109 protein-coding genes and 2 pseudogenes (2 of these 111 running past the window's edge) are annotated in these 115343 nt (G+C 40.4%); 91 read left to right on the top strand and 20 right to left on the bottom strand.

Annotation, left to right across the window (positions count from 1 at the left end):
• The 3 genes from I588_RS03335 to I588_RS03325 all read left to right on the top strand — a co-directional run.
• On the top strand, nt 1-1029 hold the 3' portion of the coding sequence (locus I588_RS03335) for a PTS galactitol transporter subunit IIC (RefSeq protein WP_010757531.1). The gene continues 234 nt to the left of window position 1, outside the view; the window shows 1029 of its 1263 coding nt (coding positions 235-1263); the start codon falls outside the window, past its left edge; its stop codon occupies nt 1027-1029.
• 162 nt (nt 1030-1191) lie between these two features.
• The gene (locus tag I588_RS03330; RefSeq protein ID WP_010757530.1) at nt 1192-1821 is read left to right on the top strand and encodes a TetR/AcrR family transcriptional regulator; all 630 of its coding nucleotides are present in this window, start codon (nt 1192-1194) and stop codon (nt 1819-1821) included.
• Nucleotides 1822-1891: 70 nt separating this feature from the next.
• Nucleotides 1892-2590, top strand: coding sequence for a M23 family metallopeptidase (locus tag I588_RS03325; RefSeq protein ID WP_010757529.1), 699 nt, complete (start codon nt 1892-1894; stop codon nt 2588-2590).
• A gap of 130 nt (nt 2591-2720) precedes the next feature.
• On the opposite strand, the gene I588_RS03320 is transcribed toward I588_RS03325, so the two are convergent.
• Entirely contained in the window at nt 2721-3497 is a 777-nt protein-coding gene (locus I588_RS03320; RefSeq protein WP_010757528.1) for a glycyl-radical enzyme activating protein, read from the bottom strand.
• Nucleotides 3498-3637: 140 nt separating this feature from the next.
• Here I588_RS03320 and I588_RS03315 point away from each other — a divergent pair, with 140 nt between their 5' ends.
• Both I588_RS03315 and I588_RS03310 read left to right on the top strand, forming a co-directional pair.
• Nucleotides 3638-4381: a DeoR/GlpR family DNA-binding transcription regulator gene (locus I588_RS03315; RefSeq protein ID WP_010757527.1), complete on the top strand. Its 744-nt coding sequence runs from the start codon at nt 3638-3640 to the stop codon at nt 4379-4381.
• Between the two features lie 132 nt (nt 4382-4513).
• A complete protein-coding gene (locus I588_RS03310) occupies nt 4514-6955 on the top strand; it encodes a glycyl radical protein (RefSeq protein WP_010757526.1) in 2442 nt (813 codons plus the stop codon).
• A gap of 101 nt (nt 6956-7056) precedes the next feature.
• On the opposite strand, the gene I588_RS03305 is transcribed toward I588_RS03310, so the two are convergent.
• From I588_RS03305 to I588_RS26345, 3 genes are all read right to left on the bottom strand, one after another.
• Nucleotides 7057-8223 carry an RtcB family protein gene (locus I588_RS03305; protein WP_010757525.1) on the bottom strand — a complete coding sequence of 389 codons (1167 nt, stop codon included), beginning with the start codon at nt 8221-8223 and terminating at the stop codon, nt 7057-7059.
• A 489-nt stretch (nt 8224-8712) separates the two neighbouring features.
• A complete protein-coding gene (locus I588_RS03300) occupies nt 8713-9819 on the bottom strand; it encodes a DNA alkylation repair protein (protein ID WP_010757524.1) in 1107 nt (368 codons plus the stop codon).
• Between the two features lie 99 nt (nt 9820-9918).
• Nucleotides 9919-10140 (bottom strand): DJ-1/PfpI family protein, encoded by a 222-nt coding sequence (locus I588_RS26345; protein WP_051130083.1) that lies wholly within the window; start codon nt 10138-10140, stop codon nt 9919-9921.
• Nucleotides 10141-10585: 445 nt separating this feature from the next.
• Between I588_RS26345 and I588_RS03290 the strand changes: the two genes are divergently transcribed.
• From I588_RS03290 to I588_RS03240, 11 genes and pseudogenes are all read left to right on the top strand, one after another.
• Nucleotides 10586-11638, top strand: coding sequence for an ornithine cyclodeaminase family protein (locus I588_RS03290; RefSeq protein ID WP_010757523.1), 1053 nt, complete (start codon nt 10586-10588; stop codon nt 11636-11638).
• 136 nt (nt 11639-11774) lie between these two features.
• A pseudogene (locus I588_RS26710) lies at nt 11775-12388 on the top strand (response regulator transcription factor).
• Nucleotides 12389-12879: 491 nt separating this feature from the next.
• Nucleotides 12880-14304: a glycoside hydrolase family 1 protein gene (locus tag I588_RS03280; RefSeq protein WP_010757522.1), complete on the top strand. Its 1425-nt coding sequence runs from the start codon at nt 12880-12882 to the stop codon at nt 14302-14304.
• 117 nt (nt 14305-14421) lie between these two features.
• Nucleotides 14422-15126, top strand: a complete 705-nt coding sequence (locus tag I588_RS03275) for a GntR family transcriptional regulator (RefSeq protein WP_010757521.1) — start codon at nt 14422-14424, stop codon at nt 15124-15126.
• A 164-nt stretch (nt 15127-15290) separates the two neighbouring features.
• On the top strand, nt 15291-16628 hold the full coding sequence (locus tag I588_RS03270; RefSeq protein WP_010757520.1) for a PTS sugar transporter subunit IIC: 1338 nt from the start codon (nt 15291-15293) through the stop codon (nt 16626-16628).
• Nucleotides 16629-16681: 53 nt separating this feature from the next.
• Nucleotides 16682-18040 carry a glycoside hydrolase family 1 protein gene (locus tag I588_RS03265; RefSeq protein ID WP_010757519.1) on the top strand — a complete coding sequence of 453 codons (1359 nt, stop codon included), beginning with the start codon at nt 16682-16684 and terminating at the stop codon, nt 18038-18040.
• 1 nt (nt 18041) lies between these two features.
• Nucleotides 18042-18932 (top strand): ROK family protein, encoded by an 891-nt coding sequence (locus I588_RS03260; RefSeq protein WP_010757518.1) that lies wholly within the window; start codon nt 18042-18044, stop codon nt 18930-18932.
• A 1-nt stretch (nt 18933) separates the two neighbouring features.
• Nucleotides 18934-19260, top strand: coding sequence for a PTS sugar transporter subunit IIB (locus tag I588_RS03255; RefSeq protein WP_010757517.1), 327 nt, complete (start codon nt 18934-18936; stop codon nt 19258-19260).
• A gap of 7 nt (nt 19261-19267) precedes the next feature.
• A complete protein-coding gene (locus I588_RS03250; RefSeq protein WP_010757516.1) occupies nt 19268-19588 on the top strand; it encodes a PTS lactose/cellobiose transporter subunit IIA in 321 nt (106 codons plus the stop codon).
• Nucleotides 19589-19765: 177 nt separating this feature from the next.
• Nucleotides 19766-20527 carry a methyltransferase domain-containing protein gene (locus I588_RS03245; RefSeq protein ID WP_010757515.1) on the top strand — a complete coding sequence of 254 codons (762 nt, stop codon included), beginning with the start codon at nt 19766-19768 and terminating at the stop codon, nt 20525-20527.
• A 419-nt stretch (nt 20528-20946) separates the two neighbouring features.
• Nucleotides 20947-21225: a hypothetical protein gene (locus I588_RS03240; protein ID WP_010757514.1), complete on the top strand. Its 279-nt coding sequence runs from the start codon at nt 20947-20949 to the stop codon at nt 21223-21225.
• A gap of 120 nt (nt 21226-21345) precedes the next feature.
• Here the strand turns inward: I588_RS03240 and I588_RS03235 are convergent, their stop codons facing one another.
• A complete protein-coding gene (locus tag I588_RS03235; protein ID WP_010757513.1) occupies nt 21346-21726 on the bottom strand; it encodes a nuclear transport factor 2 family protein in 381 nt (126 codons plus the stop codon).
• A gap of 592 nt (nt 21727-22318) precedes the next feature.
• Between I588_RS03235 and I588_RS03230 the strand changes: the two genes are divergently transcribed.
• The 8 genes from I588_RS03230 to I588_RS03190 all read left to right on the top strand — a co-directional run bounded on the left by I588_RS03230 (nt 22319) and on the right by I588_RS03190 (nt 28474).
• Nucleotides 22319-22639 carry a DUF4430 domain-containing protein gene (locus I588_RS03230; protein WP_010757512.1) on the top strand — a complete coding sequence of 107 codons (321 nt, stop codon included), beginning with the start codon at nt 22319-22321 and terminating at the stop codon, nt 22637-22639.
• A gap of 991 nt (nt 22640-23630) precedes the next feature.
• Entirely contained in the window at nt 23631-23999 is a 369-nt protein-coding gene (locus I588_RS03220; protein WP_010757511.1) for a winged helix-turn-helix transcriptional regulator, read from the top strand.
• Between the two features lie 253 nt (nt 24000-24252).
• Nucleotides 24253-24849 (top strand): signal peptidase I, encoded by a 597-nt coding sequence (locus I588_RS03215; RefSeq protein ID WP_010757510.1) that lies wholly within the window; start codon nt 24253-24255, stop codon nt 24847-24849.
• Nucleotides 24850-24872: 23 nt separating this feature from the next.
• Nucleotides 24873-25724 (top strand): hypothetical protein, encoded by an 852-nt coding sequence (locus I588_RS03210; RefSeq protein ID WP_010757509.1) that lies wholly within the window; start codon nt 24873-24875, stop codon nt 25722-25724.
• An 87-nt stretch (nt 25725-25811) separates the two neighbouring features.
• Nucleotides 25812-26573, top strand: coding sequence for an LPXTG cell wall anchor domain-containing protein (locus I588_RS03205; protein ID WP_010757508.1), 762 nt, complete (start codon nt 25812-25814; stop codon nt 26571-26573).
• On the top strand, nt 26564-27052 hold the full coding sequence (locus I588_RS03200; RefSeq protein WP_010757507.1) for a signal peptidase I: 489 nt from the start codon (nt 26564-26566) through the stop codon (nt 27050-27052). Before I588_RS03205 ends, I588_RS03200 begins: the two co-directional genes overlap by 10 nt.
• Before the next feature lie 36 nt (nt 27053-27088).
• A complete protein-coding gene (locus tag I588_RS03195) occupies nt 27089-27751 on the top strand; it encodes a hypothetical protein (RefSeq protein WP_010757506.1) in 663 nt (220 codons plus the stop codon).
• On the top strand, nt 27752-28474 hold the full coding sequence (locus I588_RS03190) for a hypothetical protein (RefSeq protein WP_010757505.1): 723 nt from the start codon (nt 27752-27754) through the stop codon (nt 28472-28474).
• Nucleotides 28475-28634: 160 nt separating this feature from the next.
• Here I588_RS03190 and I588_RS03185 read toward each other — a convergent pair whose 3' ends face one another.
• The gene (locus I588_RS03185) at nt 28635-29909 is read right to left on the bottom strand and encodes a sensor histidine kinase (protein WP_010757504.1); all 1275 of its coding nucleotides are present in this window, start codon (nt 29907-29909) and stop codon (nt 28635-28637) included.
• A complete protein-coding gene (locus I588_RS03180; RefSeq protein WP_010757503.1) occupies nt 29896-30651 on the bottom strand; it encodes a LytR/AlgR family response regulator transcription factor in 756 nt (251 codons plus the stop codon). Before I588_RS03180 ends, I588_RS03185 begins: the two co-directional genes overlap by 14 nt.
• Nucleotides 30652-30766: 115 nt before the next feature.
• Here I588_RS03180 and I588_RS03175 point away from each other — a divergent pair, with 115 nt between their 5' ends.
• Nucleotides 30767-31462 carry a DUF7006 family protein gene (locus tag I588_RS03175; RefSeq protein ID WP_010757502.1) on the top strand — a complete coding sequence of 232 codons (696 nt, stop codon included), beginning with the start codon at nt 30767-30769 and terminating at the stop codon, nt 31460-31462.
• A 214-nt stretch (nt 31463-31676) separates the two neighbouring features.
• Here the strand turns inward: I588_RS03175 and I588_RS03170 are convergent, their stop codons facing one another.
• Nucleotides 31677-32546 (bottom strand): LysR family transcriptional regulator, encoded by an 870-nt coding sequence (locus I588_RS03170; RefSeq protein WP_010757501.1) that lies wholly within the window; start codon nt 32544-32546, stop codon nt 31677-31679.
• A gap of 122 nt (nt 32547-32668) precedes the next feature.
• Here I588_RS03170 and I588_RS03165 point away from each other — a divergent pair, with 122 nt between their 5' ends.
• From I588_RS03165 to I588_RS02985, 37 genes are all read left to right on the top strand, one after another.
• Nucleotides 32669-33208: a prolyl-tRNA synthetase associated domain-containing protein gene (locus I588_RS03165; RefSeq protein ID WP_010757500.1), complete on the top strand. Its 540-nt coding sequence runs from the start codon at nt 32669-32671 to the stop codon at nt 33206-33208.
• A gap of 3 nt (nt 33209-33211) precedes the next feature.
• Nucleotides 33212-34009, top strand: coding sequence for a glutamate 5-kinase (proB, locus tag I588_RS03160; protein WP_010757499.1), 798 nt, complete (start codon nt 33212-33214; stop codon nt 34007-34009).
• A gap of 494 nt (nt 34010-34503) precedes the next feature.
• Nucleotides 34504-35868 carry an MATE family efflux transporter gene (locus I588_RS03155; RefSeq protein ID WP_010757498.1) on the top strand — a complete coding sequence of 455 codons (1365 nt, stop codon included), beginning with the start codon at nt 34504-34506 and terminating at the stop codon, nt 35866-35868.
• A gap of 844 nt (nt 35869-36712) precedes the next feature.
• Nucleotides 36713-37816, top strand: a complete 1104-nt coding sequence (locus I588_RS03150; protein WP_010757497.1) for a tyrosine-type recombinase/integrase — start codon at nt 36713-36715, stop codon at nt 37814-37816.
• A gap of 407 nt (nt 37817-38223) precedes the next feature.
• Nucleotides 38224-38844, top strand: coding sequence for a helix-turn-helix domain-containing protein (locus I588_RS03145; RefSeq protein ID WP_162141121.1), 621 nt, complete (start codon nt 38224-38226; stop codon nt 38842-38844).
• 64 nt (nt 38845-38908) lie between these two features.
• On the top strand, nt 38909-39613 hold the full coding sequence (locus I588_RS03140) for a sugar transferase (protein ID WP_010757495.1): 705 nt from the start codon (nt 38909-38911) through the stop codon (nt 39611-39613).
• A gap of 23 nt (nt 39614-39636) precedes the next feature.
• A complete protein-coding gene (gene pssD, locus I588_RS03135) occupies nt 39637-40092 on the top strand; it encodes a PssD/Cps14F family polysaccharide biosynthesis glycosyltransferase (protein WP_010757494.1) in 456 nt (151 codons plus the stop codon).
• A 12-nt stretch (nt 40093-40104) separates the two neighbouring features.
• Entirely contained in the window at nt 40105-41382 is a 1278-nt protein-coding gene (gene pssE / locus I588_RS26705; RefSeq protein WP_010757493.1) for a PssE/Cps14G family polysaccharide biosynthesis glycosyltransferase, read from the top strand.
• Between the two features lie 11 nt (nt 41383-41393).
• Entirely contained in the window at nt 41394-42710 is a 1317-nt protein-coding gene (locus I588_RS03120) for a hypothetical protein (protein WP_010757492.1), read from the top strand.
• Nucleotides 42700-43707, top strand: coding sequence for a glycosyltransferase (locus tag I588_RS03115; RefSeq protein WP_071879628.1), 1008 nt, complete (start codon nt 42700-42702; stop codon nt 43705-43707). Before I588_RS03120 ends, I588_RS03115 begins: the two co-directional genes overlap by 11 nt.
• Nucleotides 43708-43822: 115 nt before the next feature.
• Complete coding sequence (locus I588_RS03110) at nt 43823-45166, top strand: O-antigen ligase family protein (protein WP_010757489.1); 1344 nt, start codon at nt 43823-43825, stop codon at nt 45164-45166.
• On the top strand, nt 45135-46103 hold the full coding sequence (locus I588_RS26340) for a glycosyltransferase (protein ID WP_016250030.1): 969 nt from the start codon (nt 45135-45137) through the stop codon (nt 46101-46103). The genes I588_RS03110 and I588_RS26340 overlap by 32 nt, the downstream gene beginning before the upstream one ends.
• Nucleotides 46100-47008, top strand: a complete 909-nt coding sequence (locus I588_RS03100) for a hypothetical protein (RefSeq protein WP_010757487.1) — start codon at nt 46100-46102, stop codon at nt 47006-47008. Before I588_RS26340 ends, I588_RS03100 begins: the two co-directional genes overlap by 4 nt.
• 1 nt (nt 47009) lies before the next feature.
• Complete coding sequence (locus I588_RS03095) at nt 47010-48326, top strand: CpsD/CapB family tyrosine-protein kinase (protein WP_010757486.1); 1317 nt, start codon at nt 47010-47012, stop codon at nt 48324-48326.
• A 25-nt stretch (nt 48327-48351) separates the two neighbouring features.
• Nucleotides 48352-49743 (top strand): hypothetical protein, encoded by a 1392-nt coding sequence (locus tag I588_RS03090; protein WP_010757485.1) that lies wholly within the window; start codon nt 48352-48354, stop codon nt 49741-49743.
• A 17-nt stretch (nt 49744-49760) separates the two neighbouring features.
• The gene (locus I588_RS27185) at nt 49761-49898 is read left to right on the top strand and encodes a hypothetical protein (protein ID WP_010757484.1); all 138 of its coding nucleotides are present in this window, start codon (nt 49761-49763) and stop codon (nt 49896-49898) included.
• 42 nt (nt 49899-49940) lie between these two features.
• Nucleotides 49941-50957, top strand: a complete 1017-nt coding sequence (locus I588_RS03085; RefSeq protein ID WP_010757483.1) for a glycosyltransferase family 2 protein — start codon at nt 49941-49943, stop codon at nt 50955-50957.
• The gene (locus I588_RS03080) at nt 50941-51723 is read left to right on the top strand and encodes a tyrosine-protein phosphatase (protein WP_139244008.1); all 783 of its coding nucleotides are present in this window, start codon (nt 50941-50943) and stop codon (nt 51721-51723) included. The genes I588_RS03085 and I588_RS03080 overlap by 17 nt, the downstream gene beginning before the upstream one ends.
• On the top strand, nt 51713-52744 hold the full coding sequence (locus tag I588_RS26335; protein WP_010757481.1) for a glycosyltransferase family 2 protein: 1032 nt from the start codon (nt 51713-51715) through the stop codon (nt 52742-52744). The genes I588_RS03080 and I588_RS26335 overlap by 11 nt, the downstream gene beginning before the upstream one ends.
• A gap of 16 nt (nt 52745-52760) precedes the next feature.
• Nucleotides 52761-53873: a DegT/DnrJ/EryC1/StrS family aminotransferase gene (locus I588_RS03070; protein ID WP_010757480.1), complete on the top strand. Its 1113-nt coding sequence runs from the start codon at nt 52761-52763 to the stop codon at nt 53871-53873.
• Between the two features lie 47 nt (nt 53874-53920).
• On the top strand, nt 53921-55411 hold the full coding sequence (locus I588_RS03065; RefSeq protein WP_010757479.1) for a lipopolysaccharide biosynthesis protein: 1491 nt from the start codon (nt 53921-53923) through the stop codon (nt 55409-55411).
• Nucleotides 55412-55413: 2 nt separating this feature from the next.
• On the top strand, nt 55414-56406 hold the full coding sequence (locus tag I588_RS03060; protein WP_010757478.1) for a hypothetical protein: 993 nt from the start codon (nt 55414-55416) through the stop codon (nt 56404-56406).
• Entirely contained in the window at nt 56390-57394 is a 1005-nt protein-coding gene (locus tag I588_RS03055) for a GNAT family N-acetyltransferase (protein ID WP_010757477.1), read from the top strand. Before I588_RS03060 ends, I588_RS03055 begins: the two co-directional genes overlap by 17 nt.
• The gene (locus I588_RS03050) at nt 57372-57836 is read left to right on the top strand and encodes a GNAT family N-acetyltransferase (protein WP_010757476.1); all 465 of its coding nucleotides are present in this window, start codon (nt 57372-57374) and stop codon (nt 57834-57836) included. Before I588_RS03055 ends, I588_RS03050 begins: the two co-directional genes overlap by 23 nt.
• A 10-nt stretch (nt 57837-57846) precedes the next feature.
• Complete coding sequence (locus tag I588_RS03045; protein WP_034693301.1) at nt 57847-58803, top strand: peptidoglycan bridge formation glycyltransferase FemA/FemB family protein; 957 nt, start codon at nt 57847-57849, stop codon at nt 58801-58803.
• Nucleotides 58804-58822: 19 nt separating this feature from the next.
• A complete protein-coding gene (locus I588_RS03040; protein ID WP_010757474.1) occupies nt 58823-59995 on the top strand; it encodes a nucleotide sugar dehydrogenase in 1173 nt (390 codons plus the stop codon).
• Between the two features lie 32 nt (nt 59996-60027).
• Nucleotides 60028-60972 carry an LCP family glycopolymer transferase gene (locus tag I588_RS03035; RefSeq protein ID WP_010757473.1) on the top strand — a complete coding sequence of 315 codons (945 nt, stop codon included), beginning with the start codon at nt 60028-60030 and terminating at the stop codon, nt 60970-60972.
• Between the two features lie 240 nt (nt 60973-61212).
• Nucleotides 61213-62763 (top strand): PTS transporter subunit EIIC, encoded by a 1551-nt coding sequence (locus I588_RS03030; RefSeq protein ID WP_010757472.1) that lies wholly within the window; start codon nt 61213-61215, stop codon nt 62761-62763.
• An 11-nt stretch (nt 62764-62774) separates the two neighbouring features.
• Nucleotides 62775-64112, top strand: a complete 1338-nt coding sequence (locus I588_RS03025) for a 6-phospho-alpha-glucosidase (protein ID WP_010757471.1) — start codon at nt 62775-62777, stop codon at nt 64110-64112.
• Between the two features lie 121 nt (nt 64113-64233).
• Complete coding sequence (locus I588_RS03020) at nt 64234-65001, top strand: MurR/RpiR family transcriptional regulator (RefSeq protein WP_010757470.1); 768 nt, start codon at nt 64234-64236, stop codon at nt 64999-65001.
• 360 nt (nt 65002-65361) lie between these two features.
• Complete coding sequence (gene kdpA / locus I588_RS03015) at nt 65362-67035, top strand: potassium-transporting ATPase subunit KdpA (RefSeq protein ID WP_010757469.1); 1674 nt, start codon at nt 65362-65364, stop codon at nt 67033-67035.
• 13 nt (nt 67036-67048) lie between these two features.
• Nucleotides 67049-69079, top strand: a complete 2031-nt coding sequence (gene kdpB / locus I588_RS03010; RefSeq protein ID WP_010757468.1) for a potassium-transporting ATPase subunit KdpB — start codon at nt 67049-67051, stop codon at nt 69077-69079.
• A 12-nt stretch (nt 69080-69091) separates the two neighbouring features.
• Entirely contained in the window at nt 69092-69610 is a 519-nt protein-coding gene (locus I588_RS03005) for a potassium-transporting ATPase subunit C (protein WP_010757467.1), read from the top strand.
• Between the two features lie 20 nt (nt 69611-69630).
• Nucleotides 69631-72222 carry a sensor histidine kinase gene (locus I588_RS03000; protein WP_010757466.1) on the top strand — a complete coding sequence of 864 codons (2592 nt, stop codon included), beginning with the start codon at nt 69631-69633 and terminating at the stop codon, nt 72220-72222.
• Nucleotides 72215-72904: a response regulator transcription factor gene (locus I588_RS02995; RefSeq protein WP_010757465.1), complete on the top strand. Its 690-nt coding sequence runs from the start codon at nt 72215-72217 to the stop codon at nt 72902-72904. Before I588_RS03000 ends, I588_RS02995 begins: the two co-directional genes overlap by 8 nt.
• A 92-nt stretch (nt 72905-72996) precedes the next feature.
• Nucleotides 72997-73443: a DUF3788 family protein gene (locus I588_RS02990; RefSeq protein WP_010757464.1), complete on the top strand. Its 447-nt coding sequence runs from the start codon at nt 72997-72999 to the stop codon at nt 73441-73443.
• A gap of 257 nt (nt 73444-73700) precedes the next feature.
• Nucleotides 73701-74714, top strand: coding sequence for a tyrosine-type recombinase/integrase (locus I588_RS02985; protein ID WP_010757463.1), 1014 nt, complete (start codon nt 73701-73703; stop codon nt 74712-74714).
• A 76-nt stretch (nt 74715-74790) separates the two neighbouring features.
• On the opposite strand, the gene I588_RS02980 is transcribed toward I588_RS02985, so the two are convergent.
• Nucleotides 74791-75540, bottom strand: a complete 750-nt coding sequence (locus I588_RS02980) for an N-acetyltransferase (RefSeq protein ID WP_010757462.1) — start codon at nt 75538-75540, stop codon at nt 74791-74793.
• 124 nt (nt 75541-75664) lie between these two features.
• Nucleotides 75665-75922, bottom strand: coding sequence for a hypothetical protein (locus I588_RS02975; RefSeq protein WP_010757461.1), 258 nt, complete (start codon nt 75920-75922; stop codon nt 75665-75667).
• Between the two features lie 215 nt (nt 75923-76137).
• On the opposite strand from I588_RS02975, the gene I588_RS02970 reads away from it, so the two are divergent.
• From I588_RS02970 to I588_RS26695, 6 genes and pseudogenes are all read left to right on the top strand, one after another.
• Nucleotides 76138-76590 (top strand): LytTR family DNA-binding domain-containing protein, encoded by a 453-nt coding sequence (locus I588_RS02970; RefSeq protein WP_010757460.1) that lies wholly within the window; start codon nt 76138-76140, stop codon nt 76588-76590.
• Between the two features lie 11 nt (nt 76591-76601).
• Nucleotides 76602-76973, top strand: a complete 372-nt coding sequence (locus I588_RS02965) for a DUF3021 domain-containing protein (RefSeq protein ID WP_010757459.1) — start codon at nt 76602-76604, stop codon at nt 76971-76973.
• Between the two features lie 166 nt (nt 76974-77139).
• Nucleotides 77140-77934 carry an FxLYD domain-containing protein gene (locus I588_RS02960; RefSeq protein WP_010757458.1) on the top strand — a complete coding sequence of 265 codons (795 nt, stop codon included), beginning with the start codon at nt 77140-77142 and terminating at the stop codon, nt 77932-77934.
• Between the two features lie 133 nt (nt 77935-78067).
• Nucleotides 78068-78238 (top strand): hypothetical protein, encoded by a 171-nt coding sequence (locus tag I588_RS26700; RefSeq protein ID WP_010757457.1) that lies wholly within the window; start codon nt 78068-78070, stop codon nt 78236-78238.
• A 14-nt stretch (nt 78239-78252) separates the two neighbouring features.
• A complete protein-coding gene (locus I588_RS02950) occupies nt 78253-78996 on the top strand; it encodes an HAD-IIB family hydrolase (RefSeq protein WP_010757456.1) in 744 nt (247 codons plus the stop codon).
• 301 nt (nt 78997-79297) lie between these two features.
• Nucleotides 79298-79453: pseudogene (locus tag I588_RS26695) on the top strand (helix-turn-helix transcriptional regulator).
• 79 nt (nt 79454-79532) lie between these two features.
• Here the strand turns inward: I588_RS26695 and I588_RS02945 are convergent.
• Nucleotides 79533-80558, bottom strand: a complete 1026-nt coding sequence (locus I588_RS02945) for a LacI family DNA-binding transcriptional regulator (protein ID WP_010757455.1) — start codon at nt 80556-80558, stop codon at nt 79533-79535.
• Nucleotides 80559-80811: 253 nt separating this feature from the next.
• Here I588_RS02945 and I588_RS02940 point away from each other — a divergent pair, with 253 nt between their 5' ends.
• Genes I588_RS02940 through I588_RS02905 form a run of 8 tightly spaced genes read left to right on the top strand, consistent with a single transcriptional unit; the run spans nt 80812 to nt 90516 of the window.
• A complete protein-coding gene (locus I588_RS02940; protein ID WP_010757454.1) occupies nt 80812-82218 on the top strand; it encodes an L-fucose/L-arabinose isomerase family protein in 1407 nt (468 codons plus the stop codon).
• A gap of 3 nt (nt 82219-82221) precedes the next feature.
• Nucleotides 82222-83052: a transketolase gene (locus I588_RS02935; protein ID WP_010757453.1), complete on the top strand. Its 831-nt coding sequence runs from the start codon at nt 82222-82224 to the stop codon at nt 83050-83052.
• Nucleotides 83045-83980: a transketolase family protein gene (locus tag I588_RS02930; RefSeq protein WP_010757452.1), complete on the top strand. Its 936-nt coding sequence runs from the start codon at nt 83045-83047 to the stop codon at nt 83978-83980. Before I588_RS02935 ends, I588_RS02930 begins: the two co-directional genes overlap by 8 nt.
• Before the next feature lies 1 nt (nt 83981).
• Nucleotides 83982-85418, top strand: a complete 1437-nt coding sequence (locus tag I588_RS02925) for an FGGY-family carbohydrate kinase (protein WP_010757451.1) — start codon at nt 83982-83984, stop codon at nt 85416-85418.
• 39 nt (nt 85419-85457) lie between these two features.
• Entirely contained in the window at nt 85458-86936 is a 1479-nt protein-coding gene (locus I588_RS02920) for a DUF1593 domain-containing protein (RefSeq protein ID WP_010757450.1), read from the top strand.
• Between the two features lie 4 nt (nt 86937-86940).
• A complete protein-coding gene (locus I588_RS02915) occupies nt 86941-88125 on the top strand; it encodes an MFS transporter (protein WP_010757449.1) in 1185 nt (394 codons plus the stop codon).
• Nucleotides 88126-88153: 28 nt separating this feature from the next.
• Nucleotides 88154-89056: an ROK family protein gene (locus tag I588_RS02910; protein WP_010757448.1), complete on the top strand. Its 903-nt coding sequence runs from the start codon at nt 88154-88156 to the stop codon at nt 89054-89056.
• Nucleotides 89057-89076: 20 nt separating this feature from the next.
• Nucleotides 89077-90516, top strand: a complete 1440-nt coding sequence (locus I588_RS02905; protein WP_010757447.1) for a glycoside hydrolase family 1 protein — start codon at nt 89077-89079, stop codon at nt 90514-90516.
• An 85-nt stretch (nt 90517-90601) separates the two neighbouring features.
• Here the strand turns inward: I588_RS02905 and I588_RS02900 are convergent, their stop codons facing one another.
• A complete protein-coding gene (locus tag I588_RS02900; RefSeq protein WP_010757446.1) occupies nt 90602-91045 on the bottom strand; it encodes a hypothetical protein in 444 nt (147 codons plus the stop codon).
• A 257-nt stretch (nt 91046-91302) separates the two neighbouring features.
• Between I588_RS02900 and I588_RS02895 the strand changes: the two genes are divergently transcribed.
• Together I588_RS02895 and I588_RS02890 are read left to right on the top strand one after the other, a co-directional pair.
• The gene (locus I588_RS02895; protein ID WP_010757445.1) at nt 91303-91563 is read left to right on the top strand and encodes an AbrB/MazE/SpoVT family DNA-binding domain-containing protein; all 261 of its coding nucleotides are present in this window, start codon (nt 91303-91305) and stop codon (nt 91561-91563) included.
• Nucleotides 91563-91907, top strand: a complete 345-nt coding sequence (locus I588_RS02890; RefSeq protein ID WP_139244012.1) for a type II toxin-antitoxin system PemK/MazF family toxin — start codon at nt 91563-91565, stop codon at nt 91905-91907. Before I588_RS02895 ends, I588_RS02890 begins: the two co-directional genes overlap by 1 nt.
• 47 nt (nt 91908-91954) lie before the next feature.
• Here the strand turns inward: I588_RS02890 and I588_RS02885 are convergent, their stop codons facing one another.
• From I588_RS02885 to I588_RS02855, 7 genes are all read right to left on the bottom strand, one after another.
• Nucleotides 91955-93163 carry an aminotransferase-like domain-containing protein gene (locus I588_RS02885; RefSeq protein ID WP_010757443.1) on the bottom strand — a complete coding sequence of 403 codons (1209 nt, stop codon included), beginning with the start codon at nt 93161-93163 and terminating at the stop codon, nt 91955-91957.
• A 269-nt stretch (nt 93164-93432) separates the two neighbouring features.
• A complete protein-coding gene (locus I588_RS02880) occupies nt 93433-93774 on the bottom strand; it encodes a DUF2568 domain-containing protein (RefSeq protein WP_010757442.1) in 342 nt (113 codons plus the stop codon).
• Nucleotides 93775-93820: 46 nt separating this feature from the next.
• On the bottom strand, nt 93821-94555 hold the full coding sequence (locus I588_RS02875; protein ID WP_010757441.1) for a nucleoside/nucleotide kinase family protein: 735 nt from the start codon (nt 94553-94555) through the stop codon (nt 93821-93823).
• A gap of 12 nt (nt 94556-94567) precedes the next feature.
• Nucleotides 94568-95122, bottom strand: a complete 555-nt coding sequence (locus I588_RS02870) for a TetR/AcrR family transcriptional regulator (protein WP_010757440.1) — start codon at nt 95120-95122, stop codon at nt 94568-94570.
• 81 nt (nt 95123-95203) lie between these two features.
• Nucleotides 95204-95806: an MBL fold metallo-hydrolase gene (locus tag I588_RS02865; RefSeq protein WP_010757439.1), complete on the bottom strand. Its 603-nt coding sequence runs from the start codon at nt 95804-95806 to the stop codon at nt 95204-95206.
• A gap of 115 nt (nt 95807-95921) precedes the next feature.
• A complete protein-coding gene (locus I588_RS02860) occupies nt 95922-96836 on the bottom strand; it encodes a hypothetical protein (RefSeq protein WP_010757438.1) in 915 nt (304 codons plus the stop codon).
• A 405-nt stretch (nt 96837-97241) separates the two neighbouring features.
• Complete coding sequence (locus I588_RS02855) at nt 97242-97946, bottom strand: RraA family protein (RefSeq protein ID WP_010757437.1); 705 nt, start codon at nt 97944-97946, stop codon at nt 97242-97244.
• A 306-nt stretch (nt 97947-98252) separates the two neighbouring features.
• On the opposite strand from I588_RS02855, the gene I588_RS02850 reads away from it, so the two are divergent.
• Genes I588_RS02850 through I588_RS02835 form a run of 4 tightly spaced genes read left to right on the top strand, consistent with a single transcriptional unit; the run spans nt 98253 to nt 102572 of the window.
• Nucleotides 98253-99422 (top strand): metallo-dependent hydrolase, encoded by a 1170-nt coding sequence (locus I588_RS02850; protein ID WP_010757436.1) that lies wholly within the window; start codon nt 98253-98255, stop codon nt 99420-99422.
• Between the two features lie 21 nt (nt 99423-99443).
• Complete coding sequence (locus I588_RS02845; RefSeq protein ID WP_010757435.1) at nt 99444-100859, top strand: DASS family sodium-coupled anion symporter; 1416 nt, start codon at nt 99444-99446, stop codon at nt 100857-100859.
• Nucleotides 100860-100872: 13 nt separating this feature from the next.
• Nucleotides 100873-101901 (top strand): hydroxyacid dehydrogenase, encoded by a 1029-nt coding sequence (locus tag I588_RS02840; RefSeq protein WP_010757434.1) that lies wholly within the window; start codon nt 100873-100875, stop codon nt 101899-101901.
• Nucleotides 101874-102572, top strand: a complete 699-nt coding sequence (locus I588_RS02835; RefSeq protein WP_010757433.1) for an RraA family protein — start codon at nt 101874-101876, stop codon at nt 102570-102572. The genes I588_RS02840 and I588_RS02835 overlap by 28 nt, the downstream gene beginning before the upstream one ends.
• Nucleotides 102573-102703: 131 nt before the next feature.
• Here the strand turns inward: I588_RS02835 and I588_RS02830 are convergent, their stop codons facing one another.
• A complete protein-coding gene (locus I588_RS02830; protein WP_010757432.1) occupies nt 102704-104575 on the bottom strand; it encodes a sigma 54-interacting transcriptional regulator in 1872 nt (623 codons plus the stop codon).
• Between the two features lie 85 nt (nt 104576-104660).
• On the opposite strand from I588_RS02830, the gene I588_RS02825 reads away from it, so the two are divergent.
• The 9 genes from I588_RS02825 to I588_RS02785 all read left to right on the top strand — a co-directional run.
• Nucleotides 104661-106007 carry a TRAP transporter large permease subunit gene (locus I588_RS02825; protein WP_010757431.1) on the top strand — a complete coding sequence of 449 codons (1347 nt, stop codon included), beginning with the start codon at nt 104661-104663 and terminating at the stop codon, nt 106005-106007.
• 10 nt (nt 106008-106017) lie between these two features.
• Nucleotides 106018-106230 (top strand): hypothetical protein, encoded by a 213-nt coding sequence (locus I588_RS02820; RefSeq protein ID WP_010757430.1) that lies wholly within the window; start codon nt 106018-106020, stop codon nt 106228-106230.
• A 407-nt stretch (nt 106231-106637) separates the two neighbouring features.
• The gene (locus I588_RS02815) at nt 106638-107381 is read left to right on the top strand and encodes a LytR/AlgR family response regulator transcription factor (protein WP_010757429.1); all 744 of its coding nucleotides are present in this window, start codon (nt 106638-106640) and stop codon (nt 107379-107381) included.
• Entirely contained in the window at nt 107374-108690 is a 1317-nt protein-coding gene (locus I588_RS02810) for a sensor histidine kinase (RefSeq protein WP_010757428.1), read from the top strand. Before I588_RS02815 ends, I588_RS02810 begins: the two co-directional genes overlap by 8 nt.
• 623 nt (nt 108691-109313) lie before the next feature.
• The gene (locus tag I588_RS02805) at nt 109314-110411 is read left to right on the top strand and encodes a tyrosine-type recombinase/integrase (RefSeq protein WP_010757427.1); all 1098 of its coding nucleotides are present in this window, start codon (nt 109314-109316) and stop codon (nt 110409-110411) included.
• A gap of 285 nt (nt 110412-110696) precedes the next feature.
• Nucleotides 110697-111305 (top strand): WxL domain-containing protein, encoded by a 609-nt coding sequence (locus tag I588_RS02800; protein WP_245569596.1) that lies wholly within the window; start codon nt 110697-110699, stop codon nt 111303-111305.
• A gap of 72 nt (nt 111306-111377) precedes the next feature.
• A complete protein-coding gene (locus tag I588_RS02795) occupies nt 111378-112499 on the top strand; it encodes a WxLIP family cell surface protein (RefSeq protein ID WP_010757425.1) in 1122 nt (373 codons plus the stop codon).
• Between the two features lie 90 nt (nt 112500-112589).
• A complete protein-coding gene (locus I588_RS02790; RefSeq protein ID WP_010757424.1) occupies nt 112590-112931 on the top strand; it encodes an EF2685/EF0750 family sortase-dependent surface protein in 342 nt (113 codons plus the stop codon).
• A protein-coding gene (locus tag I588_RS02785; RefSeq protein WP_016250029.1) for a WxL domain-containing protein crosses the window boundary here: on the top strand, nt 112918-115343 show its 5' portion. 2089 nt of this gene lie beyond the right edge of the window; only the first 2426 of its 4515 coding nucleotides appear in the window; its start codon is at nt 112918-112920; its stop codon lies beyond the right edge, outside the window. The genes I588_RS02790 and I588_RS02785 overlap by 14 nt, the downstream gene beginning before the upstream one ends.

The following is a 115343-nucleotide window of genomic DNA, read 5'->3' as shown; positions in this document are numbered from 1 at the left end:
ACAGCGACAGATATCGGCTGGGGAATCGGGTCTTCGATTGCTTGGGGAACGCCAGTGGTTCCGTTTGTTTTTATCGCCATCATTGTAACCAATGTATTGATGTTAATGTTTAATTTAACCAAAACAATGGATGTCGATATCTGGAATTATTGGCAGCCGCTGTTTATTGCTAGTGCATTGTATCTAACGACTGGAAGTATGATTTTAGCCGTAGCAAGTGCGGTGATCAATATGGCCATTATCTTCAAATTAGCAGATATGACCCAAAAGGATGTGTCGGATGTTTTAGGTTTGGAAGGAATTTCACTGCCGGCACTGCAGACAACGGGCTGGGCAGTGTTAGGGTATCCAATGAATTGGCTGTTAGACCGTATTCCTGGGATTAACAAGATTAATTGGACGACTGAAAATGTTCAGAAGAGACTAGGAATTTTTGGCGAACCAATGATGATGGGCTTGGTGATCGGCGGCTTATTAGCAGCAGTTGCTGGGATGCCTTTGTCGGATATCCTGACTACGGCTGTTTCCATTGCAGCATCATTAGTCCTGATTCCGCGGATGGTCTCATTGTTGATGGATGGCTTGATTGTCATTTCCGAAGCAGCTCAGGAATTCATGGAAAAACGCTTCGAGGGCCGAGAAATTTACATTGGTTTGGACGCTGCATTAGGTATTGGGCACCCCTTTGTTTTATCTCTAGGCTTATTGATGATTCCTATCACCTTGGTATTGGCGTTCATCCTTCCAGGAAACAAAACCCTGCCGTTGGCTGATTTGACAGCATTGCCATTTTACATGATTTTCGCTATCTTACCTTCAAAGGGCAATCTGTTTCGCGGCGTAATTACCGGCATCTTTATTGCGACGATTACTTTGTATATTTCAGGTATCGCTGCACCGATTATGACTGGTTTAGCTGCTGATATTGGTTACCAAATTCCGGGTGAAGCAACCGAAATTACTTCATTAGCTGTGGGAACCCAGTGGTATTCATGGATTGTTTATTATTTGTTGAGTTTATTGTCTTAATAGAATGGAACAGAAGCCCAGGACTTTCCCGTTCTGGGCTTTCGATCTGTCTAAATGAAAAAGTTTCTTCTATTATATATCGTTCATACAATCAACTATTGACCTGATAGGTAAATAAGTGTATGTTTGTGTTGACCTGATAGGTAAATGGAGGGGCTGCTTATGGATACAAAATTATTAGAGTTGGAAGCAAAACGGCGCGATATGCTGCTGAATGCTGCCTTGGAGGAGTTCGTGACGAAGGGCTATGATCAGGCTTCGACTAACCGAATAGCTAAAAGTGCTAAGATGTCCAAGCCATTAATGTTTCATTATGTCACGAGCAAGCAGGAACTTTTTCTGGCGATGTATGATTATTTTATGGAGTTGCTGGACCGGGAATATTTTAGTCAACTTGATTTTTCACAGGGGGATATTTTTGTTCGCTTGCAGCAGTCATATCTATTGCAGCTGAAATTGATTAAGCAGTATCCGTGGATTCTGGACTTTAACAAATTGTCGGCGGAAACTAAATCGGAGGCAATCAACCAACGAGTAGCGGCTGGGAAAAAACAGGCAGCTTGTCGGCAGCAGCTGTTTGCTAATTTAGACACTACGAATTTTCGCAAGGAGTTGGATCTTGAAAAGGCGCTGCAATTTATTTTGTGGACGAATGAGGGATTTACGAATCAGATTGTGGAGAAAATAAAAACCTCCAATCGTACAGATATAGACGAGGCAGGGCTTCTTGCTGTGTTAGAGGATTATTTAGAGGAATTGCGAAAACTATTTTACGTTGCAGCCGATGAATAAGAAGATTGCATTGGCTGGAATTGTGTTGGCAGTTGTATTACTTAGTCAAATCAGGATAGGAGGACCTCCTGTGCAGAATGCTGAAATGCCCGAACCGATTATTGTCGAATTTCCTTTGCGAGGCGAATGGCAGTCGCCAAATACACCCGGCACCAAGATACCTAGTCATGGAACGGATCGCTTGGGAACACGCTATGCCTATGATTTTATTCAAGTAGATTGGAAGCGTTGCGGCTGGCCGGCCTATCGCAGCAGCTTGCCTAAGTATTTAATTTCCGGATTGCCCATCAGCGATTATTATTGCTGGGGACAGGAAATTTATGCCCCCTTTAGTGGCGAAGTTGTTTTAGCAGAAGATCATTATCCTGAACGCACCCACACTAATTTGCGTACGGATCTGTTAAATGCGTATAAAAATGCCCATCATTTTGATCCAGCGGTTGATGATGCCCGAGCGGTTGCTGGAAATTATGTAATTATCAAACAAACCGAAAATATTTATGCCGCCTTGTGCCACTTACAAACCGATTCGGTGAAGGTCGTGGCTGGTCAACAGGTCAAAAAAGGCCAACTGATCGGACATGTCGGACACTCAGGAAATTCCTTTGGCCCGCATTTGCATTTTCAGCTGATGGACAGCAGCGATATTGTCCAAGCCAAGGGACTGCCTTGTGCCTTTAAGCAATACGAACGATATCAGGATGGAAAATGGCAAAGGGTAATAAACGGGATTCCAACCGTCAAAGATCGAATCAGATTTCTTGAATAAAGCGGAAGTAAATATAAGAAAGAGAGATGGGCTGAGCATCATCATTTTCCAAGAACAATGAACGAACTAATTCCTTTTAAGAAGCAACAAAAAGTGAAGCAAGTCGTGAAACCTGCTTCACCCCCGCTTATTAGTGAACGTCACAAATGATAGCATGTTGCTCAAGAATATCCTTAAAATAAGTCAAATCTTCAGTATGGAGCTGCGGAATGTCCTGCATTTGATAGTCGCGATCCAAAAAGGCATATTTTTTCTCGCCGAATTGATGGAAGGGCAAAAGCTCAACCTGCTGAATCCCCATTTGATTAAACAAGTCAGCAAAGGCTGCCGCATTTTCTGAGCCATCGTTAAAATTGGGAATAACGGGAATGCGAACGATCAAATTGCTGTGGTGCTTTAAAGCAAAGGCCAAATTATTCAAAATCGGAGCCAAAGAGGCTTTGGTGCCTTTTTTGTGCTGCAGCTCATCATGATGCTTCACATCAAAATACAAGAGATCCACCTGTTCGATGTATTTCTCGAACACCTCTTGTTTAGCAAAGCCAGTAGTTTCGCTAGCTGTATGGATCCCTTTTTCCTTTAATCGCCGTAATAATTCGGTGGCAAATTCCGCCTGATAAAGAACTTCTCCGCCGGAAAGAGTCACACCGCCATCTGATTCATCGTAAAAAGGTTCGTCCTTCATGACCTCATCAATAATCTCATCCATGGTTTTGTATTCTCCCACAGTGGTATAGTCTTTCTTTTGAGTATCCCACATCTTTTCCGGCTCGCTAGCCTGGGACTCAGGATTGGAGCACCAGTAGCAGCGCAACGGACAGCCCTTGAAGAAAACTACGGTCCGAATTCCTGGGCCATCGTGGATACTAAATTTTTGGATATTGAAAATACATGCTTGGTCAATCATGATGAAGACTCCTTTCTTAATCACGTTCATCTTATCAAATTTTTATGTTTACGTAAATAGTTTTAGTTACGTACGAAAATAATTTATGATTGTTGTAAAATAGAAAATGTGTTAATCTGGTAAGGAATAGGAGGGGTTGGATGTCTAGAGAAGAAGAAATACTTTCGATTGTCAGCCAAAAGAAAAAAATCGAAGTGAATGAGCTTTCAGAGCTGCTGAAGGTTTCCAAAGTAACCATTCGAAAAGATTTAGACAAGCTTGAATCCAGAGGGCTGCTGCATCGCCAGCATGGCTATGCTCTATTAAATAATACAGATGACATCAACTTTCGTTTAGCACAAAACTACGATCTTAAGCGAAAAATTGCCTTAGAAGCCAGCACCATCGTTAACGATGGCGATGTGGTAATGATTGAATCCGGATCTACCTGTGCGCTGCTAGCCGAAGAGTTGGCTTTCAATCGAAACGATATTACTATTATTACTAATTCTTGCTTCATTGCTTCTTATGTTCGCAAGGCGGAGTCAGTCAAGGTCATTTTAATTGGCGGTGAATATCAGAAGGATTCTCAAGTCAATGTTGGCCCCTTGGTTAAGCAGGTGATCAGTGAATTTTTTGTTGATAAGCTGTTTATCGGAATTGATGGCTTTGACAAAAAACGGGGATTTACAGGTAGTGATATCACTCGTTGCGACACCACAAGAACCCTGGCGACCGCTGCGAATCAAACGATTGTATTAACCGATTCCAGCAAATTTACTCAAAATGGGGTTGTTTCTGAATTTGGCTTCAGTGAAATCAGCAAGGTATTCACCGATTCCAAGATTCCAGAGGAGACATTGACGTTTTTAACCGATCATAAAATAGAAGTAACCACCGTTTAATATTGCACATGTGTGCAATATTTTTTTTGTTTGTTAAAAAGGAAAATCCGGTTGACTGCTCTTCTTTACGCGTGCTATTATAGTTACTAAAGAAACTATGATGTTTACGAACGAAAATTAGGAGGAAGCGTAATGAGTACTCAAATCAAAGAAAAAACCGCTGCTGAAAACCAACCACATTTTGGAACCTTAACCAATCGTATGAATAATTACCGAGAGTCTGTTTTAACTAAAAAACCGTATATCTGCGCAGAAAGAGCGCTGCTGGCTACGGAAGCCTACAAGGGAAATATGAACCAGACCAATGTAATGAAGCGAGCGCTGATGCTGAAAAACATTCTGGAAAAAATGTCCATCTACATTGAAGATGAAACCTTAATTGTCGGCAATCAAGCGTCTTCCAACAAGGATGCACCGATTTTTCCTGAGTACACGATGGAATTTGTTTTAAATGAATTAGATTTGTTTGAAAAACGTGACGGCGATGTTTTTTACATTACTGAACAAACCAAGGAGGATTTACGCTCGATTGCCCCGTTTTGGGAAAATAATAATCTACGGGCAAAAGCAGGCTGCTTATTGCCGGAAGAAGTTTCCGTCTTTATGGAAACCGGCTTCTTCGGCATGGAAGGCAAGATGAATTCCGGCGATGCCCATCTAGCGGTTGATTACCGCCAAGTGTTGGAAGTCGGTTTACAAGGCTATAAGAAACGTACCCTGAAAGAAAAAGCGAATTTAGACTTAACGCAACCAGAAAGCATTAAGAAATACCAATTTTACAATGCGATTTTGATTGTACTGGATGCAGTGAAAACCTTTGCGGAGCGTTTCTCACAATTGGCAAAGGAGCAAGCAGAAACGGCAGCGCCAGAAAGAAAAGCGGAGCTGTTGGAAATCAGCCGCATTTGCGCCAAGGTACCTAACGAGCCAGCCGAAACCTTCCATGAAGCGATTCAGTCAGTCTGGTTTATCCAACTGATTTTACAAATTGAATCCAATGGACACTCATTGTCTTACGGTCGTTTCGATCAATACATGTATCCATATTTGAAGGCTGATTTGGAGAAAGGTACTATTACTGAAGATCAAGCAGTGGAATTATTGACTAACCTATGGATTAAAACCTTAACTGTCAATAAAGTCCGCAGCCAGGCTCATACCTTCAGCAGTGCTGGCAGCCCACTTTACCAAAATGTAACAATCGGTGGCCAAACTCGCGACAAAAAAGACGCCGTGAATGAATTGTCTTACCTAGTATTGAAGAGTGTGGCGCAAACCAAGCTGCCGCAGCCGAATTTAACCGTTCGTTATCATTCAGGCTTAGACAAACGCTTTATGGATGAAGCAATTGAAGTGATGAAGATTGGTTTTGGGATGCCCGCCTTTAACAATGACGAAATTATCATTCCATCCTTTATAAAGATTGGGGTCACAGAAGAAGATGCCTATGATTATAGCGCAATCGGCTGTGTCGAGACAGCGGTCCCCGGCAAATGGGGCTACCGCTGTACCGGAATGAGCTACATGAATTTCCCTAAAATTTTGATGACTGCCATGAACGACGGGATTGACCCAGTTTCCGGCAAACGCTTTGTGAAAGGTAACGGCCACTTCAAGGACATGAAGAGCTTTGAAGAATTGCAAGCAGCATGGGACAAAACGGTACGGGAGTTGACTCGCATGAGTGTAATCGTAGAAAATGCGATTGATATCGGCTTGGAAAATGAAGTACCGGATGTGTTGTGCTCCGCTTTAACCGAAGATTGTATCGGTCGCGGCAAAACCTTAAAAGAAGGTGGCGCAGTGTACGACTTCATTTCCGGTTTGCAGGTAGGGATTGCCAACTTGGCTGACTCATTGGCAGCAATTAAGAAGCTGGTCTTTGAAGACAAGAAAGTGACCACTGAAGAATTGTGGGAAGCCTTGATGACGGATTACGCAAGCGACCGCAGCAAAGAAATCCAACAAATGATCTTAAACGATGTGCCGAAATACGGTAATGATGACGATTATCCAGATATGCTGGTACGTGAAGCTTACGATAGCTACATCGAAGAAGTTAAGAAATATCCAAGTACGCGTTTTGGCCGCGGACCAATCGGCGGTACCCGCTATTCAGGAACCTCATCGATTTCAGCCAATGTCGGTCAAGGTCGAGGAACCATGGCAACACCAGATGGCCGTAATGCTTGGGTACCATTAGCAGAAGGCTGTTCACCTTCCCATAATATGGATAAAAATGGACCAACTGCAGTATTAAAATCTGTTTCGAAACTACGTACCGAAGAAATTATCGGAGGCGTTCTGCTGAACCAAAAGGTAAATCCGCAGACTTTGGCAAAAGAAGAAGACAAACAGAAGCTGATTATGCTGTTACGTACTTTCTTTAATAAGCTACATGGCTACCACATTCAATATAATGTCGTTTCGCGGGAAACCTTAATTGATGCCCAGAAGCATCCAGAAAAACACCGAGACTTGATTGTTCGGGTCGCTGGCTACTCGGCTTTCTTCAATGTTCTATCAAAGGCAACGCAGGATGACATTATCGAACGGACAGAGCATGCGATTTAAAAATGAAAACTGGCTTAACAGGTAAGACTGTTGAGCCAGTTTTTTTACGCTTTATTTATAAAAACTTGGTTTAAAAAACCGCTTCTCCAATATAGGCAGTACTACCCCTTAAAATTATACAACGGCCGAATGACTTCTTTTACTTCCATGGTCTCAGGCAAATGCTCCAGCAGCTGCTTCTTGGATTTATAAGCTTTTGGTGCTTCATCCAAGGTCTTCTTGGAAACTGAAGTCGTCCACACGTGACGCATCATATGCTGATAATTTTCCAAACTGATGGAGGCCCGCGCCTGCGAGCGGCTCATCATGCGGCCAGCACCATGAGGCCCCGATTGATTCCATTCCTCATTGCCTTTGCCCACGCCTATAATCGAACCGTCCTTCATATTCAGCGGCACAATCATTTTCTCGTTTTTTCGGGCGGAAGCGGCCCCTTTACGTAAAATCATATGCTGCAGATCAATGTAATTGTGAGGGCTGTCAAAGCTTTCAATCACCTGCTTGTCCCATTTCATAGCTTTCAAAATGGTCAATGCCATACTTTGACGATTGAAGGCGGCATATTGTTGGGCAATTTGCATATCGGATAGGTAATTTACCAAATCTTTTTCTGATACGTAGGACAGCTCATAAGGAATTTTGATTTCTTCGCGTTCTTGCAGGAGTACGTCTTTTTCCGCCGGATCACTGACTGCCTTGGCCAGCTGTTTTAACTCCTGCCTTCTTTGAGATAGTTTTTGATAGGCAATCTCTTGGTGGTATTCAGCAATTTCTTTACCTAAAACCCGGCTGCCGCTATGAATTACCAAGTACACGCCGTCGCTGCCTTCGTTGACTTCAATAAAGTGATTGCCTCCGCCTAACGTTCCCAAACTACGCAAAGCCCAGCCACGATGAATCGGTGCCTGCACCTCCTCCAAAGGGAACATGTATTGCGGTTTATTATGAGAATGATGTCCACTGGGAATTCGATTACGGATGATGCGATCCAGCTTGTCAAAGTTTAGCTTTACACCTTTTTTGATTTTAGTGACATAAAGACCGCAGCCGATGTCGACACCCACAAGATTGGGTACTACTTGATCCTTCACGGTCATGGTGGTACCGATCACGCAGCTGGAGCCGCTGTGGGTATCTGGCATGATTCGAATCTTCGCATCCTGAGCAAATTTTTGATTACATAGTGTCATGATTTGACCAACGGTACTGTCAGTCACGATGTCGGTGTAGACGGTTGCGGTATTGTATTTTCCTTTAATTGTTAACATATTGAATCCTCTCTTATGAGGAATCAAGGGATTCCTCTAGTTGTTTTGTCTGACTCTCTGATTTTTTCTTTTTCCACTCATTGGAAACACCTCCGTTAGTTTTTGAAATTTAAAAATGACGATCTAATTATCACGATTTTTGCGCAGCCTCTTTTGAAAAAAGGGCACAAAAAAACTGTCAATCCAGTGATTGACAGTTTGAAAAATTCGGATTATTTACAAAGAGAGTCTGCCGAAAAAGACCCACTGCTGCCATAAAACGAATCGAACTGATCAATCAATTGGATTTGGTTGGTTTTATTAGTCTTAATCATTGTGCTCTCTCCCTTCGTTTGAATTCCTTTTCATCCTAGCATCATCTAGGACCGTGTGTCAAGGTGAATTCGATAAATCCATAACAATCGTTCTTTTAATAATTAAAGTAAAACGACAAAAAATGCTTTAGTATCTACTAAGAGTTCCTGCATCACACTTAAACGAATTTATTGATTAGCTAGTACCTAGTACCTCAAAATCCAATGTTCCTTGTTCGACACCATTCATAATCAACGTAAGAGAATGAGTGCCAGGATAATGTTTTCGAGTATTTATCTTTGCAAAGGACCGTTTCTTAGTGAACGCTCTTTTTTCTCCGGCCTTCAACGTCGTTTCGGCAATTTGAAATATCTTTCGATTACGGGTGCCATTGGCCTTTACAAAATCGACTCCATATTCCAGTCGCAGCTTGGTGGTTTCCTTCGCCTTGACCTGAAAAGAAAAGATCAAATCCTCTCCATCAATAATCGAGTCAGCAGCTAATGCGAAGTCTTCCACTGTTAAACAATCCGCATCCCCAAAACCAAAGATACTGAGAACCTTCCGATGGCTTTTTTTAAGCAATGTTCGACAGCCATGCTTGACGATCCAATCCGTATGTTGATTATTTCCATACCAATCCGCAGCAATTTTGGCAACCAGCTCAGGATGATCCTTGGAAATGTCGTTCAAATTATTGGCCACACTCTTGCGAACATACAATGAAGGGTCAGCCTTCAGCTGCTCCAAAATCGCCAGAACCGGTGTCGGATCTTTTTTGAAGCTGACCAGCGCTTGTCCCCAAGGCAAACGCGGACGACAGCCTTCGCTGGCAAGCCGACGAACATGTTCATTGTCGTGCTTTGCCCAAATGCTCATCTGTTCCATCATGCGCAGTTCATGCTGAATGATAAAAGGCCGCACCGCAAATTCCGAAGTCGAAAACGGCGTATACCTTTCTAAAGCAGCCATCGACAAATCCCAATGTTCCTCAGCCTGACCATAAACTTCAACAAAATCGGGCAGGCACATAAGAAATAAATTGCTGTAGCCAGCAGGATAGCTAGTCAAAACTTGGTCAAGTATCCCAAGAGCCTTACCATAATCGGCAGGCAGATAGTTTCCGAGCTTCAAGCTGATTTGATGCATCCGAGCTTTCAGTGCCAGATCTTCCCACGTCTCGTCTACAACTGCACGCACGAAATCGTCGACAGCAAAGGTGGGATCGACAGCCTGAATTCGCAAAGCCAGCTGATGGACCGAATCGTAATTGTAGTACTTATCTTTTAGTGAAATAGTCATCATTTTCTCCTTTTTAGTAATGCTTGGAATCTTTTCTCGGTAAATTATAGCATTCTGCCCATGCAAACACTTTCGCCAGTCTACTCCTTAAACAAACGGTCAAAGTAATTTGGAAGTTGCCTGCCATCCATCAAGCAGTCCCGTTTTAGCAAGCAGGGCAGAGCCAGTACAAACCGTGAGAACATAAGAAGCGGAATTAGCAGCGAGAGTCAGCTGGCGAATAAACTCTTCGTCATTTACCAGTGTTCGAATGCTCATTCCTCCACGGACCAATAGCACATCTTTTGAAGAGGTCGTGTATTGACCTGTGCGTTTTGCCAACTGGTGACAATTCCTCTGTCATTGGAATAATAATTAAGAGTATAGGTGCTAGTCAGCTTACCAATAATCTCTGCTGGACTAAATGCGTCACGGGTTTCAAAATCGTCAAGCTGTTTTAAAAACGAGTGAAGGAATAACAGAATTATTAACTATTGCGCTAATTATCACATATGATTTGCTTGATAACAAGATTTCCCCCGTGATCTGCACTAGATAGAGCAGACGCAATAAGAAAAAAGCAAATTCAAAAGAATTTTTCAGTTCAGCAACAAACTACAGTTATCAATTAATCGAAAGAATAAATCACCTATTAAATATTTCATTGACAGCAGGCTTGAGACCACCGTACACTAGAATTATAATTGTTTGAAGGAAGGTTTTTTGAAAAATATAAAATATAAATGCAGGAAATTCTGCTATTTATAAAATAATGGAGGAGATTTTTATGTCATACGAAGCAACAGAAGCCCAACTGAAATCGTTTCAAGCACAGCACGAGTATTTAAAAACGAAACTGGATTTAGGTAAAGAACTTCTTTGGTTGACTCAAGAGGAATGTAAAACTGCGGGACCAACCATCGATGAAACGTTGGAATTAGTTAAGCAAGCTCTGATCGCCCACGGAAAAAAGGCTTATGAAATGCCAGCGAAGATTGGTATTCATCCTTATCCTGATGTATTTTATCATGCCATGCCAGCCTACGTCCCAGATAATTTAGCCTGCGGTGTGAAATGGATCGAATGTTATCCGCGTAATCCAAAAGAATTCAATTTGCCGCAAACAACTGGTCTATTGATTCTTAATGACATTACCACTGGTGTGCCGATCACAGTGATGGATTCAGCTTGGCTGACTGCTATGCGTACGCCAGCTGTAACGGCTTTAGCTGCCAACGCACTGCACCCCGATGCGACTACTTTCGGCATGTTCGGCTGTGGTATTCAGGGTGTTGCCCATGTAAGATACATCGTCAAAACGCTAAAAAATCTAGAAAAGATTTATATTTATGATGTTCGCGATGAAACAATGGATCAGCTGATTGAGGAGGTCAAAGCTGAAGTAACTATTCCGATTATTAAAGTGAGCAGTCCTGAAGAATTAGTAAAGCAATCAGAAGTGATGAGTTCAGCAACAGTCATTTTAAAAGATACCTTGAAGGTCGTAAAAAAAGAGTGGATTGGAAAAGGACAGACGATCCTGCCATGTGATTTGAATACCTTCTGGGATCCGGAAATCTGCTATATGGCGGATAAATATATTCTTGACAGCAAAGAAGAGCATGAATTATTTGCAGATATGGGTTACTTCCCCGACGGACTGGCACCGGTGGCCTGTGAGACCGGTGAAATTTTGGCAGGGCTTCATCCAGGACGAACCAGCAAAGACGAAATAATTGTCTGCAGCAACGTGGGTATCTCGGTTAGTGATGTGGTGATGGGGCAAGCGATTTTTTCTAAAGCCTTACAAGAAGGTATTGGTCGTAAGCTTCCATTATAAATAGAATAGGCTGCTGCATGGAAGTATCGTGCAGCAGCTTTTTGTGATTTTGATGATTGAATTTTTTTGTAGCTGGAAAGTTGAAACCATCTGCTAGAGACATTTGCAATACTTTAGGGGAAAAGTGTGATTCCGGGTGGAAATTTTGGTGGTAGAAAACGAACAGATAATTTCTGAGTTGGTTGCTTTTTTTAATGATGAAAATTATGAAGTCGATATCTGTGAAACTGGTGCCGAAGCCTCGGACAAAATTGTAAAGATAGAATACGCTCTGGCGATTTTAGATAGACATCAACAGCTTTGATTTGTGCAAGTAAATCTGCGAGACCTATACATATCAAATACTCATGCTGACAGACAAGGGAGAAGAGGTTGATAAAATTACTGGATTGACCCTAGGAGCAGATGATTACATTACTAAGCTGTTTTCGACCGTTAGAACTGATAGCGCGGGTTAAATCCCAGATACATAAAGCTACGTAATACAGTGGAATCAAACGAAACGTGTTAGTTGTAAAAGGATTGGAATTGGATAGTGACAAACTAAAAGTTTTTTTGAACGAAGAAGAACTTTTTTAACACCGCTGGAATTTTCGATTTTGCAGCTGCTGGGGGAGCGTCAGGATCAGGTAATCAGCTTCCAACAACACCATTATGATTCACATCCGTCATCTGCGGGAAAAGATACTGGATACTTGTGGAAAATACCAATATATCCAAACGGTTTGGGGTATCGGCGACAGAATCTGATCTTAAAGTGAAACTAAGTGAATATTAAAAGAGTGTCTGCTTGTAGCGGATTAAATGAAGCTATAAATAGGTATTTATTATGAACAAAAGGAGAAATAAACTATTGTTTGGATTGGTGCTGAGGGTAATGATCTTAACAAGGGGATTGTTCTGCTGTTTTTTACTACAAATTACTTTTCCCATTATGAAAAATAAGTCAATATTCGGGTGAGTTCTGTTAACAACTACCTATTGAAAAACGCAATGGTCCGGTAATTAATCAAAAAAATCCGCAGAAAAAATCGTAATTGCTTCATTAACTCAAATGATGACAGCACTTTGCATCATTGAGAAATATGAGTTTGCTATAAGCAGATCAACATCCGTTGAGAGAAATCAAGAGTAGCATCTCAAATATTAGTATACTTAAAATAAAAATTAGTATATACTTATTTGGGTTGGGTGGTTAACATCTGAACGACACATATAAACAGATTGAAAAGGTGGACAAAATGAATTTAACATTTCCAGAAAATTTTTGGTGGGGAGCAGCTACCTCCGGCCCGCAAACGGAAGGACGCTTTAATAAGACCCATGCGAGTGTTTTTGATCATTGGTATGAGATCGAACCAGAGCAGTTTTACGATCAAATTGGGCCGGATACGGCTTCTAATTTTTACAACAGCTATCGCGAGGATATTCAACTGATGAAAAAAATCGGGTTAAACTCGGTGCGTACCTCAATTCAGTGGACTCGATTAATGGATGATTTTGAGACAGGAACGGTAAACGAAGAGGCGGTTGGATTTTATAATAATGTGATTGATACATTCATTGAAAACGGAATTCGTCCGGTAATCAACCTGCATCATTTTGATTTGCCCGTTGAATTGTATCAAAAATATGGCGGCTGGGAATCCAAACATGTGGGTGACCTGTTTGTAAAATTTGCTGAGAAATGTTTTGAGCTGTTCTCTGATCGTGTAACTGATTGGTTTACCTTCAACGAACCAATGGTAATTGTCGAAGGGGAGTATCTGCATCAGTTTCACTATCCGAATCTGGTGGATGGTCCTAAAGCTATTCAGGTTGCCTATAATTTGCAGCTGGCCTCGGCCAAGGTGGTCAAAAGCTTTAAGAAAATCAAGCAAAATGAGGCAGGAAAAATTGGCATCATTCTAAACCTGACACCGCCTTATCCAGCATCTGATTCGGCAGCAGACTTGGCTGCTTCGGAGTACGCAGATATGTGGCTGAACCAGTTTTTCATGAAGGCCTCGACTAAGGGCAGCTTCCCTGAAAAGCTGCTGGCAATCTTTGAAAAGGATGGTGTCATGTTTGCAGCTGAGCCAGAAGAGCTTAAGATCATTCAAGAAAACACGGTTGATTATTTAGGCTTGAATTATTACCATCCTCATCGGGTAAAGGCGCCGGCAATCTCCCCTAACAGCTTGGCGGTGGATTGGCTGCCGGATAAGTATTATGACGAGTATGAGCTGCCTGGCAGACGGATGAATGTTGATAAGGGCTGGGAAATTTATCCCAAAGCAATTTACGACATTGCCATGGATGTCAAAAACAATTATGATAACATCGAGTGGTTTGTCTCTGAAAATGGTATGGGGGTTTCAAGAGAAGAGCGATATTTGAGCGAAGCAGGGATGATTGAGGATGACTACCGAATTCAGTTTATTCAGGAGCATTTATACTGGCTGAACCAGGCGATGAAGGAAGGAGCCAACTGTTTTGGCTATCATTTGTGGACACCGATTGATTGCTGGTCCTGGGCCAATGCCTATCGCAATCGTTATGGGCTTATTTCAACGAATATTCATACCCAAATAAAAACGATCAAAAAATCCGGATATTGGTTTGCAGGAGTCGCGAAAACCAATACTGTAGAAATTGAGGATCACCTGCAGAAATTACTTGAATAAGCTTTGGCAGCGGTTAGTTGAAAAACTAAGCCGCTGTTTATATTTGTATAGGCTGTTTACAACTAAAAGGAAATCGAGTAAGATAAAAGTATATACAAATTTCGGAGAGTGATAACCATGCCTAAATATAAAGAGATCGCGATGGCGTTAAAGGAAAAAATTATCGAAGGCGACTATAAAGAAGGTGAACTGCTGCCAGACCAAGAGACCTTGGCAAAATCCTATCAGACTAGTCGAGTGACCGTTCGAAAAGCGATCCAATTATTGATAGATGAAGGACTATTGTACACTAGACGCGGTTCAGGCACCTATGTGCGAAACAACATCAAAAAGAACAATAAAAATGTGACACAAATTAATAGTGTCTTTGGAACCTCACTGCAGGAAGGTGCTGAAGTTACCAGTAAAATCCTGCGCTTTGAAGTACGTTTTCCTACTACTTATGAATACGAAGCCCTGAAGATTAAGCATACCGACCCAGTTTACGACATTAAGCGTGTTCGGTACGTGGATCAGGAAGCCCGCAGTATTGAATCCTCGATTATGCCCTTGAAATATATCAAGGATTTGGATGAGGAAATCCTGATGGGATCGATCTACAACTACATCCGTGACGAACTAGGCTATGTCATCAGTGCAGCGCAGCGAGTAATTATCGCTTCAAAAGCCAATGAGCTGGACAGCCAAGAATTTGGAATTGACGTGGGCGAACCGATTCTGGAAACCAATCAGGTGGTTTTCTTTGATGATGGGACACCTTTTGATTTATCAAAAACTAGATACCCCTATACTTCAGGAAAAATAGTTGCTGACATTAACTAATTGCAGCAAAAAGTACTTTACTTGGTAATTCAAGCAGAGTACTTTTTTGTTTGCAAATAAAATTAGTATATACATATATAAATAAGTGTTTACAAATATCGATAAGGATGCTATGATACATGTAAAGCTAACGCGTAGCTGGAAATTATCTTGGGGGTATCACAATGAATGAGGATAAAAAGCAAAAAAGAGAAGCGTTAATGGGAAAATTTGTTTTAACTGCTCAAAAGGTTGGCAATCAGATTTATTTACGAACACTGCGAGATTCCTTTGCCACCATTATGCCATTATTTATTTTAGCAGGGATCGCAATTTTAATTAATTCAGTCGTATTAGATCCCAGCGGCTGGTTTGGCAATATCATCAGCGAAGGAACCATGACAACTTGGCAAAATTGGGGCAATATCATTACCAATTCTACCTTGAACATCACAGGCATTATTCTAGTCATCGCGATTGGTTACTTCTTAGCCAAGAATCGTGAGTATGATAATCCAATCGGCGTAGTCATTGCAGTAGTTCCAGCCTTTTTAACCCTGCTTCCGATGATGATTGAAACCACGCCGGTTGATGCCGAAACAGCGGTGCAAATCAATGGGGTGATCAGCTATGGAAATATCGGGTCAAAAGGAGTTTTCGCAGCGATTATCACTGGTTTGCTGGCAACAGAATTGTATATCCGTTTGACTCGTTCCAAGAAGCTTAAGATCAATTTAGGGGACAGTGTTCCGCCAGCAGTCGGCAAGTCATTTAATACGATGATTCCTTTAGTAATTGTGGTGGCTCTATTTGCCTTTGCCTCCTTCTTGATTCAATTAACTGGAAATGACTTCATGGCTATCATCGAGCGCTTTATTCAAGAACCATTACGAGGTGTCGGCACGTCATTAGTTGGATACTTGTTCTTAGTTTGTTTAGGTAATCTACTGTTTTCTTTTGGAATTCATCAGTCGGTTATTACTGGACCAATTTTGGACCCATTGTTAATGGTAAACATGAATGAGAACATGGATGCCGCAGCGGCGGGACAGCATGCGCCACACATCATTAATTCCGCTTTCCACCAAGTTTATGGGGCATTGATGGGTGGAACCGGATCAACGATTGCGCTGATACTAGCCATTTTAATTTTCAGTCGCTATCGGGCGTACCGTGATTTATCTAAGCTGTCTTTAGGACCAAATATTTTCAATATCAATGAACCAGTAATTTTTGGCTTGCCGATTGTCTTCAATCTGCCAATGATTATTCCGTTTGTTTTGTCGCCGATTATTGGGACAGTTATTGGTTATTTGGCAACAGCAGCAGGGTTTGTTAACCCGTGTGTTGTAACGATCCCTTGGACGACACCGCCATTTTTAAGCGGATTTTTAGCAACTGCTGGTGATTGGCGGGCAATTATTGTTCAGGCAATTATCATTGTGGCTTTAGTATTCTTCTACCTGCCGTTCTTGAAAATTAGTGAACGAGTTGCTCGGGCAAGTGCAGAGCAGGCACTATAGACCAGCGGAAATAAGAAAAGACTACAATTAAAGAAGATGAATGGAATGAGACGATGACAACAAAAAAATTTTATTGGGGAGATTCTTCCTCCAGTATGCAAACAGAGGGGGCATGGAATGAAGGCGGCAAGGGTCTGTCGGTTTACGATGTTCGCGAGGCAACTGAAACGACCTCTGACTGGAAACATGGAATTGACCGCTACCATCGTTACGAAGAAGATTTGGATCTGCTGCAGGAAATGGGTATGAATTTTTATCGCTTTCAAACCTCCTGGTCACGAATCAATCCCATGGGTGACGGCGAATTTAATGAAGAGGGTCTACGTTTTTATGATCAGTACATTGATGCCATGCTAGACCGGGGTATTGAACCAATGCTTTGTCTGTATCATTTTGATATGCCGCTTCATTTAGCGCAAAATTACGAAGGCTTTATGAGTAAACATGTCATCGATGCGTTTGTGGATTATGGAAAAAAAGTGGTAGACCGCTACAAGCATAAAGTCAAATACTGGGTGACCTTTAATGAACAAAACCTGTATTCTACTCCATTGGCTTTGTTGTATGGTGGTACCTTGAACACAGCGGATACGGCTGAAAATATTCATCAGATAGCCCACAATATCATGGTAGCCCATGCGAAAATCGCCAATTACATTCATGAGACAACGGACGGGAAAATCGGGGGGATGCTGGCCTATTCCAACATGTATCCGGCTACGAATCATCCCAAAGATGTTCTGGTGGCTAGAGAATGGGATGAGTTTGTCAATCAACATTTATTAGATGCTTTCTGCGGCCACGGCTATTCAAAACAAGTTCGAACCTACCAGCAGCAGCACTTAAAGCTGGAGATTTCAGAGGAAGAGCTGGCAGAAATCGCCAAACAAAGTAGTGACTATTTGGCCTTCAGCTATTATTGTACCGGTTCAATCAGTCACAAAAATATTCCAACAGGTATCGCGCCTAATTACTATTTGACCTACGGCGAAGTGGAAAATCCGTTTGTTTCAGATAATCCATGGAACCTGGGCATTGATCCACTGGGCTTTCGCGATATTATCAACAAAATGTATCAGAAATACCATGTTCCGATTTTTCCAGTGGAAAACGGAATCGGTACACAAGAAACCTGGGATGGTCAAAATCCGATCCAGGATGATTACCGCATTTTTTATCATGAACAGCACATTAAAGCAATGATGGATGCCATAACAATCGACGGCTGTGAAGTTTTAGGCTATTTAGGCTGGGGATTGATTGACTTGCCAAGCTCAAAAGGCGATATGGAAAAACGCTACGGCATGGTATACGTCAATCGCGGAAATCACGAGCTGCGAGACATGAAGCGAGTTCCTAAAAAGAGCTTTAACTGGTTCAAGGAATTTCTACAAACAACTGAGGTGAAATAATATGCACAGCTTATTGGCACTAGATATCGGCGGATCAGCTATTAAATACGGGTTATGGCAGGAAAATACCCTCAGCAATACGGGTTCCATCAAAACACCAGAAACCTGGCTGGAAATGAAAGCAACCATTCAAGCACTTGTCCAGCAGTTCCACCAGCAAATCACTGGTGTTGCCATTGCTTCTCCGGGAGCGGTTGATACTGCTCGCGGCATTATCTATGGAGCCAGTGCCATCGACTATATTCATCGTTTCACAATTCGCCAGGAGCTAGCGGACTTAATTGGTCTGCCGGTCTCAATTCAAAATGATGCCAACTGTGCTGCCTTAGCGGAGGTGTGGCAAGGGAATGCACGACAGGTGGCGAATTCGGCTTACTTAATTATCGGGTCAGGAATTGGTGGAGCCGTAGTTATTAATCAGCAGCTGCAGCCAGGCGCTCACTTATTTGGCGGAGAGTTTGGTTTCATGATTATCGACGGTCAGACTAAGCAAACCTTAAGCGAAGCCGGCTCACCAGTCACCATGAGTAAACACTTTTCACAAGAGAAAAACGATGGGCGATTGTACAGTGGGATTGAAGTCTTTGAACTAGCTAAAAAGGGAGATACTTTAGCCGAAGTCTACGTAGATCGTTTACTGCAAGGAATTACCATAGGTGCCTTTAATCTGGCGGTGACCGTTGATCCGGAAATCATTCTAATTGGCGGTGCCATTTCAAAAAATGCCGAGGTAATCGCCGAAGTCAATCATCGCTTAAAACAGCTGATTTTGGAAAAGGGTGCTGAAGGATTAGCGCCAGTCGTAAAGCCTTGCAAATTTTATAACCAAGCCAATCTGCTGGGGGCTGTTTATCAATTTATGCTGGAAAACCCAATCAAGGAGGAAAAGTGACATGCCGAAACAAACAACGATTATGTTAGTCTGTGCTGCCGGAATGAGTACTAGTTTATTAGTAACTAAAATGGAGGCAGCCGCTAAGCAGCAAGAGCTAGATGCCGACATCTTTGCTGTATCGGCTTCAGAATCAGACAATTTATTAGCCCAAAAGGAAATTGATTGTGTCCTGCTGGGACCGCAAGTCAGATTTATGCAAAAGCAATTTGAAAGCAAGCTGGAGCCCTTAGGAATTCCAGTCGCTATCATCAATATGAGCGATTATGGAATGATGAACGGGGAAAAAGTATTAGCGCAAGCCAAATCATTGATTTCAGGAAAGTAGTGGGAGTATGGAAGAACAGCAATTAGAAGTAATCATGGGATTAATTGTCAATGCCGGAAATGCCAAAAGCGATGCCATGGAGGCAATTCAAGCAGCTAAAGCTGGTGCCTTTGACGAAGCTGACCAAAAAATCGCAGCAGCTCATCACTCATTGGTTGAAGCCCATCACGCACAAACCGATTTGCTAACCGAAGAAGCCCAAGGAAACAATCAAACCATTACCTTGCTGACGGTTCACAGTCAAGATCACTTAATGACAGCCATTGCCTTTACAGATTTGGCCAAGGAAATTATTGACTTGTATCAACGAGTTGAGGTGGCTGGTTAGCTAGATAACTAAAGAGACAGATAACGCGCAGAAAAAAACTGCGCGTTTTTGTTGTGTACTACAGAAAAATCGAATTCCAGAACTAAAACAATCAATACCGCTGCCGATTTCTCTTGTTTTTCATGCTACAATTTACTAGAAGGTGTATTTTAGTAAAAAAGATGGAGGAGCAGGCTTATGTGGAATGCAACTATGTACAATTGTTATGGTCAGGAACGGATGCAGCCATCGATTGATTTGGTAAACCAAATTCGGGAGAAAAACTTTGAAACGATTTTGGATGTCGGCTGCGGCACGGGGATAAGTACCGCAACAATTGCAGCTGTCTGGAAGAATGCCGATATTACGGGGGTGGATTTCTCTAGTGAAATGTTAGTGGAAGCCCAAAAACTTCTGCCAGAGGTATCCTTTATCCAAAGGGACTGCCGTGAATCAATTGCAGACTTGGGCAGCTTTGACTTAATTTTTTCCAATGCTTTTTTGCAATGGCTGCCGCAGCAAGATGAATTTATGCAGCAGTCTTTTGCGATGCTTACTAAAGGTGGCGTATTTGCTGTGCAAATCCCTTTGTTCAACGAAATGCCGGCTAATCAATGTATAAAAGAAGCGGAAGCACTCTTTCCAAAGCAGCTGGTAAATTTAGCAGCTGAGAACTACCTTGTACATTCGAGCAGCGAGTATTACAACATGCTTGCAAAGCTGACTGGGAATATTTCCATGTGGGTAACAGAGTACTACCATGAGATGGCGAGTCATGAGCAGGTGCTGGATTTTTTGAAGGGTGCCCCGTTGCGTGTCCAATTGGATAGGCTGGATAAGCAGGAACAAACTCAGTTTCTACAAGAAATTTCGAAAAATTTGCGGCAAGCCTATCCTTGTCAGGAAAATGGTCAGGTGTTGTTTCCTTTTAGAAGGTTGTTTTTAGTTGGTGTAAAATAGCAAAAACGCTTAGATAAAAATATAGGCGTTTTTGTTATGTAGTGGCAGACTGAAACAAAGTGTTGTTAGATCGTATCCATAAATAGAAAACAATCAAACAACTTTAGCTGCACCTGTTAATGTAAAAACGAGCTTATTTAGTCTTTAGCTGATTGATTTTTCCCCCGCAAAGTTCTTATTTTATTCAGTGTATCAAACCTGTCAAAAATGAAAAAAGCAAAAAAATTAGGTATTTTTCACAAATAGTGGCTTTGAGAGGATTAAGAAAAGAGGGAATGATTAGATCCTTTTTTTAAAAGTTTGAAAAAAACTGAACAAATTCTTAAAAGACTTAAAAAGAACAATTTTAGTAATGGAAAGCGCTGTCAAAAAATGGTATGATTATAATTAATCTAAAGTAACTGAAAGGGGGGCCTGTAATGACAATCGTGAATCAGTATATAGACGAATGCTTGGAGGATGATTTGGAATACTTCACCAATTATTCGATTTTCTGCTGTGGCAAAAAAATAGTGACTGATGAAAACGTTCGCATTTATTATACAGACTGGCTCTCCAGTAACATTGTTTATGAACTTGTGCTGGACCATGATGAACGTACCGAACAGAAGAACATTTATTTTTATCTCACAGAACGCAAGCAATGGATTGCTTATGGTAATAATGAAGTTCGCGTAGTCCATCCTTTACGTCAATAGAGACAGCCGACAAAGTTCAGCTAGCTTTGTCGGCTGTTTTGCGTTTTGATCAGACTTTCGAGAGGTTTTCTACGTTTAGTTCGGTTAATTGGCAATTGTTTGATAAATTTTGGCAGCTTCTTAATCCTTAAAAGGACGAACATGCTCGGCCACTGAAGAAAACTCTTTGATCGAATCAATTTTACCATCTGCCCCAAAGGTAATAATGGATGTTCCATCAAAACCACCGATTTTACCATCCAATTCCTCTTTGAAGAACCATTCTACGACAGTCAGATTATCTTGGTGAATGAACTGCTTAATCCGCCATTCTAATACCGTTTGTTTTTTCAGCATTTCCTCAATCCAAGAATCAATTTCGGTTAACCCGTAGTATTCAGGACCATAGCACTCGCTGTAATAAATGTTATCGTCAAAAATTTTTGCTAAACTAGTAAAATCACGAGATACCCACATAGCAAAATAGCACTGGATGACCGCTTCTTTTTCTTTATTTTCCATAGGAACCTCCTGTAGGATAATTGCTTTTCAGTAAGTATAACATGCGAGGAATAAAGTTTTTTTATTCTACCGAAAGGAACAACCAAAAGTAGGTATATGCTTTTACTGAAAGGATAAACAAATGTAGTAAAGAAAATTTAGCAAATATCAAGATACTAAACTAGCTTAAACTTATAGAAAAAAGGGACTATTGAAATGAAAAAAACAATTTTTGAACATTTTTTGGTTGAACTTTGGAATTATCATGTATATACTAATTTCGTATTAGTAATGAAAACGTCTTCTGTATCCTAAAATACAATTTTAAATAGACTGCGAGACCGTGATCAGCCGACCACCATCACTATTACCCTATGTTGACCGCATATAAACAGGACATTGCCTCGGCAATTGATTTAGGCTGATCAATTCTCATAAATAGAACAGGTACTTTCATTTTTCGGTGAACGGAAGGTGGAGGTACTTGTTTTTTTGCTATTAAGATAAAACGTGGTGTAGAGTAAACTTTTCACTAGGATTTATTTTTCTACATTTAAAATAGAAAGGAGATTATCATGAAAAAATAGGACTTGTTTTATTATTAGGTCTGTCATTGACAGTAGTTACCGGCTGTTCGCCAGCTGGAAATACTTCAGCCAGTTCCAGTGAATCAACGACTTCTTCTACCCAGGAAAAGATTAACGTTCAGGTCAAAGTCACTGATAAGAATAAGGATACGACATCCAATGAAGAAATTGAGACAACTGAAACCACCAACTTGCTGGATTTGATGAAACAGAAACATAAGCTGGAAGAGAAGGATGGTTTAATCACAGCTATCGATGGTCTCAAGCAGGATGAACAAGCGGGGGATTATTGGTCCTATACCATTTATGGTGAATGGCAACAAAAGGAGCGCAGGAAACCTTTTTAAAAGACGGCGATCAGGTTGAGTTTGCTTATGGCAAGGTTGAGTAACAAATTAACTGTTCACGACAATTGCATTGATTACAGCGGCCTGTGTAGTCAGCCGCACAGCTTTTCAATTTATTCACAATGTTCAGCCAATTACAGCTGTTTTTATTTTAGTCAGTTTTTATAAAGGGCTTTTGCGCAGCTTTTTGATTGTGCGACTAACGATTGTTGTGACAAATATCTAAATGGGAATGGGGCTCTGGACGTTAATACAAATTTTTGCTTACAGCGTGATTATCATCTTAAGATATGGACTCAGCCGAATTCCTTGGTTTATCCTTCACTTGCTGCTTCAGCTAATATTTGCTCTTTTTACAGGCTATCTGTTTGGCTTTATAACAGCTTGCGAGGATACGCTAATTTATGGAATCAGCGCTTTCTGGCCATATTATTTGCAGGGAGTTTATTTTGATACGTTGCACGGTGTGGGAAATTTACTTTTCTTCGTTTTATTAATCCCCTTTTTTGCCGCGACTCTTTTTAAGGTTTTGGCTGAATTGAAAAAAATTCACGAATGAGCTAAGTCAAATGATGACTTAGCTTTTTTTGGCGTAAATTCCCAAATCTTATGAAAGCGTTATTAAATAGAAGAATGAGGTATTGAAAGGTGCTACATTTAATTGCGTACCTATTTTAAACATAGCAGATTGATTAGAAACTATCAGGAATAAAAATAGAGGATCTACTCTTTTGTACGGAAAACGAGCGTTGGTTAATGCTCGTCTTTAAAAATAGAGAGCAAATAACCTTTTGTTTATTTAATATAAAAAAAGACCGTTATTTTTTGTTTCTTTCTGGAGTGTTAAACTAGCTTAAGGAGGGATAAAATAGGGAAAAAAGATAAAAATGACTTTTTGCGTGAATTTTTAGGACTAGATTATAAACGTATCTCATAAGATCTAGTCTAAAACAAGACTAAATTAAGTATGGTTCATTGGGGAGGAACATGTATGTCTTTTTCCGAAGAAAAGGTAAAAGTACTGAATTCTGCAAGCTACGCGATCTCATTAATTGATGGCAAATGGAAAATCAGAATTATCTGTTTGTTATCAGACGGCAAAGCTTTGCGGTACTCAGAATTGAAAAAAAAACTTCCAGACATTTCTGATCGAAGCCTTTCCAAGGTGCTGAAGGAAATGTGTGTGGATCAATTATTAGAAAGAAAACAATTTGAATATGTTCCGCCGATTGTTCAATACAGAATCTCTAGAGCAGGTAAGAAAATACTTCCCATTTTGTACCAACTAGGACAGTGGACCGATGAGCTTGAGGATTATGATTGGAAACAAAGAGCTGCCGATTCCTCCATTGATTATTAAGAATGAGGCAGATGCTTCTGAAACTAAGTTAAGGAAAAATAGTTTGATATATCAGTAACGAAATAGAGGATCAGTGAGCTTGTAGAGCTTTAGGAAAATAGTAGCTTAATCAGGACACTCTTACAAGGACTGTTGGCAATTGTTTAGCAGTAGCCGAATTTTACTGTTTGTTCAAACAGACATTTTCGTCAATGTTTTGTTGAAAGGGTACCATTCGACGTGATTGGTAATTTATTAAAATCGAGGTGTTATTGTGTCAAAAAAATCAAAGCAACAGGCTGCTGAAGAACAGTCAAAAAAAAGAACAGCCATCCAAAGGATCACGTCTGTCCTGGCCATTATCAGTTGTTTGATCCTGATCCCAATCCTGCTAATCAACCTTGTCATTATTGTCAAAGGAAGCTTGTCACCAAAGGAAGTTCCGACTGTTTTTGGGTATGCTCCGATGGCAGTCATTACTGATTCTATGAATACGGGTAAAAAAGAAACGATTAATGCAGGAGATCTGGTGGTTACTAAGAAGGTGGATCCTGAGACACTTCAAGTTGGCGATATCATTATGTTCAAGAACAACGATAGTGCGATTATTCATAGAATTGTCAGCTACGACAGCAAATCTGGAACCTTTACTACAAAAGGGGATGCCAATAATACGGAGGATCTTGATCCAGTTCAAAAGAAAAATATTATTGGGAAATATGTCGGGCGTGTGCCTGGGCTAGGCAAATTTGTCCTATTTTCTAAAACACCATTGGGCATATTAATCTGCATTGGATTTCCCTTATTACTTTTATTAGGGTACGACTTCGCAACGAAACATTTTAGCCGTTCCGAAGAAAAAATAGCATAAATAAAAAAGGAGCACATAGTTGGATGAAAAAAAAGAAAAATGCTACTCAGAAAAGAAATAAATCTGTAAAAACTGCGGTAATTTTGTTTGGTGCAGTTCTGATTACTACCAGTTTGTTGGGTGGAACATTAGCTAAGTACGTTAGTGAGCTAGGCAGTGCAAAGGATGAAGCTCGTGTCGCTAAGTGGGGTATTACTGAGGAAACACAGACACTGGATATGTTCAAAACCGCTTATGACAGTGATGCGGGTACAGCAACGAATACTGTTGAAAGTAAAGACAAGGCAAAAGTAATTGCACCTGGTACAAAGGGAAGTGTGGTACTCAACCCAGCGATTTCTGATCAGAAATTAAATAATGTAGAAGTTGCTTTCAAGGTGAACTATGCCTACGGAGACTTTCTCAGTGATTCTGTCTACGGAAAATATTTAGGCAAGTGGGCCAGCAATGCAGACGGAACGGGATTTGAATGGTGGCCGCTGCGTTTTAAAGTTTATGAATATGACGAAGCTGCAAAAGACTACACCAAAGTGTTATACGATGGCATAAGCACAACGGACTCAGGTGGTGCAACGATAGTTCCTGAAGATGGTGGTGTTCAGGCTGGAAAATTGAACAGTGCGATAAAAGCTGCCGGAGCATCTGATACAATCTATCCCAACGATTCTTTAGATGTTAAAAAAAATAAGCTTGCAAAAATGGGCTTAAAAGTCGAATGGCAGTGGCCATTTGAACGTCCAGAAACTAATTCCGTTGATGCGGTTGATGGCTGGGATACTGTCATTGGTAATCGGGCAGCCGGCTTGAATACAGGTGATGCTGATATGCCGAGATTTGCACTTAGCATGAAGTATACAGCTGTTCAGGTTGACTAGTTTATAGAGAAGCATTTTTTACTGCTTCTCAAAAGATTGTCAGTACTTGGCAATCTTTTGAGAATTTGTAAATAGAAAGAGGGAATTATGAAAGCGAAGCAGAGCTGGGCTAAGTACTTCATAAGTATTGGATTGCTAATATACGGCGTCATAAATCTTAATAGTATGCCAGTCTCAGCAGCTATGGAGGATCAAGTATTTATTCAGGATCAATATGGAGAACGATGGAAACCAGGTGAAATGACTAGTACCAATATTTTCAATACAATCAATGCCCCGGCCGTGAATAGCCCTACTGAGGCAGAGGAGAAATTGATTGCACCAGGTACAAGCGGGGCCTACTCCTTCACAGTTTACAATTCCTCCAGCAAGTCAATCAATTATACATTAATTGGACGCAACGAAAATAAAGATGAAATTCCACTAGATTTTAAGTTGCGGATAGTGGCTGGTCCTTGGATAAAGGGACAAGCGGGAGACTGGAGTTTGTGGAGCGATACTTTTCCTTTAAATTACCAGCGTACACTTGCGCCAGGCAATCATGAAACTATTCAATTAGTATGGCAATGGCCTTTTGAACGGGGAAAGGATCGGGAAGATACCTCTTTTGGTGAACGGGCCTTACACGAAAATCTAAGCTATCAGCTGACACTGAATGTCGTAGCTGAAGAGGATACTTCAGAAAAGAGCTCTAAGGAAGAGAAAACTGCTCAGCCGTCCCCGAAGAAGTGGTTGCAGCTTCCAAAAACCGGTGAATCAATAAAAAGCGCTTATGTAATTGCGGGAATTGTCATACTTACTTTTACGTTATGGAGAATACATAAAGGACGTCGAAGAAAATGCGATTAATTCTTACGATAGGCAATTATCTTTTTACGATTCTTCTATGTATCCTGCTAGGATTTAATTTGTTTAGCCTCTACCAGCGAAGCGTCCATCAGCAGCAATTTCCGATGGCTTTTGGTTTTGGCTATGCCATAGTCGCTTCGGGAAGCATGGAACCAACCTTAGCTTGGGGCGATTTAGTTGTTGTTCATCGCCAAAAAAACTACGAAGTATCCGATATTGTAACGTTCAAGCAAAGTGGCGACGTGCGACCTACGACGCATCGAATTGTTTCAATTGATAAACAGACCATTCTCACTCAAGGAGACGCTAATGATAGCTGGGACGCGCCGATTGCAAAAAATCAAATTTTTGGAAAAGCCGTGCTAACCATTCCTTATGTTGGTTACTTCATACAATTTGTCAGCTCTCCTTTAGGAATACTTAGTTTATTTTGTTTACTGTTCTTAAGCGTCTTTTTATCCAAAAAAACCAATGAGTAAAAATATAGGGAAGTTTGTTTGAATAGGAGGTGTATCTTGAAGAAATTGTTCAATCAGCTTCAAAATTTTCGTACCCATTCAATGATTCCGGTTCGTAAACTGCTTTTTTTTATCTTGTGCATAACTAGCATCACGATTGGTTGGACTAGCGCAAGATACACGACTGATTTGTACGCCTTGTCTGATGAAGCAAGAAGTGCGACATTTTCTTATAAGATTACAAACGAAGTATTTAAAGTAGATAGTCAGGGAAATGAGCTAAGTAAATATAGCAACAGCGTGAATGATTGGGAAACAAAGCCGGCAGTAAATTTCTATGATCTCGATACAGGCAATGGAAACGATCAAGCTGTTCAACAAAAGCTAAAAGTGGTTTTCAATATAAAAATTGACACAGAAACACTGGTAAGATTCAAGCTGAGCCGAACGATTCCAGAAAGATCGTTAGACATTGAGAAAGTAGAATTTGCTGGGGAAGGCATTTCCCCCATTGTGGTTTCTGAGCCTGCTGCGTTGGAGCTTTTGTCATATGAAATCCCGATTTCAAAACAGTCGCAAAACTATGTTTGTACCGTTTTTTTGAGACACGATGGTCAGGCAGAGTATGATTGGACCACTAATCCTGAGACAGGAAGGCCTACTGGTTATCTTGCGGATAAATATATTAACTTAATCACGTCATTTGAGCAGGTTGATTAAGTGAAAGGCAGTGAGACAATGAAGAAAATGCTGTATTTATTTTCGCTACTTTTTTTGGTATTGCTAACGGCTTCTAGTTACACGCTGGCAAAGTATACTGACAAAAGAACGTTTGTCATTGGAGTAAATGATCTTAAGTACAAGGATAAAGAAGCTCCGAAAAGTACCAAAGGCGAAACCTATCAATTAACGAAGGAAGCGCAGGATGATATAAAGGAAGGCGAAGACCCACTATCTCTTACTCCAGAAAAAATAGTTGAAGCTTCCTATGATGGGCAGATTCATCAGCTTTCCTTTGATAGAAAAGGTGTCTATGCGATTCAATTATATAGCGGTACTTCTTTAGACTCAGAGACAAGGGAGATTGAAAATGATCCCTCTTATCTAGCTGCTTATGTAGAAAATCCTGGAAAGCTGCACTATTACTTAGGAAATCAAGGTGTTTCAAAAACACCAAACAATGATTTGGAAGCAGTGAATCAACAAGCTGCTGAGCCTTCGAAGCTTTTTACGACAGACGAAATAAATTCCTTCATGCAAGTAGATGAAAACAGTAGCTCGTTGGATGAAGCAGTACTGACTAAGATTTCGCCAGCGTCTGCTCTGCATGAGCTGCTCTCAGCTTATCAAACAAAAGCAGAAAGGAATTATCAAGGAAGGCTCATTGTCACCTATTTAGGACCTAGCGAGAGTCTTAAGCAGATTGAAGAGCTGAATCAATAGAAATACTTTTGGCAGAAAATGAGATGATGGGTTGTGATTGGAGTGAACCGAACTCAGTTAGATTGTTTTTAAGAGGGAAATTCTTTGGATTTTGAAGCAACAAACGATGATCGCTGTTTCTGATCATCGTTTGTTTTATCCATGAGTATTGAGGCAAAAACTATTTACTAATAACCAACTTAACGCCAAATTGATTAGGCTTTATTTGAGCCTCCCAAAAGAAATTGGAGTATTTGTTTGAAAGTTTGTTTAAAGTATAAAGACCCAATCCGCTGTGACCAGATTTGGTAGAGAAATTTTTTTCAGTAATTTTAGCAGCTTCTGTCTTTTTTGTGAGGGGATTTAGAATCTCTAATTGCCACTGCGCTGCAGTATTTTCCAAGGTGATATATACGTATTTTTCTTTTTCCAGCAGGGTGGCCTCAAAAGCATTGTTCAAAACGATGGAAATGGCACGAACGAAATCAATTTGTGACAAGGGAATAGATTCATCTTGGTCATTAATTTTAAGCTCTAGATAAATACCATGCTGATCACTTTTCTTGATAAAGTCAGAAAAGAGCCCTCGAACTGCTGCATTTTTAATTGCTGCTAACTGAACGAGACGGTATTCCTGTAAGTAATGTTCGGAATCAAGGATCGTCTGCTCTAAAAAATCCTGGGCGCCAGGAAGGTCATTACTATTCATGTATTCTTTTAAAGCCAATAAAATGGAGCGAAAATCATGTCGATATTCACGAGCCAATTCATAGTTGCTTTTTTCTTCTTTCATGGAAAGCTTTAATGCTTCCAAATAAGCAGCTTGCTGATGGTTCTTGTTGCGGATAGTAAAAAACGAGATAACTAATATAGTTATCGAAAATAGCAGCAGGGAGATCAACAAAACGGCAAAATATAGCTTTCTTATATAGGAATAGGTATGAACAGTAACCAAAATAAGAAATAAAAGGAAAATGAAGCTCCCTTGAATCCGATAGGGCCGGGTCATTCCCTTAAGAGAATAGACAATGGTATACTTTTTATCCAGCCGTTTAACCAGATAAGCCAAGCATACTAAAATAAAGGATTGAATAGCAGCCAAAAAGAGAACACCAAAAGGCATACTTAGTTCAATAGAGTGAATGAAATAACTTGGCAAATAAAATGTGACGAGTCGGACAAAGGTTGTCAGAGCATATTGGAATAATAAAACCATCGGCGGAAGCAGCCAATTAGATAAAAAACGTTTCATTAAGAAAAATTCCAATAAATAAATAAAATAGAACAACAAAACAGCTGAGCGATAGTTGATGAAAAAAAGTGCTCCTAGGGACAAACATAATAGCAGAGTAAGACCATAGGAAAATTTTTTTGAGAGAAAACGTGGATGCATAATTGCCCAAATAATAGTTAAGTAGTTCAGCAAATAAATGAACATAGACTCAATCTGTGTCATAAGGTTTTTGCTCCTTTAGAAAGGATTGAACTTTTCTAGCACCCGCGGTTCCAATGTCCAAGGTTAATTGATTTGAGAATTCAATTAGGCCTTCTAAAGGGAAAATTTTTGCTATTTCATTTGTATTCAAAACAAAGGACTTCAAGTTTTTAATAAAGTAGGAACTATTAAGAGCCGCTTTGACTGTTCTTAATTTACCAGGAACTAAGAATTCTCGATCCAAGCAATGGATTGAAAGTAAATTTTTTTGACTGGGCACGGTTGCTATAAAAAGAATCTCCTTTTCAGTGAGAATTAGTTTTTCATTTCCGCGATCTAAAATGAGCTTTTGGATGCTTGAATCCTGCTCTTTTATGCGAATAAGAACTTTTTGAATTAAATTTGTCAATCCTGCAGTAAATAGTTCTGCATTCTTGTTCTTCACAAGATAGCCTAAAGGCAGGATTTGCCGATTGACAATTTCGGTGATTTTATCATCAAAGGAAGTACTAAAGACAATCGAACAGCTTTTGTTTTTCGCCCGTATTTTTTCAGCTAAATCTATTCCAGTAAGGTAATAATTTAAATCGATATCGATGATAAATAAATCAGTATCCTGAATGGTTAATGCTTCAAGTTCAAGAAAAAATTCTCTTTCATTAGTCACTTCAATGAAAGAGAACGGATAAGGACTGATGGCTTTCAGTTGTTCGATTATCCGTTTTCGAAACATAAAGTGATCTTCAATAACAAAGATACGCATAATGGCCCTCCCAGAGCTTTTCGTATCTTCAACATATCATATTTAGTTGTCTGATTAAAAAGAATCGCTCATTTTAGAAAGTTTTTATCCGCTGAACGTTTAAGGAGATGTCTCTATGACCCAAAAAAATTTTGAAAGAATCGCAAAAAAAGAAAACAAGGCAGTCACCAGCTATTATAAGAGGTTGCTGCAAAAGCGCCAATTATTGTTGCGGGAAATATCTGCTACGACTTTTTTATCGAGCTATGCCCAACTGAAAATGATTGAGGAAAAGCTGCAGCTTATTAACTTCGGCATGGTGTATCCTGAATTATTTGATTATCCGGCCTCTGATTCTTTGGTGGATTATTGTGAGAGAGAATACCTTCGCTCTTTTTATGATCAGCGAGATCTTAGCCTATTAAACCATCAGCGAAGTTTATTTTATACCATTTGGCCAGATGTTCCAGCGAAGCTTATTTGGGAAACGAGTTGGGACTTGTTAGTAGCAGACAACAAGGAGCAGCTTCCTTTGTTGAGAAACTATTATCAGTCCTTGCAAAAAGAGGGGGATCGATTGCTAAATTCTATCTCGCCTGAAACCTTCTATTCACGCTTATCGGACATACTAGTTGTTGATGCAAAGTGCAATTTATTGTTTTGGTTTATCAATTACAGCTCTATTGAATTACCTGTTAGAGAAAAGGAAATTGTACATATGGTGGAGCATGACTATCAAAAAACACAGGAAGAACTCTTTCAATCTAGTTCAATGCTGTTCAATTTAGATGCTCTTTCCAGTGAATGGGTGACTATTCATAAGTTTAAGTGAGTAATCTAAAAACAATAAAGTGAATGGACACTATACAATGAAAGTCAGTGTATTAACTCAGCTTTTTATCAAATTCGAAGCTCCATATTATTATTTGGCAGATTCTATTTTTGAAAGCAACTCGATAAGCTGCTATTTCAGAATAGTGTTATTATTTAGTAGCCCTCTGTAAAGAACCCTTTTATAGGAGGTGTTTAAACATTACCGCCGACCGCTAAAGAGCCAGCTTTAACCCCTCAATAAATTTCTTACTGGCCAAGGAGAGCATTCTTTTCTCTTTATAAGCCAATCCAATTTTACGAAAAGCTGGAACGTCTAAATCCTTGATCACCAAATGATACGGAATCCGTTCCAAAATCAGACTGGGCAAAATGCTGATGCCTAATCCTTTTTCTACCATCGCCATAATGGCATAATCGTCCCAAGTAGTGAACTGGACATTGGGTGAAAAATTCATTTTGTGCAGTAAGCGGGTAATGTCTGAATTGCCATCTTTTTCCAACAAGATAAACGGGAGGTCATAGAGATCCTGTAATGAAATTTGTGAAAAATTAGCTAGCGGATGATTTTCCGGTAAAATCACCTTTAGTTCATCCTGTTCAATGTACTGAACCTGTAGATCTGGCAAAGTTGGTAATCGTAGAAAGCCGAAATCCACCCGTCCGTTAACAATCCATTTTTCAATTTCATCGTAATCGCCTAAAAGTAATTCAAATTGAATGTTAGGATAATCCTTTTGGAAATCCCTCATCAATTGTGGCAGCCAGTGAGTGGCTACGCTAGAAAAGGTTCCGATGCGAATGATACCCGTTTGAATACCGCTTAACTCCTCCAAGCGATGCTGGACAGCTTCATATTCTTCATACAATTTTTTGGCTAAAGGGAAAATGTTCAGGCCATCAGAAGTTAGTCGCAGACCTGCGCGATTGCGTTCTAACAAGGTAATGTTCCATTCTTTCTCTAAATCATTAATCATCCGGCTAATGCCAGATTGTGAATAGTTAAGCACGTCAGCAGCTTTAGTAAAGCTTCCTAACTCCACTGTTTTGACAAAGGCGATATATTTTTGAATATTCATATCCATCAGTATCTTACTCCTTCTATCTGAAATCATCATGTTAAAGATGATAAACATTTGTTTTTGTAATGTATGAATTCATGGTAAGCTAACTCTACAGTAAATTCAACCGGAAAGTAGGAGAATGAATGATTCAAGTGAGTGAAATTTATACCGATAGACCAGCGGAGTTAACTAACACTGTACAGGAGCAAGCTTATCAGGCGATGGATGAGTTAATGATTTCCTTCGAACGTGTAGCAACCGATGAAGTAATTACAATGGAGGATTGCCAGCAAATTAATGAGCGGCTGGATATGAATATGGTGAAAACCTTGTTTTTATGCAATCGGCAGCAAACCAATTTTTATCTCTTTGTAACTAGAGGGGATAAACCCTTCCGTTCAAAGGATTTCAGTAAAGCGTTAGAAATCGCTCGTGTGTCCTTTGCATCAGAAGAATTAATGGCCGAAATGCTAGGAACTAAAATTGGGGCAGCTACTGTTTTTAGTACTTTAGTAGATCCAGAGAAAAAAGTGCAGATTGTTTTTGATCAAGACGTGGTCGAAGATCAGTGGTATGGCTGCAGTGATGGAACCACCACCGGATATTTAAAAATAGCGACAAAGGACATCGTTGAAAAACTATTACCTTACAGCAAGCACGATCTGACCATTATTGAGGTCTAGCCGATGGGATTGCATAAAAATCGAATCGTTGTTAAGGTAGGAACGACTTCCTTAACCAATAAAGTTGGTAAAAATAATTTACGATCCTTTGATCAATTTGCCCAGGTTTTAGCGGATATTCAGAATTTAGGCTATGAATTGATTCTGGTTTCCTCAGGAGCCATTGCGATCGGTGCGAACAAACTGCAGCTGGAGGCATTTCCTCAATCGTTACGCATGAAGCAGGCGGCAGCAGCTGTGGGGCAATGTACAATCATGATGCTTTACGACAAATTTTTTCGTGATTATGGCAAACCAGTCGCTCAAATTCTGTTAAATGACGAGGATTTGAAGGTAGACGAAAAGAAAGTAAATTTGACCAACACCTTTGAAAGCCTGCTGGAGATTGGCGTTATTCCGATTGTTAACGAAAATGATTCGATTAACTACACAGAAATTGAATCGGCCGATCAGCTATTTGGTGATAATGATATGCTTTCGGCATTGGTGGCCAGCTTATGTCAGGCTAAAAAGCTGGTGATTTTTTCTGATATTGATGGCTTGTACGAGCAGGATCCACGGATAAATGCTGAGGCACAATTGATTGATCAGGTAAGCAGTATCGACTCAGAGCTTGAGGCTTTGGCAACAGGAGCAGGTTCAAAGCGAGGCAGAGGCGGGATGATAACTAAGCTGCGGGCTGCCAAATATGCCATGGAACGAGGTATTGATACTGTGATAACTAATGGGAATAATCCTCAATCCTTGTATAAGGTGATTAATGATGAAGGAGTCGGCACATTTTTTTCAGGTGAATGCTAGTGAACAAACAGCAAGAAGAAGTATCCATGTATTGGGATGCCTCTTCTTTTTTTAGTTTTGAATCTTTACTAGTTCTGTTGATTAGGAGCAAGGCAATGCGTTAAATGGCAAGTAACCGTTCCTGAATCTCAAATGCTTTGATAGGTTGCTTTGTCTTCTTAAAGACTTAGTAAAAAGTTACTGTACAACTCGGTTATAACAATATCTTTAATTTATATGAAGTGGGGACCGATCAAGATTGATTGTCAGCTCGCATCTCTTATTCAGTAAGTAGCAGAAAATCTGCCTTCTGTTTTAAGCTTAATGATGGATGTTGATTGGATTGAAGCGATCAGAGCGGCTGGTGAAAAAGTCATTGCTCAAGTAGTTAGAACAAAGATGACCGAATTTCGTTCGACAAAGAATAAAACAACCAGCTGTGGACAAAACAATCGTCTATAGCTCTTTTTTTACGGTATTGTCCAATGCTATACTGATTAAAAAAGAGGTTAGGTATGAAATTTTCGAAACGATTCTTCTCTTTATACACGATATTTGTCTTGCAGAATGTCGTTACCCTAAGTGTAAATTTAACCGACAACATGATGATTGGCGCCTATAGTGAAATCGCTTTATCAGGGGTGGCCGCCATTAATCAGGTCCAATTTTTTTACCAGCAAATTTTAAATGCCCTGGGGGAAGGGGTTGTGATGATCAGCAGTCAATATTGGGGAACCGGACGGATTGAACCGATTAAAAAGATCGTAGCAATTGCAATCAAAATTACGATGGGTGCAGCATTCCTGTTGTTTACGGCGGTGTCGTTGTTCCCACAGCAGGTTATGCGGATATTTACGACTTCTCAACCGATCATTGAGCAGGGCATTAATTATTTAATGATCGTTCGCTTTTCCTATTTCTTTTTGGCGATTACCATGATTTTGTTGGCATCTTTACGAAGTGTAGAGATTGTCAAAATAGGGTTTTACTTATCTATCGTGGCGTTTTTATTAAATATTTGCATTAATTATACGCTGATTTTCGGAAAATTTGGGGCACCAGAGTTAGGTGTTCAGGGCGCCGCTATTGGGACCTTAATTGCTCGAATAGTGGAACTGACTTTGCTGCTGCTTTATTTGAAGCTGCGAGACACAACGCTGCGCAGCAAATTTAAGGACTATTTGACCTTCGATTCGGTATTGAGAAAAGATTATTTTCGAGTAGTGGCTCCAATGTCAGTAATTGCGGCACTTTGGGGACTAAGTACAGGGCTGCAAACCTCGATTTTAGGTTACATGAGTTCGGCTGCAATTGCCGCTAACAGTGTGGCTTCTGTTCTTTTTCTTTTAGTGAAGGGTGGAGCTGTTGGCGCAGCTTCAGCGGGAGCGATTATTATTGGAAAAGAAATTGGCTCAGGCAATCTCGACCAAGTCATTGCCTACTCTAAGAAGTTGCAAAAAATGTATTTAGCTATTGGGATTATCGGCGGGATTCTCCTGTTTTTTGTTCGCATTCCGATTTTAGGCTTATATGATTTATCAGCCGAAACCCAGGCGATGGCCAATCAATTTTTGATTATCCTCAGTGTCATCTATGTCGGAATGGGCTATCAGATGCCCACAAGCGAAGGAATTATTCGTGGCGGCGGCAGCCCAATGTTTATCATCAAAATGAATTTAATCAGCAGCTGGCTGATCGTTATTCCGTTATCCTATTTGTTAGCCTTCTATTTCAAAGCTTCACCAGCAGTGGTGGTTTTTGCCCTAAATTCGGACCAGTTGTTCAAATGTGTGCCGGTTTTTTTGAAGGCTAATTTTGGCAAATGGATCTATAAGCTGACTAGGGAAGAGAAGCAATCCGAAGTGCAGAAAATGATATAAAAAGCAGAATCTCAGGGTTCTGCTTTTTTTGAGGAAAAATTGTTAAAACTATCCTTTTCCATTACAAATCTTACGTCTTGTTTCATTTTGATAATGTAAGGAAGGAGGTATTCAATTTTGCAGAGTCTCCCAACGGTGTTTCTATTTTTTAGCTGATTTCTTACTATGGGAAAAAATATCAGGCAGTAGTATAAAAGTCGCTTCATTACATGGATTACATAACAACTATATAGAAAAACTCTTTCTTAAAAATAAATAAAAACTAAAGTGATTTAAAATAAAATTTAATAACTATGCCAATTGCCAGATAAGAATCAGCAGTGAGCTGAGAAAAAATTCTAGTGTTATAGATCTACGAAAATGGAAAAAGTCTAGTTGAAATTACTTGGAAACACAAATTATGAAAAATTAAGCAAAAGATTAAATGTTAGGTGAAAAATGGTGTTTTTAACCTTTTTAAATTTTTAGGTGCCTTTTTATTGTGCGTTTTCTATAATAATTTTAATCGATAAAATTTGAATAGTTGAATTGTGGAATTGGCGAATTGATTTTTAGAAGAAAAGTTCGGAGTAAATATTTTGTGCTCTTGTCTTTTTTTTATGAAAAACAAGAAAAACCTTAACCATTTTTCTCGTTATCACTATTAAAAGAGCTGGTTAATTTAAAACGATTATATATTATAAACGTAAATCATGCAACATCTTTAAAAAAACAATTTTAGGTAAGGCTTTTGATCGTTCTAATTTTGCAGATTTTCCTTTTTAGTGACTAATCTATCGATTTTTGAGAGAATTCGACGGTTTAGAAATCGTCGAATGAGCCGTCAGGAAAGGAGCATTTTATTATGCGAAGAGGAGAAAACATCTATAAAAGAAAAGATGGTCGTTGGGAAGGACGCTATCACAAAGGAAGAAAAATTAACGGAAAAATAAAGTATGGGTACGTTTATGGAAAGACTTTTAAAGAAGTTAGAGCTAAGCTTTATCCACTGAAAGTAAAGTTTCAAGAGATAAATGAAACGCAAGGGGATGCGGCGATGTCGTATTTTGAATGGGGAGTCCATTGGCTGTCAAAAATTAAGCGTGAAGTGAAATTGTCTACCTATGCAGGATATGAATACAAATTGAAGAAATATATCTTTCCTATTATTGGAGAGAGCGCTTTAAATGAGATTACCAGCGACAGATGTCAAGAGGTTTTGGAGTCTTTGGAAGATTTAAAGCTAAGTGTAAGTTCCATTCACCTAATTTATCAGTTATTTACCCGTTGTCTGAAAGCAGCTCAAGCGGAGGGGATACTAATCATCAACCCCTCCCAAAAGCTAAAGCTGCCAAAATTGAAAAAAAAGCGAGTCCACGCCTTAACTAAGAAGGAACAAATGAAATTGGAAAAGGCTGCTAAATCAGCTGGGGAAAAAGGTTTACCAACCTTATTGTCCCTATATACGGGATTGCGGATTGGAGAAATTTCGGCTTTAAAATGGGAGGATATTGATTTAGATACAAGTATTATTCATGTTGAGAATACTATCCAACGTATTCCTGTCACATACGATGCGAATGTAACGAGAATAGTTAAAGGCGGCTCTAAGTCAGAGAATGGCGTACGTTCGATTCCAATTGGTAAAAAAATTAAGGAATTGTTGTTGGAACATAGAGATCGGTCAACTAGTGAGTATGTTTTTTCCGTAAAAAATAAACCCTGTGAACCAAGATTATTAACCTACTATTTTCATAAAATACGTAAAGTGTCTCAGCTAACCCATATCCATTTCCACCAGTTGAGACATTCTTTTGCAACAAGATGTTTAGAATTAAAGGCCGATATTCCATCAGTAAGTGCTATGTTAGGTCATTCCACTGCCAAAACGACGTTAGATTTTTATGCAGATGCTCTGCTGGAGCAACGAATCAATGTGATAAACATGTTAGAAACTAAATTAGGCTAAAAGTTTACTTACAAAAAATAAGTTATAGCTCAACTCTTGTTTCTATTTACACAATAATGAAAGCGTTACCAAAAATCTTCGTGCGGGAAGTAAATTATTTAAGCCGTCGTAAATCGTCAGGCAGTCTTAAAAGAGTTGTCTTTATAGGATTTATGAGTGGTTTCTTTTTTTTCATAAAATCTAGAAAACATGAGAGAAGATAAGTGTAGCAAAAATATAAAAATAAGCATTTTTTTTGCTTGCCCATTTTCCAACTGGGTATTTCCGTTACCACTGAAAGAGAGATTTAAATAGGTTCAACCAAACAGTACGTTAGAGAGAAAGGGCTAGGTAAGGCAATGAGAAGAATTTTGATTTTAACAAAAAACATTTTGTCAGAAATAAGCTTTCAGGAGAAGCTGCAAAAGTTGAATTTTGAAGTGTATTGCTCTTCTTATTTACTAAATCGTTTGTTGCTAAATGGTGACATTAAAGAAAGTGTGAAGGATTTTGATTTAATTATTGTTAGTGAGTTGGTAGCAGACAGTGAACTCGTTCAGTTTTCTCAACGATTATCAACCTTAAAATTGCCTATTTTCCGAAAGACGGATAGTCCGTTACTTATGGAAGAGGAAAATTATTTAAGTCGTTTAAATTTAGAAGGTTATATTCAGGAATCGATGAATAAGGAAGCACTGAGGGAATTAATCAATAGTGTCTCGATTAAAGAAACGGTGCCTAATAATAAATATACTTTGCCTTTAACCGGAGAACAAAAGATAACTATTGCTAATTTACCTTTATCCAATATGGAAAAAGAATTTCTGAGAACACTATACGATAAAGAAGGTGGTTATCTTTCTAGAGAAGAGGCTTCAGAAACTATTTGGGGAAAATGTGATCGTTCGACACTAAGCAGACTTTCAATGATGAAAAAAAGTATCGAAAATAAATTAAGTCGAACCAATTTACCTATGCCGCTCTTTACAACAGTTTGGGGAAAAGGATACCAAACTAAAGAAGATTTTTTCAAGTATCTTGCAAATTAACTTTCAATACATTATACAGCTAAACGTTAATACGGAGTGATTAGAAAAAACGGGGTGTTTGTGGGTGTACTTAAAAAAAGAAAGAGAACTTCTAGATATAGAAGAAAGTGTTGGAAGGATTTACCAAAAAGAGGCTGATATTAAGCAAGTAATATTAAAGGAACAATTTAGTTATCAGCTAATTAAGCGAGGTATAGATATTATTGGAAGTATTCTAGGCCTTTTAGTGTTTTTACCGATCATGTTAGTCATTTTTTTTGCTATTAAGGTTGAAGATGGGGGTAGTGTCTTTTTTGCTCAGGTTCGTGTGGGAAAAGGTGGAAAGAGATTTTTGATGTATAAGATTCGTTCTATGTGCATGGATGCTGAGAAACGAATGGAGGAAGTGCAGGAAAAAAATGAAATTCAGGGACCTATGTTCAAAATGAAAAATGATCCTCGGATTACAAAGGTAGGAAAATTTATTCGTAAGTCTTCATTAGATGAATTGCCGCAGTTGCTTAATGTACTGTTAGGCAACATGAGTTTGGTTGGGCCGCGCCCACCATTACCAAGAGAAGTTGCTGATTATGACGCGTATGAGATGCAACGCTTGTTTGTAAAGCCGGGTTGTTCAGGGTTATGGCAAATCAGCGGACGAAGCGATTTGCATTTTAGCGACATGGTTAAATTAGATCTGCAATACATTGAAAACAGATCCCTTCGTTTGGATTTCAAAATTATTTTGAAAACTTTTTTAGTCTTCTTCAGCTCAAATGGAGCCTATTAATGATGGAAAAGGAGTTTTAGTTTATGAAGGTTTGCTTTATTGCTTCTTCGGGGGGCCATTTTCAGCAGCTAATGATGCTGGAACCGCTAATGAATCAATACGAAAGTTTTTTAGTAACGGAAAAAACACACTATTTATCGAATTGCAAAGGGCATGAGATTTACTATGTTCCGCAAATTCAGCGTAAAGAAAGAGCCTGGATGTTGCTTTTCGTAGTCATTTTTTTTAAATCACTATTCATTTTCATGAAGCAACATCCGGATGTAATTATCAGTACGGGAGTATTAGCAACACTGCCAATGTGCTTTTTGGGAAAGCTGTTTGGCAAAAAAATTATCTTTATTGAATCCTTTGCCAAGTCGGAGGGACCGACATTAACTGGACGAGTAATGGTAAAAATCGCAGATAAGGTGTATGTCCAATGGCAATCCATGCTGTATTTTTACCAAGATGCAATTTGTTTAGGTTCAATCTATTAAAAAGGAGTCGCAATGATATTTGTTACGGTAGGGAGTCAAAAGTTTCCTTTTGACCGTTTATTAATAAAGATTGATCAGCTAAAACAAGACGGAAGTATTCAAGAAGAGGTATTTGCTCAAATAGGACACAGCACTTACCAGCCTCAACATTATTCTTATGTCAGATTTATGGATCAGGCTTGTTTTGAGGAGAAGCTTGAACAATGCGATCTACTTATTACCCATGGTGGAACAGGAGTAATTATTACTGCCTTGAAGCTAGGGAAAAAAGTATTGGCTGTTCCTCGTTTAGCGAAATACCATGAGCATGTGGATGATCATCAGTTAGAGTTGCTTAAGCAGTTCAATGAACAAAACTTGATTTGCTGCTGCCAGGAGATGGACCTTATGGAAAAGCTGCTGTCAACAATTCGTATTAGGAAATTTCAGCCCTTTACTTCTAACACAGCAGCTTACCTGAAAGAACTAGATCATGAGTTAGCCAATATACAGCAAAATTCGAAAAAAAATCTTTTATATCAGCGAATCAATAAATATTTTGAATATATTGCCACTAAGCTTATGCTCCTGACAAAGCAAAAATGCTTCCAGATAAAAAATGAAAAAATCCATTATATGTTTAAAAAGAAAAATAGTAACGTGCTTATTATTGTTTTTAGCTCTTGTACTCGAAGAGGGGTTAAAGCTCGATATAACTACGTGCGCACTTTAAAAGGTATAGATTGTGACCAATTATTTATCTTGGATGACTGGGGATATGATCAACGCGGAATCTACTATCTAGGACGAGAAATGAATTTTTCAGTAGAGCAAGCAGTAGAAGCATTTATTGAACAGAAAATCCAAGAAGCAGCTTATGAAAAGATTATTTTTGCGGGTTCCAGTAAGGGGGGCTATGCAGCGTTGAATTTTGGCTTGCGCGTTCCAGGTTCAACAATAATTGCTGGGGCTCCTCAGTATCGTTTAGGAGAGTATTTCACTGACTCCGCTAATAAACTAGAGGAAACATTACGTTATATTGCTGGAAATAATATAGATCAAAGTAAATTGGATGTTCTTAACACGCATCTAGAGAAAAAAATAAACAAATATACAGCACATTCGGATTCAATCACTATTCATCTCCATTATTCAGAGAAGGAACATACCTATGGGGAGCATATTAGTGGGCTGATTGAGGAGTTAAGGCAAAATGATTTTCATGTGACTAAGGATATTCAACAATACTCGAACCATTCCGATATCAGCTTATATTTCCCACAATTTTTATTACAAAAAATTGATGAGTAAAGGAGTGTCAAATGACAAAGAAAAGAAGAATCATTTTTATAGTGGTTTGTTTAATCATAATTGTTGGAATATGCAGCTTTGTGATTTGGCTGAATCATGAGCCTTCTAGTCCTTCGAGTGATGCAATTGAAACCGAGACAAAAAAGAAACAAGAGTTAAAAATAGAAGTTGATGGAACGAATGTCACCGTTAAAAATGCAGTACCGATTATTTCTGATTTTGATAATCGAGAAGGGGGCGAAGCAGTTATTCCCGATTTTTACAATACTGGGGCAGATTTGACCCAACCAATGCTGACTCCTGAATATTATGTTCAGGAAGGGTATTTGGAAAAACGGGAGAATGATTATGTCATGAAGCTGCAAAGCAGCAGCTTTGATGAGGAAACATTGCTATTTGAAAATATTTTTTTTGCGGATCTACCCTTGTTTTTAGCAAATAATAATCAAGTCAGTCCAACGGGAACTATTGAGTTCAGAAATTGCTATTTTTCAGAAGGAATCAATTTGACTAACGATATTCAGAAGCAACTAATTTTTACAAATTGTGATTTTTTGACAGAACCGGTGAGTGCTTCAAATAGTCAATTTTATCATTGTAAGTTTTACGAGTCATATGGAGATGCACTTCAAATCGGAGCCAATGTGATCCTTCAAGATAGCTATATCTTTAATAATGGATTAGGGGATCCAGAAAAATATCATTCTGATGGAATTCAAATTGCGGGCTTTGGTCATACAGATGCTCATAACATTTCTATTGATAATGTCAGAATCGAGATGCCCCGTGTTTATCCTCACTACGGACATAATTCGGCCATGCTGATTAAGATGGATATGGCGAATGGTTATGACATGAGTTTTAAAAATATGATTTTGAATGGTGGAGCCTTTACATTGTATCTTGTTCCCACTGACTATGAAATGAAGGATTTACACTTTGAAAACCTGCGCTTTGGCAATACTTCAGAATGGGGACCTGTTTACACAAATGAGTCTTTAGGCAATGTCGACGGATGGGCGGGACAAGAAGTCATTAATTGTGATATGCAATCGACAGTCTATGTTAGCTCTGTCAGAAAAGAAGATGGAAGCTTTATTTTTTGTGCTACCAACGAGACTGAGGCTAGTCGTAAACTACGAGTGGAGACGGACTTAGGTGTCACAACAATCGAAGTTCCTCCCGTTTTGACGGTGAAGCAAGCTCAAAAGAAGAAGGCCAGCTACGAAGCAATGAATATTGATTTGCCTTTTGAAGTGGCAGCCGGAAGTTGGATTAAGATCTATGATGGAAAAGAGCTGATTCGGTATAAAAACTTTGCGGAATAATATAGACGTTAGTGTAATTGTACCCATTTATAATACACAGGACTATTTGGAAGCTTGCTTGAATAGCTTGATTCACCAAACCTTGGAGTCGATAGAGCTGATTTTAGTAGATGATGGATCAACCGACAACTCCGGAAGAATTGCTGAAGATTTTGCACAAAAATATCCAGAAAAAATCAGACTTTTTCAACAAAAAAATGGCGGACAAGCAAAAGCACGCAATCTTGGTCTGAGTATTGCTGAAGGCAAGTATGTTGGATTTGTAGATTCTGACGATGTTGTTGCAATAGATATGTATGAACAAATGTATCAAGAAGCTGAATACAATCAGGCAGACTTGGTGGAATGTGGGTATCGATATTGCAAAATTATTAATAATGAAGAGTTTCAGTTGCCAAACTATGGCACGATAAAAAAGCGTACGACAATACAAGATTTTTTTATCGATCCATTGGTTTCTCCTTGGAATAAGCTGTATCGTAGACAACTTGTTAAAAAATCTCAGGTTCTATTCCCAGAAGGGCTTATTTATGAGGATACAGCTTTTTATTTGAATTTATTGCCTTGGATAGAAAAAACGGCCTTTGTTGAAGCAAATTTGGTAACCCATTATGCAAGAACGAATTCTACCCAAACTTTAGTGGGCAACATGAAGGTAGGAGATATGCTGACAGTTATTGAAAAGATCATCAATTATTATCAGCTGAATGGGTTTTGGAAAGATTATTATCTGGAGCTGGAATATTTTTGTGTGAAAATTTTACTTTGCAGTTGTTTAGGTAGGATTAACAGCTTAGGCGATCGAAGTGTCAAGCAAACAACTATTCGCCAGCTGACAGCATTGATAGCAGAGTACTTTCCTAACTATAAAAAAAATCCTTACCTGAACAAGGGAATGATTGGCACCTATATAAAAATGTACAACCGATGGACGGCACCTTTCTTTTCTTATGCTTCAGGTAAAGCCTATCAGTGGAAAATGACTAGGACCATCTGATGAAATTATGGAAAAAGAATTGTGGGGGTAAAGATGTGTCAATAATACCAAAAGATTCTCCTGTCTCAATTAAGTACGCAGGAATCATAAAACAAAGCGAAGTGAAGGGAGAATTATGGAAAGAGTAACTAGCCAAAAGGATAAATTGTTTAACCAAGGAGCAATTAACATAAATCTTTATACCTTGATGAATGTATTAATTGTAGCCATCTTTTTTATCCCTGATTATTTAGGCTTTTCTTTTTTGAATGTACAAAGACTTTGTTTGTTAGTTATCTGGTGTCTGATCATGAGAACTCCTCAAAGACGGCAAGACTTTTTTCAGGTTATTACTAAAATGCACTATAATGTGCTGTTTATCATTTATATAGCAGTCTTGCTAATCACAAGTCTCGTAAGAATCAATCCCAACACATTGTTAAATCCACTTTTCGATCAGATAGCAGTTTTTTATACCGCTTTGTATTTGTTTAATGCAGGTTTTCCAGTCGAGAAATTTCAGCAATTGTTGATCAAGATTACTTATATCTTATGTTTTATGGGGATTATCGAGTATCTAACGAAGTTTTCAATTTTCACAAAGTTTGAAATTATTAAAGGCTTGACAACAGGAGAATATATTCGTGGGGGATCTTATCGTATTTTCGGACCGGCACATCACCCCTTAGGTTATGGCTTGTTCTTAATTTTGATGCTGGCCATTATTTGCTACAAAAAAGATAGCGGATTAAATTTATTCAATCGACCTTTTGGCGTGACATTGATATTTATTAATACGCTAATGACGGGGTCTCGATCTACCATTGGTATTTTAATGCTGGCCATCGCTTTAGTAGCTATATTCAGTACAAGGAAACGAGAAGTACTGCTGATTTCTAGTGTGATTGCAGGGATGGTTCTTTGTCTCTTTGTTTTACTTTTTCATCTAACGCCTATCCAATCCTTGTTAAGTCGTTTCAGTCTGGTCATTGACGCAGTGTTGAATACGAATTTAGCCTCAAATTTTAATACTGAGGATTTGTCGACTTATAAAAATAGTGAGCAGTATAGAGAATGGCTGCCTAAAATTTTATCATTGGCTTGGTTAAATCCCTTCTTAGGACAGGGAAATGGTTATCAGTTTAATTGGTATTATCAAGGATTTCATATCCATTCCATTGACAATTATTATATTAATCAGTTTATCAAAGTAGCTTATCCAGGATTGATTATTCAGCTTATTTTGTATCTCTGTTTTATGGGACGAATGCTTAAAACAGCTTTATTAAAGAGCTCGCAATTATCATTAGCCCTGCTGATTTCCTGTGGCTGCTATTTTATAAATCTTTACTGGGTAGATGCATTGGGCACCTTGGATTATGTATTTATGTTGTTTGCTGCTGCCTATCATTTATCTGAACCTATAGAAAGAGAGTCAAAAAGCAATTATGAAAATATCGGTCATCATGGCTACCTTTAATGGGGAAGAGGTGATTTTTTCTCAGCTAGAATCACTAAAAAAACAAAGCCTTCAGCCCGATGAGGTACTAATTTTTGACGATGCATCCAGTGATAATACAGTAGCTATAATTTCTGAGTTTATCAAAAAGAATCAGCTGACTTCTCGGTGGCACCTGAATTGCAATAAAAAAAATATGGGATACTGCAATAATTTTCGCCAAGCAGCGATGCAGGCTAAAGGGGAACTACTCTTTTTTGCTGATCAAGATGATTTATGGCGACCTGAAAAAATTGAATTGATGGCTGAAATCATGCAAAACAATCTCCAAATAGAGATGCTGGCAGGCCGGTTTGCTTCTTTTCAAGGAGAGGAGCCAGTGATTAAAGAAATTCCGGCGATTGAACATACTGATTATCAAATAGAACAGATTCCCTTTTCACAGAAAAATATGTATCTGAGATCAGTTGGCTGCACGATGGGAATACGACGATCATTAATAAAAGAAATTTCGCCTTTTTGGTATGACGAATGGGCCCAAGACGAAATCGTCTGGAAGCTTTCATTGTGTCGTGGCAGTGGGTATTTCTTAGATTACCCAGTTATTTATCGCCGTTTCCACGAAAAGAACACTTCAGGCAAAAAAATGCATACGCAAGAGACTCGAATGAACTATCTGCGAAATCTGGAAAAAAGCTTTGTTTATATGGAAAACTTCGCTGAAGCACAAGGTTGTACAGATAAAAAGCTGCAGTTGATCAATAAAAATCAACACATGGCGATACGACGGCAGCTGGTCGTAGGAAAGGGCGATCTTCGTTCAGCACTGTTTCTCTTAATAAAAGGACTATCCACCTACCATAAGAAAAGAGGCTGGTTAGTGGAACTCTATTTAGGGTTACAAAATAGAGAACGTAATAAGAATGAAAGCTTTACAGATTGCAGGAGGAAGAAATGAAGATAGTTAAGGTAGTAGTTTATTCAGCATGTGTAATTTCACTCATAATATTAGGGACATATTTGTATAAAACTTATGAAAATAAGGATACTGATCCACCAGTTCTTTCTGTTCCAAAGGTTCCTTTGCAGACAGATGTTGACAGCACGGATGAAGAGCTATTAAAAGATGTGACAGCAGTTGACGAGGTAGAAGGGAATTTAACTGACAGTATTTTCGTTGACAAGATTAGTAAAGGCGAAAATAAGGGAAGTAAAACATTTGATATATCCTATGTAGCCATTGATGAGCAATTGAATGTGGTTAAGGAAACGAGGAAGCTTATTTATCAAGACTATCATCCTCCTCGGTTTTCAATCGAAGCGCCTTTAGAAACTTCCAGCAATTTGGAGTTGGATCTAAGGGAACTGTTAACAGCATCAGATGTCAAAGATGGGGATTTGACACCGTTTATAAAAATAACAGGTGAAGGAATAAATGGCAATGATGGAGAGCTTATTCCTGGGGACTATCAGGTAACACTTGAGGTTGTTAATAGCTTGGGGGATCGTACGCAGTTGCCGGTCACTGTTGAGGTGAAAGCAGCTCTCAGTGAGAAAGGTCCAGCTATTAAGCTTTCTGAATATATTGTGTACTTACCTATAAACACACCGTTTGATCCAACGAATTATTTACAGGCGGTAGAAGATGAGGAGACCATGCGGGTAACTAATGGCGCGAACAAGGTTTCAACTGAGGAAGAAGATGCTGGCGGACAATCCATTGATGCGTCAGCAATTACTTACTCATCCAATGTTGATCCGGCAGTCCCAGGAGTTTATCAAGTTGTCTATCAATATACCTCTCCTACAACAAACCAAAAAGGTCATGCGACCTTATATGTCTGTGTAGAAGGAGGAGAATAGGATGGATCGACAAGAAAAACAAACAATAGGATTTTCAAGTCTGTTGCGGCTAATAAGAAAATCATTAGGTGTTATTGTTAGCCTTGCAATTATAGCTTTTGTGGGAACCTATATTCTAATCAATGAGTATATGCCAAGCAAATACACTGTCAGAAGCAGTGTAGCAATTATTCCAAGGACAGATGTAGGCTTGTCCTTTAATGAGAATCGCTTTGTTCAGGCTGCGGATAAGTATTATGGCCTGTTAGATAGTGAGATTTTTCGCCAATTAGTCTGGGAAAATGTGGAGGGCGATCGTCAACCAGCAGATAAACTAACTATTGTGTCTGAAGAGGCTTCTAACCTTATTTTCTTAGAAGGAGAGAGTACTAGCCCTAAACGAGCGTTTAGTATAGCTAAATCGGCTATTAACAATTATAAGAAGATGATCAATTACAGTCAGGATAGCTATTTTTTAGATACTTTCTCATTACCAAATGCTGAGCAAATTCAGGAGAAGTCTAATCGGTCATTTTTACTTGCAGCAGCGGTTAGCGGGCTGGTTTTAACTTTAGGAATTTTCTTAGTAGCGCTGAGTTATATTTTCAGTGACAAGGTTTATACCATTGAACAAGCCAAAAGAAAAATCAATGGACGTTTTATAGGCAGTATTGCCGCTCAAAAAAAGGACAAAAAGGGCAAGGTAGTAATTTCGCAGATTTCTACACCAGCAGCTATTGTAAAGGATTACCAAAAAACAGCTATAAGTATTGATTATTCAATGCGGCAGGCTCAGCATAATGTGCTATTGATCAGCAGTGTAAATCCAGGTGAAGGAAAAAGTACAGCAGCTTTAAATCTTGCGATTGCATTGCATCAATTAAATAGAAAAGTTTTGCTATTGGACTTAGATTTGAGGCATCCCAAATTGGCTGAATATGCTCATGTGGAAGTTACTGAATCTACAGAAATAAGTCAGCTGTTGCTGGAAACAAAACCACAAAAAATTAAGCAATACATTAAGCAGCATGAAGATTTAGGGATTGACTATATATTCGGGAAAAAAGCAATTTTTCATGAAGAGCCAGCTGTGATAGAACGATTAGAGCAGTTTTTGAAAGTTTTGAAAAGAGAATACGACTATATCATTATTGATACTTCACCAATTGGAATCGTTAAAGAAACTTACCTTAAGGCTTCTTTAGCAGAAGAAATTCTATTGGTGGTCAGACAAGGAACCACCAATGCTGATCAGGTAAATAAAGTGATTGAAGATATGAGATTATCCAATCTCTCATTAATCGGTTTTATTTTAAACGGAGTTCCACTAAAGGATTAAAGACTATGGATGACGGGGACAAAAAATGCGAGAACAAACAAATAGGTATACACAAAATTTGACAGGTGACAGCATCACTATTCAGATGAAGGATACAATCGAACGGATGATTTTAGGGTTTAAGCGGTATGGTTGGTCGATGCTGCTGACACTACTTTCTACTATATTAGCGGCTGTCCTTTTCTGGGCACTTACCTATCAACCCATTTATGAAAAGCAGACAATTTACACGGTGACTATCACTGGAGAGACTGCTCAGGATAATTTAGCAACCATGTTTTTGGCAGGAAGTTTTCCGGAGCTGCTAAACAGTCAATTAAATGAAATTATCCAAGACGAAGTGGAGCTTACAGATCAAGATAGCTATAACTTAAATATTGAAGTAGTCAATTCAGTGAATATGTTAAGACTATCTGTTCAATCAAGTAATCCAGAAATTGCTGAAAGGGTAATGGATGTTGTATCAACTCGTTATCCAGAATATGCGGCAAAGGATCTGGGCAATGTTGTTATCAGTGAAATTGAAAATGTAAAACAGTTGACCTTAGTTGAGGATTACGAACAACTGCTGATCTTATTTTTGGTGAGCTTGTGCATAGGAATAGTGATAGATGGCCTCTTTTTACTGCTATTTACTTTCCGCTACAAAACAATTCAATCAACCAAATCAATGGCTAGTCTAACTACCTTAAGAAACTATGGTGTGTTCCCTAAGCTGGCGAATGAAACAGCAAAACGTAAACGGAATTATCGCCAGCAATTAATATCTCAAGACCTTTTCGCTCAAGAAATGAAAGCATCTGTTTTAAAGCTGCGCTTGCAAAAAGGAGAGGTAGTCCTATTTATTGCTTCGAAGCCAAACGAAGGGGTAACCACAATCACAAAAGAAATAGCTAAAACTCTTGGAAGTAAAGACCAAAAAACGTTGGTCTTAGAACTGGTCAATGGATCAGAGGAGGATAGCAAAGGACAATTACTGAAGAAAAACTCAGCAATTTCAACATTTATTAAAAAAGAAGAAAGCTATGATCACCTCTGTTTGTCTCTTCATGAGTTTGAAAAAGCTTGCATTGAAGACCAAGAAGGAATGAAGCAACTCTCTGGGCTTCTAGGAAGACTGAAGACTGAGTATAGCCATATTTTACTAGATAGTGTTTCGCTGGAGTCGCTTCAATGTTTGCCCCAGCTAGCTAAGTTGGTCGACCAAACAATATTTCTTGTTAAGCAAAATAGTACTGAAATAAAGACAGTTCAACATAGCTTATCATTGCTGGAAAGCAATAGCTTCAAGCTGAAGGGATATCTGTTGAATTTTTCTGACCTTGATGGAAGTTATTATGGTTCTTATGGGAAAAGCAATTATGACAAGTATTATGGGGGCTTATCTAATGAAGTAGGGCAACTACCCGAACAATAGAAAGTGCAGGAGACGAAATGAAAAATCGAAAAACATTTTTTTTGTTGCTGATTTTATTTATTGGTTTGCTGGCAGCAACTGGTTATGAACTAAATCGAGTTCATGAGCAGATTGAAGAAGCAAAAACAACGGTCATTCAAATAAATAGCCAGTAAAGAAATGAGTTACGTGGAATTATAAAAGGATGAATCAAAAAAATGGAGAAAGAACCGTTAGTATCAATTGTCATTCCAGTATATAACAGCTATGACTGTATTCAAAATGGATATGAATCACTTATAAAGCAAACCTATAAAAAAATAGAAATTCTGATTATTGATGACGGAAGTGCTATGCAGCCACCAGCAGTATTGTTGAAAAGATTCGCAGCAGATTCTCGTGTTCGCTTTTATCCGCGAGAGCATGCCGGTCCTGGAGCGGCAAGGAACTTTGGTATAAAAGAAAGTACAGGTGAATACCTGCTATTTATGGATAGTGATGATTGGTTGGATCAATGTACGATTGAAGAATTGGTGAAAGCAGCAACCGATTCGGGCTCTTCAACGGATGTTCTGATCTTTGGCTTCCATTTATATGAGCAAGAGTCTTTCAAAGAGAGTAAAACAGCATCGGGTTACTCAGGTAGTAAGAAAGAATTTTTCAATGAACCATTTTATGAATGCTATAAGCAATTTTTATTGAATGCTCCTTGGAATAAGTTGATTCGGCGAAAGCTTTTGCTTCAAGAGGAGATTTTTTTCGATGAACAGCTGAGAATATTAGAGGATTTGCTTTTTTCCTTGCAAGTTATAGCAGCTGCTCAACGAATTAAGGTCATAGATCAAGCCTTCTATCATTATCATTATTTAAGGCCTAATTCACTAATGACCAAATTCCATATTGGAAAAGAGAAAATTCTGCTCCAAATTTGTCAGCTGATAGTACAACTGACCAAAGATTATCCCGCACATCATAGTTATTACTGCAAAGATATTGCGATGAAGGTGATACTTCAGTTGCTGCAGGTTAAAGAACAAAAGCAGTATACAGTGAGACAAAGACTGCAAATGGGGCGGACTTGCTTGGAAAATCCCCAACTGAAAGCTCTTGTGAAAGTAGCTGTGCCTGAAAATCGTCACGAGAAGGCAAAGCTTCTTTTGCTTAAGGTATTAATCAAACTAGCGGGGAAAACGAATAGAACGGCTAGGGTACAAGAAGGTGAACGAATTGATTGATAGCCATACACATATTTTGTTTGGTGTTGATGATGGGGCGGTCGATTTAGAAGAGTCTCTAGAGCTTTTAATGCAATCGGCTGCTAACGGTGTAAAGGAGCTTGTTCTGACTCCTCATGGAAATATGAAAAAGGAAGCAGGGCTTACACATAAAAACCAGATCCTTGAATCTTTCAGCTATTTGAAGAGCATGCTCCAATTTCATGAAATACCGCTAAATCTCCATTTAGGGATGGAAGTGATGGGGGATTTTGCAGTGGGACAAGCTTGGAGGAATGAGGAGTTGTTCACTTTAGGAAACAGTCGCTATCTATTGGTAGAATTCCCTTTCACTGCCAATGCAAATTTCGCTTGCGACTGTTTAAAACAAATAGAAGCCTGTGGCCTAAAACCAGTGATTGCTCACCCTGAACGATACAAGTTCATCACTGACAATCCTGCGATTGCCTATGAATGGAATCGCAAAGGGTATTTTTTACAAATCAATAGCGGCAGTATTTTAGGAGAGTTTGGAGAAACAATCCGGCACACAGTACAAATTCTGTTGAAGCATCAGCTTGTCCAAATAGTAGCTAGTGACTGTCATCATAGCACCCATCGCGTGCCTAATCTTGCTGAAGCTTGGCAGCTATTGGCTCGAGATTATTCTCCGGGGTATAGTGATCTTCTTTTGAAGGTAAATCCCAAACTTCTTTTAGCTGATCAGCAGGTACTAATTATTAATCCCAAAAACCCACGAAAGCAAGGAGTTAGGCATGTTTACTGAAGTAATTAAGGTATCTGTCTGCATTACTACATACAATCAGGAAAATTATATAGCTGAAGCATTGGAGAGTGTGGTGAATCAGAAGACTTTATTTCCTTTTGAAGTGATTGTTCATGATGATGCTTCAACGGATCGTACTCCGAAAATAATAGAAGAGTTTGCCAAAAGGTATCCTAGTTTGTTTATTACGATCATACAAGAACAAAATCAGGTCTCCCAAGGTGTGAATATTGACAAGGATTTTATTTTGCCAAGATGTCGAGGAAAATATTTGGCATTTTTGGAAGGTGATGACTATTGGCTTGATCAATACAAGCTGCAAAAGCAATATGATGCCATGGAGCGACAGCCCAACAGCAGCATTTGTGTTCATCGCGTGGAATTGATTGATGAGAGTGGTCGTCATCCTAACAAATATTTACCTTCAAAGAAAAAGATAAACCAAGAGTGCTTAATTAGCGGCACCGAATATTTACAGTATCAGGAATACTTGTTTCAGACTGGCAGCTATTTTTTTAAAACGAGATATATGAGGGAATTTAGTGAAAATGAAACAACGTTGGCCGAGCACTTCAATGGCGATGATTGCATTCTCCGCTGGGCGATTCAAAAGGGGACCATTTTATTTTTAAATGAAACAATGTCGGTTTATCGGAAAAACGTGCCTAATGGATGGAGTACCAACTATGCCAAACATTCATCTGAGGAGAGAATTGACTATTTGAAACGAACCATTAAAGCTGAGCTTCTGTTTAATCAAGAATCGCATTTTCGCTATCGTTCAGTTATTGAGAGTAGAATTCTTTCGACTATTCTGATTGCTAATTCCTACAATCATCAAGAAACAAACCGATTGCTTCAAAATTATCAGGAGATTGTGGATTCTTTCAGTAAACGACCTCCGAAAAATCAATTTGAAAAACAAGTTTTATTCAATTATAAATTGTATCAATTTAGTCCTAGACTACATAAGATAATGCGTCGGCTGAACCATTTCTATCAAAAGTTGTTGGCCGACTAATAGGTGGAGGAAAAAAGTGAAAGATATTTACGTTACTAGAGCTTCAATGCCTAGTTTAGCAGAGTATGTAGAAGAAATAAGTGACATTTGGAAATCTCACTGGATGACTAATGGAGGAGAAAAATCACAGGCATTAGAAGAAAAGCTGAAAAAAGTATTGCAAACAGATCAACTTTCCTTGTTTGTTAATGGTCATTCAGCTTTAGAATTGCTGCTTCAAGCTATGAATCTATCTGGAGAGGTCATAACAACGCCTTATACTTTTGCCTCTACTACTCATGCAATCGTAAGAAATAATCTTACTCCGGTCTTTTGTGATATTAAACCAGAGGATTTCACACTTGATCCAACTAAAATTGAGGCTTTGATTACAGATAAAACGACAGCAATTTTGCCGGTTCACGTATACGGGAATGTATGTGAGGTTGAGACGATTCAAAAGATTGCCGATGCGTATGATTTGAAGGTTATTTATGACGCTGCTCATGTTTTTGGTGTGACTTATAAGGGGCAAGGAATTAGTAATTATGGGGATGCCGCAATGTACAGCTTTCACGCAACTAAGGTATTCAATACGATTGAAGGCGGCTGTGCCTGTTATAAGGATGAGCAAATAGGCTACAAGCTGGATCAGTTGAAAAACTTTGGAATTCAATGTCAGACCGTGGTGGATGGTGTAGGAGCAAATGCCAAAATGAATGAATTCCAGGCAGCGATGGGCTTGTGCAATTTGAAAAGTCTCTCAGAAAATATTAAGCATAGAAAAGCAGCAACGGAATTGTATGATAGTTTACTGCAGGATGTAGAAGGAATAATCGTTAACCAAAAGCAGAAAGAGGTTCAATCAAACTATTCCTATTATCCGATTATTGTCCAGCCAGAATGCTACGGTGCGACTAGAAATCAGTTAGCTGCATTTTTAGCTGAAAATGGCATTCATCCTAGAAAGTATTTTTATCCGATTACCAGTTCTTTTGATTGCTATCACAATCAGTTTGACCCGTTTCAAACGCCAATAGCATTAGGAATGTCAAAAAGAGTGTTGACGTTGCCGCTTTATGCGGATCTGGACTTGTCCGATGTTAAGCGAATTTGCGAGCTGATCAAGCAGTTTAAAAAAATCGTTTAATTGAAACTAAGCGCACAAGCATCTAAAGAACTGAAGGGAAGAATTGTGTGAATAATAACAACTCACAAGGAGTAAACGGAACGATTCAGAAAAAAACGGTGAAGGGAATGTTTTGGACGGGCCTAGAGATGCTGGGACGGCAAGGGGCAACCTTTGTTATTCAAATTTTTTTGGCTCGTTTATTGCTGCCAGAAGACTTTGGCTTAATCGGCATGCTGACCATTTTTATTTCATTGTCTAATGTTCTGATTGATGTGGGCTTTCAAACTTGGCTGTTACATGAAAAAGAGCCGACTGAAGAAGAATTTTCCACTGTCTTTTTCTTTAATCTGGGGATAGCTATTTTATTATATGGGTTACTGTTTTTTTATGCGCCCGCTGTTTCTAGATTTTATGGTCGCCCAATTTTAGCCCCAATGTTGCGAGTGTTGGGAATCAGTTTGATTATGAATGCTTTTGCTTTAGTACAGCGTACGCAATTAACAATCAAGCTAAATTTTAAAATACAGACGGTCATCACGGCCTACGCCATTTGTTTATCTGGAGCGACAGCCATTCTCTGTGCTTATTTAGGATTAGGTGTCTGGAGTTTAGTTCTTCAGCAGGTACTAAATACGACAATCAGTTCTCTTTTAACTGTCTTCATGAATCGCTGGGTACCAGTCTGGAAATTCCAGGTTAGCAGTTTTAAGAAAATGTTTGGCTATAGTTGGAAGCTGGTGGCTTCCACTATGCTAGATACTGCATATAATAACCTCAATTCCATTTTGATTGGTCGTTTTTTTTCGGCGGCTAGCTTAGGCTATTTTTCTAATGCCCAAAAAATGCAGGACGTAATACCGCGGTCCTTGTCAGGGGCAGTTCAAAAGGTAAGCTTTCCGGTATTGAGCCGCTATAAGGAAGATAAAAAGATATTATCCACTGCTTTTTCTCGAATTTTAAAACTAGTTTCATTCGTAGCCATTCCTGTTTCTTTTGGATTATCCGGAACGGGAACAGAAATTTTTCAACTAGTCTTCGGGGAAAAATGGTTAACCGCGGTACCGTATTTCAAAATAATGGCACTGACAGCATCCTGTTATCCAATTCATGTTCTAAATTTGAATTTGTTACAGATTGTCGGCAGAACGGATCGATTTTTAGCTTTGGAGCTGGTAAAAAAAGCGATTGGCTTGGTTACTACCCTGATTACGCTGTTTATTTTCCGAAGTGTAATGGCTCTAGTGATCTTAGATTTCTTCATGAATTTTATTACGCTATACATCAATGGATTTTATACTGAAGAAATTATCGGCTATTCATTGGTTCAGCAGATGAAGGATTTAATCCGAGTATTTTTTTCAGGAGGATTAATGTTACTAGTGATTAGTATTGTGGGATTCATTCTTCCCTACGGTCCTATAATAAGTTTGCTAGTTAAGATTGTAATCGGCTGCTGTGTCTATTTAGGGTCGAGTTACCTTTTAAATCGAGAAGAAATGAAACGATTTATAGAAATAATACAATGGTTAATGAGGCGAAAGCAGAAAAAGGAGTAACTATGAGAGAAATTGGCGGATATTTTGGTTTGGAAACATTTGAAGGAACAGACTATTACCTGAATGCAGTTGCTTTAGATAAAGCAAGAAGCTGTTTACTTTATATCGTTAAGGCTCGAAAGTATACTCGGATTTATTTGCCTGATTATTTATGCGATTGTGTCGCAGAGGTTTTGTCCGCCTCAGGAGTTGCGGTCAGTTTTTATCCAATCGATCGTCACCTGCAGCCAATATTTTCTCGGCAGTTATCGGTTGACGAGGGACTTTATTTGGTGAATTACTATGGACAATTAAGTAATCGTGCAATTCAGGATTACCAGAAAAAGTATAGGAATATCATAGTTGATAATACGCAGGCTTTTTTTCAACCTCCAGTAGCTGAGGTGGATACATTCTATACATGTCGGAAATTTTTTGGTGTTCCTGACGGGGCGTATCTGTTTATTGATCAAAGACTTGATGACGTTTATCCAACTGATTCTTCACGTACACGAATGGGCCACCTATTGGGAAGATTTGAAGACTCAGCTGAAAATTACTACCAGGAATATCAGGAAAATGAAGAGCAATTGGATAAAAATCCAATCAAAAAAATGTCCAAGCTCACAGCTAATTTGCTGCGGGCTGTACCCTATGAAGCAATTAAAGGACAACGTACACAAAATATGACTGTCTTGAGTCGGGAGCTGCAGGCGGTTAATGGGCTGCATTATCGCGAAGTGGAGGGTGCTTTTTCTTATCCATTATTAGTTGAGAACGGTGCAAGGATTCGTAAAGAACTAGCAGCAAAAAGAATTTATTTGCCAACGCTGTGGCCGAATGTTATTAAGACACAAGCTAAAAGCAGTTGGGCATATTTTTACGCGCAAAATATTCTACCATTGCCTTGTGATCAGCGATATACCAAGGAAGATATGATTTATTTAGTGAAGCAGCTTCAGCCTTTTTTAGTTAAGTCTGCCGGAGAGGAAAAAGAAAATGAAAATTATTACTGAGAAAAAGCAATGGAATGAAAGCATTAAGAGCTTTCCTTTTTGGGACGTTTCTCATCTGTGGGGTTATCATGAAGCCTTTCGTTTAAGAGATCCATCCTTTGAGGCAAGGTTGTTTTTGTTTGAATGTGAACAGGGTCGTTTAGCGTATCCATTTTGTTTAAAAAAGCTGAGCCTTCATCCAGAATATTCAGAAAAAGGCAAGAATCGTTTTTATTTGGATACGGTGTATGGACACGTGGGCCCGCTTTACGAAGGAGATTCTGTTGAAAAAATTTGGCAAGCTTGTGAGAAGGACTTTCGTCAGTATTGTGAGGATGAAAATATTGTATTGATTCAGGAACGATTTCATCCCGTTTATCAAAATCAAATCAAACTTTTTCCGGAAAGCCAAGTCTATGAAAAACGTAAATTAGTGGTTTGTACCACTTTAGATTTCGAAAACCTATATCACACTACACACCGGAAAAACAGACGTTATCTACGAATGGCAAAAGAAAATGATCTGCAATTTATCCAGGCAGGAATAGAAGAAATCGATGACTTTTTAGCATTGTATTATGACACCATGGAGCGAAATCAAGCAGAGGAGGTCTTCTATTTTGAAAAAGAATTTTTTGTTTTTCTTCACGAAGAGCTGCAGGAGCTGTTTACTCTCTTTTTTTGTTACAAAGACGGAAAACGAATTAATGGGACAATCAGTTTACATTCACCAACTAGCGGGATTGGATTTGTAATGGGCAATGATCGCAATTATAGGAAATACAATTTGGGATTTGTCAGTGCAGCAAATTTTCTAGATTACTTTAACACAATCGACATGCCCAAGCTGATTGTTGGTGGCGGTAATACCACAGCATTAGATAATCCGATGCTGCGCTCAAAAATGAAATACACTCAGGAAGAGCCAGTTTCTTTTTATGTCGGAAAGACAGTGCTTTGGCCAGAGTTGGAAGAAGGGGATTTTTATGGGAATAGTACCCTTGACTGATTCCTCAGTGATTTTGCTTTTTCTTGAGGATATTCATCGGCTGCATCAACAGCTATACCCTGATTTTTTTAAAACATTTCATGAAGACTCAATGAAAGAGACAGTTGAGGAAGCATTATCGTCGGAAACAGAATTCTTTTATGGGTTGCAAATGGAGGAGGAGTGGGTTTCCTTTCTGTGGTTTTCACTTCATCCAGCCAGAGAAAGTCAATGGAACAGCAAAGCAGCTAGTCTTCAGATTGATGCTCTATTCACAAAAGAAAACTATCGAGGCCACGGATTAGCAAAACAATTACTGGATTTTGCTGAAGGTTTCGCTAGACAGACTGGTGTAAGTATATTGACGTTAAATTGTTATGGAGACAATGATGCTATACATTTTTATCATAAAATGGGCTATTCACCCTCAAATATCACCATGATCAAACAAGTGGAAGGATGAAGGTGTGTCAGTGAAGATAATTAAAGAAAAAGAAGCTTGGAATCAAGTGGTTTACAGCTTCCGTCAATGGGATGCTGCGCATGAATGGGGATATTTTTCGGCTTTTCATGTTCGTGATCCGCATAATGAGCCATTGCTTTTCTTTTACGAAAGTTCATCAGGAAGGGTAGCTTATCCCTTTCTGCGCGGTCGTCTAGACGAATCGACTGAGGATTATCAGCTGCAGGCTGTTTATGGTTATACAGGTCCTTTAATTGAAGGAACAAGTAATGAAGAAGAGATTTGGAAAGAATTCACAGAGGCTTTTGCAAATTATTGTCGAAATACTAAAGTCAGTAAAGTTGAGGAACGATTTCATCCATTGCTAGCCAATGACTATCCTCTATTTAAAGAAACGAATAAAAGAAAAGTTCGTGACGTTGTACTCATTGAAACTGCTCCAGAGTCAATTTTAGAGGAAAGTTATTCTCGCAAGGACAAGCGAAGAGGCATGAAACGAGCCAGAAAGAATGGCATTGAAGTTTTTACAGAAGGAATAGAGCATTTGGAACGTTTTTTAGAATTGTATTATCAAACGATGGATCACAATCAAGCGGCCGAAATTTACTATTTTGAACGAGATTTTTTCCTCACGTTAGCTGAAGAATTTCAGGAACGTTTGGTTTTGTTTAATGCCTATTTAGAGAATCAAATTATTGAATCTGCACTTTATTTATACACGCCTTTATGTGCGTATTCCTTTTTGACCGCTCGTGACTTAGCCTATAGTTCCTATCATGCTAATAATCTTGTTAGCCAAAAGGCCTATGCGTTTTTCTATAAGAAGGGAATTCAACGTGTAAATGAAGGCGGCGGGAGAACCAGTGATCCCGAAGACTCGTTGTTTCGTTTTAAGCAAGGGTTTACTAAAAAGAATAGTACGGTTCCAGAGATATTTCCTTATTATCAGGCAACCACTAGGCTTTAAATTTGGAAAAGAGGATAAGATGACAAAAATAGCTGTCTTAGGATTGGGTTATGTAGGCTTAGCCAACGCTTTGCTGCTGGCCCAAAACGATCAGGTTATTGCTTATGATATTAACCAACAAAAAATTGAACAGCTTCAAAAGGGACGCTCCCCGATTGAAGACCAAAAAATTCAAGAATTCCTTACACGCAATGATTTATCTATTCGCTTCACGCATCAGTTTAACCAGACTGTAGCTTCTGCTGAATATATACTAATAGCAACGCCAACCGATTATGATCCACAAAAGAATTATTTTGATACCTCGTCAATTGATCAGGTCGTGGCAGAGGTCCTAAATATAAATCCAGAGGCGTTCTTTATTATCAAGTCGACAATACCGGTTGGTTACACGAATCAATTAAGAGAAAAATTTGAAACAGATCGCATCATTTTTTCTCCCGAATTTTTACGAGAGGGTCGTGCGCTGCAAGACAATTTGTATCCCTCACGAATCATTGTAGGGGAAAAGTCGCTTCAAGGAAAAGCAGTTGCTGAGCTATTTAGTAAAAATGCCTGGAAAAAGGAAATACCGATTTTGCTTACTGGGGCGTCAGAGGCGGAAGCAATCAAATTATATGCTAATTCTTACTTAGCTTTGCGGGTAGCCTACTTTAACGAGTTGGATACTTATGCTGAGCTGCATCAGCTAAATACAAAGGAAATCATTGAAGGGGTGGGGATGGATAGTCGAATAGGCACGCACTACAACAATCCCTCTTTTGGGTATGGTGGCTATTGTTTGCCCAAGGATACAAAACAGCTGTTAGCTAATTACGAAGATGTTCCGTCTACACTAATTCGGGCGATTGTAGAGGCGAATGCTGTCAGAAAGGATTTTATTGCCCAGCAAATTATCAAACAGCAGCCAGAGGTTGTTGGCTTTTATCGACTGACAATGAAGGCTGATTCTGATAATTTTCGCTACAGCTCGATTCTGGGAATTATTCGACGTATTCAAGAGCAAGGAATCCCTTTTATTGTGTACGAGCCAACGTTAAAAGAAGGGCATTCTTTTCCGTACGAGGTGGAAACGGATTTTGAGAGGTTTAAGCAGCGAGCTTCATTAATCGTGGCTAATCGGTTAGAAAAAGAACTAGCTGATGTGGAGCATAAGCTCTATACCAGAGATATTTTTGGACGAGATGAATAAAAGCCACTGACAAAATTCTAGGAGGAAGAAAGATGCCAAAGAACCAAGGAACAGAGAAGCAGCAAACAAAGCGATTGAAAACTATTTTATTCATTTTGACTGCTCTTTTTTTGTCAGTAATGCTTTTCTTGTTTGTTTTTGCAGCTAGAGTGTTTTTAGATGTCAAAACAACATCAGAAGAGATATATCGGCCGCTTGAACACGAAACCTCTGTCGAAAAAATATCTAAGGAAAACAAAAAAGCGTTTAGTGTATTACTTTTGGGGGTAGATACTGGTGCTTTAGGGCGTAACGAGCAAGGACGCTCGGACACTATTTTAGTAGCAGTAATCGATCCTAAAAAAGAGGAAACCGTACTATTAAGTCTTCCCCGGGATACATATACTGAGATAGCAGGTTATGGTGAAATGGATAAATTGAATCATGCGTATGCGTTTGGAGGTCCAGAGATGGCAAAGGCTTCTGTTGAGAAACTGCTGGACATTCCTATTAATTACTATGTATCGATTAATATGGAAGGCATTGAATCCTTAGTAGATCAGGTTGGCGGTGTGGAGATCGAGAATCGTAATGCCTTTACTTATGATGGAACAGAATTTCCTGAAGGAGTACAGAAGTTAAAAGGAACTGAAGCATTAAAATATGTTCGTATGCGTTATGATGATCCTGAGGGGGATTATGGCCGTCAAGCTAGACAAAGACAATTGATCCAGGTGATTGCAAAACAAATTCTTAGTATTAACGGTTTGATAGACTATCAAGATATCTTAAGCTGCATGAAAGATAACGTCAGCACTAATTTGACCTTTGATGAGATGAAATTATTGCTGATTGATTATCGACCTGCTCTCCAAACGATTGAAGGGGTTCAGTTAAAAGGAGAAGGCTTTATGGAAAATAATATCTCATATCAACGAATTCCGGCTGAAGAATTGGCTCAAGCACAAAAATATTTAAAGGAACGTTTGGATCATTAATCAAATGAAATAGCTTTGATAAAAGCTGGATCTTTTCAATTAATAATATAGAAAGCTTTCAAAGCTCGCTAAGCATTAGATTGTTTCTCTAATGTTTAGGGGGCTTTTTTTAATGACCGGTAAACTACGTTTCAACCTCTGGACCTAAGTCCACAATCGCTGCAATCCATTGTAATCGGTTGCGGCGACAGGTAAATTAGAGTCATAGATACGTATCGAAAAATTTTGGGAGGAGAACGAATGAAAGTAAAAGTGACAGAAGCGATGCAGAAATTTTCACGAGCAGTCATTGTACCCGTGAAATTCATGGCAGTAATGGGGTTGTTTCTCGCTTTAGCCGTGATTTTACAATTGAGCTTCATGCCAGCCTTTTTACAAACCTTTGGAACGCTGATTAAAACGATGATGGACAGCATGTTGAACAACCTGTCGTTGATTTTCTGTATTGGGATTGCTTCATCATTGGCTGAAAAGAAGAAAGTGGAAGCAGGCTTGATTGCCCTTATTGCTTTTTTGTTTTTCCTAGCAGCGAATAATGCTTGGCTTTCTATGAACAATATGCTGGCTGAAGCTGGCGAAATGGGGCTGTTTGGAACAGGACAAGGAATGGTTTTAGGGTTTCAGGTAGTGGATATGAATGTTTTCTTGGGAATGATTGTTGGTTGTTTAGTTGGTTATCTGCATAACAAATTTTCTAACAAAGAGCTGCATGATATTTTGAGTATTTATGGCGGTTCACGGTTGACCTTCATGATTGTGGTTCCAATTATCTTGGCTCTGGCGATCGTTTTGTCTTATGTTTGGCCGGTGATTAATGGCTGGATTACGTCATTATCAGATGTCATTTTGACTACGGGCTTACTAGGTGTTTTCATCTATGCTTTTGGGAATCGTTTCTTGATTCCGACAGGCTTGCATCATCTGCTTTGGATGCCGTTTTGTTTTACCGCTCTTGGTGGAACAACGGAAATTAATGGACAGGTTTACAGTGGAGCGGCGAATATTTTTTATGCGGAGATGGCGAATGCCAATACGATTACGCAGTTAGATTCCTCATTACGTTTTGCGACCTTTGGCTTTGTTAAGATTTTCGGTTCAATTGCGATTACCTTGGCGATTATTTATTGTGCCAACAAAGAACGAAAAGACGAGGTTAAAGGGATGATGCTGCCATCGATGTTTGTGGCGGCCATTGCCGGGATCACGGAACCGTTGGATTTCACCTTTCTGTTTATTTCGCCTTTATTATGGTTAGTGAATAGCCTGTTAACTGCCATTTCAGAAACCTTGCTGTGGGCCTTAGGTGCTAGAACCTATATGCTTTATGGGTTGATTGATACGGTTGTTTCTAATTCGGTTTTCAGTCCTTCGGTGACCAAGTTTTATTTAGTGATTATCGTGGGCTTAGTCATGATGGTGGTTTGGTTTGTTACCTTTGTTTATCTGATTAAAAAGCTGGACATTAAAACACCGGGACGTGAAGTGGTTGAAGCAGTAGTTGCGGAAGGTAATGGACTAGTTGATCAAACAGCGATCGATGTTTCAGAGCAGGATGAGGATTTGGTGATTTCCGGTTTGGGTGGTGCTGGGAACATTGAGCTGGTGACTAATTGCTTTACCCGGTTGCGAGTAACAGTGAAGGACCCAGAAAAAGTTAACACCCATCTACTGGAAAATCTTCCAAAATCTAAGGGAGTCGTAACAAATGGCAAGAATATCCAGGTCATTATTGGCATGGGTGTGCAGGAATTCAAAGAAAAAGTGTGTGAAATTTTAGGAATCGAAGAATAGGAGCGAAGGTAATGAGTTTAGAAGCACAATCAGTAGTAATTGCTGGCGGAGGTAGTACGTATACTGCCGGAATCGTTATGATGTTAATTGAAAATCAAGATAAATTCCCTCTACGTCAGTTGAAATTTTATGACAATAATCAAGAACGTCAGGAGGTTGTAGCAAAGGCCTGCGAAGTAATTATTAGAGAACGGGCCCCCCATATTTCATTTTTAGCGACAACTGACCCAGAGACCGCTTTTTCTGATGTGGATTTTGTTATGGCTCACATTCGGGTTGGTGGATTAAAGATGCGAGAGCTGGATGAAAAAATCCCGTTGCGTCATGGTGTAGTTGGTCAAGAAACCTGTGGACCAGGAGGCGTAGCTTATGGGATGCGTTCGATTCCTGGGGTAATTGAATTGATTGACTTTATGGAAAAATACTCACCTAAAGCATGGATGTTAAACTATTCTAACCCAGCAGCGATTGTGGCTGAAGCAACCCGCAGACTGCGACCGGAAGCAAAAATTATTAACATTTGTGATATGCCTGTGGCAATTAAGAAATCAATGGCGGACATTTTAGGCTTGAAAAATGAGAATGAAATTGTGGATCGTTATTATGGCTTAAACCATTTTGGCTGGTGGACGGAGCTGACGGATCGTCAAGGAAATGATTTAATGCCGCGTTTGCAGGAGCATGTGAAGAAGTTTGGGTATGCTGCAGCGGTTGAAGAAGGGAATCCTCTGTTGGGTGAAGCTAGCTGGATGGACACCTTCCAAAAAGCTAAGGATGTTTATGCGGTTGATCCGGATACCGTGCCCAATACTTATTTGAAATATTATCTGTACCCCGATTATGTTGTAGCTCATGCCGATCCGCAGCGGACGAGAGCCAATGAAGTAATGGAGAATCGCGAGAAAAATGTTTTTGCGGAATGCCAGCGGGTAGCTCGAGAACAAACAGCGGTAGGAACCGCCATTGAAGCTGGAGAACATGCGGAGTTTATTGTTCAGCTGGCTGGGGCATTGGCTTACAATACCTATGAAAGAATGCTGCTGATTGTTGAAAATAATGGTGCAATTGCCAATATGGCAAAGGACGCCATGGTAGAGGTGCCATGTATTGTCAGCAAGCGAGGCTATGAACCACTATGTATGGGGGAAATCCCTGACTTCCAAAAAGGCTTGATGACTCAACAGGTTTCCGTTGAGAAGCTGGTAGTTCAAGCTTATTTAGAAAAATCCTACCAAAAATTATGGCAGGCCCTGACTTTGTCAAAAACAGTTCCTAGTGCTAAAGTAGCGAAAGAAATTTTGGATGAATTGATTGAAGCCAATCAAGACTGGTGGCCGGAATTAAAATAGAAGTAAACGAATGTCTGGTTTATTAATCAGGCATTCGTTTTTGTAATCCGTGAATGGGAAACAGCTTGCTTCACCAAACGCTCTTCTTATACAATAGAAGAAAACAGATGAGGGAAAAAGGATGCACTTTGCGGATATTGTAAACCAAAATTACACGGACTTAAATGAAACGGATTTAGCCATGAACAAGTATATTGTGGATCATCCAAAGAAGATTCCCGACATGAGTACCCAAGAGTTTGCTAAAGCTTGCTTGTCCTCCAAGTCTTCGGTGATTCGTTTTGCCCAAAAATTAGGCTTCACCGGATTTGGTGAGTTACGCAACTTTTTGAAATGGCAGGATCATGAAGATACGCTGGAGCAGCACTTGGATTTTCGCAAGCAGATTATGAAGGATGCGAAAAAGACCATGGACTATATTGAAGCAGCTGAGTGGGAAGAAATTTATCAGAAAATCAAGAACAGCCGCAACATTTATATCCTTTCAACCGGCGTAACGCAGCAAAGTCAGGCTGCTGAGTTGCAGCGCTTATTTTTGTTAATTGGCAAACCGGCTCAAATGATTCCCGCCTCGGCTCAGTCGAATGAGTTTCGACGAATTATTGAACGTTTGACGGATGAGGACATCATTTTTGTGTTGTCTCTTTCTGGCGAGAATACCCATTTAGAAAATGTTTTGAATACATTGTCGATTCGCAACTCTGTGATTGTGTCGGTGACTAGCCTGCAGAATAACTGGTTGTCGGGACGAGCCGATTATAATTTGTATGCTTCCACCAGCCGGAGCCCGTTACCGAAAGATTGGTGGCTGCAGACGGCCTCCTCTTTTTTCATTTTGATTGAAGCGTTTGCCTTTGGCTATATGGATTATGTCCGAAAAAATAAATAGAGTTGAAAATTACTCAAGCGATTTGGAATATACTCGGTGATCGAACGTGATTACACCGCAGTCTTTCTTATCGCTTGGGTATTTTTTTGCGGTGAATTCCCACTTCATTAAGGGTAGAAACTGTTTCGAGTGATGTCGAAAATTAGCGGGTATAAAGAGGATATAAAGAAATTCCAACAAGCTTAACACTGTCTTTATAGCTTTTTGGCTAAGATAAAGAGGTGGAGGACGAGGTCCCGCTAGTTTACGGCAGCAGGTGGCTGTCGATATGGAGGAAAAGACAATGAATGTACTACTTGGAATAATCGGCGGACTATTGATGGTCTACTTATTCTGGTTTTTGTTTAAGGGGGAAGAGCTATGAGCAGTCTAATTTATCAAGGCATCTTTTTCTTTTTTGTTTTGCTGGCGGCTGCTTTGCCGTTAGGCTGGTATATTAAGGAAGTAATGCAAGGGCGAATCCCTCGTTATGCCCGATTTTTGCAGCCTTTGGAGCGGCTTTTTTACAAGGTTATTGGACCTGTTAGTAAAAAAGAAATGCGGGGGAAAACGTATTTTGTTCATGTACTGTTACTGAGTTTTTCTTCGTTAGTGGTTTTGCTGCTGCTGTTAATGACTCAGCAATGGCTGCCAGGCGGCGAGAAGGTTGTTAACCTGCCCTTTGATTTGGCTTTGAATACGGCAGTAAGTTTCGTAACCAATACTAACTGGCAGGCCTATGCTGGAGAAACGACACTGTCACATTTCTCCCAAATATTTGGTTTGACGGTTCAGAATTTTGTTTCAGCCGGCATTGGACTTTCAGTTGCTTGTGCATTGATTCGGGGAATTAGTCAGAAGCAAAAACGGATGATTGGTAATTTTTGGCAGGATTTGACCCGCAGCTTAGTTTACATTTTGCTGCCGCTGGCTTTTATATTGGCAATTGTGTTGATTTCACAGGGCAGTGTGCAGACATTTAGTAATGGTACAGCCTACCAAGGATTGGAAGGAAAATCCTTGTGGTTGTATTTGGGACCAGTCGCTAGTCAGGTTGCGATTAAGCAGCTGGGAACCAACGGTGGTGGCTTTTTTGGAGCCAATGCCGCCCATCCTTTTGAAAATCCAACTATTTTAGCGAATTTCTTTGAGAATTTAGCGATTTTATTAATTCCAGCGGCGTTGATTTTTGCCTTTGGTTTTTGGGTGAAGGATTGGAAGCAAGGACGAACCATTTTGATTGCTTCTCTATTCTTTGTTTCGTTAGCCTTTGTAGGAGTTGTGGTGAATGAGTATTATGGTCCGCAGCTGGCAAATGTAGTAGGTGCTATGAATATGGAGGGCAAGGAAGTTCGTTTTGGAATTGGCTGGTCTAGCTTGTGGGCAATTAGCACGACAGCTGCTTCTAACGGGTCAGTTAATGCCATGTTGGACAGCTTCACGCCTTTAGGTGGCGCAATTCCGCTCTTTCTGATGCAGCTAGGAGAAATAATCTTTGGCGGTGTCGGCAGCGGCTTATATGGAATGATGGCCTTCCTGCTGTTGGCAGTGTTTATCGCCGGCTTGCTGGTGGGACGTACGCCAGAATATTTAGGCAAGAAAATTGAAGCCTTTGATATTAAAATGGCCAGTGTGGTTATTCTTACCCCGTTATTATTGACGTTGTTTGGGGCGATGGCGTTAGTGCTTCATCCAGACGTGATGAGCTGGCTGACCAACAGTGGTCCTCATGCTTTTAGTGAATTGTTGTACGGTGCAACTTCTTTAGCCAACAATAATGGGAGTGCCTTCGCCGGTTTAGCAGCGGATACACCATTTATAAATCTGTTAGGCAGCTTGTTAATGACCCTTTCACGTTATCTGCCGATGCTTGTCATTTTGTTGCTGGCTGAAAATATGGGCAGCAAGAAAAAGTCGGCGTTAAGTGAAGGAACGCTGTCAACCAGCAGCCCAACGTTTGTAACGATGCTGATTATTGTGATTTTTGTGGTGGGTGCTTTAAGCTTTCTGCCAGCAATGGCACTAGGCCCAATTGCTGAATACTTTAGGATATAACGGAGTGAATAAGATGAAAAAAATCTATCAATGGGCGATCGGGCAGGCCTTTAAAAAGCTTGATCCGCGCCAGCAAATAAAAAATCCAGTCATGTTTGTCGTTTATATTGGTGCGCTGCTGACTACTGGTTTGTGTTTCACTGATACTGGTGTTCCGATGTGGTTCAGCATTTCGATTACGATCTTTTTATGGCTGACCCTGCTTTTTGCCAATTTCGCTGAAGCAGTCGCAGAAGGACGAGGCAAGGCTCAGGCAGATAGTTTGAAGCAGGCCAAAAAGGAAGTCATGACGTATAAAATTGATTCCTTGGCGGACATTGCAGCTGAGGACTTTACCGAAATTCGCTCTTCTGATTTAAAAAAGGGCGACTTGGTTTACGTGCAATCAGGAGAACAAATTCCCGCGGATGGGGATGTAATTGAGGGGGCAGCATCCGTAGATGAAAGTGCGATTACCGGTGAATCGGCTCCGGTTATTCGTGAATCCGGCGGCGACCGCAGTGCTGTTACCGGTGGAACCACGGTGGTTTCTGACTATTTAGTGATTCGGGTGACTTCGGAAAATGGTCAATCCTTTTTAGATAAGATGATTGCTATGGTAGAAGGAACTCAGCGAAAAAAAACACCCAATGAAATTGGGCTGCAAATCTTTTTGATTACCTTAACGATTATTTTCTTAACGGTAGCCGTTACCTTGGTTCCTTTTACCGATTTCAGCAGTCAGCTTTCCGGTCAAGGTGAAGTGATTTCCAGTGTCATCGTAATTGCCTTATTGATTTGTTTGGCACCGACGACTATTGGCGCCTTGATTTCTTCTATCGGGATTGCCGGAATGAGTCGTTTGACTAAGGAAAATGTGATTGCCATGAGCGGTCGCGCAATTGAGGCGGCAGGAGACGTAGATGTATTGCTGCTGGATAAAACGGGGACAATCACGTTGGGAAATCGTCGGGCCAGTGAATTTTTACCGGTTCCGGGGGTCACTGAAGAACAATTAGCCGACGCAGCGCAGCTTTCTTCTTTGGCCGATGAAACGGCAGAAGGACGAAGCATTGTGATATTAGCCAAGGAAGCATTCAATATTCGCCAAAGAGAATTTCAGAAATCGGAAGTACGCTTTATTGATTTTAGTGCCAAAACGCGGATGAGCGGAATCGACTATCGGGGCGACGAAATTCGTAAAGGTGCTGCCGATACAATGAAAAAATATGTTGAAGAAAAGGGCAGTCATTATCCAGCGGCTTGTGACGAGATCGTGGATAATATTGCCAGAGCTGGTGGAACACCCTTAGTGGTAGTAAAGAACGATCAAGTTTTAGGCGTTGTCTATCTGAAGGACGTGGTTAAGAATGGCGTAAAGGAAAAATTTGCCGACATGCGTAAGATGGGGATTAAAACCATTATGATCACTGGAGATAATCCATTGACGGCGGCTGCGATTGCAGCTGAAGCAGGGGTAGATGATTTCTTAGCGGAAGCCACACCGGAAAATAAAATGAACTTGATCCGTGACTATCAGGACAAAGGACACTTGGTTGCCATGACTGGTGACGGAACAAACGATGCGCCGGCTTTGGCTCAGGCCGATGTGGCAATGGCAATGAATACGGGGACTCAAGCGGCTAAAGAGGCAGGGAATATGATTGATTTGGATTCCAGTCCCACGAAATTGTTGGCTGTGGTACAAATTGGTAAGCAGCTTTTGATGACTCGCGGTGCGTTGACTACCTTTAGTATTTCTAACGATATCGCCAAATACTTTGCCGTCATTCCGGTTTTGTTTTATGGGATCTATCCAGAATTGAATCAATTGAATTTGATGCATTTAGGGAGTCCTTTAACGGCGATCCTTTCAGCGGTCATTTATAATGCGCTGATTATTGTAGCGCTGATTCCGTTGGCTTTGAAGGGGGTTCGCTATCAGGAAAAACCGGCGAGTCAAATTTTACGAAATAATTTGCTGGTGTATGGTTTGGGAGGGATTTTGGCCCCCTTTGTATTTATTAAACTAATTGACTTGATCCTATCAGCGATTATTTTTTAGGAGGAAAACGAGATGAAAAAACTTGGAGCAAGTCTACGCTTTTTATTATTTAGTTTGCTGATTTTTGGCGGCCTGTATACTTTATTGGTTACGGGAGTAGGCCAATTGCTCTTTCCTAATCAGGCTAATGGAAGTATCGTTGAAAAGGATGGAGAAATTGTCGGTTCGGAATTAATCGCCCAGCCATTTGAAGGGGCGGGTTACTTTACTGGTCGAAGCACAGAAGTCAGCCAGCTTTCGCCAGTTTCTGAAGAGCAAAAAGAGCTGGTGGCGGCTCGGACAAAGGAAGCACAGAAAGCCAATTCAGCTGTCGATGTTCCCAATGATTTAGTGACGGCTTCCGGCAGCGGGATGGATCCTCACATTAGTATCGAGGCAGCGGAATTTCAAATTTCTCGCATAGCCAGTGAGCGAAAAGTAAGTGAAGCGGCAATTCATGATATAATCGAGAAAAACAGCCAAAAGGATTGGTTTTCTGATCGGAAATTCGTCAATGTTCTTACTTTGAATATGGCTTTGGACGATCAGTAGAGAAAGGAGCGCCGGATTAAATGGCGGTCACGAATAGTTCAGAAATACAGCAGCCTTTTACCCAACGTGGGAAGCTGCGGGTCTTCTTCGGTTTTGCGGCCGGTGTTGGTAAAACCTACGCGATGCTGGCTGAAGCTCATGAGCTTTTAGCACTGGGCAAAGATGTGGTAGTAGGCTATGTGGAGCCGCATGACCGGCCAGAAACGAATCAGCTGTTAGAAGGCTTGCCGCAGATGCCGTTAAAGGCAGTAACCTACAAACAACTGACTTTATATGAGCCAGACATTGACCGGATCATTGAACGTCAGCCGGATGTGGTGATTATTGATGAGCTGGCTCACAGTAACGCCGCCGGTTCACGAAATCGCAAACGATATCAGGATGTTGATGAGCTGCTGAATGCTGGTATCAGTGTGATGACTACAGTGAATGTTCAGCATATCGAAAGCCTGAATGATATTGTGGAGGAGGTCACCGGAATCGAGGTGAAAGAAACGGTTCCGGATACCTTCTTCCAGCAGGCATTGCTGAAGGTGATTGATGTGGAGCCAGATGAGCTGATCGAACGGCTGGAGCAGGGAAAAATTTATTCCAACGAAAACGCCAAACGTGCCCTGCAAAATTTCTTCATCCCCCAAAAGCTGGAGCAGCTGAGGGGCTTGGCGATTCAACGGGCTTCTGACCATATCAATCGTGTCGGTGGTAAAAACACTGGTGTACAGGTCAAGCTTTTAACGATTATTCATGACACGCTGCCAAAAATGGCGGAAAAATGTATTCGGTGGTCCTCGCGTTTGGCTCAGGGCTTGGGAGCTGAATGGGTGGTCATTCAAATCCGTTCTCTAGATACTAAATCAACGGGGGTTCCCTTGGCAGAAAAGCTGGGGGCCCAGGTGATTAGTATTGAGGAGGATGACAGCTTCGAAACCATTGTTGAGTATGCCAAGATGATTGGCGTGACGGATATCATAATGGGAAAAAACTTAAGCCGCCGCTGGTATCACGCGCTTTTTTCTGAAGAATTTGAAGATCGGCTGCTGCGCCGATTAAGTGCTACTGAGGTTCACTTGATTCCCTACAAGGAAGCTCAGCCCTCAATTTTTGCCTATCCTAAGAAGGTAATTGAAGGCGGTGCTAAGGATTTTGGGATTGCTTTGTCGGGAGTTGTTGCAGCGACGTTGGTCACGGAACTGATGCAGTATTTGCATGTTGGTGATCAAAACTTGATGCTGATTTATATTTTCTTCATTTTACTAGTTGCTCGGTTAACTTCGGGATACTTTTGGAGTGCTCTTTCTTCTATTTTAAGTGTACTTTCCTTTAACTGGTTTTTCGTGGAGCCGCTGTACTCCTTGACCGTGTACAAACAGGGCTATCCGATTACCTTGGTGATTATGCTGATTGTGGCCTTGATGATTAGTAATTTGATGGTTCGGTTAAAAGCCCAAGCCGTGCGCTCCAAGGAAAAAGAGCATCAGATGGAAATTTTGTATGAGTTAAATAAGCAGTACGTGTTGGCAGAAAATTCCCAGCAAATCTTTGAAATCACAACGACTTATTTATCACGTTTGTTAAATCGAGAGGTCATTTTTTATGATCCGGCAGGTGAGAAGAAAAGTGTCAGTGTACCGGAAAACAAAACGTCAAAATTAAGCGGAGCAGAAGAAGCCGCTGTTGCGTTTTGGTCTGCAAAAAACCAAAAGGAGGCAGGCAATGGAACCGATACCTTGGTAGGCTCAAAGGGATTCTATTTGCCGATTCTTTCTGGTGGACAAAGCTTAGGTGTATTGGGGATTCAACGTAATCGCAGTCAGGTGCTGGAAAATAGTCAGTTGAATTATTTGCGACTGGTTTTAACTCAAATTGCCGTCGTTCTAGAGCAAGCCAATTTGAAGAGTGAAAAAGAGAAGATTGAAATTGAAAATGAGCGGGAAAAGGTCCGCAGCAATCTATTACGAGCCGTTTCCCATGATTTACGGACACCCTTAACGGCGATTTCTGGTTTGGCTGAAACGATGGAGAAAAATCCTGAGATTAAGCCGGCCACACGGGAGAAGCTGCTGGCGGATATTCAAGAAGAGTCCCAGTGGCTGATTCGAATGGTAGAAAATTTATTGTCGATTACACGCATTAATATGGATACGATGAAGGTGGATAAAACCGAGGAGTCGTTGGAGGAAATTGTTGAAGCGGTCTATAAGCATATCAAGAAGGTTTATCCGCAGCGCGCGATTCAGGTTACGCTGCCGGAAGACTTTATCTTGCTGAAGGTTGACCCGATTTTGATGGAGCAGGCGCTGTTTAATCTGATTGAGAATGCCCTGCGTCATGGAGATGGCAAGCTGCCTGTCCAACTGACTGCTTATCAGAATGAGCAGCGGACAATTTTTGAAATCGAAAATGCGGGAGAAATCCCGTTGGCCCAATTCCAACGTATCCAAAATAATTTGATTAGTGATCAGGAAGTTCCAGTGGATTCAAAAAATGGCTTAGGGATTGGACTGAGTATTGTAAAAACCATTGTTCATGCTCACGGAGGACAATTGGAAATTGAAACAAAACCCGGACGAACGATTTTTCGTCTAGCATTGAGGAGGGAAAACCATGGCTAGAAAGCTGCTGCTAATTGAAGATGATCCCAACATTACCGATTTTATGGAGGTTGTGCTGGAAAAGGAACGTTATCAGCTGGTGATAGCAACGAATGGGATGGAAGCCTTGATGCTGCTGCAGGAGGAAACCTTTGACCTGTTGCTGCTGGATTTAGGATTGCCAGACATTGATGGTGTCGAGCTGCTGAAAATTATCCGCAAGCGGATGGAGCTGCCGATCATCATTATTTCAGCCCGCAATAGCGAAATTGATAAGGTGAAAGCCTTGGACTTAGGGGCGGATGATTATGTGACGAAACCGTTTGGCACCAATGAACTATTGGCGCGTATCCGAACCGCTTTGCGTCACAACAGCCGACCGTTGGTGGATTCGCAGGTAATTGAAAATAAGGAGCTGAAAATCGATCTTGATCGTCAGCTTTTTTATCGAGCAGGTCAGGAAATTCATTTGACTAAAAATGAGTTCCGCATTTTAAGTGTCCTTTTTCAAAATCTGGGCAAGGTGGTCACCTATGATACCTTAATGACAACGGTATGGGGGCCTTATGCCGGAGATGCACAAACCTTGCGAGTAAATATGTCTAATCTGCGGAAAAAAATTGAGACCAATACTCTGGAGCCAGAATATCTAATTACTGAGATTGGAGTCGGATATCGACTAAGGGATTACCGTGAAGAATAAATTATAAAAAGGAGCTGGCAATTTTCACTGATTGCCAGCTCTATTTCTTATATAATAGAAGAAAACGGTTTATTTAAGGCAAGGAGCGAGACATGATGGAGGAAGCGAACCGATTAACGGACAAAATGTGCAAACCAACTGAGCAGCAAATTCAAGAATTTATTGGACCTGCGGGAGTTCAGCGGCTGGAAAAATTCGAAGTCAGTTTAGACCAGCATTATGATTTGAAACGAGAATTACGATTTCCTTTTGGTAGACAGGATGGCTGGGGTTACCGCTACGCCCACAAAAAGTCGCTGCTGTGTTATGTGTTTTTTGAAGAAGGGGGAATTGCCTGTACCTTGTCCATTAATGATAAAGGAGCGCCCAAAGTTGAAGCCATGCTTGACCAGCTGCAGCCTCACATTCAAGCGTTATGGCGAAATCGTTACCCTTGCGGCAAACAAGGCGGCTGGCTGCATCCAAAAATAAAGACCGATGAAGACCTAAACGATATTATTGCTCTGCTTGCTATCAAAGTATCCCCTAAAAAAAGCTGATTTTCAGCTTTTTTATTATGGTAAACAAATAGATTTAAGTATTTTTTTGTCAAAAAGAGGTATAGAGAATGATCTATCTGTGCTTTAAACTAATTTCTTTGAGCAAAAACTCAAAATTAAACTTCAAAAAAACTAAAAAAACATTATAATATATATAGTTCTAGTTTTTTATCAGAATTTGTATATTTTTTTAGAAAGTAGAGCTGTTTACGGGGAAATTGTATTAGAGTGTCATAATAAAAAGGGGGAAGTCATTAATGGTAGGAAATGAAGGCGTTTATTTAAGGAAAGATCTGAGACGAGGAAATCATTCGTCCCCTCAATCAGGTCAATTGAGTCGGCAGAACGCAGATTGGTTGATAGAGGATGAGGGGACTGCGTTTGAAGTAACTGTCAATGCTGGGCTAACCTATGAAGCTTGGTGCAAGCAGATACTATCTGAACAGTTTAGCTCAGATTCTCTATTGTCTCGGAGCTATCAATATAAGTTAGAAAAGTACCTGTATCCCGCAATCGGCAAGGTACCTTTGCATAAGTTAGAGCGTTTTCGATTAGTCAACCTGATCATGGATTGGCAACAAAGAGGCGTAGATTACTATACAATTGAGTATTTGACTGGTTTGCTTAGTAAGACGCTGGAGTATGCTGTTGCAGCTGACCTTCTGCTAGAGAATCCTTGTGAAAAAGTGGTCCGAAAAATGACCAGAACAAGAATTGAGGCACTGTCAACTTCAGAGCAAGCAACCTTGGAGCAATTTAGCGAAAGAAAGCGAAGTTATCTCGATCAAGCTGCTGTCATTGCCTTGCATACGGGGCTGCGAGCAGAAGAGATTACTGCTTTAAAATGGGAAAATGTTGATTTGGAACAAAAGCTTCTTGCGGTTGAGGCGGCCTTACCCGCAAATGGAGAAACAAGGGGACTTCAACGAGTGATTCCTATGTCTAATCGAGTTGTTCAGCTTTTATTGCAGCTTAAGGAGTCCGAAAATAAGAGCCGTTATGTGTTCTCACAGGTAAGTCAGCCCTGTCAGGCTCAGGGGATTACCGAATATTTTTGTGGCAGTGGGGAATCGGAAAGCTTGACTTCGATTCATTTTCGTCGATTAAGATATACCTTTGTTAAACACTTTTTAGAAAATACAGGCGACTTGGCAGCCGTAAGTGCGCTAATTGGAGAGCCAGAAATCCAGAGCAGTGAAGATAGCCGCCTCGACAGTTTTGTTGGGCAGAAGACAGCTCTTCCAGCAGCGGCTCAGCCGATTAGAGCTTAGCCATTTTAGTACACTTTAAAGAGAACGCTTTCTAACAATCCCCCTTAGGATTTTATCTAAGAGGGATTGCTGGTAGTTAAGAAAATTTAGCTAAAAATTTTTTCAATTGGCCTTCATTCATCATGTGAATCGTTTGAAACTCACCTTTATAATAAATTGCCCAGTTGTTGAACATACCAGGTAGATTTTTGGCCTTTTCTAAGCTGTCAACCGCCACTGTGTTGAGGGGAATATTATTTACCTCGCAATAATGGGTCACTTCTTTTAAGCCGTTGGGGATGAAGGGACATTGCAGTCCGTAAAAAATAGTCAGCTCCTGATTCTCCACCCTCTGATTACGAGCATTTTCTGCAAACTGAGGCTTTGTACCATCGAAGGAGAGAGCCAACAGTTCATAGTCGCCTGCCAATGTATCTACCACCTCAAATCCATGAAAAGTCATGAACTTCTTATCGCTCAGAAACGGGCTCTTCTTTTTAGAACTAATCACACAAACCCCCGACTTGTTCTGCGCTTTTGCATCATTTATGCAATATTCCAGCAACGCCTTCCCGTGGCCCTGTCCTTTAAACTTTCCTGAAACCCATAGACAATAAATATACAAATAGTTTTTGCCACTTACCGGCACCCAGGCCGTTTCTAAAGGAGCGTATTCGATAAAAACTTTGCCGTTCTGATCAAGCTTACGAAAAACATGCCCCTCTTGTATTCGATCATCCAGCCAGGCTTTTTTAGCTTCGACGCCAGCTTGATGCTTCATGCCGGCAATGGCACAGCAAAGGTGTTCCTTAGCAATATTCTCCCGGGTTAAATTGACATAGTCCATCCTCTCATCACCCTCCGTTTTTTCTTTTATTTTACCACAGCTGGTTGTTAGCTATTCCAGAAAGTAAAAAAAGGAACGAAAACTCCCATATTCTATGAGGCTTCGTTCCAGTTAGAAAGTTTTTCTATTCAAGTACTTCTTGTAGTCGAATCTTGCTAGCGGCAGCGGCATCCTTGGCTTCTTCCTTAACTAATTTGCTTGTATCCAGTAATTCTGATTTCATGTCTTGCTGCTCTTCCTTCAGTTCTTGCTTCAAGGTCACCAGTTCACTTTTGGCCTCAGCCTTCCAAATAGGCTGGAAAACGTAACGATTGACCACCACTAAACCTAAAACGGCCACAACCAAAACGACGATCGTTTTGTCCAACATCGTTCTTTTCATTAAAAAAACCTCCTCTGTGAGTCACTTATTTATCCGATCTGCTTCTACCTCTCTATCATAAAAGAGATCAGGAGCGAAGACGTCAAACTTTAGTCCTATTTTTTCCTCGGAAAAAAGACTTGATTTACCGCTTGGGCCGAAAAATAACCGCTTATACTAAAAAGCATTTTTGCTTCGGTTTTTTTGGTAAACTAGCAATGTAGAGAGGTGAGGAAATGAAATTATTTCGTGTGAACTTGTTGGTGTCGGAAGACTATCCAGAATCTGAAGTAGAAGTCAGGACCTACAATGATGATTTTGGTAAAAAAATGGTGGAGTATGTGAATGAGTTTTCGTTAAAACCAGCTGTGCTGTCCTTAAAAACGGTCAATGGTTATCAATTGCTTCAACAGGATGAAATTATTTATATTGAAGTGTTTGGTAAAGAAGTCAATATCCATACTAGCGAAGAATCACTGGTGATACGACAGCCGTTAGCCAGCTTAGAGGAACTGTTGGATGGGAAAAAATTTATTCGAGTTGCCAAATCAACGATTATTAATCTGGCGAAGCTGCAGCGCTTAGAGGTAGCCTTTTCCGGCAACTATTATGGCTTTTTGCAAAATGAGTGTCGGGTTGTGATTTCGCGACGCTATTTTAAGCAAATCAAAACAAAATTAAATCTTTAGGAGGAAGTAAGATGAAAATAGTTAAATCTGCAATAATTGGCTTGATGGTAGGTAGTTTGATTTTGATGATTTCAGGATTGTTTTTTGTAGAAGACGAAGTGCGGATGATGATGATCGGCTGTTTAGTGATGACCACCTTGATTGGGGCCTTATCACGTGTCTATGATAGCAATCTTCCATTGCTGCCGGCAGCAGCGATCCATTTATTTGGCAGCTATGTCCTGTTTTTTGGCACAGCTTACCTAGTAAATCTATTTCCTTTTAAGCTAGGCCCGATCATTTCCGGCAGTTTAGTATTTCTAATCATTTTCTTTATGATTTGGACAGGTTATTATTTTTCTGAAAAAAAGAAAATTGAGAAAATGAATAAGAACTTGAATTAGTGTGAAAGGACTTTGGATGCTTCCAAGGTCTTTTTTATTACAAGTTTTCCAGTTTTTTTATATAAGGTTTGATATAATTGAAGAGTAAGATCCTCTTTTTTAAGATCGTTTACAATAGATCTGAAAGGGATAGCAAGGAAATAGTTGAAAGGATTGGGGAGTAAAAATGAAAAAAATTGTGTTAGTGGTAACCTGTTTGCTTTGTACAACTTTCCTGTCAGCCTGCGGAGGTAATGATGATGGGAAAACAACAGAATCGACTGGGCCGGTTTATGTTGATCAGGAATTTTTAGATTCTCTTGGTAAAGGACTTGAGGAACGCTGGAGTTATGCTGAGGATATCGACGATGATGGGGAAAAAGAAGGGCTGCAAAAAGCGACAAATCATGAATTGACGATCCTGGATCGTTATACAAGTGGACAATTTAAAGATACAAAGCTTCAAGAGAAAGCAATTGCCTACATTAATGAACTGAAAAATGGACTGGAAGTATTAGATACTTATGGTTCGGATTCTTTTTATCAGAAATGGGATAAGCATTATGCCACCCGTACAAAAATGCTGGTAGATTTATCAGAGAACTACACCATTCCCATTTCAGAAAAGTATCAAGCGACATTAAAAGAACTAACCGCTCATGGAACTGAAGTTGCTCAAAAGGAAAAAGTTGAAGAAGAGATTCAAGCCTTGCTTCAAAATGCAAGTTTTACAGATGAAGGTAGTGATGACGGCATAACCTATCGTACTTATACAGCGACGATTGAGAATACTACCGGTTTAAGCATCAATAACTTAATGGCTACTGTAAATCTTTTGGACGGGGAAGGGGTCGTTGTGGATACCTCGTACTTGAATGCTAACAACTGGCGTGCTGGGCAAAAATACAAGTTTGAGTTTATGACAGATAAAGAATTCCAGAATATGGATGTGGACGTTTCTCACTATCAGACTGAGGATTAAAGCAAAGACTAAACGACTACCCTTAAAAAATTTTAGGGTAGTTTTTTTAGGTGACAGTATCCCATGAATGCCATAGCAACTCGCTAAATCTATTGGTAAAATAGAAGATAAGGACAGGAGGCGTTACCATGAGTTGGGTTATGTTCCCAGTGGAAAGAATGATCGGCTAAGCCAGATGCTTTATTTTGGCTATGGGGACATTTTTGAAGCACGGATTCAATACGCGAACATGGAAAGTCATCCAGAACGACAGTTTCGGGTAGTGATTAAGCTAAAGGATGGTCGGAAGAAGAAGCGTTTGTGAGAGGAGGAGATTGTTTGTCAGATTACAAGGTAGCATTTTTTGATGTGGATGGAACATTGGCTGATAATGAACTGCCAAGAGAATTGGGAATCTATGATCGGATTCCTGAGTCAGCTAGACAGGCACTGAGCAAACTGAAGGAGGTGGGGATTGAGCCGGTTATTGCTTCGGGCCGCAACTATGAAAAAATTGCTGATTTTGCAGAGCTGCTGGGAGTGGATAGTGTGATTTCCTCCAACGGCACCTATGTTACTTTTCAGGGGAAGGTGGTAGCCAGTCATTATTTGCCTACTGATTTAGTAAAGGAAATGATCCAGCAATTTCAAGAGAACCAGACTGATTTTCTGTTGGAAACGCCCAATGAGATTTTGATCTATGATGAGGACAAGCCGTTGCCAGAAACTATTCTGCAATTTTTATGTCATTGTCCCAAGGAAGCTCTGCCACCGTTAAATATAGAGAAGGTCATTGCTGAAAAGGTCGCACCTACAGCCTTAAATATTCACTACAAGCATATTTCAAAGGCCAGCGGGATTGAGGAAATTCTGCAAAAAATGGGGCTTGACTCTCATCAGGCCTTAGCATTTGGCGATGAGGAAAATGATTTTGCCATGTTCGAGAAGGTGGGCTTTCCTATTGCGATGGGAAACGGCAATGAAGAGTTAAAAACCAAAGCCCGTCTGGTAACCGACACAGTAAAAAATGATGGAATTTGGAAGGCCTGTGTGGAATTAGGATTATTCGGGGAAGAAAAATAGCATCAGCATATACGAAAAAGCATCGGAGGGTCCGATGCTTTTTCTTTGAGTAATTAGAGTGTTTCTAGGAAAGGTCATTATATGCCGTCAAATTAGAAAGGAATCATACATGCGACTAAAATAATTATATCCTTAATATATAATTATTTCAATAAGTGTTTTATATAAAAGTTAATATAACTAATGTTATTTTTGTTACGTAATATATTTAAAAATATAACGTAAATACGCTTTAGGTTATTCAGTAATAGATGTAGAATGAAGAAGAGAGAAAGTCTACTTTACGTTGGCGGTGAGAGAAATGAAGAACAATCTTGAGAGGTTGTGAAAAGAACGCGGAGTAACGCAAGAGAATTTGGTCAACACGGTAGAGGTATCTCGTCAAACGCTAAGCTCCCTGGAAAACAGTCGCTACAATCCATCCATTATTTCAGCCTTTAGACTTGCTTGGGAATAAGCCGTTGGTAACGTGAAATTAGTAGAATAACTAGCAGGTGTCGTACTCTGATTTGACAACAGAATGCGACACCTGTTTTTTATACTCGAGAAAGTTTTTTGACGGAGTTGCGTTGAATGAGTTGAGTATTTAACAGAATTTGTTTCTTGACCTTTGAAGCAGTCAAGCCGTTTTCGATCATCATGATGGCTTCCATGGCAATCTCTTTGATGGGTACGTGAATGGTTGTCAGCTCAGGTGTGGTCACCCGACATTCAGGGATATCGTCAAAGCCGACAATTGAAAGATCCTCGGGCACTGAGTATCCTAGGGAGTTCAGCGTTTTCAGCACACTGATTGCGATGTAGTCGTCTTCACAGAAAACGGCCGTCAGTCCATCAATGAAGGCTTCGAATTTTTCCAGATTTTTATCAATCAGCTGCAGGTTCATGGCTGGCAGATAAAATTTAGGCAGCGTTTCTGGATTAATGTCGTAAAATTTTAGAGCATCCTTGAAGCCGCGCCGCCGATCGTAAAAGTTGTTAATCCGAGGAAGTCCCTTAATGTAGCCGATTCGCTCGTGGCCCATTTCGACTAGATGTCTAGCGGCAGCATATACACCTTGATAGTTATTCATAGTAATTGTGTTGCAGTTTAGATTATTGCATTGAGTATCCAAGATCACTAAGTTTTCGAAACGCTGATTGACCGGGGCAATATGAGCAGCCGTTAAATTGGTTCCCAGCAAAATGATTCCATCGCTAGGTTCATGGGACTCCAGCTCAGTTAGTTCCTCCAACAAATGATGCTTTGCTAAATTATTGGTAGTCAGCACATGGTGATTGCGGCTGGCCTCGGTAGCAATGTAGGATAGCAGCTCTTTAAAAAAGGGCAGCTGATCGTATTCCTCAGTGATGACATCATTGTTGGTACAAGCCACTAAACGAATGGACAGTTTTTCTTCTTCTACCTTCGTGTGTTTGCGCATCGGCACGTAATTATATTGTTGAGCAATTTTTAAAATGAATTCTCTCGTTTCTTCACTGACGCCGGGTTTACCGTTTAAGGCTAAGGAAGCGGCAGATTTTGAAACATTTGCTAAACGAGCCACATCTTCTAATTTCATTTTCTTTTCTCCTATATAAATGAACTCAACTAAACAAAGCGGATTTAGTTTAGTTGTTGATTAGGGTTATCTTATTATTTTTACCCCATATCCAGTATTTTGTAAACCCTTTTTGCAAGAAAACGCCTTCCTGATTCTTAGTTTACTAAACTAAGAAATAAAGTCAGTTTTTTTTACTTGTTTTGTCTTGTTGTGGTTGAGAGCAGGTGATAACCTACTGGAAAGAAAGCGTTTAAGAAATGGAGGAGCTTGAATGGATCAAGTAAAAATTGGCTTTGCACCAACTCGCAGAAACTTGTTTAGTGCAGATGCCGCAATTGACTATGCAAATTTAACGCGTGAAAAAATGAAGGAGCTATCGGTTGAATATGTGGATATTTTAGATATTAATGACGATGGTCTCTTATATGATGATGCGGGGGTTGAAAAAATTGCTGCAAAATTTAAAGCAGCGGAGGTTGACGGATTATTTTTAGCCAATGTCAATTTTGGAACCGAATACGCCTGCGCTCGTTTAGCTAAGAAATTGGAGGTTCCAGTTTTGCTGTGGGGACCAAAGGACGAAACACCGGCAGCAGATGGTTCTCGTTTGCGAGATACTCAATGCGGCTTGTTCGCAATTGGGAAAGTGCTGCGGCGCTTTAAGGTTCCTTTTACCTATATGAAAAATTGTGACATTGATACACCGGAATTTGAGCGAGGACTGCAGGACTTCATCAAAGTGTGTAATGTGGTAAAAACCTTCAAGGCAACACGCATTTTACAGGTGGGGCCGCGACCGTTTGACTTTTGGACGGTGATCTGCAACGAAGGAGAGTTATTGGAACGGTACAATATTTCACTTTCACCAGTGCCGATTCAAGAAGTTGTTCAGGAAATCAATCGCAGTAAGACAGAAGAATACGACAAGGTGCAAACCACGATTGATTATTTCAAGCAGCATACGGAGGTGCAAATCACTGAAGAAGAATTAGAAATGGTGGCTGCTTTGAAGGTAGCGCTGCAAAATTTATGTGAGCGTTACGGCTGTAATTCAGGTGTCATTCAATGCTGGACGGCGCTGCAGGACGAGATCGGTATTTTACCTTACGCCTCTTTATCACTTTTACAAGAAGAGGGCATCCCCTTTGTTTGTGAAACTGATGTACATGGGGCAATTTCAGAATTGTTAGTGGAGGCTGCTTCTTTAGGGGAGCATCGGGCAATCTTTGCTGATGTAAATTGCCGCCATCCGGAAAATGAGAACGGTGAGCTGCTGCAGCATCTAGGGGTATTCGCTTATTCCACCGCAGAAACCAAACCCATTTTACCGCCAAGGCATTTTGTCTTCGACTACCCTGGTTCGGTTGCGTTTCGGGCGATTAAGGATGAATATACTTTGTGCCGCTTTGATGGCGATAACGGGGAGTATTCCTTGCTGATGGGAACCGGTCAAGGCATCGATGGCCCTTACAACCAGGGAACTTATCTGTACTTGGAATTTGAAAACCTGAACAGGCTAGAATTTAAGCTGGTTTATGGTCCTTACATTCATCATGTGGCGGCGGTTCGCAAGAATGTTGTACCGATTTTATATGAAGCGTGTAAATACATTGGGGTTCAGCCTGATTTTTATGACCCGATTGAAGAAGATGTTCAAGCTTATCTTAGAGGAGAGTAATTAATGGAAACTTTAGCCTTGCAACAAAAAGCCTTAAGCATTCGGAAAGACGTGATGCAGTTAGTCTATAATGCTAAAACGGGTCATACTGGCTCAGATTTATCCTGTACCGACCTGTTAGTCGCGCTTTATTACGACGTGATGGCGGTTGACCCAGCTAATCCTGACCAAGTTGATCGGGATCAATATATCCAAAGTAAGGGGCATGCGGCAGAAGTCTTATGGGCTGTATTAGCAGACCAGGGGTTTATTGATCAAACTGAGCTGGCCAGCTTTTCGCAATTTGGCTCACGCTTGATTGGTCACCCCAATAATAAGGTAGCTGGCGTAGAAATGAACACTGGCTCCTTAGGTCACGGCCTGCCAGTTTCAGTCGGGATTGCTTTGGCCGGGAAATTGGATGGGAAAACCTACCATACTTATACTTTGATGGGAGATGGTGAATTAGCGGAAGGATCGGTTTGGGAAGGTGCGATGGCTGCTGCTCACTACCAATTAGATAATTTAACCGCGATTATCGATCGCAACAGTCTGCAAATCACAGGCGCTTCTGAACAGGTGATGGGATTAGAGCCTTTAAATGAAAAATGGCAGGCTTTCGGCTGGGACGTTCATGAAATTGATGGCAACAATATGGAAGAAATCGTGTCGACCTTAAAAACACCTAATCAGCCAGGCAAACCGAAGCTGGTGATTGCTCATACCGTCAAAGGTAAAGGCGTTTCTTTTGCTGAAAATCAAGCAGGCTGGCATCATAAAGTGCCCACCGATCAGGAATTGGCCAGTGCTTTAGAACAGTTAAGCGAGCAAATGGAGGGATTGACTCATGTCTAAACAAACCGTAGCCAATCGGCAAGCGATGTGTGAAGTATTAGTGGAGGAAGCTAAGCAAAATGCAGATATTGTGGTTTTGACCAGCGACTCCCGCGGCTCAGCCTCTTTGGTTGAGTTTGCCAAGCAGCTGCCGGAGCAGCTAATTGAAGTAGGAATTGCTGAACAAAACTTAGTCAGCATTTCAGCTGGGCTAGCTCATATGGGTAAACGACCATTTGCTGCATCACCGGCCTGCTTTTTAAGTATGCGGAGCATCGAACAAATTAAAGTTGATGTTGCCTATTCCAATAAAAATGTTAAGCTGGTAGGCATTAGTGGCGGTGTAAGCTACGGCGCTTTAGGAATGAGTCATCATTCTCTGCAGGATTTTGCGGTCACTCGAGCGATTCCCAATCTGCAGGTGTTAGTTCCGGCAGATCGAAGGGAGACGAAAAAAATGTTTCAGGCTTTAGCAGCTTCAGACGAGCCAGCTTATATTCGTTTAGGGAGAAATCCGGTAGAGGACTGTTACGTAGAGGACTATGGGTTTGAAATTGGCAAAGCTGTTACGATGAAAGAAGGAACGGATATCACGTTGATCGCTACTGGGGAAACGGTTCGTCAGGCCATGGATGCAGCTGAGCTGCTGAAGGAGCAAAGCATTTCGGCCATGGTGTTGAACATTCATTCCTTGAAGCCTTTTGATCAGGCAGCAGTCAAGGCAGCAGCGCAGGCTACCAAACGAGTGCTTTCAGTTGAGGAGCATAGCATTTACGGCGGCTTGGGAGCTGCGGTAGCTGAAACCTTATCAGAAGAAACGGGGATTAAACATAAGATCGTCGGTTTTCCCGATGAGGCATTGATCACTGGGACTAGTGGCGAGCTTTTCAAGCATTACGGGTTGGACGGAGCTTCCTTAGCTGAACAGGCTGCTGCGATGGTGAAGTAGAATGAAGAACTATCGTTTCGTGATTGATCAAAGTACCTCGGGAACTAAGCTGCTGGTATTTAAAAAAGGACAGCTTTTTAAACGGTATGACAAAGCCCACCAGCAGCTGTTCCCCCAGGCTGGTTGGGTGGAACATGATCCAATAGAAATTTGGCACAATGTAGACGAGCTGCTAAAGCAGGCACTGAGAGAAATTAAGCTGCAGCCAGAGCAGGTGTCTTCTCTGTCCATTACCAATCAACGGGAAACAGTCGTCGCCTGGGATCGGGTGACGGGCGAGCCGTTTTACAACGCAATCGTCTGGCAGTGTAATCGCAGCTTGAAGATTTGCGAAGAACTAATTAATGAAGGAAGAAGTGCCTTCGTTCAAGCTAAGACGGGCCTGACGATTGATTCATATTTTTCTGGCACTAAAATCAAATGGCTTTATGAGGAAATACCAGCGATTGCTGAAAAATCCGGCAGCGGAGAATTGGCAATCGGAACGATCGACAGCTGGCTGGTGTGGAACTTAACCCAGCAGCAGATGTTCGTCACCGAACCCAGCAACGCCTGCCGCACGCTGTTGTACAATATCCATACTCACGTCTGGGATGAAGAATTAATGGCAATTTTCGGTGGAGCTGCCGCAGATTTCCCAGCTATTAAGGGCTCTTCGGAAATAGTAGGTCACTATTTAGGGATTCCGATTCAAGGAATTATGGCTGATTCGCAGGCGGCGCTTTACGGTCAGGGCTGTTTAAAACCTGGCGAAGTGAAGGCAACTCTGGGAACCGGCTGCTCGATTATGATGCAGGTGGGAGAAAATGATACGTATCATGATCAGCGTATCCTGACCACGATTGCCCAACGTCAGGGAACGAAAACGCACTATGCACTGGAAGGAATTATTCGCTCGTGTGCCGATTCAATTCGCTGGTTTGAAATGCAGGTGACAAATTTAACCGACAGCAATGCCTTGTGTAACCAGATTCTAAAAGACGACCGTCAAGGAGATGTCTATTTTTTACCAGGATTGCAGGGCTTAGGTGCTCCGTTTTGGAACAATGAAGCAACAGGAGCTTTTATTGGCTTGAAGCGGACGACTTCTAAGCTGGATATGCTGGGGGCAATTTTAGATAGTATTATGTTTCAGGTCAAAGCAGTGATTGATGTATTGGAAAGGGTTTCGGGTCACACGATCCAAGTGATTAAAGTAGATGGCGGCGTTACTCGGAATCGTACGCTGATTCAGCAATTAGCCAATTTGCTGCAAAAGGAAATTATTGTCAATGATATTGAAGAGTTGTCTGCGTTGGGAGCGATGCTGTTAACTGGACAGTCGCTGGAGCAGCCGGTATTAGCTGGCCAGCACGTTTTACCACAGGATGACCCGGAGATAAGCGGCAAGTATCAAAAATGGTATCAGTTGGTGAATACCGTGGCAGAGCTGACTTAAGCATAACGGTAACCGAATAGGAAAAAGAGGAGGTCTATCATGAAAGCTTTAAAAAACAAAGCTCGAACAATTATTACAACCGATGGTGAAGTAGACGATATGAATTCATTTCTGCGCTACCTGCTGTACAGCAATGAAATTGATACAGAAGGTATTGTGTTAACCAGCTCAGTTTATCATTACGCAGGGGACCCGGAAAAAGGGATTGAGCCCTTCCGTTGGACTGGTGAAAGCTGGATGAATGAGTTCATTGATCAATATGAAAAGGTATACAGCAATTTATGTGTTCATGCAGAAGGCTATCCGACACCAGATCGACTGCGGGAACTGCATCATATAGGTAATATCAGCTACAAAGGTGAAATGACGCAGGAAACGGCAGGCTCGCAATTTATTGAAAACTACTTGCTGCAGGATCAAGATCCACGACCACTATACATTCAAACCTGGGGTGGCACCAATACTACGGCCCGAGCGTTGAAATCATTGGAGGAAAAATACAGTACAACACCTGAATGGTCAGCACTTAAGCAACGGATCGAAGAAACAGTCGTTTTGTATATCATTTTGGATCAGGACGAAACCTACAGTGACTATATTGCAAAAAATTGGAAAATTAAAGTAGTGAATGATCGCTTCAGCTTTTGGCATTTTGCTTATGTATGGAAAAAGGTTAACGGCAACTTGACTACGCGCTTATCCAGCGAATGGAACTACGATTTGAAAACCAATTATGGTCCATTGCTGGAAAAATATGCCTTGATGGGTGACGGTAATTTACTAGAGGGTGAACTGCCCGAGGAACAGCGAGGATCAGATAATTATTTAGCCAACAATCCTGAATACCAAAGATATGAATTTATATCAGAAGGAGATTCGCCGTCTTTCTTCTATTTATTGAATAATGGCTTGCGCAATGATGAAGATCCCTCCTTTGGCGGCTGGGGCGGACGTTTTAAAGAAAAAAATCCGTATCTCTTTACCAATGATGCGCTGGATTACAATCCTTACACGCAGCAGTTCGAGTCAGAATACACCTTAACTCGCTGGCTGGATGATATTCAAGATGATTTTAAAGCCCGGGCACAATGGTGTGTAGCGGCATCCTTTGAAGAGGCCACTCATTATCCGGTCGTTCGTTTAGAGGGTTCGTTGGACCGCGAAGTAAATCCAGGGGAAAAAGTTGTGATTGCTTGTGAAGCCCAAGATCCAAATCAAAGACCCTTGTATTACCAGTGGTGGATTTACAAAGAGGCGTCCACTTATACACCGATGGATTTGCTGGAGCCCAGCTATGAAGATATTGAAGGATTTGTAATTGGTCAATCAGCAGAATCTGTTACACAGTGTCATCCGGCGATTAAACTGGAGGGGGCCAATACGCCACAGGTAACCTGCTATGTACCAGAAGATATCAAACCTGGCCAAACACTGCACTTGATTTTGGAAGTAGTTAATGATGGTGAATACAAACTGAAGACCTACCGTCGCATTATTTTAACAACAAAGGAAGGATAAATCGATGAATAAAAAAATCTCACAAAAAATGTTTAAAGTTGCCCTGCTATCAATTTCCCTACTATTGACCTCAAGCGGATCAATTGCCATTACCGTGTCAAAAATGCAGGAAACCTTTGCCGATCGCGGCCCTACCGCGGTTGAAGCGTTGGTTACTGCTTCCAATATCACCGTAATGATCTTCGTCCTGCTAAGTGCTTTTCTAGTTCGCATGTTAGGAACTAAAAAAACCGTATTACTGGGCTTGTTCCTGGCTGGTGCGGCTGGGGTTGTACCGATGTTTTCAGCTGACTATACCATCGTCTATGTTTCTCGTTTAGTATTAGGTGCTGGATTAGGGATGTTCAATTCACTGGCGGTCAGCCTAATTAACGAATTCTATAATGGGGATGAACGCAATAAAATGCTGGGCTATCAAAGTGCAGTACAAAGTATCGGCCAAACGATTACGACCTTTATTGCTGGAATCTTAGTAACCTATGATTGGCATTATGCGTATGGCATTTATTTCTTAGCTATTGTTTCTTTCCTATTGTTCTTTGTGTATGTTCCAGATGTTGAAAATGATGCGGCAGCTGACACAAACGAGGTGGGCAAACAAACCGTTAACCGCTTTGTGATTCTATCCAGTATTGCCTTGTTCTTTTCTTTCGGCTTTTTGATGGCTATTTTCTTGAAGGCCAGTACCTTGGTTCAGGAAGCGAATTTTGCGAACCCGGCTTTTTTAGGAACAGCTTTATCCTTGTTCACTTTAGTTGGTTTCTTGGGAAATTTCTTATATGGACACGTAGTGAAGGTAACAAAACATCTTACGTTGGTCTTTAGTTATGCTATCATGGGAATAGGATTTCTAATTGTTTCATTTGCACCAAACATGGCGGTCTTTACTGCTGGATTATTGATCAGCGGCTTAGGAAGCTCGGCTTTTCTGCCTTATTCATTTGGAACCATTATGGAAAAGGCACCGAAGAATTCGGCCAACCTAGCCGTATCAATTGCAATGGTAGGAACCAACCTAGGCTCATGGATTTCACCTTACCTGCTATCTTTTGTCGGCAGCATCTTTAACAATCATACAGCTCAATTTTCACTACTGTTTTCGGGAGCTAGCTTCTTAGCTTTTGCGGTATTGTATTTATTAATCAGCGGTACCTTCAAAAAAGAGAAATCGGCAGCCGAAGCAGCTTAAAACAACTTGGACGAAAGGAAGTGCCTTAGTGGACTATTTAAGTATCGATGTAGGAGGGACCTACATTAAATATAGCTTGGTCAACCGTGCGGGCAATCTTTTGTCTGTCAAAAAAATTGCAACACCAAAAACACGGGAGCAATTCCTGGTGGATCTGTTTCAGCTGATTGACGAAGTGCAAGACCAAATTAAAGGGATTGGGATTAGTTTGCCAGGTAAAATCGACATTAAAAAAGGGATTATTTATCATGGTGGTTCTTTAGAGTACATGCACGAAGTTGGTTTGAAAGCGCTTGTTGAAGAGAAGTATGGAATTCCTTGTGCGCTGTCAAATGATGGCAAGGCTGCGGCACTGGCTGAATTGTGGTTAGGCAACTTGAAGGAAGTCGACAATGGCGCAGCCGTTGTGCTGGGGACCGGGATCGGCGGCGGCTTGATTCTTAATGGGGAACTCTTTCAGGGGAGTCATTTTCAGGCGGGTGAATTGAGTTTTTTGATTAATTATCAGCAGCTAGAGGACCCAGAAAAACTAGTCGGCTGGCATTCCTCGGCGGTGCGTTTTATCAAGGAAGCCTGCAAGCTGCTGGGGCTGGAAAATCTAAATGACGGCCAAGCAGTTTTTGAAGCATTGGCACAGGGGAAAAATGACCAATTACAAAAAATGTTTAGCGAGTATTGCCAGATCATTGCCCGTATTTTGATCAATCTGCAGGCCACATTAGATATCTCGCGAGCAGTTATCGGTGGCGGCATCAGTGCGCAAAATCGGCTGATCGAAGAAATCAATCAGCAATACCAGCTTGCTCGTGACAAGCAGCCGTTATTAAGGAGCAGCTTTGAACCATTAGAAATCTTGCCTTGTCATTTTCGCAGCGAGGCCAACTTATTAGGAGCAATTTACCAATTGTTTTTACAATTGGACAATGCTTAAATCAGAAAGAGGATGAATAAATGTCAAAATTTCCTAAAAATTTCTTATGGGGCGGCGCAACAGCTGCCAATCAACTAGAAGGTGCCTATGATCGTGACGGCAAAGGATTATCGGTGGCGGATGTAATGCCCGGCGGCAAAATTCGGATGCAAGTGTTAAGCAGCGAAGCTTTTGACTGGAGCTTAGATCTGGAAAAGTATACTTATCCCAATCATCGCGGTATTGACCATTATGATCGCTACAAGGAAGACATTGCCTTGTTTGCAGAAATGGGTTTTAAATGCTACCGATTCTCGATTGCTTGGACACGAATTTTTCCAAAGGGCGATGAAACTAAGCCGAATGAAGCAGGGCTGAAGTTTTACGACGACCTAATTGATGAATGCCTGAAATACGATATTGAGCCGGTAGTAACAATTTCTCACTACGAAATGCCTTTACACTTAGCCAAGGAATATGGCGGCTGGAAAAATCGTCAGCTAATCGATTTTTATGAACGCTTTGCAAAAGTAGTGCTAGAAAGATATCAAGCGAAAGTGAAATACTGGATGACCTTCAATGAAATCAACTCAGCATTTCATTTTCCAGCGTTGAGCCAAGGGATGGTGAAAAGTACAGGTGGCGGCGAGTTTAAAAATATTGTTCAGGCTTGGCACAATCAATTCGTAGCCAGCAGCAAAGCAGTCAAAATTGGGCATGGGCTGAATCCGAACCTGCAGATCGGTTGTATGATTATTTACGCAACTACCTACAGTATTGATGCCAACCCAATTAATCAATTGGCAACAATGGTACAAAATCAGGAGTTCAATTTCTTCTGTACCGATGTTCAAGTACGAGGTGAATATCCAGCCTTCACTAAACGGATGTTAGGTGAACGGGGAATTACTTGGAATGATTTAGACATTACTGACGAAGATTTGGCCCTGTTGAAAGAGCACACCGTGGATTATATTGGTTTTAGCTATTACATGTCTTCAGCGATTAATGAAACCAATCCAGACAGCGAAGAAGTTGGCGGCAATTTATTAGGCGGTGTCCGCAATCCATTCTTAGAAGCCAGCGAATGGGGTTGGCAAATTGACCCAGAAGGACTGCGCATTGCGTTAAATGAATTGTACAACCGTTACCAAAAACCATTGTTTATCGTAGAAAATGGTTTAGGAGCGATTGACCAAGTTCCAGCAGAAGGCATCATTGAAGACGATTATCGAATCGACTACCTGCGTTGTCACATCGAAGCAATGGGTGAAGCAGTTGCGGATGGTGTTGATCTGATGGGCTACACACCATGGGGCTGCATTGATTTGGTCAGTGCTTCAACTGGTGAAATGAGCAAACGCTACGGCTTTGTCTATGTTGATTTGGATGATGAAGGCAACGGAACCTTGAATCGTTCGAAGAAAAAATCCTTTGAGTGGTATAAAGAAGTCATTGCCACCAATGGAGAGAAGCTGTAGTAAATAATAGAATAAAGGGAGGAGTAGAACCTGTCGACTGGCAGCTTCTACTCCTCCTTTTTTGCGAGAAAATTGGAATGAACGGCTAATCCCAGCTCATAAATAGATAAACCACTTGTTCTTCATCGCACCAATAAGCATCCACTGCTTTAGGTTCAACGATCTCCTCTTGAAAGTAAGCAGCTGTTTTAGCGACATTCCAAGAAATAGACTGGTTCTCCAATTCCTCAGGGAGGAAAGCTGGTTCTATTGAAAAAACTTTTTGCTCAGAAATCAGTTGGCCTTTGACAGTATTAAATTGATTTACATCTGGATAAAAAAGAAAGAGTGCCAGTTCTTGATGATCCAGCCCCACACCACTTTGTTTTGCATGCTGCCAATACATTCGATCAGGTATTGGCAACGAAGGAAATTGTTCAGTGATCGGCTCTGAGTCTGTTCGGATGTTAGAAATATAATTTTTGCCACATCCGCTTAATCCAAAGCAAATACAAGTAAGCAGCCATATCAGCTTCAATTGTTTTGCCATGGAAAGCCCTCCTGTATAACCTTTTTAAATGAGTCTATTTTTAAAGTTGCTTAAATTGTATCATTCAGTTAACACCTATACAATCAGAACCAAAGTACTTGAAGATGCTTACATATCACAAACCTGGATTTAGTCAGTATGGATCCGATCAAAAAAGCTATACGATCAATTCCTGTCTTTTTTATTGAAAGTTTAAATAGAATAATTGACTTATTGTTTATACAAGTATATACTTTAGTTGTAAAGGAGGATGTTTCATGATTATTAAAGACATAGAACTGAAGAAATGGGGAAATTCTCAAGGAATAAGAATCGGTAAAGAAGAATTAGCTGAAATTGGTGAGTTTGATACGAATGTAACCTTCAGAATGGTCGCTGGCGATGGTAAAATCACACTTATTCCTAAAAAAGAGTATCCAACAACCTTAGATGAACTTTTCGCTGATTATGATAGCACTCCTCTAGGTAAAGAAGATAAGTATAATTGGGATGATCCGCAAGGGCGGGAGATTCTATGATGGCAGAAGGCAACAAGCATTTTTCCGAGCTGCAACAAGGAGATATTATTTTTTTAGATTTTGATTCAACTAAAGGTCATGAGCAAAAGGGGTACCGACCATGTATCGTTCTAACAAAACCTCTCCGTTACCTTAATTATATGTTTGGGGTTGCTCCCATAACTAGTAAAGCAAAAACCTTTCCTTTGCATATTCCTCTTGCACCAGAAATGCAGGTAGTAGGTGACGTGCTTCTGGAACAACATAGGATGTTGGATTTAGAGACCAGAACATTTAAATTTATAGAAAAAGCGCCTACCGAATTAGTATCAGAATGCATTTTAAAGCTAAAGTTGATGTACTAGCAATAAGCCGCCAGATAGTATCTGACGGCTTATTGCTGTGCTCGAGGTTAGTTATATTCAATTTCTAACTGCTCCGCCAGCACTTCATTAATTGCCTGGGCCAAACGTTTCATTCCGATTTCAATCTGCTCTTCTGGCATATTGGAATAATTTAAGCGGAAGGTGCCAGGTACGATTTCGTCACAGTAGAAAGGCTCTCCAGGTACAAAAGCAACATTATTTTGAATGCAACGATCAAAGAGCTCTTGGGTATTTGTGATGCCAGGAACTTCAATCCAGATAAACATTCCGCCTTCTGGTTGGCTGCAGGTAACTGTTTCTGGAAAATATTTCTTAATAGCGTTCATCATCAAATCTTTTCGTTCTTTATACAAACCAGTAATTTTCGCAATGTGCTTGTCAATGTCGTTGTTTTCAAAGAAAGAGGCGACAATAAATTGCGCCAAATTATCTGAATGCAAATCCACCGACTGTTTCATAATCGTATACTTATTGATCAATTCAAGCGGTGCAACGACCCAGCCTAAGCGTAAGCCAGGAGCCAAAATTTTAGAAAAGGTACTGGTATAAATTACGTGACCTGTGTCATCAAAGGAACGAACTGCGGGTAAAGGTGTTCCTTCAAAACGTACTGCACCATAGGGATTATCCTCCAACACTAAAACATCATACTCCACCGCCAATTGTGCCAGTTTTTTGCGGCGCTCTAGCGAAAGTGTCCGTCCTGTGGGATTCTGGAAAGTGGGAATCGTGTAAATCATTTTTGTATTAGGATTTGCTAGTAATGCTTCTTCAAGCATATCCAGCTTCATACCTTCTTCATCCATTTCTACACTTACCAGGTTAGCCCCGTAAGATTTGAAAACGTCCAGTGCACATAAATAGGTTGGTTTTTCTACGATGACGGTATCGCCTTCGTTAATAAACATTTTACTAGTCAAATCCAGAACTTGCTGAGAGCCGGTAGAGATCATAATTTGTTCTTCATCAACAGTGATGCCATCTTGTTTCAAACGCTCCACAATAATTGCTCGGAGCTCGGGAATGCCCTTTGAACTGCCGTATTGCAAAGCGGTCATGCCTTTTTCCTGAAAGACCTGGTTGGCGGCCGCTTGGATCTTTTCTACTGGAAATAATTCGGGTGCAGGCAGACCGCCCGCAAAGGAAATAATTTCCGGATTTGCAGCTACTCGCAAAAGATCGCCTACAGCATCGGTGTCACTTGTTGGTACTTTTGTTGAATAATGGTAATTCATCCATCCATCTCCCGTCAAAAATTAAATAAACATTACAAATTCAAGTATAGTACATTGGAGAAATTTAATGTACTCTTTTTTTTACCTTCACTAATGACGGGTTTCTAAGTAAAGAAATTCGGAGAGGGGGTGCAATTATCGCAAGGAAAACAAGGGGGGAGATTTTTTTTAGATGCTGTTGGTGGATCATTTGTAGTGGAAGAATTATAGCTATTAACTCAGAAATTATCGGTCAGGGAGGGCAAAATGACTGTTTCTGTTTCCCAAAATTAATGCCCTTGCAATCCCAATAAATACATTAGCAGTAAATCTCCCACAACAAAAAGTGCGTAAATCAGTCCGGTACGTAATCCAAAAACACGCCAAATTCCCAAAATTCCAATACTGTAGACAATCAGCTCTAAGAGTAATTTATTCACGCCAGTTAAGCTAGTTGGCGATTTTGGTGCACCATATTTTGCCCACACGACGGCTACACCACAAGCCAGCAAAGCGAAGAAAAATTTTTCAGTCCAAGATTTTTGTAGAAAAAAGCCACTGGCAAGGCCGATAACGGTGATTATTTCCAAAATAAATCGGATTCCCAAAGTAATTGCAGCTAAAAAAGACATTGAATCACCGAACCTTCCTATTTTTATAAACTTGAACCATTTCAGACTAATTCAACTGAAAAATACCATCGGTTACATACAGAACCGTATCAGCGTGATGATCACTTGCTAGGATGGATTCAACATTTCTTTTGTCACTTTGTTCGTAAAAGGTGCGTGCAGCCTCGTAAGACAATCCGCCAAGCATTTTCCGCTGGATCAAACGTTCTTCTAAAACAGTCGTATCAGTAGATAAAAATATTCGATCTTCACAGTATTCCTGAAGCTGATTCCATGGTGGGGTATCCAGCAATAGATAGTTGCCCTCCAGCAAAATAATTTTTTCGGTAAGCTGTATTTGATCTTGAACAACATCGTGAAGCTTGCGACTATAGATGGGCCACCAATTGTCTTTCTCCTGGGCTGCCTTAATTTTTTCAATTAACAACGGTACGTTGAAAGTTGCTGGATGTCCCTTGAAATGCTTCATTAGAACCGTTTGTCCGTCCATGTTCATAGAATGCGAGTTGAGAAATGCTTGATCGTAATGAAAACCATCCAATCCAATTGCTTGAATGGGTGTACAATCAGGAGTGTTTTTGGACAGCTGCTCCAAGAAAAGGGCCAAGGTAGTTTTCCCGCAGCCGGGAGGAGCTGCTAGAAAAACAAAGATTCGCTTACCTTTGTATGTTTGCAACTTCGTCCACTTCTTTAAAAGCGGATAGAAAATCGTTTCGATATTTTCTTCATCAAAGGCTGCCTCAATCACTAAATCGTTGACTGTTAATGAATAGTTTCTCATGGTGTGTCCTTTCTAGTCCTCCGGCAGTGCCGAAAAGATAGTCTTCAATCCATAAAGAAAGCTTTCTTCGATGTCTTCCTGGAGTTGAAACGAATTATTTCCAGTTAATGAAGAAAATCCGTGAAGATAGCTTCGCATTAAGCGGATAAAATGAATTTGTTCTTCCTTTGGTAGTGCAAAGCTTGCCAGAACTTTTTGCAGTAGCCCCACAATTTGATCGGAAGTAGCTTCTGCTGGTGTATTTTTCCAGTAGTTTTGCCTTTGAATAAGCTCGTATTGACCAGGAAATGCAAGGGCAAACTTCCGATACGCTTCAGACATGGCAAATAAGGCTTCTTTTTTTTGGATCCCTGCACTAGCTGTTAACAGGGCATGATAAAAACGTTCTAAACTAAATGCAGCAACTAAGCTCAACAATTCTTCCCGGTTTTTTATGTGATTGTATAAGGAAGGAGGCTTAATTTCTAGTTTTTCCGCAACTTCTTTAAGACTAACACCAGCCACACCGTGTTTGTTTAAGATACCTACAGTTGCAGCGATGATGTCCGCTTTAGTGATTTTTTTCAAGTTTTAGCCTCCTTTCGGCCTATTCAATTGCATGGCTCATCTCAACCGATGGATGCTCCAACATGTTTCCGTGCCCAACTGCTAACAGCTCCGGGCGTAATTCCAATAATGCTTTGGCACTGACCAAAGCCGTTTTAGCATCCCAGGTTGCAAGCGCAGGGAAGGGGAAAAAGGGTCGAATGCGGCTATCCCGCCACTTAATTGGAAGGCATCCCCAGCAATTAACAACCCTTCGCTGCTTAAGAAGGCGACAGAACCTGGAGTATGGCCCGGACAAGCGACAACCTTCACCTCTTCAATTTCTTCTCCTGGCTGGAAAGTAAAATCGACAGGAATCGGTTCTTTAGGAATGCCTCCCTTGATTTTTTTCTGCGCTTCATCAGCAAAAAGGCTCAAATCACCATCGACTATTTTCTTATCTCTGACAGAAATACCAATCTTAGCTTCTGGAAAACACTGTCTGAATGCGGGTACACCATTAACATGGTCTCCATGAGCATGGGTAAGCAGCAAGGTGGTGGCTCGTTTTCCTGTTTTCTTTTCCAGCTTGAGAATCTCCTCAACAAATCCTTTAACGCCCATGTCGATAATGAGTAGACTATTTGATCTTTCATACACAAAGCAGTTAACCGGAAAGATTCTAGGGGTTAGTTGGTAGAGTTTTCCTATTTTTTGTATTCTCATCTGTTGCCTCGCAAACTTTCTTGAATAGTTATTAACTAATCGGATTAGTTTGAAGTATACAGGATTTTTACCTATTGTCAAATAGACAAAGTGCAACTATTCAAAAAACTGCGGATTATTTCCGTTTTTTCTTCTTCCGTTTCTTCTTCTTAGGCTTAATGAAACTTTGTTGGGCTTTTTTGTCCGGGTCCTTAAAAGGATCTCGTGTCTTCCTTTTTTTCTGATGATCCATGGTCTTTTTGAGACCGGTTTTATTTTTGCTACTATTTATAGTGGTATTATTTGTCAATTCTTCCGTTTTAGAAGCAGAGTCGTCTGAGTCCTTCGTTTTTGTTGGTGTTTTCTGCTGGTTTTCTTCTAGTTCGGCTGAATCATTTTCTTCTTCCGTGGTCTTAGGATGTTCTCTCCAAACTTTGACACGCTCATCTTCATTTTCACTGTTATAGTCTGCAAACGTGGTAGTAAAGCTATTTTTCACCAATTCAGTAAAGCGGCGTACCCCGTCCTTTTCAAAAATCGTTAAGGTAGTCAAAATTGCCAACAGATCACAATTCTCCTGTGTCGAATATTTGCGATCAACATTGCTTAAGGTCCAGCCGTGCTTTTTTCCATTCTCATCTTTGAAGACTGTCACAAGACTTTGCTTCGTTTGTGCTTCCCAGCTGCCGGAATGCAGCATTGGTTGTAATTTTTCAATATGTAAACGAAGCCGTTCCGTCACTTGTAAAAATTCCTCTTTGCTGTCAAATAACTGATCAATTATTATTTTCCATTCGTCGGCAGTAAAATATTCGCGAAAATAAATACAGTATTTGCGGGCAGAACGCGCCACTGCGTTGGTGAGAAACCAAGAACGAATTTGATCCTTGATTAAGTAAGATAGGTCGATTGGTGTGAATGCATTGCGTACCATAACAGCTACTGCACATTGAATTAAATCGCCTTTTTCCACACCTTGATCCGCAGCGTCGCTAAATTTCTTTTCAAGTGTCGTTCTTTTGGATAAAAAAATAGTTCGTTGAGTAAGCATAATTTGTTCTCCTTCTGGTAAACGTTCTTGTATTTGCTTAAAGAGTACCGAAGTATTTTTTCAGCTTCAAGCAATTCTTCAACTTTTCAAAAAACTGTTCAATTTTGTCCCTTTTTTGGGACAAAATGAGAACGGAAGGAAATAAACTCGCTATTTAACCGTTTTACGTATTAAATTTTATATATGTAAAATAGGGAAAGAGGTATATTCCATGATTTACAAAAAAGAGTGTTAGAGGAGGAAACAATGAAGTGGATTGAAAAATCGTATTGGCTTTCCGCTATCATTAATATAAGTATGATTATGAGAAGCGTAAGTAAAATGAACTATAATAGAAGATTATTGAACAAGCCCCTATGTTCGACTTTAGTCTGCATAGGGGCTTATTCAGTGATTCGACAGCTGTTAAAAGGCCTCCCAATAAGCCTCATCAACAAACTCTACCTGTTTTTCTTCCATTGTACTAGCTAGCCAAGCATGATCAATATCGCCAGCGGCGGCTTTCTGAACTTTGATTCGATCATTGGCGGTGACAGCTTCGGCTTGGTCGATGATAGCTGCGGCATCATTCTTAGGAATAATGATCACGCCATCGCGGTCACCTAAAACAATATCACCAGGCATTACAGCAACACTCCCAACAGAAATGGGGACATTGACTTCCCCTGGTCCCTCTTTATAAGAAGCTTGCGGTGTCGATCCCGTTGCATAAATCGGACATTTCTCCTGAGCGATCACATCTAAATCACGAATCGGACCATCAATCACAATACCAGCCACCTTTTTGAAATCAGCCAGATATTTATACATCATTTCTCCCATAAGAGCACGCGAACGATCCCCTTCATTAGAAAGAATAATCACGTCTCCCTCCTGAGCCAGTTGCATGGCTTGATGCAGCATCAGGTTGTCGCCGGCTCTGGCCTTAACAGTTAGAGCAGCACCGCACATATAGTTTTCGGGCGAAGACTGCAGCTGGATATCTGGTGACAGAGCAGACGTACGCGACATACAGTCAGCAACATCAGCGGTAGGCAATTTGCTGAAGCGTAGAACTAACTCTGGGTCTGGCAAAATTCTTTTTAAATAGACTCGGTTTCCAATCGGCATGAAATTTCCTCCTTTTTGTTTACCATGTAACAAATTCGCTATATCTTATTTTACACCCAGCTCATCTGAATGAGAATAAGTAGTGTAGATTCTTTTGGTGCGGCATTTTCGTGGAATATCATGAAAATTTTCAAAAAGATCAGTTAATCACAAAAGATACAGATTTTTCGTTTCAAAAAGAATCGATAGTTTCAAAATGAAACGAAAGATGAATTGGAAACTCTTACAAAAACCCTTGTTATTGATGATTAGAAGTTGGCACGCCACTTGCTTTATAGAAAGTATAAGAAAAAAGGGGGATTCAAAATGGAACTAGATATTTTGATTAAAAACGGGAGAGTCTACGACACCAGCAGCAATGTCGATGAAGTGAAAAGTATCGGAATCAAGGGCAACAAGATTGTTGATGTAGCTGGATTAGATGAAGCAACTCTTTCAGCAGAACGTGTGATTGATGCTAGCGGCTGTTACGTATTTCCAGGCCTGATTGATTTCCATGCGCACGTATTTTACAACGGCGCGCCAATCTGTGTGGAGCCTAACTCAGCGTTCTTGCCAAATGGGGTAACTTCAGTGGTTGATGCAGGGAGTGCCGGTTGGGGGAATTACCGCAGCTTCTACAATTCAATCATCACACCAAGTGTTGTCCGTATTAAGAGTTACTTGAACGTAGTAAACGTTGGCTTAGCTACTTTAGGTGGCGGACCAACAGGCTACTTGGAAAATATCGATCCAAAGAACTTTAACCGCGACAAAATTATTCAAACCTTTGAAGAGTACAAACACAACTTAATCGGCTTGAAACTACGCTTCAGTAAAGATTTGTTAGAAGATCGCAACTTATACATGGAGCCATTGTTGGAAACCATCAAAATTGCTGAAGAAATCGGCTGCCCAATCTGTGTGCATACGACTGATCCAGTTATTGATGCCGGCGAGTTAGCTGAATACTTCCGACCAGGCGACATTTACGCACACATTTATCATGGTGTTGGCAACATCGCTTTAGACAAAGACGGCAAAGTCCTAGACAAAATCAAAGATGCTCGCGAACGCGGTGTAATCTTCGACTCATCGAACGGTGTTGCTCACTTTGACTTCGATGTAGCGTACAAAGCAATTGAAGATGGCTTCTTACCAGATGTTATCAGTACAGATTGCACATGCAAAAACTGCTACAACCCTTCAAAAGTAGTAAACTTGCCATTTATCATGTCGAAATACTTAAACATGGGCTTGTCACTAGCAGATATCATGAAGGCTGTTACTACTACACCTGCTAAAATCATGGGACTTGAAGGTGAAATCGGAACATTGGCTCCAGGTGCTGCAGCAGACGTTTCCATCTTTAAAATTATCGACAAAGAAACTGTCTTTGAAGATACTGTGGGCAAAACTATGGTCGGCAAACAATTGTTTAAAAACCAGTTGACCGTTCGTAATGGTGTTGTTGTATTTAGACAAATTGATTTTTAGGCCAATAGGGGGAAGCACAGGATGTTGAATAGGAAAACAATTATAAAACTAGCGGTGGTGCTGGCGATTCCAGTGATTCTTTGGAACATTCCAGCTCCATCTGGATTAGAAGCAGACACTTGGCACTTGGTAGCAGTTTATCTTGGTTTACTGTCCGGCTTGATTATCAAGCCGATGTCAGAGCCAGTCATTACCTTGATTATTATTGGTCTTGGCGTGATGTTCATGGAGCCGACGACGCTGCTGTCAGGATACGGCGACAGTATGGCTTGGTTCTTGGCAACGGTAACCATCGTTTGTACGGCCTTCGTTAAAACCGGCTTGGGTCGCCGGATGGCCTACATTTTATTGGGACGTTCGGGGAATTCAACTTTAGGGTTGGGTTACTTGATGATGCTGACTGACTTAATCTTAAGTCCAGCAACCGGTTCTAACAGTTCACGGACGACCATCATTTATCCGATCTTCCGTAATATCGCTGAAGGTGTTGATTCTTATCCTGATAAGAATCCAAGAAAATTAGGTGGATACTTAACAATTCTTTCGTATATTGTTTCGCAAAGTACCTCAGCGCTTTTCCTAACAGGGATGGCAACCAATGCAATTACTGCTTCTTTAGCATTAGAAATGTTGGATATTCCTTTAACATGGGGAACTTGGTTTATGGCAGCAGTCGTACCAGCAGGCTTAGTGCTATTGGCTGGACCGTTTGTGGTGTACAAGCTTTATAAACCAGAATTAACTGAATTGACTGATGTTAAAATTCAAGCCAAAGAAAACTTGCAAAAAATGGGCAAGGTAACATCGGCTGAAAAGAAATTATTCGTAATCTTTATCTTAGCTGTTTTAGGCTGGATGTTTGGACCTAAACTAACTTTTGTTGCTTTGGGCACACAAAATGTCGGCTTTGTCTTCTTAGCTTTAGTATTAGTAACAGGTATTTTAAATTGGAATGATGTAATCGGTGCTAAAGGTGCTTGGAATATCTTCGTTTGGTACGGTGCCTTTTACGGCGTTGCGACTGGCTTGGCGAATGCCGGCTTCTACACATGGTTAGCTGACTTGTTAAATAAGATATTGGATCTTTCTAGTGTAAATGGATTAGTTGTAACGTATGTTCTGTTGTTTGTAAGTTTGGTGGTGCGCTACTTCTTCGTATCCAACAGCGCCTTCGTGGCATCCTTCTTCCCGGTAATCTTTGCAATTGCCATGGGAACACAAGCAGATTTGATGGTTCTAACTTTATTGTTGGCTTTCTTTGCCAGCTATGGTTCATGGTTGACGCACTATGGAAATGGTGCCGGCTTAATCGCCTTTGCTTCAAATTATGTTTCACAAAAAGAATTTTGGAAAATCGGCACAATTATGGTAGGAGTAGCTTTGATTATTTTCACAGTTATTGGTCTACCGTATTGGAAATTAATAGGAATTTGGTAAGGAGAGAGAACACATGGGATGGAGAATTTTATTACCACAAGAAATTATGCAAGAGGGTCGCGACTACTTAGAAAGTCGTGGACATGAATTAGTTACGGGATCAGGTATGGAAACAGAGGATATTATTCGCGACATCAAAGGTATCGATGCAATGGTAGTCCGCTTATCAAAAATTACTCGCGAAGTATTTGAGGCGGCAGATAGCTTAAAAGTAATCGTTCGTCACGGAGCAGGCTTTGATACTGTTGATTTAGAAGCAGCTAAAGATCATGGCGTACAAGTATTGTACTGCCCAACAGCTAACTCAACCTCTGTTGCTGAAACAGCAGTCTTCTACATGCTTTACTGCTCACGCAATTTTACAAAAGTGAAAGATACCTTCATTGAAGATTACTACAAAGCAAAATTACGTACACCGAAGTGTGAATTAGACGGCAAAACAGTCGGCATTATCGGCTGCGGAAATATCGGTTCTCGTGTAGCAGAAAAATGTCGTGATGCTTTCCATATGAAAGTGTTGGCTTACGATCCATACAAACCTGCTAAAGATTTCCCAGAAGGCGTGGAAGTGGTTCGTGATATTAATCGCATTTTTAAGGAATCTGATTTTGTATCAATGCATTGTCCAACAACTAAAGTGACTAAAGAATTTGTCGGCAAAGAACAATTCGAAATGATGAAACCAACCGCCTTCTTCATTAACACGGCTCGTGGTATGGTGGTGAACGAAAAAGAATTATACGAAGCCTGCAAAAACAATGTGATTGCCGCAGCTGGCTTGGATGTTTTACAAAAAGAGCCAATGGATCAAGACAACCCAATTCTTTACTTGGATAACGTTGTTGTGGCGCCACATATCGGAGCCGCTACAGTCGAAGCAACTAATCGTGCATCCTTGCATTCAGCAATGGGAATTGTAGAAGTGGCAGAAGGCAAAGAACCAACATGGCCAGTTAAAGCAATCGATTGGGATTCAGCAACTATTTATACGGATTTGAAAGAGGAGGAACCAGCATGTCAATTGGAAACCGCATCTATTTAAAACGCAGCTTACCTGCTAAGGAATTAGTGGAACGCTATAAAGAATTACCAGCAGCCAACGTAGCTGACTGTATGGGACGACTTTCCGCTTTGTCACCAGAAATCAAATTGCAATCTTCACCTGAAGAACGCATGTGCGGCGTAGCCTTAACCGTTAAGGCGCGCGCTGGCGACAACTTAATGCTGCACAAAGCATTGAATATTGCTCAAGAAGGCGATGTGATTATCCTTTCCAACGAAGGCGACCGCTCTCGTGCTATCATGGGTGAGATTATGTACAAATACTTGGCGGACTTCAAAAAAGTTGCAGGTATCGTAATTGATGGACCGATTCGTGACTTAGATGTAATTGCTCACGAAAAATGCCCGATTTACGCAACCGGTTCAACACCAGGCGGCCCTTACAAAGAAGGTCCGGGTGAAATTAATACACCGATTTCTATCGGCAACATTGCGGTAATGCCTGGCGATATCATCTTAGGCGACCGAGATGGCGTGATTGTCATTTCTAAAAATGACGCAGCCGACTTGATTGAAAAAGCTGAAGCTAATGCAGCGGCTGACGGTGCCAAGGTTAAAATTGCTTCCAGCGGTACAGCTGATCGCTCTTGGGTTGAACGTACCTTAGAAGCCAAAGGCATTGATGTTATTGACGAAGAGTACCAGTTCTAAGGAAAAATTTAACAAGCCGGACGCAGCAAACATTGACTGCAGCCTGCGAAAAAAGTGAAGAACTTGACCGTTCATAAAGCATAAAAAGAAACTGAAACACGAATCACTGAGATTTGTGTTTCAGTTTTCCCTTATTCTAATTGATAAAGCTTAATCTTCCGCCACAAGGTTGACTTGCTGATTTGCAGCTCCTTGGCGGTTAAGGTTTTGTTGTTGTTGAAGCGAATCAACGTACGGGCAATTAATTCTCTTTCAGCCTCTGGAAGCGAAGTCGTCGAAGCAGGTTGATGGGTTTCCGCTTGCTTTTTCAGCTGCGGCTCATTGACGATAATCGATCGAACCAGCTCGTAATCAATCGCAGCATTGTCAGATAACACAATCAGACGTTCGACAATATTTTCCAATTGTCGAATATTTCCTGGAAACTCGTAGGTGGTTAACAGCTGAATGGCTGAAGAAGAAATCTTCAACGGCTTATTCGCCTTGCTTAAAAAATGCAGAACCAGCTCTTTGATATCCGATTGCCGATCGCGCAAAGGCGGGATTTTTAAATTTAAAACATCCAGCCGATAATACAAATCTTCCCGGAAATCGCCTTGTTCCACCATCTTAACCAAATTACGGTTAGTGGCAGAAATAATGCGAACATCTACTGGGATAGATTTTGTATCACCGATCCGGGTGATTTCTTTTTCCTGAAGGACCCGCAACAGCTTCGCTTGAAAGCTAAGAGAGATTTCACCAATTTCGTCTAAGAAGATCGTTCCTTTGTGAGCAGCCTCAAACAAACCAGCTTTACCATCAGTTGCGGCTCCGGTAAAGGCGCCTTTTACGTATCCGAACAGTTCGCTTTCTAAGACACTTTCGGATAATGACGCACAGTTGATGGCGATAAAGGGTTCATATTTACGTGGCGAACAGTTGTGAATACTTTGAGCAAACAGCTCTTTTCCGGTTCCTGACTCACCATTAATCAGGACAACCGATTCGGTAGAAGCGTATTTTTTGGCCATTTGAATGGTTTGCTGCAACGCTGTGCTGGAGCCGATTAAATCTTCAAAGCTGCGTTTAGCGGCATTGATTTTTATCGACAGCTTGGTTCGGACATCACCTTCTTTAACCTGAAGCTCATCCAGCTTTTCTAAAGTGGCTAGGTAACCGATTGTCTCGGCTTCAATGGTAATTGGCGAAATATTCAAAATGAAATTCTGATAATTAGCTGTCACTAGCTGGTTAATCAAGTTATAATTGGATTCAGCAGACTCCTGAATCAGCTTCATCAAGGATGTATGTATGAACCTATTCAATTCCTCCCCAAAATAGCTGCGGGCCTTTTGATTAATAAAAGTAACACTTGCATCCAACGAAACGGCAATCAGACCGTTTTCGGTGGTTTCAAGAATGGCATCAATAAAGGATTGATTCCGCTGCTTTTCCTTTTCCAGCTGAACCAAATGGATTGCCTCAGTCAGAGCGGTTTTAATTGAGCCTTCTTCAACTAGAATATCAACTGAACGAGCTCCTAAATTAGAGGCTGCTTCCTCAGTTGCTCGACCACCAATGAACACCTCGATGCCTTCACCGATCAGTCTTTGAACGGCGATTGGAATATCCGGCAGGGTGTTTACTTTTGGGATGACCATCGGCTGTTGAGTCATTTCCTGGAAAACTTTTGCCCGGTCATGAGCTACATCAGTTGAAATGAAGGCTACCTTGTTGGAAATTTCCAGTGCATGCTGGAAAGAATGATAAATATCTTCGAAGGTATAACGCACATCCACGATGGGGACAGGGAGCTTTTCCCGTAAGAACTTAACGTTGTACCCACGAGTAATAATGGCGTAAACAGGCGTATTTTCGACCATCTGTTGAATTTTATCAAAATATTCTTCGCCAGAAGCATGCAGAATGGGGAAATGAAGCCCCATTTCATTCATCACCTGCAGCGCCTGATTAGAAAAGCTATCAGATGGCGAGACAATTACAATATTTTCATCTTTCATCGTTTCACCTCGTTGGTTTCATTTTACACTAGAGGGTTTCAAAATGAAATGGCATACATAAAATATTTTTTGAGGAGTTTATATTATGGGGAATGCAGTGGGGGCATTAATTGTCTATATTCTATTAATCGTGGTTTGGGCAGTCATCGTGAAGCGTAATATGGCGGAAGGGATGATTCTGGGCTTCATTGTAGTGGCTTTGTTCGGTGGCAGCCGCTTCTTTGAGCTGTTGGCATACGGCTTTTTGAAAGCATTATCCAACGAAGTACTGTTTGCTTCACTAGCTTTCGTTTTGATGAGCTATTTGATTAAAGAATCTGGATTGTTAAATGGTATTTTGATCATTTTCGATTCCTTGCTGGGGAATTTTCGCGGCGGGCCGGCATTCGTTAATATTGCCTTATCCGCTGTTTTAGGGATGCTCTCAGGCTCCAATTCGGCTAATACTGCAACCTCGGGTACTTTTACCGCTCAATGGATGATTCGGACCGGTTGGAAAAAAGAAATTGTGGCGACTTTGCTGGCTGGTAATGGTGGATTAGGCGCTGGGTTCCCACCGAGTGCTTCAATGTTTATTATGCTTGGCTTTGCTCAAATCAATCAATTGATCACTGAGGGACAGCTGTACATTGCATTATTTGTTTCAGGGATCTATCAGGTGATTTATCGCTTGGGGCTAGTCGCTTGGCTTATGCGCAAAGAAGATATTCAGGCACTTCCCGCCGAAGGCAAACCTTCATTTAGACAAGCTTTTGCGCAAAACGGCCGTTCCCTGCTGGTATTTCTAGGGGCGATTATTCCAATTACCTTGACGATTGGTCCGATGCGTAAGGTTTGTGCTCACTTTGGGATGGAGGAAGCATTGGGCGCCATCTCGCTGCTTACTTGGATTCCAATTTTGATGATTACGATTATTTTCATTTTAGGGCATAAAGAACTAAAGAAAAATATTCCTAATAAAGCCTATTTAGTGGATACCCTTTTCCCGCATTACAAAAATATCGGCGGCGTTTTGCTGTTTGCTTTTGCGGCCAGTGAAATCTTTGGCGAGTTAGGCTTAGCGGCTGAGCTGGTTCAGCTGTTTGACACTATGAACTTTGCGAAACCGATTATGGTCTTGCTGATTGGACTGCTGGTAGTTCTAGTTGCTGGACCATTATCTTCAACAGCCACCTTGACTTCAATTGGCTTAATTGCTTTTACTGGCTTGACCAGCGTTGGGGTACCGCCATTGGCTGCAGTTGTATCTATTTTAGTGTTTGCATCAACCGAGGGTGCTTCTCCACCAGCATCGGGTTCGATTTTTATTGCTGCCGGCTTGACTGACAGCCGACCGGAAGCCACTTTTTATCCATTGATCAAATATTTTGTTGTCCCAATCACCTTAATTGGCTGGTTGATCGCCATGGGCTACTTGCCATTGTTTGTTTAGGAGGGTAAAGATGCGAAATTTTATGGAAAAAATCATTATTGCTGGGTTTGTATTATTTATCGTCGGCGGTTTTCTGCTGGTACTGATACAACTAGTTGGCTTAGTATTAGGCAACAGCTATTTGATGGTTCACGCCAACGGATGGTTCTCATGGATTTATCCCTGTGCGGCGATTACCGGTGCATTATGCTACCTGTTGTCTTATGGAAAGAAGAAAAATTAGAGAAACTGACAGAATTGCAGCTGACTGTGATTCTGTTTTTTTATGCTTTCACAATGAAAAGTATGTTGTAAACATTTTTTCAAATAGAAAAAAATCACACATAATTAACTATTTTTCGAGGTATTGGACAGTTTTTGTCTGATACCTCTTTTTTGTTGAGCTGTAAATATATCGTTAGTTTTTAAGCCATCAACAAAAACAATCAGTCAACGCAGCTAAAAGTCCCACGTTAAGTTATAAAATTGAGTATTTTACCAAAAACCTACTCTTTTAACAAGTTTTATTTACTAAATAATTCTTTTTATATTCGATGTATATAATAATAAAGTTCATTTTGTTAAGAAAAATATATTTCTGAACTATTTCATGTGATAAAATTACATTAATGGGGTAAGGGGGAGATAATAATGAATGTCGTAATTTGTGATGATGATCCGATTTTCTGTCAGAAGCTAGAGAAATTAGTGAATGAAGTGTTTAAGCAGGGCTGTGAATGTGAGGTGTTCTATTCAAGTGAACGGCTGCTACACTATTTAGAGGAAAATCCGGCATTTTTTCAGCTGTATTTGTTGGATATTGAAATGCCAGGTTTAGATGGTTTGCAGATGGCAAAGCTGATCCGAAAACGTGATACTGAAGCTTTGCTGGTTTTTGTGACAAATCATGAAGAGGAAATGCCAAATGCCTTTGATGTGAGAGCTTTCCATTATTTAGTGAAGCCGTTGGATGTTCACAAAGCAACAGAGGTGTTGTTTTCTGCCGAACGATTCTTTTCTAAAAAGAGGCTGTTGTTCCGCTTTGTTAGCCGCAAGCAATTTTACAGTTTATTTGTTTCGCAAATTGAGTATTTTGAAAGTGCCGGCAGGAAGATTCGCATTCACACACAAGACCAGATCATACACGAATACTATGATACTTTAGATGAAGTGGAGCAGAAGATTGAGACGGGTATTTTTGCACGCATCCATAAATCCTATTTAGTGAATATGGAATTTTTACAACGTGTAGAAAATAAACGCGTACTGCTGCAATGTGGACGAGTGCTTGCTATCAGCAGGAAATATCATGGGCACTTCCACCAAATGTATCGAAGGCATCTGCTTCAGTATGAGGGAATGGAGCAGGACTTGGGAGGTGAGCAGTATGTTTAAGGATATTTTGTTTTCAGTGCCAGTTTTTATATTAGTAACTTCGATAAATCTTTACCTCCTAAACAATTACTTCCTAACTAGAAAATCAGGAGTGAAGTTAGGAACAATTGCGTTGACAATGATCATCAGTACCTGGCTCTATTTGGAAATAAATATGGCGTTACTTCCTCTGGGACCCGGAATATTGCGAACCGTTCTGTTGTACACGCTGTCCTTTGTTCATCAGTTTGTAAACTTAATCTTTTATCAAGGGAAACGATATCAGAAGCTTTTTGTTGCAAGCTTGTACGTGTATATAGGAACGTTCACTGAGTCAGTACTTTGGATGATCGTTAATCTTATGATGACACCTGAGGAAGCGACTTTACTGGATCAAACAGATTGGCATTCTGGAGAAATGTCTAACTTATTGATTATGCTGTTTTTCTTAGTGATGTATAAAGGTAAGAGAAAGCCACTCCATAAGCTGCCAACCAATTTACTGTTGATTCATATCGCCATTATTATTACGTGGCTTTATATCTCTATAACGATGCTTTATGAAACCAATATATTCTCTCTTGTATTAATCTTACTTTTAATGGGACTCTTTTACGCTTACTCCAAATTAACAGAGGATTCAGCGGTAAAAAATCTCCGGTATCAAATGCAAGCCCAAAACCAGCAAATGATGTTGGAGCACTATCAACAAGTCGAGAACTACCAGCAGGAAATTCGCATGATGCGCCATGAGATGAAGAATCAAATGCTGCGGCTGCAAGGTTATTTAGATGAGGAAGATTATCCGCAAATCCGTAAGCAGCTAAAGGATTGGTTCGATGGAATTGCAAAGGTGAAGCATCTTCATTTCACACCTAATCAGTCAGTTAATTCATTGCTAAGTTATAAGTATCGACAAGCAGAAGAAAAAGGAGTCAGCTGTGAATTTCAGGTGGAACTTCCTCCAAATTTGGCAATTGATGAATACGATTTAACTTCCTTATTAGGAAATATATTAGATAATGCGATTGAAGCCTGCGACTATTGTCCGGAGCAAAAGCATATTTTTCTACGAATAAGCTTCAGAAAAAGGTGCCTATTCTTGATTTGCGAAAATACAATTGACGGATTGCACCGCTCATTCGAAACGAGAAAAGTAGATACGGATAATCATGGGTTTGGTCGAACTTGTATTCAGGACATTGTTAATAAATATGATGGCGAGTTAAACGAATCCTGGCAGGAGAAATCCTTTATCATGGAACTGACATTGTTTGAAAAAGAATCAAAATCAATTCTCAATCAAGGAAACTTAATAGAAGCAAAGTAATCATTTTTATCTTACAAAAACACACCAACTTGAATGTAGTGCCCCAAAAAAGTCTAACTTTTTGGGGGCGGTACAAGACAGTTGATGTGTTTTTTTGAATAAAGTTGAACTGCGATGATTTAAGTTACTCAAAACCTAACTTTGAAATTAAAACTAACTTATCATGTTGGGTAAATATCTTTTTTAGGTTAATTTTTACATTTAAAGGTGTTAAAATTGACAATAATCAAAAAAACAACTCATTGGATGCTAAATTAATAGCAAGAAATGAGTCGTCCTTCTTAATGAAAGGCTTCCTATTATTAACTAGAACAGGAAGATTCTGATCATTAAAACGCCAAATATGACGATAAACACTAGAGGTGATGCCTAAAAACACGTTATGAGGTGAATCAGTTAACTTCAACAATTATTTTAACTTCTTAGGAAGGATAAATCAATGATTATTTCGAAAAAAATTAAATAAAATGGATTTATAGCGATTGAATTGAGATAAATGTAGTTAAAAACATGGTTTTTAACCATTGGAAGTTAGTTTATCTGATGAAATCATTCCACTATTAATGCTTTCCTAACAGGAAAATGCAACCGTCAATTTCGCCGTCAGAAAGGAAGGATTTATCATGGCAAGAACAGGAGACAATTTATACAAACGACAGGATGGCCGCTGGGAGGGAAGATACATCCGTGACCGTAGAGCCAATGGGAAAATTGTCTATGGATATGTCTACCACCGTAAGTTCAAAGAAGCCAAGCGCCTATTGTTTGAACGCAAAATGGCTCACCGCGAGTTCTATTCAACCTTTGGCAAACATCACAACTCAGTCCAGCCAGTGAATATGTGGCTGCTTACTTGGTTGGAAAAAAAGCAGGAGCAATTGAAGCCTGCCACCTATCAAAGTTACGAAAGCAAACTGCAAAACCATGCATTTCCTTTCTTTTCAGAGATGAAGCTTTCGGAGCTTTCAGAAGCAGCCGTTCAACAATGGCTGGATTCATTGCAGAATCGTTTGAAGATCAATTCTATTCACACGGTCTTTCGCGTTTTCAGACAAGCTATGAAGGATGCAGTAGCACAAGGACATCTACACAAAGATCCAACGCAGCACACACTGCTGCCTCGACAGACTAAGAGCGAAGTCCAAGCCTTTTCCCGAGACGATCAACGGCGGATCGAAGAGCAATGTACCAATCAAAAGAACCTGCCGATTCTTTTAGCCTTAGATACAGGCATGCGTATTGGTGAAATTCTCGGTCTGCAATGGCGAAATATCGACTGGCGAAATGCCGCGATTACCGTTCAACAAACCTCTCAACGTGTCAAGATCGGAGACAAAACCGAGCTAAGAATTGATTCACCCAAAACTGAGGCCAGCCAACGGATCATTCCAATGACCAAGAGACTGACTACGCTACTTAAGGAATTAAAGCAAGAAAGTCAGAGCACGTTCATCTTTGAGGGAAAAGAAGGACAACCACTGGATCAACGAACCATTCGCTACCGTTTTGAGCAAATAAAAAAACAAAGTAATGTCCAAGATTTGCCCTTTCACGCGCTGCGCCATACCTTTGCAACCCGCTGTATGGAGGCAGGTGTCAACATCACCACTATGAGTGCATTAATGGGGCACAGCTCGGTAAAGCTGACCTTAGATATTTACACCAATTCTTTTCTAAGTGAAAAAAGAAAGGCCATTCAACAGCTTGAGATCGGTGTCTAGTTACACCTGAAAAAATCTTCTTCGCCGTCAAAAAGCCGTCAATTATCGATAATCCTATTGATAAATCAATGGTTGTTTAGTCTTCCTGTTCTAGTTAATAACGGGAAATTTGAGGTGCCCTTTTATCTATTCATTAAAGGGTACCTGTCATTAATTATAACAGATTAGGATAATTTTGCTAAGCCAGAAGAACTTCTTCTGTTTTAGAATATAGAAAGAAAAAGGGGAGAAAGAACAATGAAGGATTTAAAAGGAAAGGTTTTAGTTGGTCTAGCCAGCGTGTCAATGTTAGGAGGGATTGCGTTAGGTAGTGTGCAGGGGTTTGCGGCTGTGAATGCTCAATCGGATGTTCAAGTACGTTTTAATCCTTATACTGGTGGCGGAGAAGATCCAGGTAACTTGGCTTTGGCGTATGTTCCAGCGGGTATTGATTTCGGCAATAATAATTTAAGTGCACCCGGTACACCAGTGTTTTATAACGGTACTACTAATGGAGCAGATTACGTTGCGGTAGATGATGATCGTGCATCAGGTGGAGATTGGAAATTAGTCGCATCGGCGTCTGTTTTACAAAGTACAACAACTTCACAAACAATTTCAAGTGGTAATATAACTCTTACTTCTACTAGCAATGTGTTGGATTATGATGTGAATATTGGTACGCCAGCAGATCCAGCTTCTTTAGGTAGTGTGAGTACTGGTGTTACACAATCTGCAAGTGCAACATTACCATTAGGTGGTGGTTCTCAAACGATCGCTACTTCAACAAATACTGTTAATCAGGGGTATGCGATTCCAATTGACACAGTAAGATTAAACATGACATCTTCAAATTCTCATGGTGGACAAACTTTTGCAGGTAAAATCACTTGGGAATTAAGTGACACTATTTAAAAATTTAAACATGATTGCAATCAAGAGAAGGGGATTCATTCTCTTCTCTTGATTTAGTTAAGGAGCCTAGTTATGAATCGATTAAGCAAACGCAATGTCAAAAATCTTTTCATTATAAATTGTTTACTTCTTTCGCTTATTCTTTCGATGCTATTTTCTGCTGAGATGGTCCACGGAGATGAATCAGAAACCAGTCAGGAACCTCAGATTGGTAAAAAACAAGTTCCTGAGCCTTCAAATGAGCAAAACAAAGGAATGGAAGTAGGATTCACGGTCGAAGCAGTGAAGACAGATACGCAAGTTGATGAATCAAAAGGTTTTTTCTTCGTAAAAGTGCTACCAGGTCAAGAGCAGCAGTTAACCTTAAAGATCAAAAGCACGAGTGAAGAAGAACGAAAAGTTACTATCAAAATAAGAGACGCCTTCACGAATCAAAATGGCGAGATCGATTACGATGGAGCAGAATATCAACGAGATGAATCATTAAAGAATTCAATGGAAGAGATCACTTCTGTGTCAGAAGAAACTGTTTCTGTAAAGAACAAGGAAGAAAAAGAGATAATCATCACTGTTAAGCCACCAAAGGAAAGCTTTGATGGTGTGAAGGTTGCTGCTATTGTTGTCATGAATGCAGAAGATACAGAGGAACAACAAAAAGGTTTGAGTTCAAATTATGGGTATCGTTTAGGCTTAGTGATTACCGAAGAGGAAGAAGTAGACTATTCAGACGGCAGCTCCCTTAACTTACTACAAGTCAAGCCCACGGTTCACCAAGGCAAGCGGGTGATTCAAGCTCGCCTGCAAAATCCTGAACCAAAAATTTTAGACAGCTTAACGGTTGAAACAAAACTGCGTAAAAAAGGTGACAAAGAAGTCCTGAGAAAACGAACAACTAATGATATGCGTATGGCTCCAAACTCTCAATTTGACTTCGCGACTAACTGGGGACTTGATCCCATTGAAGCTGGTACGTATGTTTTGTCCATCAAAGCTGATTCAGGTGAAAATACTTGGTCGTGGGAAGAAGAATTTACGATTGGTGAGAAGGAAGCGAAGAAGATTAATGAAGAAGCGACCTACACCATTACGTATCCAAGTTGGGTACCGATTGTGGTTCTACTTATAGGTACCACAACACTCGCCAATATTGGCAGCCTCTATGTCCGTCGCAAAAAATGGACAAAGGAGGAGTGAGAAAGGAAGCACAGTTGACACCACTAAATAAATGAATGGCGAGAAATAAATACATTGATAGGGTGTCAAATCTAACATGCAAGGTGACTTATGCGTAAAAAAGTGCTCTTTTTATTGGCAGTTATACTGTCACTAAATGTTTCAATGATAAAAGCAAATGCAGAAGCAGTAACCCAAGTCTCGATTACCTTTAGCGAGCCAACCACTGCTCCACTAACACCACCAGATGATGGTGTCTCATTAATCCGAACACCATTAGCTAATACAAGTGGATATACAGGTACGCTAGCAGACACAGGAAAACGATTGCCAACCACTGGTGATCAATGCAACCGTAGTTTAACCTTACTGGGCTACTTATCATTGTTTGTGTTTGTTCTATGTATGATTTTAGGGAAATCAAAGGAGGGACGTCAACGTGAAACTGTTTAATAAAAGAAGAATATCAGTGGTGCTCATGACCAGCATTATCCTTCTGCACGGCGTCTCTCCACTTTTGGCAGTAGCTACGACAGTGGATTCTTCAATGGTGGAAAGTTCAACGGCAGATACAAGTAATGTAGAATCTCCTGAGGTGGTTCCCGAAGAAATTCCTGCTAGGGAAGATCAGGTAACAGAGCCAGAATACGTTGATGTTGAATCTAATTATGGCGAAAATGAATTAAGCGCTGAGTATCAGGAATCTTCTGCTCAACCCGCAGTTCATTTAACTGAGAAAAATCTAACAAATGAAGTAACGTTTGAAGGAGAAATTCTTGCCGGAATTGAGCAGCAAGAAAATCATCGTACAGAAACTCATTTAACCAAACTCGTTTTGCAATACAGTGAATCGAATGATTCTTGGGAAGACATTTATCCGTTCGAAATCGAAGGTAATTCATTAGCTATCCAAGCAGAAAAATATGCATTTGATTTTTCGAAAAGCTTAGATGAAGTAAAAGCTGGGAACTATCGTTTGATTGCTGAATATGACATTCAGGAATACCAAGAAGATCACTTGGTGCGAGTAAACCATCATAAAGGGATGTTTGTGGTGGGTGAGGTTGAAGAGAAAAATGATGAGAATGAGGTGAAGGCAACACTGCCCAAACTCTATGGAAATCAAGCAAGTAATCAATTAGGTATACAACCTTTTAATGGAATTGGAACGCTTGCGCTAACGCCTGGAGAAGATAGTGAATATAAGAATATTCTCAACGGAGATTTTGTAAAAATCGCTGTACAGAAAAAGACTGCCAAATTATCTTTTTCATTTAACTATGCTGATTATGCTAGTAATGAACAATGGATTGTTGTTTGGAACACCAATCAAAATTATCTCGAAGATGTTATTAGCCTTCTATCCCCACCTGTTGCAGGAAAAACCTGGATAGACGGGGCTGTTTATGACCGATTCTGGTCAGATGGAAAGGCTGCCTCTATTACAGTTACATCTGATGGTACCAAGGTTCAAAGTGCAGGTGGTGGGAATAGTGGGAATATGACGGGATTGACTCCTAATACACATTATTATGCATGGGTTTTTAAAAGATGGTATTTTGATAGTAATAATCCCGCTATCCCTGCGGAATGGAGAGCAGCTAGAGTCCAACCGCCAGTTCATGGTGCAGGAGATCCTGTTGCAAGGTTTGAATTTCATACGGGAATACCAGAATCTTTGGGAGTCAATATACCTACATTTAAGAATCCTACACATAACAGTATAACCATGAATAATGGAACTTACACTGGAGATATTAGGCAGGCACCTAGTCAAGGACTCTTGACAATTAAGGGTGGGCCCAGTCCGAAAACCTACCCTATAAATCATGGGTATGGCACAGGAGGGAACTATTATGGCATAACTGCAGGTGATCTTCTACCAGGTACTCGTTATAGGGGAGAAGTAACTTTATATGACTATTATGGTAATCCAAAAACTACAGGAGTAAGTGAGGAATTTCAGACCGCCAATACAATTGAAATGCCTGATTCGGTAACAGCATTAGGGACACCAAATCAACAGAATGATGCCACGGCTTCCATCAGTGTAAGGTATGGTGCTACTCCGGGAGTTAACGGTTCACATCCTAGACAAACTTGGGATGATGTAGAAGTAGAGATAAGTAAGACGGGACCTACCACAGGGTTTTATAAGCTCACTTCAAGTACAGCGGAAGGAAGAATATCTGGTACTCCCACAGTCGATCAGACTACCCCCAAAGTATCTTTTACAATTGCTGGTTTGACAAATAGGCGGACCTATTGGGTGAGGTGTCGTGTTAAAAACCAAAGCAATGTGTGGTCTCAATATCCTACAAATGGAAGGGAATTTACGACAAAAGCTGTAAATTTAGGAGTCGCTACGCCTACATTTAAGAATCCTACACATAACAGTATAACCATGAATAATGGAACTTACACTGGAGATATTAGGCAGGCACCTAGTCAAGGACTCTTGACAATTAAGGGTGGGCCCAGTCCGAAAACCTACCCTATAAATCATGGGTATGGCACAGGAGGGAACTATTATGGCATAACTGCAGGTGATCTTCTACCAGGTACTCGTTATAGGGGAGAAGTAACTTTATATGACTATTATGGTAATCCAAAAACTACAGGAGTAAGTGAGGAATTTCAGACCGCCAATACAATTGAAATGCCTGATCCGGTAACAGCATTAGGGACACCAAATCAACAGAATGATGCCACGGCTTCCATCAGTGTAAGGTATGGTGCTACTCCGGGAGTTAACGGTTCACATCCTAGACAAACTTGGGATGATGTAGAAGTAGAGATAAGTAAGACGGGACCTACCACAGGGTTTTATAAGCTCACTTCAAGTACAGCGGAAGGAAGAATATC

Origin of the sequence: Enterococcus pallens ATCC BAA-351, from assembly GCF_000407485.1 — a bacterium.
Classification (GTDB): domain Bacteria; phylum Bacillota; class Bacilli; order Lactobacillales; family Enterococcaceae; genus Enterococcus_A; species Enterococcus_A pallens.
The sequence above is the reverse complement of the archived record's forward strand: the minus strand, read 5'-3'. Positions and strand labels throughout refer to the sequence as shown.

Coding starts and splice junctions, on each gene's coding strand:
- I588_RS02795 (WP_010757425.1), top strand. CDS start 111,378: ATGAATCGATTAAGCAAACGCAATGTCAAAAATCTTTTCATTATAAAT.
- I588_RS02970 (WP_010757460.1), top strand. CDS start 76,138: ATGAAATTATTTCGTGTGAACTTGTTGGTGTCGGAAGACTATCCAGAA.
- I588_RS03185 (WP_010757504.1), bottom strand. CDS start 29,909: ATGACACAGATTGAGTCTATGTTCATTTATTTGCTGAACTACTTAACT.
- I588_RS03095 (WP_010757486.1), top strand. CDS start 47,010: ATGGATCGACAAGAAAAACAAACAATAGGATTTTCAAGTCTGTTGCGG.
- I588_RS02940 (WP_010757454.1), top strand. CDS start 80,812: ATGGATCAAGTAAAAATTGGCTTTGCACCAACTCGCAGAAACTTGTTT.
- I588_RS03060 (WP_010757478.1), top strand. CDS start 55,414: ATGAGAGAAATTGGCGGATATTTTGGTTTGGAAACATTTGAAGGAACA.
- I588_RS02895 (WP_010757445.1), top strand. CDS start 91,303: ATGATTATTAAAGACATAGAACTGAAGAAATGGGGAAATTCTCAAGGA.
- I588_RS02830 (WP_010757432.1), bottom strand. CDS start 104,575: ATGAAAGATGAAAATATTGTAATTGTCTCGCCATCTGATAGCTTTTCT.
- I588_RS02850 (WP_010757436.1), top strand. CDS start 98,253: ATGGAACTAGATATTTTGATTAAAAACGGGAGAGTCTACGACACCAGC.
- I588_RS02810 (WP_010757428.1), top strand. CDS start 107,374: ATGTTTAAGGATATTTTGTTTTCAGTGCCAGTTTTTATATTAGTAACT.
- I588_RS02840 (WP_010757434.1), top strand. CDS start 100,873: ATGGGATGGAGAATTTTATTACCACAAGAAATTATGCAAGAGGGTCGC.
- kdpB (WP_010757468.1), top strand. CDS start 67,049: ATGAAAAAAATCTATCAATGGGCGATCGGGCAGGCCTTTAAAAAGCTT.
- I588_RS02915 (WP_010757449.1), top strand. CDS start 86,941: ATGAATAAAAAAATCTCACAAAAAATGTTTAAAGTTGCCCTGCTATCA.
- I588_RS02865 (WP_010757439.1), bottom strand. CDS start 95,806: ATGAGAATACAAAAAATAGGAAAACTCTACCAACTAACCCCTAGAATC.
- kdpA (WP_010757469.1), top strand. CDS start 65,362: ATGAGCAGTCTAATTTATCAAGGCATCTTTTTCTTTTTTGTTTTGCTG.
- I588_RS02920 (WP_010757450.1), top strand. CDS start 85,458: ATGAAAGCTTTAAAAAACAAAGCTCGAACAATTATTACAACCGATGGT.
- I588_RS03210 (WP_010757509.1), top strand. CDS start 24,873: ATGAAAAAAAAGAAAAATGCTACTCAGAAAAGAAATAAATCTGTAAAA.
- I588_RS02835 (WP_010757433.1), top strand. CDS start 101,874: ATGTCAATTGGAAACCGCATCTATTTAAAACGCAGCTTACCTGCTAAG.
- I588_RS03175 (WP_010757502.1), top strand. CDS start 30,767: ATGACCCAAAAAAATTTTGAAAGAATCGCAAAAAAAGAAAACAAGGCA.
- I588_RS27185 (WP_010757484.1), top strand. CDS start 49,761: ATGAAAAATCGAAAAACATTTTTTTTGTTGCTGATTTTATTTATTGGT.
- I588_RS02965 (WP_010757459.1), top strand. CDS start 76,602: ATGAAAATAGTTAAATCTGCAATAATTGGCTTGATGGTAGGTAGTTTG.
- I588_RS03310 (WP_010757526.1), top strand. CDS start 4,514: ATGAGTACTCAAATCAAAGAAAAAACCGCTGCTGAAAACCAACCACAT.
- I588_RS02860 (WP_010757438.1), bottom strand. CDS start 96,836: ATGCTTACTCAACGAACTATTTTTTTATCCAAAAGAACGACACTTGAA.
- I588_RS03035 (WP_010757473.1), top strand. CDS start 60,028: ATGCCAAAGAACCAAGGAACAGAGAAGCAGCAAACAAAGCGATTGAAA.
- I588_RS03000 (WP_010757466.1), top strand. CDS start 69,631: ATGGCGGTCACGAATAGTTCAGAAATACAGCAGCCTTTTACCCAACGT.
- I588_RS03315 (WP_010757527.1), top strand. CDS start 3,638: ATGTCTAGAGAAGAAGAAATACTTTCGATTGTCAGCCAAAAGAAAAAA.
- I588_RS03300 (WP_010757524.1), bottom strand. CDS start 9,819: ATGACTATTTCACTAAAAGATAAGTACTACAATTACGATTCGGTCCAT.
- I588_RS02925 (WP_010757451.1), top strand. CDS start 83,982: ATGAAGAACTATCGTTTCGTGATTGATCAAAGTACCTCGGGAACTAAG.
- I588_RS03085 (WP_010757483.1), top strand. CDS start 49,941: ATGGAGAAAGAACCGTTAGTATCAATTGTCATTCCAGTATATAACAGC.
- I588_RS02905 (WP_010757447.1), top strand. CDS start 89,077: ATGTCAAAATTTCCTAAAAATTTCTTATGGGGCGGCGCAACAGCTGCC.
- I588_RS03270 (WP_010757520.1), top strand. CDS start 15,291: ATGAATGAGGATAAAAAGCAAAAAAGAGAAGCGTTAATGGGAAAATTT.
- I588_RS02815 (WP_010757429.1), top strand. CDS start 106,638: ATGAATGTCGTAATTTGTGATGATGATCCGATTTTCTGTCAGAAGCTA.
- I588_RS03260 (WP_010757518.1), top strand. CDS start 18,042: ATGCACAGCTTATTGGCACTAGATATCGGCGGATCAGCTATTAAATAC.
- I588_RS03050 (WP_010757476.1), top strand. CDS start 57,372: ATGGGAATAGTACCCTTGACTGATTCCTCAGTGATTTTGCTTTTTCTT.
- I588_RS03180 (WP_010757503.1), bottom strand. CDS start 30,651: ATGCGTATCTTTGTTATTGAAGATCACTTTATGTTTCGAAAACGGATA.
- I588_RS02880 (WP_010757442.1), bottom strand. CDS start 93,774: ATGTCTTTTTTAGCTGCAATTACTTTGGGAATCCGATTTATTTTGGAA.
- I588_RS03170 (WP_010757501.1), bottom strand. CDS start 32,546: ATGGATATGAATATTCAAAAATATATCGCCTTTGTCAAAACAGTGGAG.
- I588_RS03200 (WP_010757507.1), top strand. CDS start 26,564: ATGCGATTAATTCTTACGATAGGCAATTATCTTTTTACGATTCTTCTA.
- I588_RS26335 (WP_010757481.1), top strand. CDS start 51,713: ATGTTTACTGAAGTAATTAAGGTATCTGTCTGCATTACTACATACAAT.
- I588_RS02855 (WP_010757437.1), bottom strand. CDS start 97,946: ATGCCGATTGGAAACCGAGTCTATTTAAAAAGAATTTTGCCAGACCCA.
- I588_RS02995 (WP_010757465.1), top strand. CDS start 72,215: ATGGCTAGAAAGCTGCTGCTAATTGAAGATGATCCCAACATTACCGAT.
- I588_RS03290 (WP_010757523.1), top strand. CDS start 10,586: ATGTCATACGAAGCAACAGAAGCCCAACTGAAATCGTTTCAAGCACAG.
- I588_RS02930 (WP_010757452.1), top strand. CDS start 83,045: ATGTCTAAACAAACCGTAGCCAATCGGCAAGCGATGTGTGAAGTATTA.
- I588_RS03025 (WP_010757471.1), top strand. CDS start 62,775: ATGAGTTTAGAAGCACAATCAGTAGTAATTGCTGGCGGAGGTAGTACG.
- I588_RS03155 (WP_010757498.1), top strand. CDS start 34,504: ATGAAATTTTCGAAACGATTCTTCTCTTTATACACGATATTTGTCTTG.
- I588_RS02805 (WP_010757427.1), top strand. CDS start 109,314: ATGGCAAGAACAGGAGACAATTTATACAAACGACAGGATGGCCGCTGG.
- I588_RS03020 (WP_010757470.1), top strand. CDS start 64,234: ATGCACTTTGCGGATATTGTAAACCAAAATTACACGGACTTAAATGAA.
- I588_RS03100 (WP_010757487.1), top strand. CDS start 46,100: ATGAAGATAGTTAAGGTAGTAGTTTATTCAGCATGTGTAATTTCACTC.
- I588_RS03320 (WP_010757528.1), bottom strand. CDS start 3,497: ATGATTGACCAAGCATGTATTTTCAATATCCAAAAATTTAGTATCCAC.
- I588_RS02885 (WP_010757443.1), bottom strand. CDS start 93,163: ATGAATTACCATTATTCAACAAAAGTACCAACAAGTGACACCGATGCT.
- I588_RS02980 (WP_010757462.1), bottom strand. CDS start 75,540: ATGGACTATGTCAATTTAACCCGGGAGAATATTGCTAAGGAACACCTT.
- I588_RS02820 (WP_010757430.1), top strand. CDS start 106,018: ATGCGAAATTTTATGGAAAAAATCATTATTGCTGGGTTTGTATTATTT.
- I588_RS03250 (WP_010757516.1), top strand. CDS start 19,268: ATGGAAGAACAGCAATTAGAAGTAATCATGGGATTAATTGTCAATGCC.
- I588_RS02800 (WP_245569596.1), top strand. CDS start 110,697: ATGTTAGGAGGGATTGCGTTAGGTAGTGTGCAGGGGTTTGCGGCTGTG.
- I588_RS02990 (WP_010757464.1), top strand. CDS start 72,997: ATGATGGAGGAAGCGAACCGATTAACGGACAAAATGTGCAAACCAACT.
- I588_RS02825 (WP_010757431.1), top strand. CDS start 104,661: ATGGGGAATGCAGTGGGGGCATTAATTGTCTATATTCTATTAATCGTG.
- pssD (WP_010757494.1), top strand. CDS start 39,637: ATGAAGGTTTGCTTTATTGCTTCTTCGGGGGGCCATTTTCAGCAGCTA.
- I588_RS03150 (WP_010757497.1), top strand. CDS start 36,713: ATGCGAAGAGGAGAAAACATCTATAAAAGAAAAGATGGTCGTTGGGAA.
- I588_RS26340 (WP_016250030.1), top strand. CDS start 45,135: ATGAAAATATCGGTCATCATGGCTACCTTTAATGGGGAAGAGGTGATT.
- I588_RS03245 (WP_010757515.1), top strand. CDS start 19,766: ATGTGGAATGCAACTATGTACAATTGTTATGGTCAGGAACGGATGCAG.
- proB (WP_010757499.1), top strand. CDS start 33,212: ATGGGATTGCATAAAAATCGAATCGTTGTTAAGGTAGGAACGACTTCC.
- I588_RS03120 (WP_010757492.1), top strand. CDS start 41,394: ATGACAAAGAAAAGAAGAATCATTTTTATAGTGGTTTGTTTAATCATA.
- I588_RS03265 (WP_010757519.1), top strand. CDS start 16,682: ATGACAACAAAAAAATTTTATTGGGGAGATTCTTCCTCCAGTATGCAA.
- I588_RS03205 (WP_010757508.1), top strand. CDS start 25,812: ATGAAAGCGAAGCAGAGCTGGGCTAAGTACTTCATAAGTATTGGATTG.
- I588_RS03090 (WP_010757485.1), top strand. CDS start 48,352: ATGCGAGAACAAACAAATAGGTATACACAAAATTTGACAGGTGACAGC.
- I588_RS03005 (WP_010757467.1), top strand. CDS start 69,092: ATGAAAAAACTTGGAGCAAGTCTACGCTTTTTATTATTTAGTTTGCTG.
- I588_RS02985 (WP_010757463.1), top strand. CDS start 73,701: ATGGTAGGAAATGAAGGCGTTTATTTAAGGAAAGATCTGAGACGAGGA.
- I588_RS03280 (WP_010757522.1), top strand. CDS start 12,880: ATGAATTTAACATTTCCAGAAAATTTTTGGTGGGGAGCAGCTACCTCC.
- I588_RS03240 (WP_010757514.1), top strand. CDS start 20,947: ATGACAATCGTGAATCAGTATATAGACGAATGCTTGGAGGATGATTTG.
- I588_RS03255 (WP_010757517.1), top strand. CDS start 18,934: ATGCCGAAACAAACAACGATTATGTTAGTCTGTGCTGCCGGAATGAGT.
- I588_RS03030 (WP_010757472.1), top strand. CDS start 61,213: ATGAAAGTAAAAGTGACAGAAGCGATGCAGAAATTTTCACGAGCAGTC.
- I588_RS02845 (WP_010757435.1), top strand. CDS start 99,444: ATGTTGAATAGGAAAACAATTATAAAACTAGCGGTGGTGCTGGCGATT.
- I588_RS03275 (WP_010757521.1), top strand. CDS start 14,422: ATGCCTAAATATAAAGAGATCGCGATGGCGTTAAAGGAAAAAATTATC.
- I588_RS03220 (WP_010757511.1), top strand. CDS start 23,631: ATGTCTTTTTCCGAAGAAAAGGTAAAAGTACTGAATTCTGCAAGCTAC.
- I588_RS03165 (WP_010757500.1), top strand. CDS start 32,669: ATGATTCAAGTGAGTGAAATTTATACCGATAGACCAGCGGAGTTAACT.
- I588_RS02935 (WP_010757453.1), top strand. CDS start 82,222: ATGGAAACTTTAGCCTTGCAACAAAAAGCCTTAAGCATTCGGAAAGAC.
- I588_RS02900 (WP_010757446.1), bottom strand. CDS start 91,045: ATGGCAAAACAATTGAAGCTGATATGGCTGCTTACTTGTATTTGCTTT.
- I588_RS03305 (WP_010757525.1), bottom strand. CDS start 8,223: ATGTTAACAATTAAAGGAAAATACAATACCGCAACCGTCTACACCGAC.
- I588_RS03235 (WP_010757513.1), bottom strand. CDS start 21,726: ATGGAAAATAAAGAAAAAGAAGCGGTCATCCAGTGCTATTTTGCTATG.
- I588_RS02960 (WP_010757458.1), top strand. CDS start 77,140: ATGAAAAAAATTGTGTTAGTGGTAACCTGTTTGCTTTGTACAACTTTC.
- I588_RS02790 (WP_010757424.1), top strand. CDS start 112,590: ATGCGTAAAAAAGTGCTCTTTTTATTGGCAGTTATACTGTCACTAAAT.
- I588_RS02890 (WP_139244012.1), top strand. CDS start 91,563: ATGGCAGAAGGCAACAAGCATTTTTCCGAGCTGCAACAAGGAGATATT.
- I588_RS02975 (WP_010757461.1), bottom strand. CDS start 75,922: ATGAAAAGAACGATGTTGGACAAAACGATCGTCGTTTTGGTTGTGGCC.
- I588_RS02875 (WP_010757441.1), bottom strand. CDS start 94,555: ATGAGAAACTATTCATTAACAGTCAACGATTTAGTGATTGAGGCAGCC.
- I588_RS03110 (WP_010757489.1), top strand. CDS start 43,823: ATGGAAAGAGTAACTAGCCAAAAGGATAAATTGTTTAACCAAGGAGCA.
- I588_RS02945 (WP_010757455.1), bottom strand. CDS start 80,558: ATGAAATTAGAAGATGTGGCTCGTTTAGCAAATGTTTCAAAATCTGCC.
- I588_RS03055 (WP_010757477.1), top strand. CDS start 56,390: ATGAAAATTATTACTGAGAAAAAGCAATGGAATGAAAGCATTAAGAGC.
- I588_RS03040 (WP_010757474.1), top strand. CDS start 58,823: ATGACAAAAATAGCTGTCTTAGGATTGGGTTATGTAGGCTTAGCCAAC.
- pssE (WP_010757493.1), top strand. CDS start 40,105: ATGATATTTGTTACGGTAGGGAGTCAAAAGTTTCCTTTTGACCGTTTA.
- I588_RS03330 (WP_010757530.1), top strand. CDS start 1,192: ATGGATACAAAATTATTAGAGTTGGAAGCAAAACGGCGCGATATGCTG.